This window comes from Streptomyces sp. NPDC018031 (genome assembly GCF_044327625.1).
Taxonomy (GTDB): Bacteria; Actinomycetota; Actinomycetes; order Streptomycetales; family Streptomycetaceae; genus Streptomyces.
In genome coordinates this window covers 1-81122 of sequence record NZ_JBIRFT010000013.1, presented here as the reverse complement: position 1 = coordinate 81122, position 81122 = coordinate 1, and the positions used below count along the sequence as shown (strand labels likewise).

Sequence of the window (81122 nt, the reverse complement as noted above, 5' to 3'; positions counted from 1 at the left end):
GCGGCGTGGCCGCCGCCTCTCGAGCCACCGGCGCGACCACCCGCCCGGGCGCACCCGTCCCCGGTCGTCGCCCGTCCGCCGCGCGCGGGGTGCCGCCCGGTCACGCGGCCGGACCCGCCCGCGGGCGGGGCGGCCGGCCCCGGCATAGCCTGGACAGCCCAGGGGGGACCTGGGAGGTACGCATGCGCCCCGTCTGGTCCGGAGCGGTCTCCTTCGGCCTGGTGACCATCCCGATCAAGGTGTTCCCGGCGACCGAGGACCACTCCATCAGCTTCAAGCAGTTCCACCTCCCCGACCAGGGACGGATCCGGTACCGGAAGGTGTGCGAGCTGGAGGACCGGGAACTGGAGCCGGCCGAGATCGGCCGCGCCTACCAGGCCGGCCCCGACGTCCTGGTGCCGGTCACGGACCAGGACCTGGACTCGCTCCCGCTGCCGACCGCGAAGGCCATCGAGGTCGAGGCGTTCGTGGACGCCGACGCCGTCGACCCGCTGCAGTTCGGGCGGCCGTACTACCTCCAGGCCAGCGGCGACATCGCCGCCAAGCCCTACGTGCTGCTGCGGGAGGCCCTCAAGCGCACGGACCGGCTGGCCGTCGCCAAGTTCGCCTGGCACAACCGCGAGCGGCTGGGCGCGCTGCGGGTGGTCGACGACACCATCGTCCTGCAGGCGATGCACTGGCCCGACGAGGTGCGCTCCGCCGAAGGGCTCGCCCCGAAGACACCGGTGGAGGTCTCCGACGGCGAGGTCGACGAGGCGCTGGCGCTGATGGAAGCCATCGGCGGCACCGATCTCAGCGCCTACCGGGACCGCTACCGGGAGGCGCTGGAGGCGGTCATCCAGGCCAAGGCGGAGGGCCGGGAACCGCCGAGGGCGGAGGAGGAGGCACCGCCGGCCGGGACGGTGGTGGACCTGATGTCGGCGTTGCGGGACAGCGTGCGGTCCGCCCGGGAGCGCCGGGGCGAGGGCGAGGAGGCCGAGGTGCACGACATCCGCCGCCCGGCGGGGAAGAAGGCCGCGCCGAAGAAGAAGACGGCGGCGAAGAAGACCGCGACCGGGGGGAAGAAGGCGGCGGCGAAGAAGACGGCCGCCAAGAAGACGCCCCGCAAGCGCGCCGCGTCCTGATCCCGGGCCGGGCCGGCCGGTGCGCCGGCTTCCGGTGCCCGTCCGGCCGCGACCCGGAGAGGCGCGGTGCGGGTCCACCGGGACCCCGGCGGACCGGGACCCGGGGCGCCCGCACCGGCGGCGCACCGTCAGGAGTTGGGGCGGAGGGTCCAGACGATGGACATCTCGCCGGTCACCGCACCGTCCTCGCGGGTGATGGCTATGTGGACCGGGAACTCCGGGCGCTCGCCCGCGTCGAGTTCGGCGATCACCTCGGTGGCCGGCCGGCCGAGCTGCGCGGTCGCGGTGACGGGGCCCTTGGCGAGCTTCTTGTACGCGATCTCGGCGCGCACGGCCAGCGGCACGGCGCGGTGGAGCTCGTCCGCGAAGGCGGCCAGCACGATCGCCCCGCTCGCCGACTCGGCGAGCGTGAACATCGCGCCGGCGTGCGGCCCGGCCACATGGTTGTGGAAGTCCGGCTGGTCCGGGAGGCGCAGCTCGGCCCGCTCGGCCGAGATCTCCACGAACTCCAGGTTGAGGGTGCGCACCATGGGCACCGTGGCGGCAAGCAACTCGCCGATCGACGGCTGGGTCTGTGACATGCCGGAAAGTTACCAGCCAGTAGCGACGGAGGGGAAGGCCGGGCATGGTCGGGCGCCGGGGCCACCTCTATGGTTACGGCCATGTGGCCAGGACAGCAGCCGCCCGGGGGCGAGCGGAATCCACAGGACCGGAATCCGTATCCGCAGCAGCCGGGCCCGAACCCCTACCAGCAGCCGGGACACCAGGCACCCGGGTACCAGCAGGCACCCGGGTACCAGCAGCCGGGCCCCTACCAGCAGCCGAGCCCGTATCCGCAGCAGCCGGGGTACCAGCAGCCCGGCCCCGCGCAGCCGGGCTACCAGCCCTACGGGCAGCAGGGCCATCCGCAGCCCCACCCGTACCAGCAGCCCACCCCGACACCACCGCCCGGCGACCCGGCGGTGGCCTGGAACGGGCAGCCGGGTCCGCCCGGCCCACCCGAGCCGCCGCGCGGCGGGAAGAAGCGCACCAGGACCGTCGCGATCGTCGTGGCCACCGCCGTCGTGGCCGCCGCCGCGGTGGCCGGTGCCGTCGTCCTGGGCAAGGACGACGGCGGCAAGGCCGACACCGCGGACGGTCCGGCCCCCTCCCCCACCGCCTCGAAGCCGGCCGAGCCCGGGCCCGGTACGGACCCGACCGCCTCCCAGCCCCCGGCGGACCCGGACAACCCGCGCACCGGCGGGGTCGAGACCGACGTCAAGCCGGTGATCCCCGGCTGGCAGGTGGTGGTGAACCCCAAGCGGCACAACGCCTTCGACGTACCGCCGGGCTGGACGGTCAAGGGCGCGGACTGGTCGGTCGGCTTCGGGGACGACAAGGACAAGTCCGGTCTGAAGATGCTCGTCGCCATGTCCGCCCCGGCCTACTTCGAGGAGGACCACTGCACGGTCGAGCGGGACGGCTACAAGGACACCAAGTCGCTGGCCGGCGCCGGGACCAAGGGCGCCCAGGGCGCCAAGTCGGAGGCCGAGGCGGCCAAGAACGAGGCGCTGAACTGGGCCTTCGCCGGGTACGACCAGTCCGAGACGGGCGATTTGAAGCTGGTGAAGTCGGAGACCAGGGCGTTCACCAGCGACCGCGGGCTCAAGGGGCACATGGCCAAGGCCGTGGTCACCGGGGTGAAGAAGACGGACAAGTGCACCACCGACGGCAAGGCCTTCGCGTTCACCTACACCGACCACGACGGTGACTTCGCCACCTGGGTGCTGCACGGCTCCACGGGCGTCGAGGACGAGGTGCCGGACGCCACCATCAAGAAGATCATGAGCACCCTGCGCCTGCTCGAACCCGCCTCCTGACGCCGCCGCCCCACCCTCCCCGGCCCGTTGAGCCCTGCGCGAAAACGGCTGGTCGGGTGGGTCGGGCACCGGGATGATCCCCATGGTGACCACTTCTCGAGCACCGGACCGCCCATCCCGCCGCCCCGCCTGGGCAGGTCGCAACTACACCCTGCTGACCGCCGCCGCCGTGGTGACCGGCCTGGGGAGTTCCGGTGCCCTGGTCGCGGCGGCGTTCGCGGTCCTGGAGGCGGGCGGTGACGGCGGCGACGTGGGGCTGGTGGCCGCGGCGCGCACCGCGCCGCTGGTGGTCTTCCTGCTGATCGGCGGCGCGGTGGCGGACCGCCTCCCGCGCCACCGGGTGATGGTCGCGGCGAACACCCTCAACTGCCTGTCCCAGGGACTCTTCGCGCTGCTGGTGCTCACCGGGGAGGCCCGGCTGTGGCACATGGCGCTGCTGGCCGCGCTCGGCGGCACCGGCCAGGCGTTCTTCGCCCCCGCGGCCGAGGGCATGCTGCTCTCCACCGTCACCGGCGAACAGGCGGGGAAGGCGTTCGCCTACTTCCGCATGGGGATGCAGGGCGCGAACATCGGCGGCGCCGCGCTGGGGGGTGCGCTCATCGCCGCGGTCGGCCCCGGCTGGGTGCTCGCCCTCGACGCGCTCGCCTTCGCCGTCGCCGGCCTGCTGCGGGCCTTCCTCGACGTCGGTCACATCCCGGCCCGCGCGGCGGGCGGCGGAATGCTGCACGATCTGCGCGAGGGCTGGCGGGAGTTCGCCTCGCGCCGCTGGCTGTGGGCCATCGTGGTGCAGTTCTCCGTGGTGAACGCGGTCATCGGGGCGGCCGACGCGGTGTACGGGCCGCTGGTCGCCGAGGACCACCTGGGCGGCGCCCGGGCCTGGGGTACGGCTCTCGCCGCGTTCGGGGCGGGCACGGTGCTCGGCGGGCTGCTGATGACCCGCTGGAGACCGCGCCGCCTGCTGCTGGTGGGCACGGTGTGCGTGTTCCCGTTCGCGCTGCCCGCCGCGGCGCTCGCGGTGCCCCTGCCGCTGCCCGCGCTCGCCGCGGTGATGCTGCTCGGCGGCGCGTCGATCGAGGTGTTCGGCGTCTCCTGGATGACGGCCCTGCACCAGGAGATCCCGGAGGAGAAGCTGTCCCGGGTCTCCGCGTACGACTGGTTCGGGTCGGTGTCCATGCTGCCGCTGGCCACCGCGCTCGCCGGGCCCGCCGAGCAGGCGTTCGGACGGACGGCCGCGCTGTGGGGCTGCTCGGCGCTCACCGTGCTGCTCACCGCGGCGGTACTGGCGGTCCCGGAGGTGCGCCGGCTGACCCGGCGGCCTCCCGCGGCGACCGCCCGGGGCGGCCCGGCCGGCGCGGACGCCCCCGGGGAGACCGCGGACCCCCGGGAAACCCCGGCCTGACGGCCGCCGCCCGCCCGGGGGCGCGGACCGCCGCCGGCCGCCTCAGCCGGTGCTGAACGCGCCCGCCGGGGGCGCCGGCGACGGCTCGGCCGCCAGGTCCGACACGGCGGCGGCCCCGTCGGTGAAGCGGTCCAGCCGGGGCCCGTGCTCCACCCGGGCCGGGAAGGCGTCGGCCGCCGCCCGGCGGGCCAGGTCGTCGAGCGGCAGCTCGGTCTGCGAGGCCACCAGCACCGCGTTGCCGAACCGGCGGCCGCGCAGCACACCGGGCTCGGCGATCAGGCAGAGCCGGGCGAAGACGGTGCCGAAGGTGGCCAGCTGCGAGCGGAGGAAGGTGAACGGCGCACCGTCGGCGAGGTTCGCCGCGTAAGCGCCACCGGGGCGCAGCACCCGGGCCACCGCCCGCGCGTACTCCACCGTGGTCAGGTGCGCGGGCACCCGGGAGCCGCCGAAGACGTCCCCGACGACCAGGTCGGCGGAGGCGGGCGGCGCGGTCTCCAGGGCGGCCCGGGCGTCTGCGGCGCACACCTCGACGCCGGCCTCCGGCGGCACCGGCAGATGGGCGGCGACCAGGTCGATCAGGGCGCGGTCGGCCTCGATCACCCGCTGGCGCGAGCCGGGCCGGGTGGCCGCCAGGTAGCGGGGCAGAGTGAGGGCGCCGCCGCCGAGGTGGAGGGCGTCCAGTGGGGCGCCGGGAGCCGCCGCGGTGTCGAGCACGTGCGCCATCCTCCGCACGTACTCGAACTCCAGGTGGGTGGGGTCGTCCAGGTCGACGTAGGACTGGGCGGCGCCGTCCACCGTGAGCAGCCAGGCCCGCCGGCGGTCCACGTCGGGCATCAGCTTGGCGGTGCCGCAGTCCACGGCCCGGATCACGGGTATCGGCTCGTCCACGTCTTCATTGTGCCGTCAGTCCGCCACCGTGATCACGCTCCCCGCGCCCACGGTCCGGCCGCCCTCCCGGAGCGCGAAGCCCAGCCCGGGCTCCAGCGGCAGGCCGCGGTCGAGCCCGAGGGTCATGGTGACGGTCTCCCCGGGGCGGGCGGTGCCACCGGGCCCGAGGTCGACGGTCCCGGTCACGTCCGCGGTGCGCAGATGGCACTGGGGGCGGTAGCCGGTGGCCAGCGGGGTGTGCCGGCCGCCGGCCGCGGCGGAGAGCACCGTCACCCGGGCGGTGAAGCGGCGGCGCGGCACCACGCTGCCGGGTGCGGCGAGGACGTGCCCGCGGCGTACGGCGTCCCGGTCCACACCGCGCAGCAGCAGCGCCACGCTGTCCCCGGCCCCGGCGTACGGAAGCGGCCTGCCGAAGGTCCGCACCTCGCCGACCACCGGGTCCGGGGCCCGCCCGGCCCGGGTGCCGAGCAGTTCCACGCGGTCCCCGGCCCGTACCGTGCCGCGCTCCACGGTCCCGGTGACCACGGTGCCCCGGCCGGTGACGCTCCGGACGCTCCGCACCGGCAGCAGGAACGGGGAGTGGAAGCAGCGCTGGGGCGTGGGTACGTAGATGTCGACGGCGTCGAGCAGCGCCTGGACGGCGTCGGTCCAGCGGGGGTCGCCGGCCAGGGCGCGCATGCCGGAGACGCGCAGCACCGGGGTCGTGTCGCCCGGGTAGCCGTGCGCGGAGAGCAGGGCGCGGACGTCCCGCTCGACCCGGTCGGCGAGTTCCTGGGGGCCGGACTCCGCCTTGCTCAGGGCCACCACGATGTGGTCGACGCCGCCCTGGCGGGCGAGGAGTACGTGCTCGGCGGTCTGCGGCCGCACGCCCTCGACCGCGGAGACCACCAGGATCGCCCCGTCCAGCTGCGCCGCACCGGTGATCATGTTCTTGACGAAGCGGGCGTGGCCCGGCAGGTCGGCGTGGGCGTAGTGCCGGGTCTCGGTCTCGTACTCCACCAGTGCGGGGTGGATGGTGATGCCGCGCGCGACCTCTTCCGGGGCCCGGTCGATGCGCTCGGCCGGGACGAACGGCGTGCCGGCACCGTGCTCGCTGAGCACCTTGGTGATGGCGGCGGTCAGGGTGGTCTTCCCGTGGTCGACGTGGCCCATGGTGCCGATGTTGAGATGCGGCTTGGCGCACGGGTGGGTCAGCTGGGACATGCCTGGCGTTCCTTCCTCGGAACGTTCCGCGGACGGGAGCCTCCGGGGAACAAGGGGGTGGGCGTCGCGGACCCCGGGACTCACCGACCCCCCGTGCGGGTCCGGCGGTGTGCTCGCGGAGGGTCAGCTTCGGGGGCCTCGGTCGCGGGCCACCGGGGAGGAGAGGAGGAGGTGGCAGACGGCAGCCTTCGGCACGTCCGCCGCGGCGGACGTCGGCCTCGTGCAGGCGTACCGGAACATGGCGCGAATCATGGCCGCCCGGCCGGGTCGGCGTCGACCGGATTTCCCCGCGCCGCAGAGCATCGGCACCGCGGCCGGGCGGCCCGGAAGAACGGACGATGATCAGCCGAATGTCCGGTTTCTGTAGCAAGGACCCGGCGCCGGGGTCCGCCCCGGGCCGGGTCGGTTACGCTCCTTCGGTGCTCGATGCTGCCGCCACCGCCCCGACTTCGGCCCCGCGCTGGGCCCGCGCGCTGCTGTCGCCGTGGTCCCGGCTCGCCCTGCTGGTGCTGCTGCTGGCCGGTGCGGCGAGCGCCGTGCTGGTGTGGGAGCCGCAGCGGCTGATCGCCGACGGCTGGCCGGAGCGGCTGTCCGGTGCCACCGCGGTCGGGCTCTTCGCGCTCGTCTACGGGGTCTGCACGGCGGCGCTGGTGCCCAGGCCACTGCTGAACCTGGCCGCCGGGGCGCTGTTCGGCGCACAGGCCGGGCTGCCCGGCGCGGTGGGGGGCACGGTACTCGGCGCCGGGATCGCGTTCGGGCTGGGCCGGCTGCTGGGCCAGGACGCGCTGCGGCCGCTGGTCCGCGGACGCTGGCTGACCGCCGCCGACCGGCAGCTCTCCCGGCACGGGTTCCGGTCCATGCTGGCGCTGCGGCTCTTTCCCGGCGTGCCGTTCGCGGCGGCCAACTACTGCGCGGCGATCTCCCGGATGGGCTGGGTGCCGTTCCTGCTGGCGACCGGCCTGGGCAGCGTCCCGAACACCGCCGCCTACGTGGTCGCCGGGAGCCGGGCCGCCACCCCCACCTCACCGGTCTTCGTCGCCGCGATGGCGTTCATCGCGCTGACCGGGCTGGCCGCCACCGTGGTGGCCTGGCGCCGCAGGGGACGGCTGCGGGCCGTCGGCCGGTAGCGGTCCCTGGCCGCGGCACACCGCCGCGGGACGGCCGGGACCGGCCCTTCCGGACCCGGCGGCCGGTCGCCCCGGCACCCGGCGCGGTGCGCCGGCGGCCGTGACGCCGCCGAGCGGTGGCCGTGATCCCGCCGGGCGGGGCCCGTCACTCCGCCGGGCGGCCGGGGCCCGGACCGGCGCGGCCCGCCCTCCGTCGTCCCGATGCCGGTGCGGCCCGGCGTGGTCACTCCGCCCCGGCCGCCGCCGGCCGCGCCCCGGGACCGGATGCCCGGGACTCCAGCAGCGGCCCCAGGACCCGGGTGCCGTGCCCGGTGCGCCCGCCGGGCCCGGGCAGCTGGACGGTGTTCGCCACGGTCAGCGCCGTTCCGCAGTGGGCGCAGGCAGTGACCGCGGTGGTGTCCCGTCCGCAGTCCAGGTGGTGGATGACCGCGGGCGGACCCGTCCGCCCGCCGTACCAGCGGTCCCCCCAGTTCATCAGGGCGAGCAGGACCGGGTACAGCTCCCGCCCCTTCTCGGTCGCCCGGTAGTCCTCGCGCGGCGGCCGCTCCTGGTAGCGCCGGCGCTCCAGGACGCCCTCCTCCACCAGCCTGGCCAGCCGGGCCGCCAGCACCTTCCGGGAGATGCCGAGGTCGTGGGCGAGGTCGTCGAAGCGGTTCACCCCCACCAGGACGTCACGCATGATCAGCGCCGTCCAGGCGTCCCCGAACAGGTCGCTGGCGCGGGCGATGGAGCAGGCCACATCGGCGAGCGGGGTACGGGTCATGGCCCGACCGTACCTCGGGTTCCCCGAGGGAACGCAAGGTGTAAGGTTCCCTCAGGGAACCCGAGGTGATCGAGTCCGCGCCCGGACGCGTGACGAGTTGAGGGAGAAACCGATGGCCACCACTCCGCGCATCGAGCTCGACTCACCTTCGCCCGAGGCGGTCGACGGACGACAGATCCGGGCCGTGAGCTTCCAGGACGCGCGCCTGGAGTACGTGACCCGCACGCTCCGCAAGCTGGGACTGGACGCCGCGGGCAGCGCGATGCTGGTCGTCGGCGGCGGCCGGGGCGTCCTCCCCCGGGGCCTGGCCCGGCTCGGCTTCGACGTGCTGTCCCTGGACCCGTCGGAGACCGCGACCGGACTGGCGCGGGCGGCGAGCGGCCACGACGGCCTGCCGGTGAGTTACCGGACCTCGTCCGCCGAGGAGCTGGACGCCGACGACGCGGCCTTCGACATCGCCTACTACGCCGACACCTTCGAGGTCACCTCCCGGCTGGACCAGGTGGTGGCCCACGCCGCCCGGGTGCTCAGGCCCGGCGGGGTGCTCCTCTACGACACGGTCAACCGCACGCCGCTGTCCCGGCTCATCTACCTCGGCGCCTTCCAGGGGTTCCCGATGACCCGGATCATGCCGCCCCGGCGGTACGCCGCGGACCGGCTGCGGACCCCGGCCGAGATGGCCGCGGCGCTGGCCCGCCACGGCCTGCGCAACGAGGACGTCTGCGACTTCAAGCCGAAGAACCCGCCGGCCCTGGTCAAGGCGGTGCTCGCCCGGCGCCGGGGGCGGATCACCGACGAGGAGATCCCGCCGATCGTCGACTTCGTGCTCGCCCCGGACGCCCGGCCGCTGGTGACCTACCTGGGCTACGCCCGCAAGACCACCGGCTGACCGGCCGCGCGTCCGGGCGCGGTCCGGCCTGGGCTCATCCCCGGCGGCGCGGGCCGCCGGAGCACGCGGCCGCCGGACGACCGGTGCCGCCCGCCCGGTTAGCGCCGCCGCGGCCCGGCAGGCCGGCGGCCGGGGATCGCGCCCGGAGAGGGGGCTGTGGCCCGCGGCCGCACACCGGGACGCTACGCTGCCTCCCGACTGGCGTGCGATCTTCACCGCCATCGCGCCACCGGCCATCCAGAGAAGCTGGCGTCCCGTCAGCCGAGTCCGCAAAGGGTCAGCATGAGTAAGGCCACAGCCCCATCCACATGATCGAACGCGTATACCGCTACCCCCTGGCAGCCCGTAAGCAGCCCCTGACCCATGAGGTCATCGGTGGGGCCTCGATCATCATCCGGATGGCCTAGTTTTCATGTCTTGGTTCGAATCACTCATCCTCGGACTCGTCCAGGGGCTGACCGAGTTCCTGCCGATCTCCTCCAGCGCGCATCTGCGGCTCACGGCCGCTTTCGCCGGCTGGGAGGATCCGGGCGCGGCCTTCACCGCCATCACCCAGATCGGCACCGAGACCGCCGTGCTGATCTACTTCCGCAAGGACATCGCCCGGATCGTCTCCGCCTGGTTCCGCTCGCTCACCGACAAGCGCATGCGCGGCGACCACGACGCCCAGATGGGCTGGCTGGTGATCGTGGGCTCGATCCCGATCGGCGTGCTCGGGGTGACCTTCAAGGACCAGATCGAGGGGCCGTTCCGCGATCTGCGGCTGACCGCCACCACCCTGGTGGTGATGGGCATCGTGCTGGGCCTGGCGGACCGGCTGGCGGCGCGGGACGAGACCGGCGGGCGGCACCGGGCCGTCAAGCAGCGCAAGTCGCTGGAGCAGCTGAACGTCAAGGACGGCCTGATCTTCGGCATCTGCCAGGCGATGGCCCTGGTCCCCGGCGTATCCCGGTCCGGCGCGACGATCAGCGGCGGTCTGCTGATGGGCTACACCCGGGAGGCCGCGGCCCGCTACTCGTTCCTGCTGGCGATCCCCGCGGTGCTCGCCTCGGGGGCGTTCGAGCTGAAGGACGCGTCCGAGGGCGGGCACGTCTCCTGGGGCCCCACCATCTTCGCGACGATCATCGCCTTCCTGGTGGGATACGCGGTCATCGCGTGGTTCATGAAGTTCATCACCACCAAGAGCTTCATGCCGTTCGTGATCTACCGGATCCTGCTCGGCATCCTGCTGTTTGCCCTGGTGGGAGCGGGCGCCCTGAGTCCTCACGCAGGCGAGTCCGGGGAGTGAACCGCCCACCGGGAGGTCTGGAGACGGTCCGGGTGGTCGGCCTTCCCCGGACCTGGCCGGTAGCCGGTCTGCACTGCTTCCCATGATCATCTCCCATCTCTCTCCCACCCCCGGCGCAGGCATTCGCCGGCAACGCACCGTGGCCGCACGGCTGCGACACGGAGTTCGGGACCAACCACCAGGGGACCACCATGCGCACACGGACCATCGCAGCCCTCGTGCTCGCCGCCTGCCTGCCGCTCACCGGCTGCGGGGGCGACGAGGACAAGCAGGCCGAGAAGCCCAAGGCCGCACCGTCCGACTTCGACTGCACGAAGCAGGACGTGAGTCAGGCCGAGTGGATGAAGCACTGCTCGGACGAAGGCACCCCTCCTGAGGGAGCCACCGAGGAGCCGGCCGAGGGCGCTCCCCCGGCCGCGCTGTCCGTCGGCGAGTCCGGCACTTTCACCGTGGCCGATGTCGACGGCAACCAGGTGGCGACGTTCGAAGTCACCGTCGACGAGGCCGAGTACGTGGGAGCGTCGGAGGAAGAGGCCGGGACGTCACTGCCGGCCGAGGGCCAGTACCTGCGACTGGGCCTCACCCTGAAGAACGTCAAGGGGAAGCCGGCCGACATCATGACCTACGGCCAGGTCCAGTGGGAGGACGCGGACACGGCCGCACAGGACGCCACCACGCTGAACACGGTGGACGGGCCCGACCTCGACACCACGTACAAGCCGGGGCAGGGGGTTACCGGGAAGCTCATCCTGGACGTGCCGGAGCGGGGCGGCACGCTCACCTACCTGGGCGACGGCAGCGGCTTCAGCGTGAAGCTGCCGAAGTAACGCAGCGGCGCCCCACCCTCCCGGAGGAGGGCGGGGCGCCGCCACTCGTCCTTCCCGGCCTGCCCGGACTCCCGCAGCGAGAGGGGCGATAGTCGTGCCTGCTGCTGCCTGTGGAGGCGCTGGGACAGGACGGGCGCGAGGGGAGTCCCCAACACACCGGCTAGCGCGGCGAGTAGCGTGGCATTTGCCACTGTTCCTCCTCATGGTCGATCACGCGGGGAGCCACTCCAGTCGATGCCTGCGGTCAACCACTCATTTCACCAACCGGAAGTGCACGATGGCGATGGTGTCGGTCGGCTCGATCTGGGGGTAGTGAAACCGCAGCCTGTCGTGAAGCTCGGCGAGATCACGGAAACCGTCCGCTCGGGCGTCCGACTCGCTCAGCTGGGCAACCGTCCTGGCAGTGACCTGCGTGACGACACCCGGTAGGGCCACCTCGTCGTCCGACTCGAACACCAGGCTCACCGGGCCCGTCTCCACCGGGTCGCGGAAACGCACCGTGGTCGTCTTCTGTTCGGCGCGTACCGCATCGAGATAGTCAGGATGGAAGTACAGGGTTTGAGTCGCCGTTGAGTGCTGCCGTGAAGTGCTGTCGTCCATTCGGCGCACCCTAACGGAACGAGCAAACCCTCCGTGTCACACAGTCCGGTGGATGCCCCGGGCCGGTGAACCTTTCCGGTCACAGCACGAGGTCATACGCGCTTCTGAGGCGGGCAGAACCTTCCAGGTTCACCGTGCCGCACCGGCCTATGTCCCCGGCAACGTGTCCTGCTCGACCTCGTGCTCGCGGAGCCGCGGTGCGGTGCGGGTGTCGAGCTTGTGTCTGCATCCGGCTCCGAGGCCCCACAGGCGGGCGTCTCGGTCGCGGAGTGGCCGGCCGCATGCGCGGCAGCGCACCAGGGGGCGCCCCTCCGGCGGCATCAGCGGATCTTCGAAGCCAGGGAGGGGCGCGGGGCTGTCGGGGGTCATACGGCTGGTGTACCAGGCGGGGCCGACAAGAGCACCGGCCCCACATGCCGGCGCCCGGGCTCCCATGGGTGGCCGATGAAGCCAGGAAGCCGCCGTCTCGGGAATTGATCGACAAGATCGGGCAGCGGCCCCCGGGGCCCGCCACGGGGCCTTCGCGTGCCCTCAGGCGATAGTCCGCTTCTGCCGATACGAGCGGCCGGTGTCCGGCGACCGAGCACGGCGCCACGCCAGGGCCGAAGGGCCCCGCGCAACCGTCCGGCACGGTACGCGGGACCCTTCGGCGTCTACCGGTCGGCGCCCTGGACCGCGGCGGCCCCGGCCGGCCGGTCCGCGTAGCGGACCCGGGAGAGCTCCAGCACCTCGCCGGTCGTCCCCCACTCGTCCTTGCCCAGCCGGCTCAGCGGGGCGAGCAGGCCGATCTCGGGGTGGCCGTCGACCAGGACCGCCTCGTCGACCGCGGCGTGCACCACCCGCCCGAAGACCACGGTGGAGTCGCCGATCCGCAGCATGCTGTGCGTCTCGCACTCCAGCGCCACCGGGGAGTCGGCCACCCGCGGCGCCTTCACCCGCAGGCTCGGCTCCCGGGCCACGCCCACCGCGTCGAACTCGCCGATCCGCGGCGGGAAGTCGGTGGCGGTCGCGTTGATCTCCGCCAGCAGCGGCCGGGGGGCGAGGTTGACCACGAACTCGCCGGTGTCCTCGATGTTGCGCAGGGTGTCCTTCCGTCCCACCGAGGTGAACTGCACGACCGGCGGGGCCACCGAGGAGATGGTGAAGAAGGAGTGCGGGGCCAGGTTGTCGGTCCCGTCCGCCGAGGTGGTGGATATCCAGGCGATGGGCCGGGGCACCACGGTGGCGGTCAGCAGCCGGTAGAACGCGGTGCGGTCCATGGCCCGGGGGTCGAAGTCGATGCGCATGGCCGCCAGTATCCCTACCGCAAGGAATCAGCCGAACAGCGGATACCGGCCACCTCCCCCACCGCTCCGAACCCCGCCGTCCCGGCCGGGTTGCGCCCTCGTGGGCCGGGGCGGCGGGGCCGGCCGGTGCCGTCACCACGGGCCCGGGCCGGCGTGGCCCGAGCCGCCCTCCGCGGCCACCCCACGCCGGGCCCCGCCGCGCCCGCCGCCCACCGGCCCCGGCGGTGTCGGTCCCGCCGCCTACCGTGGCGGCCATGGGTTACGACGTGCACATCACCCGCGGTACTCCGTGGTGGGACGAAGCGGGCGAGCCGATCACCACGCGGGAGTGGGCGGCGGTGGTCGCCGCCGACCCGTGCCTGGAGCCGGTGCCGGCCGCCCGGGCCGTGGCCCCCGGTCAGGACGCGGTGCTGGAGTTCCGCTCGGAGGGGCTGGTGCGGCTGGCCGGCCACCCCGCAGGGGACACCCACGGCGCCTGGCTGCACTGGCGGGACGGCCGGGTGACGGGGAAGAACCCCGACCCGGCGCTGCTCGGCAAGATGCGCGAGATCGCCGGGGTGCTGGGCGCGCGCGTCCAGGGTGACGACGGCGAGTACTACGACGAGTGAGCCGCCGACCGGGCCGGTGACCGGTCGCCGGGCCGGGCACGGGCTCCGGTGGCCGGACCCTTCCCGCACCCCCGCGGCGGTAGTGACCGAGAGCCGCGGCGGCGGTGCGGGAGGGCCGGGCCGGCTCCGGCGGGCGTGAACCGGCCGGGTCCCGGATACTGGGAACGAATCTCCCGAGGCGGGGCGAGCCACCCGCCGGGCCAGGAGCACGATGGGCGCACACACCGATCCCCCCCTCGACGGGTCCGGGCTCTTCGACGCCGTCGCCACCGCCGTCGTGGACGCCGACGGCACGGTGCTCCGCTGGTCCCGGGCCGCCGCGGAACTGGTCGGCCGGCCCGGCGCGGACGTCGTGGGGCGACCGGTCCGGTCCCTGCTCGCCGCCGCGGAGCCGCCGGCCGGCGCGCCGACTCCCCCGGAGTGCGCGGCCGGTCTGCCGCGCACCGGACGGGTCAGGCTGGGTGGCCGGGCGGGCGCGGTCGACGTCACCTTCCTCGCGATGCCGTTGGACGATTCGGCGGAACTGCTGGTCGCGGCGGTGCCCTCCCGGCTGCTGGAGGAGGTCGGCTACGGCGCGGCGCTGCTGCGCGCGCTGTTCGACCAGGATCTGTTCGGCATCGGACTGCACGACCTCGCCCTGCGGACGGTGCGGACCAACGCCGGGCAGGAGGGCGGCGGGCCCGCCCCGGCCCCGGACGAGCTGCCCGGCCTGGACACCGAGGGGACGCTGCGCCGGGTGCTGGAGACCGGCAGACCGGTGTTCGGCAAGGAGCAGCAGGTCGTCGCCCCCGGGCGGCGGCGCCGGACGGTGTCGCTGTCCGCGTTCCGTCTCGACGACCACCGCGGCCGTCCGCTGGGGGTCGCCTCCGCGTTCGCCGACGTCTCCGCGCAGCGGCGGGCGCGCGACCACCTCGCCCTGCTGATCGAGGCCGCCGCCCGGATCGGGGGGTCCCTGGACGTGACGCGTACCGCGCAGGACGTGGCCGACGTCCTGGTGCCCGGGTTCGCCGATCTGGTGGGGGTGGACATCGCCGAGGCGGTGCTCGCCGGGGAGGAACCGCCGCAGGTCCTGGGGGCCCGCCAGCACCCGCTGCGCCGGGTGGCGATCGCCTCGGCGAGCGGCGAGTGGCCGGCCGGGATGCTGCCCCGGGGCGCGTCCGTCCCGCGGATCCCGGACGTCCCCGGACTGCGCCGGGTGCAGCAGGGCCAGGTGGTGCTGACCGACCGGGACCGGGCGATCGCGGAGTTCGGCCGCACGCCGCTGACCGACCTGCTGGTGCCCCCGGAGGGCCGTCACTGCGCCGTGGCGCCGCTGTTCGCCCGCGGGTTGATGCTGGGCACGGTGATGGCCTGGCGGACCGAGCAGCCCGACCCGTTCGGCCCCGAGGACGGCGAGCTGCTGCGCGAGGTGGCCTCCCGGGCGGCGCTGACCGTGGACAACGCCCGCCGCTACACCCGTGAGCACCGGACGGCGATCGCGCTCCAGCAGAGCCTGCTGCCGCCCGCGGTGACCGACACCCCGGCGGCGGAGACGGCGGGGTTGTACCTGCCGGCCGGCGGCGGGGTCGGCGGCGACTGGTTCGACGTCATCGCGCTGCCGTCGCTGCGCGTCGCGCTGGTCGTCGGGGACGTGATCGGTCGCGGCCTGCACGCAACCGCGACGATGGGCCGGCTGCGTACCGCCGTGCAGACCCTCGCCGACCTGGAGCTGGATCCCAAGGAACTGCTCACCCACGTCGACGACCTGGTGGCGCGGCTGGCGCGGGAGGCCGGGCCGGGCGCCCAGGACGCGGTGGGCACCACCTGCCTCTACGCCGTCTACGATCCGGTCACCCGCCGCTGCGACTTCGCCAGCGCCGGGCACGAGCCGCCGGTGGTGGTCCTTCCCGACGGCACCACCCGGGTCGTCGAGGTCGCCCCCGGCCCGGCGCTGGGCGTGGGCGGCCTGCCCTTCGAGAGCACCGCGGTGGAGCTGGCGCCGGGCAGCGTGCTGGCCATGTACACCAACGGCCTGGTGGACCGGGTGGGCTCGCGGGACGACGGCGAGGGCCTGCGGCTGCTGGCCGCCGGGCTGGCCGCCCACTGCCGGCCCGGCCGGCCGCTGGACGACATCGGTGGGCGGCTGCTGGTGGACCTCGGCGACCACCCGCCGCAGGACGACATCGCGCTGCTGCTGGCCCGCCCGCGGACCGTGCCGCCGGCGGACATCGCCGAATGGGAGTTCCCCGCCGATCCGGCGGCGGTGGCCGGGGCCCGGGAGGCGACGACCCGCCAGCTGGCCGCGTGGAGTCTGGACGAGCTGGCCTTCACCACCGAACTCGTGGTCAGCGAGCTGGTCACCAACGCGATCCGCTACGCCGGCGGCCCGGTCGGGCTCCGGCTGATCCGGGCCGACGTGCTGGTCTGCGAGGTCACCGACCCGAGCAACACCCAGCCCCGGCTGCGCCGGGCGCACAGCACCGACGAGGGTGGCCGCGGGCTGTTCCTGGTCGCGCAGCTCACCGCCCGCTGGGGCAGCCGGTACGGCCGCCAGGGCAAGACCATCTGGGCCGAGCAGCCGCTGGTCCCGGAAGCGGGCTGAGGCGCCGGGCGCCCGGGGGCGGGTGACCGCACCGTGCCGCACGCTGGGCTCGGCGCTCCCCGTCGGCCACACTGGTGGTGACCGCCAACGAACGACGTTCCACCACACCGGTGGCGGGCCGCCCCGGCTGCCCCGGCACCGCCGACGGCCTGCCGGGACTTGGGAGGCGCGGGGTGCGGAAGCCGTTCCGCCACGGGGCCCGCCGGGGCCGGCCGGCCGCCTCCCGCTGGGTGCGCGGGGCCGCCGTCCTGGCGGCGGGCGCGCTGCCCGCCCTGGCGTTCCCCGAGCCGTCCTGGTGGTGGCTGGCCTGGGCCGCGCTGGTGCCCTGGCTGCTGCTGGTGCGGTCCGCGCCGACGGCCCGGCGGGCGGCGCTGGAGGGTTGGCTGGGCGGCGCCGGGTTCATGCTGGCCGTCCACCACTGGCTGCTGCCGAGTCTGCATGTGTTCCTCTTCGTCCTCGCGGCGCTGATGGGGCTGCTCTGGGCGCCGTGGGGGTGGCTGGCACACCGGCTGCTGCACGGCGCGCCGGGCGCCGGCCGGGCCGCGGCGGCGGTGGTGCTGGTCCCGTCCGGCTGGCTGATGGTGGAGCTGGTCCGGTCCTGGGAGTACCTGGGCGGGCCGTGGGGACTGCTGGGGGCGAGTCAGTGGCAGGTGCCGGCCGCGCTGCGGCTGGCGTCGCTGGGCGGCGTGTGGCTGGTCGGCTGGCTGGTGGTGGCGGTGAACACGGCGCTGGTGCTGCTGGTCCCGGTGGTCCGGCCGGTGACCGGGGCGGTGGCGGTGACCGCGGCGGCGGCGTGCGCCGCGGCGGTCGGCGGGGCGTGGCTGTGGGCGCCCCGGCCGGAGTCCGCCGGCGCGGTGCGGGTGGGCGTGGTCCAGCCGGGGGTGGTGTCCGGGTACGAGCGGCGGTTCGACCGCAACGAGGAGCTGACCCGGCAACTGGCCGGGCACCGTCCGGACCTGGTGGTCTGGGGCGAGAGCAGCGTGGGCCAGGACCTGACGCGACGCGCGGACCTGCGGCAGCGGCTGGCCGCGCTGTCCCGCTCGGTCGACGCGGACCTGCTGGTGAACGTGGACGCCCGGCGCCGGGACCAGACCGGGATCTTCAAGAGCGCGGTCCTGGTGGACGCCACCGGCCCGGTCGGGGTGCGGTACGACAAGATGCGGCTGGTGCCCTTCGGGGAGTACATCCCGCTGCGGTCGATGCTGGGCTGGGCCACCTCGGTGGGCCGGGCCGCGGCGGAGGACCGCCGGCGCGGCACCGAGCCGGTGGTGATGACGCTGCCGGAGGCGCGGGGGCTGCGGGTCGGCCCGCTGGTCTGCTTCGAGTCGGCGTTCCCGGACATGAGCCGGGTGCTGGTGCGGGACGGGGCACAGCTGCTGGTCGCCCAGTCCTCCACCTCGACGTTCCAGCGCTCCTGGGCCCCGGAGCAGCACGCCTCGCTGGCGGCGCTGCGGGCCGCGGAGACCTGGCGTCCGATGGTGCACGCGACGCTGACCGGGGTGAGCGCGGTTCACGGGCCGAGCGGTGCCGGGGTGGGTCCGCGGCTGGGCACCGGTGAGTCGGCGGCGGTGCTGTACACCGTGCCGCTGGGCGCGGGCACCAGCCCGTACGTACGGTGGGGGGCCTGGCCGGTGTACGGGTCGGCGGCGGCGCTGGTGCTGTACGGGGCCGCTCAGGGGGTGCGGGCGGTCACCCGGCCTGGGCGAGGGCGTCGGCCACGATCCGTTCGCACAGCGCGTGGGTGAGCAGGGCGTCCTCGGCGGTGAGCGGGGTCCCGGCGCGCACGGCGTCCAGGAAGGCGAGGGCGGCCTGTTCGATGCCGCGCTGGCGGGCGACCGGGATCCAGTCGCCGCGGCGGTGGACGGTGGGCCGGCCCTGGTGGTCGACGACCTCGGCGAGGTCGAGCACCTGGCGCTTGCCGTTCCGTCCGGAGACGTCGAGGATCTCCTCGGTGGCGCCGGACATCCGGTTCATGGTGCCGATCGCGGTGAACCCGTCGCCGGAGAGCTGGAGTACGACGTGGTGCATCAGCCCGTCCCGGATCCGCGCCCGGACGTCGATGTGGTCGACGCGGCCGGGGACCAGGAAGCGCAGGGTGTCGACGACGTGGATGAAGTCGTCGAACACCAGGGTGCGCGGGTCCTCGGGCAGTCCGACGCGGTTCTTCTGCATCAGGATCAGGTCGCGCGGGTGCTCCAGGCACTGGGCGTAGCCGGGGGCGTGCCGGCGGTTGAAGCCGACGGCGAGTCCGACGCCCCGTTCGGCGGCGAGGTTCACCAGCCGGTCGCTGGTGGCGAGGTCGTAGGCGAGCGGCTTGTCGACGTAGGTGGGGACGCCGGCCTCGACGAGCCGGGTGACGATCTCGGGGTGGGCGCTGGTGGGGGCGTGCACGAAGGCCGCGTCCGGGCCCGCCGCGAGCAGCGAGTCCAGGTCCGGGTGGCGGTGGGCGGCCGGGATGCGGTGGGTGTCGCCGACCCGGGCGAGGGTGGCGGGGGTGCGGGTCGCCAGGTGCGGTTCGATCCCCGGCCGGGCGGCGAGTACCGGCAGGTACGCCTTCTGGGCGATGTCGCCCAGTCCGATGATCCCGACCTTCACCATGTCCTCCTGGAACCGGCCGCGGCGGGTTGCCACGGTGTTCAGGCAGCATACGGGTGGGTCGGCGGGCGCCAGTCGGCGATGCCGTCGAGGGCCCGCAGGCCGAGGCCGGGGGCGAGGAGTCCGGCGGCGGTGAGGACGGTGTTCCGCAGGGCCACGCCGGGGCGGCTGCCGAGCGTGCTGAGGCGGGCGGCCCGGGCGGAGCGGCGGGTCACGTCGGTGGTCCGGGGCAGCCGGTCGCGGGTGTAGGCGGCGAGCGCGTCGGGGACGGTGGCGCCGGGGGCCGCCAGCCGGTGGGCGAGGACGACGGCGTCCTCGACCGCCTGGTTTCCGCCCTGGCCGAGGCTGGGCGGCATGGCGTGCGCGGCGTCGCCGAGCAGCGCGGTGCGCCCGCGGTGGTAGGCGGGCAGCGGGACCGCCATGGTGTGGACGTCGTGGCGCAGGACGGTGGCGGGGTCGGCGGCGGCGAGGATGTCGGGGACCGGGTGGTGCCAGTCGCCGAAGCGGCGCAGCAGTTCGGCGCGTTCGTCGGGGGCGCGTCCGCCGGCCGGGACCACGGCGCCGGCGTAGGCGTAGACCCGTCCGTCCTTGAGCGGCTGGCTGCCCCACATCATGCCGCGGCCCCAGGTCTCGTGGGGGGCGAAGGGCCGGTCGGGGCCGGGCACGACCATGCGCCAGGTGGTGAATCCGGCGTAGGCGGGCTGGGGGTGGCCGGGGAACAGGGCCCGGCGCGCCGGGGAGGCGATGCCGTCGGCGGCGACGACGAGGTCGGCGCCGATCTCTCCGGTCGGGGTGGTGACCAGGGCGGGGCGTCCGGTGCCGCCGGCCTCGGCCGGGGTGGCGGGGCTGCCGGTGCGCAAGGTACCGGCGGGCAGCCGGGACAGCAGCAGGTCGATCAGTGTGGCGCGGTGCAGCAGGACCAGGGGGCCGCCGAAGCGCCGGGCGGCGGCCCGGCTGTCGGTGCGGGAGAGCCACCGTCCGCCGGGGGCGCGTACCCCGCCGTCGCCCTGCCAGGCGCTGAGCGCCCGGATGTCGTCGCCCAGGCCGATGGTGTCCAGGGCGCGCAGCGCGTTGGGGGCCAGCGCGATGCCGGCGCCCACCGGTGCGAGGGCGGCGGCGCGCTCCAGGACGGTGACGGTCCAGCCCTGGTGGTGCAGGGCCGCGGCGGCGGTCAGTCCGCCGATACCGGCTCCGATGACGACGGCGTGGTGCTGTTCCATGACCCCTCCCGGGAAACTACATCCGTAGTGACAAGTACGTTACTACAGCTGTAGTGACGCCAGTAGATTGGGGTCCATGAACGCCGCACGAACCGGCCGCGCCGACAGCGCGGCCCGCGCCCGACTCATCGCCGACACCGCGATCGACCTGCTCGCCTCCCGGGGGCTGCGCGGGCTGACCCACCGCGCCGTGGACGAGGCCGCCGGGCTGCCGCAGGGTTCGACCTCCAACCACGCGCGCACCCGCGCGGCCCTGCTGACCGCCGCGGTGCGCCGGCTCGCCGAGCGCGAGGGCCAGGTGCTCGGGCCCGCCCGGCTCCCCGGCCCCGGCGCGGGGCCCCGGGAGCTGGCGGAGGCCGTCGCCACCGCCCTGCACCGCAGCCTCACCACCCAGCGCCCGCTGCTCCTCGCCCGGTACGAGCTGGCGCTGGAGGCGACCCGGCGACCGGAGCTCCGGGAGATCTACGACACCGCCGGCGCCACCTTCCGCGAACCCCTGGTCGGGATGTTGCGCGCGGCCGGGTCCCCCGCCCCGGAACGGCACGCGATGGCGCTGGTCGCCTGGTGCGACGGCGTCCTGTTCTCGTGCTCGGCGGGCCAGTACCACGCCGTGACGCCGACCGTGGCGGAGCTCGGCGCCAGCCTCACCGAACTGCTGGGCGGCATGCTGCCCGCCCGACGGGGCGGGAAATCGGATGGTGGAGCGGGGTAGCCGCTTGCCATGATCGCGCCATGACGACGACACGCGACTACCCGCCGCTGCAGAGCGATGAGCGCACGATGCTGGAGAGCTGGCTGGACTTCCACCGCGCCACCCTCGCGCTGAAGTGCGAGGGACTGGACGACGCCCGGCTGCGGGAGCGGTCGGCGCCCCCGTCCACCCTCTCGCTGCTCGGTCTGGTGCGGCACCTGGCGGAGGTCGAACGTGCCTGGTTCCGCCGGGTGCTTGCCGGCGAGGACGTGCCCCGGATCCACGGCGAGGGGAAACGGGACGGCGACTTCGACCTGACCGAGGAGGCCACCGGGGAGGAGGCCTTCGCCACCTGGCACGCGGAGGTGGCCCTCGCCCGCGAGATCGCCGCCCGCCACTCGCTGGACGACACCGGTGAGCGGGGCGGCCGGCAGGTCAGCCTGCGCTGGATCTATGTGCACATGATCGAGGAGTACGCGCGCCACAACGGCCACGCCGACCTGCTCCGGGAACGGATCGACGGCGTCACCGGGGACTGACGCCCCGTCCGGCGCCTCCGGTCCGGCCCGCGCCGGCCGCCGGGGGCAGGCTCCGGGGGCGGCCGCCGGGGGCGGGCTCCGGCCACCGGCCGGAGCCCGGGGGCTCATGCCTGCGGGCCGGCCTCCTCCCCCGGCGCCGCCCCCCACCGCGCCTCCCCGTCCGCCGGTGTGTCCAGCCGCAGCCCGAGCCGGGCGATGGCGGCGCGGACCCCGTCGCCGTAGGCGTCCTCCGCCAGCGCCCCGCAGGCCGCCCGGGCCAGCTCCAGCTGCCCGCGGGCCGCCTCCGGCCGGCCGAGCTTCAGATAGTCGGCGGCGAGGTTGAGATGGAGCGAGGGGTAGAACCCGCGCACCGCCACCCGTGCGGCGCGCCCCGGGGCGCCGGCCACCGCGTCCGCCGCCGCCAGCGCGATCCGGTCCCACATCAGCTCGTCCGCCGGATCGTCCTGGGTGTCGGCGAGGTAGTGCGCCAGGGTGCAGCGGTGGTACGGGTCGCCGTCCGCGCCGATCTCCTCCCACAGCCCGGCCAGGCGGTTCCGGGCCTCCTCCCGGTCCCCGCCCTGGTGCAGCATGACGGCCTGCCCGATCCTGGTCATCACGGCGTCGTCCGCCGCCTCCTGCCACGCTGGTGACATCACCGGCTCCCGTCGTGTCGGTCTCGCGTGTCCACCGTGCCGCCGACGCTAGCCCCCGCCACCGGTGATCCCGCTCAGGCGCTCATACGCCGCCGGCGGTCGAGGCGTAGCGCTGCGCCAGCTCGGTGACGGCGCGGGCGACCCCCTGCCGCAGTTCGGGCGGTCCGAGCACCTCCGCGTCGGTGCCCAGCCGCAGCATGTCGTCGACCGCCACCGGCAGCGACTCCACCGGCAGGGTCACCAAGCACCGGCCGTCCTCGTCCGGCTCGCCGGCCGCCGCGGCCGCCCGCGCCCCGACCGCGCCGAACTTGGCCGGCAGCAGCCGCATCCCCCGGGGGGAGAGCAGCAGCCGCGCCTCGCCCTTGAAGCGCATCTCCTCCAGCGCCCGGGACGAGGCGTCCCAGTAGCCGGCCAGGTCGAACCCGGGCGGCCGCCGGAAGGTCCCGGTCAGTTCCTCGGCGCCGCGGATGCGCGACACCCGGTAGGTGCGGACCCCGGCGTCCGCTTCCGCGCTCCCCCCGGCCGCCCCGGGGCCGGCCGGGGCGGTGCGGGGTTCCGCGTCCCCGCCGGCGGCCCGCGCCACCACGTACCAGAGGCCGCCCTTGAGCACCAGGCCGAGCGGGTGCAGCTCGCGCTCCACCGTCTCCCCCCTGGCCCGCTCGTACCGCACCCGCAGCGCCCGCTGCCGCCACACCGCGCCGGCCACCGTCAGCAGCCGGGGCACCGGGTCGGCCTCCCGGAACCAGGCGGGCGCGTCCAGGTGGAACCGCTCCTGCACCAGCCTCGCCTGTTCACCGAGCGGTTCCGGCAGCGCCGCCTGAAGCTTCAGCTGCGCGAGGGACAGCTGGGAGCCCATGCCCAGCTCGGCCGCGGCCACCGGTATGCCGGCCAGGAAGAGGGAGACGGCCTCGTCGCCGGTGAGCCCGGTCAGCCGGGTGCGGTACCCCTCCAACAGCCGGTAGCCGCCCGCCGGGCCGCGGTCGGCGATGACCGGGACGCCGGACGCGCTCAGCGCCTCGACGTCCCGGTAGACCGTGCGGACCGAGACCTCCAGCTCCGCGGCGAGCTCCGGCGCGGTCAGCCGGCCCCGGTTCTGGAGCAGCAGGAGCAGGGCGAGCAGACGGTCGGCGCGCACCGGAACCCCCTTTCCCAGTCGGCCGGCAGCTACCTGACAGAGGGTGTCAGGTATGCCGGGCAGTGTTCCTCCCGCGGCCGGGACGGCCCGGCCGCCCGCCGCCCCGCGCGACCGCCCGGAGGCGGTCCGCCGGCCGCCGCGGGCGGCCACCCCACGAGCAGGAGGACCCACGCATGACCACGCACACCGCCGGCACCTTCACCTACACCGACTGGGACGAGACCACCGTCGGCCGGAACCCGGACGGCGCGCGGCTGGCCCGCGCCACGGTGTCGAACGTCTTCTCCGGCGGGATCGCGGCGGAGCGCACCTCCTGCGTCTACTCGATCACCTACCTCACCGAGAAGACCGGCGTCTGCCGCGGCCACGAACTGCTGAACGGCACCCTCGACGGCCGCCGCGGCGGCTTCGTGATCGACCAGTACGCGACGTTCGGGGAGGACGGCACGGTGCACTGCACCTTCGAGGTCGTCGCCGGTTCCGGCACCGGCGAACTGACCGGTCTCACCGGCACCGGACGCTACACCGCGGTACCCGGCGAGACGGCCGTCCCCTACACCCTCGACTACACCGTGGGGTGAACCCCGCGGGGTACCGCTCAGACGCCGAGGTCCGGGATCCGCCAGTCGATCGGCTGGTGGCCCTGGGCCGCGACCGCCTCGTCGATCTGCGTGAACGGCCGGGAGCCGAAGAACTTCTTCGCCGACAGCGGGGAGGGGTGGGCCCCCTTGACGACCACATGGCGGGTCTCGTCGATCAACGGCAGCTTCTTCTGCGCGTAGTTGCCCCACAGCACGAACACCGCCGGGTCCGGCCGGGCGGCCACCGCGTGGATCACCGCGTCGGTGAACTTCTCCCAGCCCTTGTTCTTGTGGGAGTTCGCCTCGCCGCCGCGGACCGTGAGCACCGCGTTGAGCAGCAGCACGCCCTGCCGGGCCCACGGCATCAGATAGCCGTTGTCCGGGACCGGGTGGCCGAGCTCCTGGTGCATCTCCTTGTAGATGTTCCGCAGCGACGGCGGAGTCCGCACCCCCGGCCGCACCGAGAAGCACAGCCCGTGCCCCTGCCCCTCGCCGTGGTACGGGTCCTGACCGAGGATCAGCACCTTGACCTGGTCGTACGGGGTGGCGTCGAGCGCGGCGAACACCTCCTCGCGCGGCGGGTACACCGGGCCCTTCGCCCGCTCCTCCTCGACGAACTCGGTGAGCTCCTTGAAGTAGGGCTTGTCCAGTTCGGCGCCGAGGACGGCCTGCCAGGACTCGGGCAGCATGTCGGTCACTTGGGTGTTCCTCCGGTCGGTACGGGCGTGACAGGAAGAACGTACCGGCGGCCACCGACAGCGCCGCCGGGCGGGGCGGGCGGTGGGGGGCGTCCCGCGGTGCCGGACCGGGGGAATCCGGCACCACGGGGGCTGGGGTGGCGCCTCAGGCGCCCACGCCGGCGTTGAGGAAGAGACCGCCGTCGATCACCAGGGTCTGACCGGTCATCCACGCCGAGGCGTCGGAGGTGAGGAAGGCGGCGGCGCCGCCGATGTCCTCCGGCAGGCCCAGCCGGCCGAGCGGGTAGGCCGCGGCCGCCTCCGCCTCCCGGTTCTCGTACAGCGCCTTCGCGAATTTGGTCTTCACCACGCCGGGGGCGATGGCGTTGACCCGCACCCGGGGCGCGAACTCGTGCGCGAGCTGCTCGGTGAGGCTGATCATCGCGGCCTTGCTCACCCCGTAGGCGCCGACGAACGGCGACGGGGCGAGTCCGGCGATCGAGGCGATGCCGACGATCGTGCCGCCGTGGTCCCGCTGCCAGGCGGCCCAGGTGCGCTGCGCGAAGCCGAGCGCGGAGACGACGTTGATCTCGAAGACCTTGCGCGCCACCGCGAGGTCGAGCTCGGCGAGCGGCCCGAAGACCGGGTTCGTCCCGGCGTTGTTGACCAGGTGGTCGATGCGACCGAACGCCTCCATGGTGCGTTCCACCGCGTGCGCCTGGTGCGCCTCGTCGTGGGCCTTGCCCGGCACCCCGATGGCCCGGTCCGCGCCGAGCCGGTCGACGGCCTCCGCGAGGGCGTCCGCGTTTCGGCCGGTGATGCAGACCCGGTCGCCGCGGGCGACCAGCGCCTCGGCGATGCCGTAGCCGATACCGCGGCTGGCGCCAGTGATCAGTGCGACCTTGCCGGTCCCGGTGTCCTGTGCGTTCATGGCTCGTCGCTCCCGTCAGTCGAGCGGGCCGCCGGCCACGTACAGGACCTGGCCGGAGACGAACCCGGCCGCGTCGCCCGTGAAGAAGGCGATGGCGTTGGCGATGTCGGCCGGCTCGCCGACCCGCTGCACCGGGATCTGGGTGGCGGCCGCGGCCTTGAAGTCCTCGAAGCCCATGCCGACCCGGGCGGCGGTGGCCGCGGTCATGTCGGTGGCGATGAAGCCGGGGGCGACCGCGTTGGCGGTGACGCCGAACTTGCCGAGCTCGATCGCGAGGGTCTTGGTGAAGCCCTGCAGACCGGCCTTGACGGCGGAGTAGTTGGCCTGGCCGCGGTTGCCCAGCGCGGAGCTGCTGGAGAGGTTGACGATCCGGCCGAACCCGGCGTCCACCATGTGCTTCTGACAGGCCCGCGCCATCAGGAAGGCGCCCCGCAGATGGACTGCGACGACCGTGTCCCAGTCGCTGTCGCTCATCTTGAACAGCAGGTTGTCGCGGAGCACGCCGGCGTTGTTGACCAGGATGGTCGGCGCGCCGAGTTCCTCGGCGACCCGGGCGACCGCGGCCGCCACCTGGTCGGAGTCGGAGACGTCGGCCCCGACGGCGACGGCCTTGCCGCCCGCCTTGGTGATCTGCTCCACGGTGTCCGCGCAGGCCGCCTCGTCGAGGTCGAGTACGGCGACGGCACGGCCCTCGGCGGCCAGCCGCACAGCGGTGGCCGCGCCGATCCCGCGGGCCGCGCCCGTCACGATGGCGACGCGCTGCTCGGTGGTGGACATGCGGGTTCTCCTCGCCTCGGTAGCGGCTCACCCCGTCCGGACGGCGAGGATGAGCAACCGCTTAGTCGCTTCAGCAGGGAGACGCTAGAAGCCACACCACCGCATGTCAACGCCGTACCCCGGCAGGCCCGGCCGGGCGGACCACGGCCATCACCCGCCGGGACCGGACCGGAGGGCCACGTGAGGACGCCGGACCGCCCGCCGACGGACGACCGGGGGCACCCCGGGGCACCCCCGGTCCGGCCCCGGGACCCGCACCCCGGCTCAGCGCACCAGCAGGTCGAGCAGCCGTTCGACCTCTGCCTCCGGGTCCGTGGTCAGCCCGGTGTGCACGGGCCCGGGCTGGACGACCGTGCTGCGCGGCGCCACCAGCCAGCGGAACCGGCGCCCGGCGTCGTCGGCGGCCGCCTGGCCGGCGGCCTCGCCGCCGAGGCACACGCCCTCGACCGCGTGCAGCGCGGCCCGCACCCCGGACACGTCCACGGTGGCGTCCAGGGCCAGCAGCCGGGCCTCGTCCAGGTGGGTGCGGGCGGCCACGAAGGACGTCGCCCGGCAGTAGACGACGACGCCGGCGTTGATCTGCTCGCCGCGCTCCACCCGCGGGACGACGCGCAGCAGCGCGTACTCGAAGACGTTGCGTCCGTTGTGCAGTCCGCTCACTTCACTGCCTTCCGCCGCGGCCGTCCGGTGAGCCACTCGGGCGCCCGCGAGGCGGTGTCCCCGGTCCGTTCGCCGACGGTGATCCGGTCACTGATCACCGCGGCCCGCTCCGCCAGCACCTCGGCATAGGTGCGGCGCAGCGCGTCCGGACCGTCGAAGCCCGGCTCGTCCGCCAGCCATTCGTCCGGTACGTCCGCGACGACCTCGGCCAGCAGTTCCTCGGTGACCAGCGGCGCCAGCTCGGCGGCCGCCGCGGCGACATCGGGAGCGAAGGAGGCGAGCACGTGGTCGGAGGCGTCGTACGGCTTGCCGGCGGCGGCCCTGGCGCCGCGCCAGCTGTGGTGCCAGATCATGGTGGCCCCGTGGTCGATGAGCCACAGCTGCCCGTGCCAGACCAACATGTTGGGGTTGCGCCAGGACCGGTCGACGTTGTTGATCAACGCGTCGAACCAGATCACCCGGCCCGCCTCGGCCGCGCCGACCTCGAAGGCCAGCGGGTCGAAACCGAGGGAGCCCGGCAGGTAGTCCATCCCGAGATTGAGGCCGCCGCTGGCCTTGATCAGGTCCTGGACCTCCTCGTCCGGCTCACCCAGGCCGATCACCGGATCGAGCTGCATCAGCGCCAGCTCGGGGACGCGCAGGCCCAGCCTGCGGCCGAGCTGTCCGCAGATGACCTCGGCGACCAGGGTCTTCCGGCCCTGTCCGGCACCGGTGAACTTCATGACGTACGTGCCGAGATCGTCGGCCTCGACGATGCCGGGGAGCGAGCCGCCCTCACGCAAGGGCGTGACATAGCGAGTCGCCGTGACTTCGGTCAACATTTTCCCAGGCTATCCGACTGGATGCCCTTACAATCCATGATTCCCTCCGGGCCCACACAAGCTGGAGGATCCGCCACGGTCAGCCGGCCCCCGGGAGAACCGGCCCCCGGGAGAATCCGGGGAGTTTCGACCAGCATGGCGATTCCCCTCGCTCTCCAGCAGCCCGTCAATGCCGGTGCGCCCCGTGCTTACGGCCTCCGGCGTGAGGCGAGCATGCTAGCCGAGCGTGACAGGCGGGAGGGGTGCCGAGCTACGGCGCCAGAGGGACCACGGACCAACCCGCCTCCAGCATGATCCAGGCGTAGGCGTGCCGCAGCACACGGAAGCCATTCCCCGGGACCTCGGCGACACGACCCGTCTCCACACACCGGCCGCTCGGCAGGCCAACTCTCCCAAGGCAGCTTTTACTGTGACCGCACCCGGTGCCCGGTCAACTGCTCCAGTTGGGGCATCCGGTCCGCCCACCACCGGGCAGCGGACGGAGTGAGGATGAGGCAGGTCCCACCCTGCGGCCTGTGCGGTGCGTACGCCGACGTCGATGTGCTGGGTGGGGCCGGCGGCGCACGCGATGAGGTAAAGCACTCTGGTCGTGCCCGGAGTCCCCAGCGTCGCGCCGGCGGCCCCCGCAACCGTGCGCTGGGCACGGGAGTCGCTCCCACCAGGTCTTTGACCACCAACGACGGTCTGCCGTCCCCGTTGGCCCTGTTCACGAGAACCGGTTCTGGCACAGCTTCCGTGCTCGATGACGCTCCGTGGCCCGTATTCGTCGGCGGATCGAACACCCTGCGGTAGGCGCGGCATGATGCGGTCATGCGGAATCAGCCTGTACTCGTTTTTGATGGAGATTGCGGGTTTTGCTCCACGTCGGTGAGGTTCGCTGAGCGACGCCTGCAGCCTCGTTGCGAGGCCATTGCTTGGCAGTTCGCGGACTTGGAAGCTCTTGGTGTCACCTCAACGCGAGCCGAGTATGAAGTTCTGTGGGTGACTCCCAGAGGTGTGGTGTACGGAGGCGCCCAGGCAGTTGCGAAGGCGCTGTTGAGCGCGGGCGGAGGGTGGGCACTGGTGGGTGCGTTGCTCATGCTGCCTCCCATGCGGTGGGCTGCCCACGGTGTGTACCGACTCGTCGCAAACAATCGTCACCGCATGCCAGGAGGCACCGCGGCATGTGCTCTGCCCAACCGTCGATCGGTCGGCTTGTAGCCGAACCTCCCAGCACCGTCAGGACAGCAGGACACGTTTGCGGAGCAGGGCGAAACCTGCGCGGCCGAACATCTGGCGCTTGAGCATCTTGATCCTGTTGACATGGCCTTCGACGACGCCCGAGTTCCAGGGCAGGGTGAGGCCAGCCATGACAGCGTCACGGTCGAATCGCACTGCTTGAGCCTCGCGACATCGTTGTGACACCTTCGCGGCAGGTGTCACAACACCTCGGGTGCACTCTCCCGGGCGGGATCCTTGGATGTCGGATGATCCGGACCGCCGGCCGGGGCGGCGGCACGCAGGGCCGCTTCGACCCGGCGGTTGCTGGTCATGGATGCCGTGACAGTCGTCATCGCCAGGAGGAGGACGGCGGCGGCGTAGAGCGGGGTACGGACGTCGTAGGTGGTGGCCAGCCAGCCGCCGAGGAAGGCTCCCATGGGGGCGGCGCACATGGCCAGCATGCGGGAGGTGGAGGCGACCCGGCCCATGAGGTGGGCCGGGACGATCGCCTGCCGGAGGGAGGGCCCGAGCACCATCGTGGCGCCCATGCCAGCCCCGCAGACGGCGAGCGCCAGCCCGGCTACGTACGGGTTCGGGGCAGCGGCCAGGCCGAGGATGGCAAGCCCCTCGACAGCGGCCGTGCACGTCAGTGCGGTGCCGGTGCCGAGTCGCCGGCCAAGGTGGGAGGCGATGCCTGCACCCAGCAGGCCGCCGATGGCCTCCGCCGTGAGGAGCAGGCCGAAGCCGTAGGTGCCGATGCCGAGGCGGTCGTGCGCGAAGAGGGCGAGGACGGTCTCCACAGCGAGGAAGGCGACGTTCCCGACCGCGGGACGGAGCGCGAGCCCGAGCAGCAACCGGTCCCGGAAGACGTACGACGCCCCTGCCCGCGCCTGCCGAAGCAGCGACTCGCGGACCTCCGGCACGGGCCGGGGCATGGCGGGCAGCGTGCGTACGAGCAGTGCGGAGAGCAGGAACGACACCGCGTCGGCGAGCAGCGGAACCGCCCGCCCGAGCGCGAGCAGCGCACTGCCCGCAGGCGGCCCCGCGAAGCCGGACATAGCGGTCTGGGCGCCGCGCAAGCGAGAGTTGGCGCGCTCCAGCAGTGCGGGGTCGCGGCCGAGCAGATCCGGCAGATAGGCCGTGGCGGCCGTATCGAAGAAGAGTCCACCGAGGCCGAGCAGGAAGGCGACGGCCGCGAGCAGCGGAACACTCAGCATGCCGAGCGCGGCCGCTGCCGCCGGTATCGCAAGCAGCACCGCACGCGCCGCGTCCACGACCCACATCGTGCGCCTGCGGTCCCAGCGGTCCACCAGCGCACCGCCGAGCACCCCGAAGAGCAGCCACGGCAGCGTTCCGGCGGCCGTGACGACGGCGAGCGCCATCGGATCCCGCGTCAACGTCAAGGCGATCAGCGGCAGCGCGGCATGCGACACCCCGTCACCGAGTGAGGACACCGTCTGAGCCGTCCACAGCCGTCCGAACCCCGCCGGCAACATCCGACCGCCTGTGGTCACTTGGCGCCTCCCTCGGCCTGCTCGCGCGGAGCCGGGTGAAACAGTGCGAAGACGAGTGACGCGTCCGGCAACGACGGATCGGACAGCTCCCGGTACTCGTCGGCCAGTGCCTGCAGCCGCGCACCCAGCTCCGCGAACTGCTCCTCGGTGAGCCGCAGATGCGCCATCCGTACGTGCCGCTCATCCACCGGCGACGCCTCCAGGTCCGCCACCGCATGCCGCATCAGCACATCCGGCCCTCCCTCGCCCGGATCCGGCAGCACGATCGCCCGCGCGGCCATCGCGTAGTACCGCTCGGTGACACCCCGCACCTTCCGCGTCCGTACCACCTTCACCAAGCCGGCCCGCTCCAGCAGCCGCACGTGATAGCTGGAACTCCCCTTCGCAAGGCCCACCCGCTCGGCGATCTGCGTGATCGTCGCCGGCTCGAAACGGAGCACGGCCATGATCCGGTGGCGCGTGAGGTTGGAGACGGCGCGCAGCTGCTCGTCCGTGGTGACGTGAAACGTCTCGGGAAGATCATCGGTAGGCATGCGAGTAATGGTCAACAACTCTTGACCATTGCGCAAGGGGTTTTCGCGCGATCCTCCAGGTCCGCTGTCCGGCGCGCGAGACCTTCTGACAAAGCCCCCCACCCGCTGCCGATCCCCCCAGGCAGCGCCTTGCCTGTGCAGGTGGGCGACGTAACGCCACAGGAGGAAGGGGTAGCGGCGGCGAGCGCTCGTGAGCTCGCCGCCTTTGGACTCGACGTCGGGGATCGGGGCGAGGTCCTGCGGGGAGTGGCGGCCCGCACACACTCACCCTGTCCCGCGTCCGGCGCGGGATCAGGAACCTCCGCACGACGACAGGTTCGCCAGCCGGTGCACCGAAACCCACCAGAGGCCCCGGACGCCCGCCGGGCGCGAAGAACCGGCGACCCGCAGGGTCCCGATGGCTGAGCCAGGTGCCGGGCGTGGACCTCCGATGACGCGTGACGGCTGGTGGCACCCTGTGTCGGCTCCTGGGCCCGGCTCCGCTCCCGGGTCGGTGCTCTGGTCACCGGTGAGATCGCACTGGTCCTTGTCCCCAGCGAGCCATCGCGGTTGCCGTAGTTCCGCGTGGGATCTGAGGGATAGGAGTGGCTCGTGAAGGGAAGCTCTCTCGAGCGCGGGGGTCCACAGGGGTGCCCTGTGCATGCGATTGTCAAGCACCTGACATGGGGCCCATCCGTGTGATGCGCCGAAGAGAGAGGCACTGACCGCCATGACCAGACCCCCCACCCGTGGCTTCCGCCGTACCGGTCTCGCCCTTCTGGGCGCTGCGGTGGCGTCGGCCACGCTGGGCACCTCGGCGAGCGCGGCCGTGCCGCGGGACACCTCCGCTTCGACCGGGGCGTGGACGGCAGCCGCGCGCGGTTGCGCCGTCGTCTATTTCGATCTGGGCGAGACCCTGGTGCACACGGACGAGGACTCCCGTATCGGCTACATGCCCGGTGCGGCCGCCTATCTGCGTACGCTGCGGGAGCGGCATATCAAGGTCGGGCTGATCACCAATGTGCCCTCCTCCTGGGGCGAGACGGACGCCGAGCGTGCCGCCACCCTGAAGAAGGAGATCGACGGCTCCTGGAAGGGCTCCACCCCGTTCGCCTGGGCGGACTTCGGCGACCGTATCCTCACCCCGCGCACCGAGGCGGAGCGCAAGCCGGCGCCCGTCCTCTGGGAGCGCGCCAAGGCGCAGACGAAGGGCTGCCGGCTCGTCTACGAGGGGGAGACGGCCAAGGAGACCGACATGGCGGCCTCGCTCGGTTACGTGTCATACCAGACGGGACTGCCCCGTCACCCCGCCTACCTCCCGGCCGGCGTGATCGAATGGCTGGCGCACAGCTCCCGCTGACACGCCTGCACGACGTGCCGCACGCCCGCTCCCGCACCTGAGGAGGGCGCGGGAGCGGGCCCGTCCTACACGAGGGTCTTGGAGTGCGCTTCCGAGGTCTGCGGCTCCGCCTCCTCCTTGGGACCGCGCCGCGCCGTCTGGGCACGCACCACCAGTTGGAACGCGCCGATCAGCACGGCGGTCGCCAGGGCGCTGTGCCAGAGCAGGGCGTCCAGGCGTCCGGCGGAGAGGTAGGCGCCCACGGCGACGGCCGCCAGGGCGCACACCGCGCGGTCCACGATCGACTCGACCGACAGGAGCGTCGCCCGCGGGGCGTGGGCGGGCACGGCGTCGTTGACCAGCTTGCGCTGGATCGGGTACGCGAATCCGGCGGCGGCGGCGAACAGGCAGAGCAGGACGACGACCGTCCAGGGCCCGCCGAGCGTGACGCCCGCCAGGGTGGCCGCGAGGGCGAGGCTCAGGACGGACACCCAGGCCACCGGGGACAGACGGCGGCCGAGCCACTGGGGGCGCGCCGAGCCCACGGCCTCCGCCACCGTCATGGCGGCGAGCACCCCGCCGTGCGAGGCCTCGCTGATGCCGTGGTCGAGCAGGATCGGCTGGAAGAGGTTGACCTGGCAGATCCTGGACAGGGTGAACACGGCCACGCCCTGCACCATCACCAGGACCAGCCACGGCGAGGAGGCGAGGCAGCGCAGCGCGGTCCTCGCCTCGCCCAGCGAACTGCCGCGCCCGCGCTTGGCGGCCCGGCCCTCTCCTGTGCGGCCCGGCGCGTCCGTGCGCTGCGCCCCGGCGAGGACGGCCGCGCGGGGCAGGGCCACGACGCAGGCCAGGGAGCCTGCCGCGCTCACGGCGCTCAGGATGTACGGGGCGGCATGGGCGAGGGCCATCAGCGGACCGACCAGCGGCCAGCACACGACCTTCGCGGCCAGTCCGAGCGCCCGGGCCGTGCCCTCCGCCTTCAGGTAGTGCTCTCCGCACCCCTCGGCACGCAGCCCGTCGTACAGGTAGGCGCTGGCCGCTCCCGAGGTGAGCGAGCGGCCGGCGGCGATGGCGAGGAAGTGGACGAGGAAACCGGTGTACGAGGCGCTGAAGACCGGGGCGAGGTTCGCCGCCGTCATCACGACGGCGCCGGCCCGCAGGCAGTTGCGGGTGCCGATGCGGTCGGCGATCAGCCCGGTCGGGACCTCGAAGAGGCAGAAGGCCACGTAGTAGATGCTCTGGATGCCGAAGATCTGCCCGTCGGAGAGTCCGGCGTCCTTCTGGTAGGCGTAGAACACCGGCATCCACCACAGCAGGTTGAACAGGAGCTGGAAGCCGTAGTTGAGCCGGATGATGCGACGGGCGGTGCCTGTCAGGGGGGTGCCGGTGGGCCGTGGCGTGGCCGCGGGGCGCGGGAGAGGGGGGCTCACAGCGCGTAGGGGCGGATCTGGACCAAGCGGAAGCCGCCCTGGTCGGTCAGCAGCCACTCGATGTCCAAGGGGCCGTCCACCTCGGGCGTGCTGAAGTGGGACTGCAGCAGCCGCCCGGTCAGGGACAGGTCCGCGAGCCGGGCCCGGGTGGCGGCGGGCAGTCCCTCGCCCGAGGTGCCGAGGGCGACGGTGCGCCCACCGCCCTCGACCGTGTTGTAGAGGTACTGCTGCGGAAGGATCTCGCCATCGACGACCTGTTCGGGCGACCCCGGCGAGCAGTTGAGGTAGACGTTGCGGAAGTCCTCGCGCCGCGTCGGGTTGCAGGTCACCAGGACGCCGCCGAGCGCGGCCGGGACGTACACCTGGATGATCACGCCCATGTACGTCTCGTCCAGGGAGATGCCCACCTGGTGACGCAGCCGTACGCTGCGCGGGGAGAGCAGCGAGGCCCACACCTGCCGCACGGCGTCGAGGAGTTCGCCGGTGCCGCGCACGGAGGTGATGGAGTCGTAGACGCCGGCCGCGGAGAAGCCCGGGAGGTCTTCGGCGTTGGAGGACGACCGCACCACGAGCCGGCCGCCCGCGGTGAGCGGGGGGTGGCAGGACCGCGTGATCTCCTGGGCGACCAGGTCGGGCATCGGGGTGTGCCGGATCAGGTGCTGGAGTTGCAGGCAGAGCGAGTCGAGCACGTCGGTGGCGTCGAGTTCGAGCGCCATCTTCAGCTTGCCGATGCCCTGTTGGAGCGCGGGAGAGGAGGTGAGGAAGCGGTGCATGAGGGAGAACGGCAGGGCGACACCCTCGGGGGCCTCGACGGTGTCGGCCACGAAGGAGGCCGCGGCCGCGCGGAGTTCCACGGCGGAGGGCTCGTGCAGGCCGAGCCGGGCCGCGAGGTGCCCGTACAGGTTCTCCCGCGGCGGGCGGGGGCGGCCGTAGAACGCGGTGAGATCGGCCGTGCGGCTGTCGAGCACGTGGTGCAGTTCCCCGAGGTTGGCCGCCTTGGTGCCGTAGCGGTCCCGGTCGGCGCTGCGCAGCCGGTGCAGGGAGAGGACGGGCGCGTCCTCCAGGAACGGCGGTTCCAGCCGGATGCGCTGCTGGTGCCAGGCCGGGGCCCGCAGGTCCGGGACCTCTTCCATCCGCTCCAGGACGATCTCGTCCTCGCACACCCGGTAGTGGACCCAGGCGCCGTCCAGACCGTCCTTCTCGACGAGCTGTTCCAGGTCGCGGACGATCGCGTTGGGGATGCCCCACCCGGAGGCGAGGACGTTGGTGTGGGAGAGCGGCGTGATGGGCGTGGTGTTGATGAATCCGGCCACTCTCTGCACGTGGTCCGGCAGGCAGGGCATGGCGACGATGTCCGACCAGCCGAGCCCGCCTGCCGCCGCCTCGTACTCCTCCACGGTCCGGAAGTGGTGCAGCCGGCCCGTCGCCTCCCCGGGGTTGAGCGGCGTGCGGGTCCTGGTGCCGAAGAGCTGGTGGCTGAGAATGCGCGGCACCCGCTGCTCGCCGACGGTGGCGAGTGCCTCTTCCTGGCCGTGGTTGGCCGGCTTGAGCAGGAGCGGCAGCCTGCCGTCGACGCGCTCGCGGACGAAGGAGTAGAAGAACTCCAGCAGCTCCCCGCCCATGGTGTCGGCCTCGGTCGTCTCCAGCACGAGGAAGGTGCGCTCGCGGCCCTCCGCGTCCTCGTCGGTGTGCAGGGAGAGCACTCCGAGCAGGAAGCGGCGCTCGGGGTCCATGTAGACGGACGCGTTGAACTCGTCCAGCCTGGCGTCGAGTTCGGCCAGGTCCATGCCGAGGACATGGGTGGCTATGTAGTTGACGTGGAAGGGGTGCGCGGCCGTGTCCAGCAGGTGCCAGGTGGTCTCGGCCCGGTCGACGACGACCTTGAGGTACGAGTGGCCGGCCAGCACCCCGGACAGCGTGCGGAACAGCGGCAGCGACAGGTTCTCGCCGACGACCGTCCGGTCGGTCGCGGGTTCCGCGACCCCGGTGGGGAGAAGGGCGGTGCTCATGCGGGGGCTCCCTCGGGCTGCGGCGCGGCGGAGACGGCGTGCGCTGCGGCGTACCCGGCAGGCGGTAACACCGCGGGCAGCGCGTCGATCAGCGTGGTGAAGTCGCGCAGCACGGTGCGCGCGTCGGGGGCCGAGAGCAGGCACAGGGCCGCCATGGTGTTGGCCCCGCCGACGGGGTCGTAGACCGGCACGGCGCTGCCGTCCGGCAGCGAACTCTCCGGTACCACCGACAGCGTGCTGCCCGCGCTCAGCGCGACGGTCTCCCGCACCGTGGGAAAGTCCCACACCCGGCTGTCCCGCCAGCCCTCACCGTGGCCGTCCACCGCGAGGACCACGAGGGAACCCGCGGCGCCTCGTGCCTGCTCGGGGCCGAGGGCGCGCTCGGGCCAGTCCACCGGGCGACCCAGGAAGTGGTCCACGAGCATGCCGACGAGGTCGAGCCCGAAGACCTCCTCGATCTGCGGAACGGTCATCGCGCCGCCGAGCCGGGCGGCCGTCTCGATCAGCCACATGCGCCCGTCGGCGCCGAGCTTGATCTCGGTGTGCGTGCCGCAGTCGCGCAGGCCGAGGGCGTCGACGGCGTCCCGGGCCAGGGCCACGACGCGGTCCTGGAGGTCCGCGGGAAGCAACGCGGGGGTGATGCTGGCCCGCTCGGTGAACGGCTCGATCGTCGGCATCCGGCCGCTGACACAGACCGGGCGGAAGACGCCGTCCGCCACGACGCCCTCGACGCTGACGTAGTCACCCCAGCCGGGCTCGTCGAACCACCCCGCGGCCTCGCCGGTCACGATCTCCTCGACCACGTAGTGCGCGTCGGCCTCGGCCACGTGCAGTTCGGCGAAGCCCAGCTGGGCGGACTCGGCCATCATCGCGCGCGAGCGCCGCCAGGCGGCGTCGGCTTCCTGCGGGGAGCCGATGATCTGGTGGGCGGTGGAGCCCGCGCTCCAGGCCGCCTTGAGCAGCATGGGGACGGGCAGGGTGGCGGCGGCCTTGTGGAGGTCCGTCTGCGTGACGACGGGGTGGAAGGCGGGTTGCGGCAGGCCGTGCCGATGCCAGGTCTGCCGCATCCGCCGCTTGTCGCGGGCGAGTGCGACGGAGCCTCCCGCCCCGGGCAGGCCGAGCGCCTCACACGCCTCGGCGACGGCCACGACCGCGTACTCGGAGAAGGTGAGAACGGCGTCCGCGCCCACGGCCTTCGCCCGCGAGACGATCAGCGCGACCAGGTCGGACTGCTCCGCTTCGGTCGGCCTGATGACCGAAGCGCACAGACCGCTCACGGACGCGGCGCCCGTGGGCGGAAGCGCGCTGAGCGCCAGCAGGTGCACTTCCGCTCTCGCCGCCGCCCGGGCCAGGACGTGGCCGAGCGGCGGACCGCCCTTGGCGTGCACCAACAGCACTGTGCTCACTGAAGTTCGTCTCCTCATAGCTTGTCCTGTCCGGGGCGCCGAGCAGTGGCTCGGCCCCGCTGCACGGCCAGTCGGCCGGCTCAACCGGATAACCGGGAGCAACCCGCGTAGAACCGGCGGGCACTGGCTGCGTACTCAAGAGAACCAGACGGTGGACCCCGGATCCGGCACGAGAGATGCCCGTGAGGTCAGGCAAATGCCTGAGTAGCAGACCCCGTTGATCGACGAGGTGGGTTCCGGGGCCGCATACGGTGAGTTGCGCGGGGGCGCTCACGCGCCGCAGTCGGCCGATAACCGAGCATGGGTGCGGCCGGCCCGGGATAGTCATCGCAAGGTCGCCTTCCGCCACCCGGCGGTAACGTGATGGAAAGGCAGTTGTGGACGATTCCGGTGTCAGAGCACTCCTGGAGTACCTCCCCGCGTTCTGGTGGGAGACCGACGAGCAGTCGCGCGTGGCGGAGTGGGGCGGCGGTGCCTTCGCCGACCTTCCCACCGCGCAGCGCTTCCTCGACCGCGCGCGCCAGGAGATGTCCACTCCGGGACACCCCCTCGAAGAGGGCCACCGCCTGACCCACTTCGACGGCCGGACCTTCCAGGTGCGTTGGCCCCCGGGCAAGAGCCCGGAGCACGGCCGCAACCGCGGGCTCGCGGTGGAGACCGGCGCGCTGCCCGCGGGCGGCCGCCGGTCCGCCGCCTTCGCGGAGTTCGCCGACTTCGCCCCGGCCGCGGCTTTCCTCCGCGACCGCGACGGCCGATACTTATGGGCCAACCATTCCTACGCCCACCTCTACGGCACCACACCGGATCGGATCGTCGGCAGCCGGATAGAGGACCTCGACACCCCCTCTGACGCCGCCCAGTTCCGCGCCCTGGACCAGGAGACACTCAGCCGGGGCAAGCCGGTGCGCCACCAGCTGAGATATCACCGCGCGGACGGCAGCACGGGGCAGGCGGCCGGCCACCGCTTCCCCATCCAGGAGGGCGGCCAGACCTACGTGGCCGGAATCTATGTGGACATCACCGAGCACGCTCGGGCGATGGACCAGCGCCGAGAGGCCGAGGAGAACCTCAAGGCACTGCGCGATCACAGCGGCCTGCCCTGCGCACTGCTCTCGGTCGGCGGCCGGATCGAACAGGCGGGCACGGCCACCGCCGAACTGTTCCGGACGCGCCTGTCCGACCTCATCGGCCGCCGCGCCCACACCCTGCTCGCCGCCACGCCCGACCTCCGCCCGCTGCGCCTCACCTGGGAGGGGCTGATCACCCGCCGCATCAGGCGGGCGGAGACCTCCGCCGTGCTCCTCGACGCCCAGGGGCGCCAGCGCCGCACGAGGCTCCACCTGACCACGGTGAGCGGGCCGGCCGGCCGCGTCGCGCACGTGTGGGTCGTCGTCACCCACCAGGGCATCGCCCACGAGGCCCACCCACCGCTCACCGCCGCGCAGAACCGCATACTGTCCCTCCTCGCGGGAGGCAGCACCAACGGGGAGATCGCCGCCTCGCTGGGGCTCTCCCGGCAGACGGTCGACTACCACCTCAGCCGGCTCCGGGACCTGCTGGGCGCCGCGACCAGGCCCGCCCTCGTCGCACGCGCCTACGTCCTGGGGATCCTCGGCCCGCGCGCCTGGCCCCCGCGCCCGGCCACGGTTTCGTGATCGACCGCGGGTGCGGAGGGGAACCCCGCGGCCCTCGAACGCCCGCGGGGTTCAGCCCGTGCCGCCCCTGACGCCGACCGCCTGGAGATCGACCATGCCGTAGGTCCGGCTGACGTACACATTGGTGAGGCGGGGGTTGCGGTAGTTGAGGGTCTTCAGGGCGGCGACCGGAAGGTAGTAGGCGCCGTCGGTGAGTTTGTGGTTGAGGGTGCGGTAGACCTCGGTCACCTTCTCGGGGTCGGTCTCCGCCGTCGCCTGGTCGAACAGGGCGTTGATCTCCGGATCGTCGACCTGGGCGCGGTTGGTGTTGCCGCTCGGGTGGATCAGGCGGCCGTCGGCCAGCGGTTGCAGGAACCCGGATCCCTGGGGGAAGTCGGACACCCAGCCGGCCATGATGAGGCCGTAGCCCTTGTCCTTGACCTCGCTGGGGCTGCCGACGATGTCGATGTACGTGGCGAAGTCCGCCTGTTCGATCTCGACCTTGATGCCCGCGGCCTTCAGGGACTGCCGCAGCGCCTCGGCGGAGGCCACGTCCTTGGGCCTGCCGTTGCTCACGACGAGCTTGGTGTCGAAGCCGTTCGGGCGTCCGCACCGAGCGAGTTCCTCCTTGGCCCGCGCGATCCGGGACTTGCCCGCGGTGAGGTCGAAGGGGTCGTAGTCATCGCTGCCCGGAATGGTCGGGGGCAGTAGGTTGCCCTGGCGGGAGCCCGCGGTCGCACCGCCCTGCGCGGTCTGGAGGTCGGCGGTGTCGGCCGCGTACAGGACGGCCTTGCGGCAGTGCTCGTTGTCGAAGGGGGCCACTTTGGACACCATCGCGACGTTTCGAACATTTCCCGAGAACGGGGCATCCGCGTTGGCCTTCAGCTTCGGGTCGGCCAGGAGCTTGGCGGAGGCTTGCGGGGGCAGGCCGGACTGCGAGGCGTCCAGGTCGACGGTGCCTGCCAGGAGCTGTGCGGCCACCTCGTCGGGGGCGGAGACGGTCAGCTCGACGCGGTCGGGCAGCGCCCTGCGCACCGGGTCGGTCGCCGGGTTCCAGTGGGGGTTGCGCACCAGGACGAGCTTCTCGCCCGGGCTGTACGAGTCGAACCGGTACGGCCCCGACGCGACGGGCTTCGAGCCGTAACGTTCCCGGGTGTCCTTGGACTTGGGCACGGGGGCGGTCGCACCCAGGGCCAGCAGGTGCGGGAACCGCGAGTCGGGCGCCTTGAGACGGAACACGAGCGTCCGGTCGTCCGGCACCTCGACCGAGGACAGGCCCTTGCCGCCGCTGTCCTGGTACGGGCCCCGGTACTTCTGCCCTTGATCCAGCAGTTCCTTGAAATAGGTGGGACCGCCGGTGAGGACCTCCACCGCGAAGGTCCGTTCGATCGCGTACTTGATGTCGCTGGAGGTGATGGGCGTGCCGTCCTCGAACTTCAGCCCGGACCTGATCCTGACGGTGTACGTCTTTCCGTCGGGCGACACCTCGGGCCGCGCCTCGGCCAGGTCCGGGACAAGCTCAAGGCCCTTCGCGCCGGGCTTGGCGTCGTAGGTGAGCAGTGTGCGGCTGTAGAGGCGCTGCATGTTCCAGACCCAGCCGTAGTAGGCGCGGGCCGGGTCCCAGGAGTCCGCATCGCCCGCGGTCGCGAGCCGGAGCGTGCCGCCCTTCTTCGAGGAGGGGTTGACCACCTTGTCGACGGCGGCGTCGAAGCCGGTGGCGGAGGTGGTGTCGTCGTCGGGCGGGCTCGGTTCTCTGCCCCGTTGGCCGGTGCTGTTGTTCTTGTCCTCCTTTCCCAGGTTGACGACGAGGGCGGTGATGCCGCCGCCGACCAAGGCCACCGCGGCGGCGATCGCGACGATGCGGCGGGACCAGGCCCGGCCACCGGGGCGAGCGGCGGGGCGGCCGGGGGCGGTCGTGGAAGAGGCGGGCGCCCACGGGGAGACGACGGCCGGCTCCTCACCTGGATGGTACGGAGACGTCGTGGCGACCACCGGGCCGAAGGTCATGGCCGGACTCGGCTCCGGCGCCTGCTCCGGCGTCCGATCCGGTGCCCGCGCCGGTACGGGCGGCGAGGTCGGCGGCAGCGGCGGGGGCAGCAGTGGGACGGCCGGCGATGGGGCGGGCGAGGCCGGGGTGGCGGGCGTGTCGGAGGCCGGCATGGCGGGCGCGGCGAGGGCCGGGGTGGCGGAGGCGGGTGTGACGGGCGTGCCGGGTGGTGCGACGCGTGGGGCGGGCGTCTCGGAAGACGGCGTGACAGGCGGGGCGGGCGACGTGGCAGGGCTCGGCGCGGCGGTCGAGGCAGAGGCCGCCGACCTGATGGGCGGTGCGGGCGTGTCGAAGGCCGGTGTGTCGGGCGGGGCGGGCGTGGTGGAGGCCGGCGTGGGCTCTCCGGCCAGGGAGTCCCGGGGGTCGGGTGGCGTGGGAGCCGACCCGGCGCCGTTCTGCGTGCCGGCGCCCTCGGCGCCGTCCGTACCGCCCGGAGTGTCCGCCTGCGTGGGATCGGAACCGGTCGGGCCGGTGACCGCCGAGGCCACCGCCTCCGGCAGCCAGGCGGTCTCCTTGGGCAGTCCGCCCCCATAGGTCTGGCCGCCCGACTCGCCGAGCAACCGGGCAAATTTCGCCAGGAGTTCGGGCACTGTGGGCCGGTCGCCGGGGTCCTTCTCCAGGCACCGGCCGACGAAGTCGGTGTCGGCGGGCAGCCTGTGGAGGTCGGGGGCCTCGTACACGGCGCGGAAGTTCACCGAGTGCGCCGATCCGGTGCCGAACGGCGGCGCACCCGTACCGGCGAAGGCGAGGACCGCGCCGAGGGAGAACACATCACTGGCGGGGCCGACCCGGTGTCCCGTCAGCTGCTCGGGCGACATGAAGCCGGGTGTGCCGATCACCGTGCCCGTCCGGGTGAGGACGCTCGCCTCCGCGGCGATGGAGATGCCGAAGTCGATGACGCGCGGACCGTCGGCGGCGATCAGCACGTTCGACGGCTTCAGGTCCCGGTGGATCAACCCCGTGGCATGAATCGCCTCCAGCGCCTCGACCAGGCCGGCGCCCAGCACCAGCAACGACCGCCTGGGCCAGGCCCCGTGGGCTCGGACCGCCGCGTCGAGCGGTAGGCCGGGGACGTAGGCGGTGGCGAGCCAGGCGGGGGATCCCTCGGGGTCGGCATCGACGACCGCCGCGGTGAAGAACCCGTTCACCCGCCGGGCCGCCTCGACTTCCCGGGCGAACCGGCGCCGGAAGTCCGGGTCCTCGGCGAGTTCGGCGCGCACCACCTTCACGGCGACCTTGCGGCCGCTGGTGGAGCGGCCCAGGTACACCCGGCCCATGCCGCCCGCGCCGAGGCGCGCGAGGATCCGGTAGCGCCCCACCTGCCGCGGGTCTGCGGCGCCCAGCTCTTCCAACGTCCCCCCAGCCGTGAACCCGCCTCCGGCGATCCCAGCTCCGGCGATCGCCCGGGGACGATTACATCAGACCCTGGTGGACCGTCAACTTTCGGCTGGCGGAACGCGGTTGCGTCCGACGAGTGCCGGGAACGGCAGAGGCGGCGCCGGCGGAGCCCGCCGCGATGCCGTTCACGTCGACCCTCGCGACCCCACCGTCGACATGATCACCTCACCGGAGGTCACCTCACAGGCCGCGCCCATCGCCCTGCACCTGGACAGTGACCGGCCACCGCCCCTCGGCCACGAAGAACGCCAAGCCGGCCGTGGAGATGCCCCGCACACTGAAGCCGACATCGATCAAAGTCGACGGCAGGCAGGCCACGCCCAGCACAGACCAGCGGGGCCGATACATGGTCAGCATCGACGGCATCGATCCCCTCTCCGTGAGGACCGTCACCATGGACTGCCGGATCACCGCCGGCTCCACCGGCCGTGTCCGCGCCACCGCGATCCCGAACGCGTCCGGCCATACCGAAACCGTTGGTCGCGCCGATGCCCTGATCGACAGTGACTCCGCACTCTCGCTGGCCCAGCCCTCGCCCATCAGGACCATCGACGCGGGCACCGGACATACCCGGACCTGGGCCGTGGCTAAGACCGGCGGTCAGGTCTGCTGCAACCCGCGGTGCCTCGATCTCGGGTATTTTCGCTGTTCAATGCAAAGGGCCATAGGCCATGTACCACCAGTAGACGAAAAACCTGCTGGTGCCCCCTCCCCCGGAGCCCGTCTGGAGAGGTCACTCAGCGTGCCTGCAACCGTTCGCCCGGATGGACTGGCGACACCCCGCCCCGCTTGCCCGGCGACACGGGCTGCCCTTGGGGAGAATCTGCGGAGTATGGGGGCGCTGGGGAGCGCATGGGGAGAATCGACTACGTAACCCGGTACCAGCCTGAAGGCCATGAAAGACGAGTCCACGCAGGCCAGAGACGCCCATGGCCATATCGCCGCAGGTCACAGCCACCCCATAGACAACTTTATGACGTACGTGCCGAGATCGTCGTCCTCGACGATGCCGGGGAGCGAGCCGCCCTCACGCAGGGGTGTGACATAGCGGGTCGCCGTGACTTCGGTCAGCACTTCTCCAAGCTATCCGATTGAATGCCCTGCCCTCCTCCAGCGAGATCGACGCGTGAGTGCCGCAGCACGTGGAAGCCATCCTCGGGTGCCGCCTCCCACCGCCACGGCTCCGCCCCCTTGAGGAGAGGGTGGCGGAGGCGGGGTGCTCGTCGCTGATCGCCTCGCGGGCTGCCGCGACGAGCTCGCGGGCGCGGGCGACCGGTCCGCCATCCGCGGAGGGCGTCGGTCCGGGCACCCTGCCGGTGACGGCCGCCGGCAGGGCCGGCAGTCCCTCGGTGGTGGCGTGGTCGACGTCCCCGAACAAGGGGTCGGTGTAGGGCCCGAGGTCGACGGCCACCTCGGCGACCCGGCGGCGGAAGCGGCCGCGACGCACCAGGACCACGCGGTGACCGTCGCGGACCTCGGCCTCGGCTGCGGCGTACGAGGAAGCGACGGGACCGGCCGCGGTTTCCCCTTGCGTCCCGGCGCCCCGAGTTCACGACGTGGCGTCGATCCAGAGCAGGGTGGCTGTGTAGAGGACCCCGGCGAACAGCAGGAGGGCAGCCGTCCTGCAGAGCAGGCGGCGGCGCAGCAGCTCGTACCGGGCGGTGTACTCGGCCTTGAGTTCTTCGCAGCGGGCCGCCACCGACCGGAGGGCGGTGCGGGTGACTTCGACGTGTGCTTCAGCGAAGCGGCGCGCCACTTCCTGGTGCTGGGCAGTGGTCAGCCACGGCATGCGGTCCGCGAACGCCTGGCCCTCGTCGCGAGCCCTGCGCAGGGCCGCTTGGCACAGCAGGTAGCCCTCGATCCGTGCGATTCCCGCGGCGACGTCGTCGGGGGTGGAGCTCTCGGGCGCGGTGATGTCGTTTGGTTCCGGCATGGCGTACCCGGGCCCTCTCATGGCTGTGCGTGGCCGCCCGGGCGGTCCCGGGACATCCCTTCTTCGGTGTCGATCACGTCCCGCCGGTCGGCGTTCTCCGCCTGGTCGAGCGCGGCGATGTGCGGGTGGTGGAGGTCGAAGGCCGGGGAGTCGGAGCGGATGCGCGGCAGCGTGTAGAAGTTGTGCCGGGGCGGCGGGCAGGACGTGGCCCATTCCAGGGACCGCCCGTATCCCCATGGGTCGTCGACCTCGAGCTGCTCGGCGTATTTGGCGGTCTTCCACACGTTGTACAGGAATGGCAGCGTCGACAGGCCAAGGAGGAAGGAGCCGATGGTGGAGACCGTGTTCAGTGCGGTGAATCCGTCGGCGGCCAGGTAGTCCGCGTAGCGGCGCGGCATGCCTTCGGCTCCAAGCCAGTGCTGCACCAGAAATGTCGTGTGGAATCCCACGAACAGGGTCCAGAAGTGGATTTTCCCGAGCCGTTCGTCGAGCATCCGACCGGTCAGTTTGGGCCACCAGAAGTGAAAGCCGGCGAACATGGCGAAGACGACGGTACCGAAGACGACGTAGTGGAAGTGGGCGATGACGAAGTAGCTGTCCGAGACGTGCCAGTCCATCGGCGGAGAGGCCAGCAGAACGCCGGTGAGGCCGCCGAAGACGAAGGTGACGAGAAATCCGATGACCCACAGCATGGGTGTTTCGAAGGAGAGCGATCCGGACCACATGGTGCCGATCCAGTTGAAGAACTTCACCCCGGTAGGGATGGCGATGAGGAAGGACATGAAGGAGAAGAACGGGAGGAGCACGGCCCCGGTGGGGAACATGTGGTGAGCCCACACGGTCACCGAGAGTCCCGCGATGGCGATCGTGGCGCCGACCAGTCCGACGTAGCCGAAAACGGGTTTGCGGCTGAATACGGGGATGATCTCGGTGACGATTCCGAAGAACGGCAGGGCGATGATGTAGACCTCGGGATGGCCGAAGAACCAGAAGAGGTGCTGCCACAGGATCGCGCCCCCGTTGGCCGGGTCGAAGATGTGCGCCCCGAACTGCCGGTCCACCTCCAGCGCGAAGAGGGTTGCGGCCAGCACGGGGAAGGCCATCAGTACCAGGGCGCTGGTGAGCAGGATGTTCCAGGTGAAGATCGGCATCCGGAACATCGTCATGCCCGGGGCTCGCATGCAGATGATCGTGGTCATGAAGTTGACCGCGCCCAGGATCGTGCCGAACCCCGACATGGCCAGTCCCATGATCCACAGATCTCCGCCGACGCCGGGGCTGTGGACCTCGTCCGACAGAGGCGTGTAGGCGAACCAGCCGAAGTCGGCGGCGCCCTGGGGGGTCACGAACGAGCTGACCGCGATCAGGGAGCCGAAGAGGAACAGCCAGTACGACAGCATGTTCAACCGGGGGAACGCCACATCGGGAGATCCGATCTGCAACGGCATGATGGCGTTCGCGAACCCTGCGAACAACGGCGTGGCGAACATCAGCAGCATGATGGTGCCGTGCATCGTGAAGGCCTGATTGTACTGCTCATTGGAGAGGATCTGGAGGCCTGGCCGGGCGAGCTCCGCCCGGATCGCGAGCGCCAGGATGCCGCCGAAGATGAAGAAGCCGAACGCCGTGCCGATGTAGAGCGCACCGATTTTCTTGTGATCAGTGGTGGTGATCCACGTCACCGCGACGGCCCCCGGGGATTTCCACCGCGCTGCCGCCAGGTCTTCCGACTCAACCGCCGTCACCACTGTCTCGGCTCCTCCCAGCCTGGCACCACCGACGGATACATCGATGGCGGTCTGTTCACAGGCGTGCCGAGTCCATCGGCCGCCGCTCGTCACGCGTCGCCCGTTGATATCGCCCCCGGCACAGAATCGCCCGGCATTCCTGCCTTCGTGGGCGCGGGAAGGAGACGGTCGTCCCATCCGGCGATTCCGCCGAGCAGCAGGCAAGCGGCCACCAGACCGGCCCGGAATTGGTGCGCCCGGATCGGGGTACTCGTGGCGACATGATGAAGCCCGCGCTGTGGCAGGGGCTCCTCGCCGGCGCCGCCGGGGCGGTGGCGATGTCGGTGAGCGAGAAGGCCGAGCAGCTACTGACCGGCCGGCCCGATTCGCATGTCCCGGCGCGGACGATGGAGCGTATGAGCGGGATGCCGGAGCGCCCGGGCCGTCAGCCGGTACCGGTGAACTGGGCCATGCACCTCGGCCAGGCGGCTTTGCTGGGGGTACTGCGGTCGGTGATGGCGCACGCCGGACTCCGTGGGCCGTGGTCGTCGGCGAAATTCGCCGTGGTAAGGCTCACCAACGACCAGATCCTGGAGAACGCCACCGGCGTCGGCGCTCCTCCGCCGACCTGGCCCCGCACGGAGCTGGTGGTGGATCTGCTGCACAAGGCCGTCTACGCGTTCACCACCGGAGCCGTGGCGGACGCCCTCGCGGCCACCTCGGGCCCCGGCCCCGGGCAGCGGCACGCCGCGATGCGGGCCGGCCGCCACCCCGACGTGGGGCCGCCGCCCCGTGGGGAGGCGTGAGGGCGATGAACCCGCCGGTTCGGTGAACGGCCTGCCGGTCGGTGGTGTACGGGCCGGCGGCGCGGCGCCGGGGTGGCGCGCCGCCACGGACGGCTACGCTCCGCCCGCGACGGCGGGGCAGTCCTCACGGTCCGGCCTGCCGACCGTCACGCCGGAATGCGGCCGACTGCTCAGGCGGCATCCGGCAGGGTGGTAGCGAGCAGAGCGGCGAGCCGCGCGCGATGGAGTGCGGCCACGGGCGACACGAACTCGGGGTCACGGAGCAGCCGGGCGGCCTGGAGGTCGTGCGGATCGGGGTCGGTGAGCCGGGGGAACGCCACCGGCGAGGTGGCGGTGTGCTCGCTCCCGTCCAGGGCATGCACCGCCGCGTCGGCCAGCGCGGGCTCGATCAGCAGGCAAGCCGCCCAGCTGGCCACCGTCTCGTCCACCCAGGTGCGCACTCGGCTCCCCCGGCGCCATTCCGGACAGGAGTTCCGATGTATGGCAATCTGCTGCAGGCCCTGTCCACCGGCTGTCCGGCCCGGTCAGGCCGCCTGTGCCGAGCGGCGTTCCGAGAGCCGCCCGGCCGCCGGAGAGGCCATCCGGTGGACGTTCCGGTGCCTCGGGTTCCCGGTGACCCGGCCAGGGAACCGAGATGAGGGCTTCACTGCCTCGCCCGGAAAGACGGGAGACCTGAATGGCCTTCAATCCACTACAGGAACGCGGCATCCCGCTCGACCGGCAGCTGCGCACCTGGCGGGAGCTGGATGTGGCGCCGATCGACCCTGATCACAGTGACCCGTACACGCGGTGCCGGATCATCACGATGAACGGCATCGAGGTGGAAGCGATCATGTTCAGCCATCACATGGCGCGCCACTGCCCCGATCCGGAGGTCAAGCGGCAGCTGGCCCGGGTGCGGTATGTGGAGGCACAGCAGCAGAAGGCCGTGAACTGGTTGCTGCCGGGGTGGCGTCGGTCCTGGAGACCAGGATCGCCTATGAGCAGGTCGCGGTCGACCTCACCGCGTGGGTGGCCCGGATGGAGCCCGATCCGTACCTGCGACAGGCCTACGAGTTCGGGGTGCTCGAGGACTTCGACCATCTGTACCGGTACGCGAACCTGTACGAGATGATCGAGCACTGCAAGGCGGAGCGGATCGTCCAGGGGCTCACCGAGGTGATGCCCGGCCGGCCTACGAAGTACCACCACCGCAACCCGGTCGACAACATGCGCGACCCCTACGACGGCGCGCGGGTCGACCCGCTGTCGAAGCTGCACGCACTGACGATCATGTCGGCCGAGCAGCAGACCATGAACTTCTACATGAACGTCGGCCCGCAGTACGTGGAGCCGATCGCCCGCCAGCTCTACCAGGAGATCGGGCTCATCGAGGAAGAGCACGTCACCCATCACCCACTACGAGTCCCTGGTGGACCCCGGAGAGACCTGGTGGGAGCAGTTGGTCAACCACGAGTACAACGAGTGCTACCTCTACCACTCCTTCATGGAGCAGGAGAGCGACCGCAAGGTGAAGGCCATCTGGAAACTGCACCTGAACATGGAGTTGGAGCACCTGCGGCTTGCCTGCGACCTCATGCGACGCAACGACGGCCGGGAACCGGAGGAGATCCTCGCCCCCGAACTGCCCAAGCCCCTCACCTTCGAACCCAACAAGGCCTACCTCCGCGAGCTGCTCGACACCCAGATCGACCTCACCACCCTGGGCGCGGGATACGTACGCGAGGCACACGAGCGGTTCGAGGAGATGCAGCAGCAGCTCAACAACGGGGACCGGCCACCCAGCGAGCGCGTCATGGAGCAGCACGCCCGGATGATCGGCGGCGAGTACCGAGTGGAAACCGAGGGAGAACACCCCGTCCCGGCACTGCGCGGACGGCACTGACCACCCACCGTGCCGGAGCAACGCCAGGGCCCTGAATCTTCCGGAAGGTGATCACAGGCATGACCCACAGCGCACAAGATCGCCGACGCCGGGCAGGACGACGTGGTGACGCTGCTGATGCGCCAGCACGGCGACATCCGTAACCTCTTCGACGAAGTCGAACACACCGCCGGCGACGAGCGACGGGACGCCTTCCGCCGACTGGTCCGGCTGCTCGCCGTCCACGAGACCGCGGAGGAGGAAGTCGTCCACCCCTCCGCCCGCGGCGCCTTCGACGGCAGCGAACAGACCGTGGCCGACCGCCTGGAAGAAGAACGCCAGGCCAAGGAGAAACTCAGCCGGCTCGACGAGATGGACACCGACGACCCCACCTTCGTGCCGACCCTGCTGTCGCTGCGCACCGAGGTGATGGAGCACGCCCGCGCCGAGGAACGCTACGAGTTCACCCAGCTGCGCCGTCATCTGGAGCCCGAGCGGCTGGCCCGGATGGCCAAGGCCGTCAAGGCCGCGGAGGCCACTGCGCCCACCCGCCCCCACCCCGGCGTGGAGAGCGCCGGCAAGAACGTGGCGCTGGGCCCGATGGCGGCAACGGTGGACCGCACCCGCGACGCCGTACGCAAAGCCATGGGCAAGGACGGCTGAGCCCCGCGCGCTCGGGCGAAGGGCGGTGGGCAGGGGCTTCGGGGCGGCGTCGGTCCGAGGACTGGGAGCGGGGGTGGTCGCGCAGCCGTTGGCTCGTGTCGATCGGCTTCCCGCGGTCGTACGGGGCGCCCCGGTGGGTCTCACCGGCGGGCCGCTCGTCGGCCGTGCCGGAAAGCGGCGGTACGAAGCAGCCAGTCGGGGCGCAGCCGCCGTTGGGCCGGGTCGTCCCGGCGCGGGTCAGTCCGCCTCGACGAGAACCCGCTCGCCGGGGCGGGGAGTGGACCAAGTCGGCGGGGAACCCGGAACGGCAGGCCTCTGTCAGGAATTCCGCCAGTGGTGACCGCATGACCGTGTAGTCCTCGTAGTACACGGCGTCACCCGCCGCCGGCGCACCGTCCGCACCAGCCGGGCGCCCTGGGCGGCGTCCATGGTGACGAGCAGGCCGCCGCTTGGGAGGCGGGTGCCGCCGAGGTGGACGACGGCCAGGTGGATCTCGGGGCAGCGGTGGGCGATCTCCTCGATGCCGGGGAACAGGAGGGTGTCGCCGGCGACGTACAGACGCAGCCGGACGGGTCCGCCCGGCTCCCCGGACTCCAGCAGGTTGCCCATCAACGGCCAGAGCAGCGGGCGGGAGAGGGCCCCTCCGGCGCGCACCGCCCCGGCCGCCCCGGGGCCGCGGGCCGGCGCCTCGTCTGCCAGGTCCGCCGCCTCGGTCGGCACCCGGCTGGGGGTCCGTCCCGCACCCGAGCGTCGGAGCGTACGGTGAGCGAGAGTGCCCGCCTTGGGCGGGTCAGGCCGGGCGCGCGGTGACGCCGCCCTCAGGTCTCCGACGGAGTACGAGCCAGTAAGCCCCGCATCGACTCCGCGGCGCGCACCGCCGCGTCGGCGCAGCAGTTGTTGAACAGGACGTGCACCTCGTCGGCGCGCTCCGCCAGCCGCCGGACCCGCGGCAGCCACTCCGCCAGCTCGGCCTCCGTGTAGGTGTGGCGGAACCGCTCCTCCTTGCTGCCGGTGCCCCAGGCGGCGTTGCGGCCGTGGAAGCGCACCACCGCCAACCGTCCGGTGGTGACGGGGGCGACGGGTGGCACCGAGGTCGGCAGCGTCTGGATCATGTCCACCGCCACGGCGGTGGTGCCCAGTTCGGTGAGCAGCGCCTCGGTGGCCTCCCGCCGCTCCGCGCTCCACCAACCGGGATGCCGGAACTCCACGGCGACCGGCCACCCGGCGGTACGCGCCACGCACCGGCCGAGCGCCTCCTCCGCCCGGGCACCGGGCGCGAACCACGGAGGGAACTGGAACAGCAGTGTGCCCAACCGTCCGGTGTCGCGCAGCGGTTCGAGTGCGCCGCTGAACCGCTGCCACACCTCGTCCAGCAGTTCTTCGTCGGCGCCCACCGGACCGGCCGGGCGGCCGGCCGGCCCGATCGCCCGCGCCGCCCGCCTGCCCAGCGCGGGCCGCAACTCCGCGGGCAGCGCCTCCGGGCGGGTGGGGTGGCCGGTGAGCAGGGACAGGGCCTTGACGTCGAAACGGAAGCCCGCAGGGGTGCGCTCCGCCCACAGGTCACTGTTGCGACGGCTGGGCAGCGCGTAGTAGGTGGCGTCGACCTCGACGACGGGGAACCGCTCCGCGTAGTACCGCAGCCTCCCCTCCGCGTCTCGCCGGTCCGGCGGGTACCAACCGCCGGCCAGCAGAGCGCGGTCCGTCCATGAACACGTACCGACCAGAATCTCGCCCATGGCCCCGCGGCTACCCGGCCGCGGGCGGTTGATCGCATCGGTGCTCCGAAGCGGTCCGGTCCCGGCCGGTGGAGCCGGCGCGTCACGGCCGGGCGGGTGGCCAGGCCGCAGCGACGTCCACCGCTCCCGGGTCAGCGCGCCCGCTCGTCGATGAGTACGGCGAGCCCATCCAGGATGCGCTGCAGGCCGAACTCCCACGCCTGGTCCTGCCCACCGGACCGGGCCACCGACGCGAGGGCCCCGGTGAGCGCGGGGAACCGCTCGCCGTGCGCCTCCATCAGTTCGCCCAGGACGGCGCCCAGCCGGGCCTCGGTGCCGCCCCCGGGCCCTGCCGCACGGGCCTGCTGGGTGATGGCGCGCACATGGCCCACCAGCAGCACGGCCGCGTCCATCCGCTCGGCACCGTTCAGCCCGGTACCGTCCAGGGCCGCGACGGCGCGCTCCAGCCAGGACAGCTCCCCGGGGCCCGGGACACGCGGCCCGACGGTGACCTCCAGCGCCCAGGGGTGCCGGCCGAAGACGGTGATCAGCCCGCGGGCCCAGTCCTCCAGCCGCTCCCGCCAGCCCTCCCGCCGGTCTCGGGGCTCCGGGCAGGGGCCGATCGCGACGTCCACCATGAGGGCGATCAGCTCCGCCTTGCCCGGCACATACCGGTACAGCGCCATCTTGGTCATGCCCAGCCGACCGGCGACCCGCTGCATGGACACCTCGGCCAGGCCCTCGGCGTCGGCGATCTCGATCCCGGCCCGGGCGATGGCGTCCAGGTCGAGCCTGGGCCTGGGGCCCCGCGCGGGCTTGGGATGCGGCCCCCACAGCAGCCGCACCGTCTCGTCGCGTTCGCCGTCCACCGCGCCGTCCTCCTGCCCCTGGCCTTGGCATACCGACTGTGTCTACGGTACACAGTAATAACAGTGTCCCACGGACACAGTTATTGCCCACGGAGGATCCCATGAACAAGACCGTCCTCATCTCCGGCGCGAGCATCGCCGGCCCGGCGCTGGCCTACTGGCTAGCGCGCCACGGCTTCCGGCCCACCGTCGTGGAACTCGCCCCGGCCCTGCGCCGGGGCGGCCAGGCCGTCGACTTCCGTGGCGAGACCCACCGGACGGTGCTGGAGCGCATGGGGCTGCTGCCCGAACTGCGCCGCATCCAGACCGGTGGGACCCCGATGCGCTTCGTCGACGAACGCGGCCGCACCCTGCTGCACCTGCCGGCCGAGTTCGCCGGCGGGGAGCTGGAGGTGCTCCGCGGAGACCTGGCCCGGGTGCTGTACGAGCACAGCCTTCCGCACACCGACTACGTCTTCGGCGACACGATCACCGGCCTGACCGAGACCCCCACCGGTGTGCGGGTCGACTTCCGGCACGGCGCGACGCGCGTCTTCGACCTGGTCATCGGGGCGGACGGGCTGCACTCCAACGTCCGCCGGCTCGCCTTCGGCCCGGAGGAGGACCATGTGACCCACCTCGGCTACTACGCCGCCACCTGGCAGCTGCCGGGCGACCTCGGCCCGGCGAAGGGGTCGGTCGGCCACAACGTCCCGGGGCGGCTCGCCTCCGTCGGCGCCGACCACCGGGACCCGGGCCGGGCGGGGGCGTTCTTCGTCTTCGCCGCGCCCGAACTGCCCTACGACCGCCACGATCCCGAACAGCAGAAGCGGCTCATCGAGGACGCCTTCACCGGCGTCGGCTGGGAGGTGCCCCGCCTGCTCGGCACCCTGCGCCACGCCCCCGAGCTGTACTTCGACTCGATCAGCCGGGCGGACGTGGCCACCTGGTCCGCGGGGCGGGTGTGCCTCGTCGGGGACGCCGCCTGCGGGGCCACCATCGGCGGCATGGGCACCGGAACCGCGATCGTCGCCGCCTATGTGCTGGCCGGCGAACTCGCCCGGGCCGGGGGCGACCACCGGACGGCCTTCCGCCGGTACGAGAGCCGGCTCCGGAAGTACGCCACCGGGTGCCAGTCCGGCGGCGACCGCACCGGGCGGTTCCTCGCCCCCGGCACCGCCGCCGGGCTGCGCTTCCGCAACTCCCTGCTGTCCCGGCCGCTGTTCCTGAACGGCATGCTCCGACTCGGGGAGAAGGTCAGCACCGTGGCCCTGCCCGACTACCCGGTCACGGCCGGCCATGCGGGCCGGTGACGCCCCCGGCCACCGGACGGGCCCGCCGCACGGCGCACCGGGACCGCGCCGCCGGTGGCCCGCGGACGCCGAGGCTGCGGGGCACCCGCCGCCCTCGCGCGCGGCCGGGCAGGCGGGTTGGGCGACCGGCTTGGGCTGCCGCAGGCGGCAGCCCTCGCGCATGGCCGGGACGGACTCCGCCGCCCGCCCCGCGGCCGGCCGGATGACCGGTCAGGCGGTGAGCATCGAACCCGCCGCGCGGAGCACCTCCACCGCCGCCCGGATGGAGGGCCGCCGGTCGGCGTCGGCGCGCCAGATCGCATAAATGTGCCGCCGCATGGTGTGCCGCACCGGCACGATGCGCACCCCCTCGGGGATCGGACCGCGGCCCAGCCGGGGGGCGACGGCGACCCCGAGTCCGGCGGCGATCAGCGCCAGCTGGGTGGAGTGCTCCTCCGCGGTGTGGGAGATCCTGGGCTCGATGCCCTTGCCCCGCAGGGTGAACATCAGCCAGTCGTAGCAGAATCCGTTGGGCCAGGAGATCCACTCATCGGCGGCGAACTCCTCCAGGTCCACCTCGCCCCGGCCGGCCAGCGGGTGGTCGGCGGGGATCGCCACGTCCGCGGGATCGTCCATCAGCGCCGCCTTGACCAGGCCGCCGGGCATCGGCAGCGGCTTGTTGTACCAGTCGAGGACGACGGCGAGGTCGATGTCGCCGCGCACCACGCTGGGCACCGAGACGTCCGGCTCCATCTCCAGCAGCCGGGTGCGCAGCTGGGGGTGCTCGGTGCGCAGCGTGGTGAGGGCTTGCGGCAGCAGGCCGCGGGCGGCGGTGGGGAAGGCGCCGAGCAGCAGCTCGCCGACGGCCTGCCCGCGCTGTGCCTCCAGGTCGGACTGGGCCAGTTCGACCTGCGACAGGATGCGCGCCGCGTGATCGGCGAGCAGCCGGCCGGCGTCGGTCAGGCGCACTCCGCGGCCGTTCTTGGCCAGCAGTTGCTGACCGGTCTCCCGCTCCAGCTTCGACAACTGCTGGGAGACGGCGGAGGTCGTGACGTGCAGTCCGTCCGCGGCGCCGCTGACGGAGCCATGGCGAGCCACGGCGTGCAGGGTCCGCAGGCGATCCAGGTTCAACATATAAGGAATGCTACGCGAAACGGCGTACGAAGTCTCGCTTGTTCTACGAGGTCAGAGCCGCCATTGTGGTGGCCATGACCCCTGCCGCCGCCCGCGCCACCGCCCCGCCCGCCCCCGCCGGCCCGAGTACCGGGGCGGCCACCGCCGCACCGGCCGCCCCGGCCGGCGTCCGGCCCGCCGGGGGCGCCCCGGGCACCGGCGGCTCCCCCGCCGCCCGTCCGCTGCTCGACTGGCGGATCCGGTTCGGCGTGCTCGCCCTCATATGGGGCTTCAGCTTCCTCTTCATCAAGGTCGGCACCGAGTCGTTCGCCCCGCTGTACGTCACCCTGGGCCGGATGGTCTTCGGTACCGCGGTGCTGGCCGCCGTGCTGGTGGTGAAGCGCGAGCGGCTGCCGCGCGGCGCCCGGGTGTGGGGGCACCTCGCGGTGGCGGCGTTCTTCCTCAACGCGCTGCCGTTCTCGCTCTTCGCCTACGCCGAGCTCACCATCTCCTCGACGCTGGCGGGCATCTGCAACGCGACCTCCCCGCTGTGGGGCATGGTCCTGGCGGTCGTCGCGGTCTCCGACGACCGGCCGAACCGGCAGCGGGTGGCGGGCCTGGGGCTCGGCTTCATCGGTGTGCTGATCGTCCTGGGGGCCTGGCAGGGCTTCTCCGGGCAGGACCCGGCCGGCACCTCGATGGCCCTGGTCGCCTCGCTGAGCTACGCCGTCGGCTGGCTGTACGTACGCCGAACACTGAGCGGCACCGGCAACTCGCACCTGGCGATGTCGGGGGCGCAGTTGCTGCTGGGCACCGTGCAGCTGGCGGTGGTCACCCCGCTGTTCGCCCCGGCGCCGGACTCCTTCCCGGCGCTCCCGCTGCTGTCGGTGATCGCACTGGGCGCCCTCGGCACCGGCCTGGCCTTCCTGGTGCAGTACGGGCTGGTGGCCGAGGTCGGGCCGACCACGGCGATGATGGTCACCTACTTCGTCCCGGTGATCGCCACCGCGGCGGGGGTCGCGATCCTCGGCGAACACCTCAGCTGGAACACGCCGGTCGGCGCCCTGGTGGTGCTGGCGGGGGCGGCCCTCACCCAGAGCAGGCCGCACCGGAAGGCCCGGACTGGGGCCGAGTAGCACCCGGCACCGCAGGCGGGAGGGGTGCGGCCCGCCGCGGCACTCACGGCGGACGGTCGAACAGCCGCGGCACTCACGGCGGGCGGCCGGCCGGCGGCGCATCAGCCGAACCGCAGCGCCGGGGCCGGCCCGGCCGCCGCGGCGAGGGCGTCGGCGAGCGGCCCGGTGTCCGCCGCGGCCAGCCGTGACACGGTGACCCGGACCCCCGGCGGGGAGGCCAGCCGGAACCGCGCGCCGGGAGCGGCCGCCCAGCCCGCGTTGAGCAGCCGGGCCACCGCGCCGGTCTCGTCCGCCACCGGCACCCAGACGTTCATGCCGCTGCGACCGCGCGCCGCGACACCCCGCTCGCCGAGCGCCCGCACCAGGGCGTCGCGGCGCCGGCCGTAGGCGGCGGCGACCGCCCGGGTGTCCAGCGTTCGGTTGCGCCACAGATGGGCGACGGTGCCCTGGAGGAGGTGGCTGACCCAACCGGGCCCGAGCCGCTGCCGGCCGCGGACCCGGTCCACCGTCACGGTGTCCCCGGTCAGCACCGCCAGCCGCAGGTCCGGGCCGTACGCCTTGGCCGCGGAGCGGACCAGCACCCAGTGCTCGGTCCCGCCCACCAGCGGGTGCAGCGGCAGGTCCACGATGCCGTGGCCGTGGTCGTCCTCGATCAGCAGGGTGCCCGGGTGCCGGGCGAGCACCTCCCGCAGCTCCCCGGCCCGCGCCGCGCCGATCGCGGCCCCGGTGGGGTTCTGCGCGCGGGCGGTGACGACCAGCGCCCGCGCCCCCTCGGCCAGGGCGCCGTCGACCGGTCCGGGCAGCGGCCCGTCGTCGTCGACGGCGACCGGCACCGCGCGCAGCCCGAGCGCCGGCACCAGGTCCAGCAGGCTGCCCCAGCCGGGGTCCTCGACCGCGACCACGTCGCCGGGGCGCAGATGCGCGGTGAGGACCCGCTCGATGGCGTCCAGCGAACCGGAGGTCACGGCGACCGGGCCGGCCGGCACACCGTCGGCGTCGAACCCCTCGCGGGCGAGCCGGCCGAGTTCCGGGGCGATGTCCGGCGCGCCGTAGAGGGTGGGGTGGGCCGCGCTGTCGGCCCCGGCCGCGGCGAGTGCCTCGGCCAGCGGGGGCAGCAGGTCCGGGTCGGGGTTGCCGGACGCGATGTCCCGGACGCCCTCCGGGATCTCCACCCGGATCATTTCGCGCCAGGTGGTGGAGGGGCGGGGGCGCACCCTGCTGCCCCGTCGTCCGGCGGTCTCGATCACTCCGCGCTCCCGCAGGGTGCGGTAGGCGGCCGCCACGGTGTTCGGGTTCACTCCGAGCTCGGTCGCCAACTCGCGTTGCGGTGGCAGGAGTTGGCCCGGGAGCAGTTCACCGGACCCCACCGCCCGCTCCACGCTGGCGGCGATCTCCGCTGCGCGCCGCCCTTCGATCCGATATTCTCCTAGCACAAAACTAAGTATGCACTAGTGCAATGGAGGCCGCAAATGTCAGCCACGGCAGCCGCCGGGTACGAACCGACCGGGCGCACCGTCCCCACCCGCTCCGCGGACCGCGCCTCCTACGACCGGGAGACGATCCACGCGATACTCGACGCCGACTACGTCTGCCACCTGGGTTTCGTCCGCGACGGTGCCCCGGTCGTGCTGCCCACCCTCTACGGGCGGGTGGGCGAGACCCTGTACCTGCACGGTTCCACCGGCTCCCGCCCGCTGCGGGCGGCCGGGCAGGAGGACCCCGGGCTGCCGGTGTGCGTGACGGTCACCCACGTCGACGGGCTGGTGCTGGCCCGCTCGGCGTTCCACCACTCCATCAACTACCGCTCGGTCGTGGTGCACGGCATCGCCCGCCGGGTGACCGACGAGGCCGAGCGCCGCGCCGCGCTGGACGCCCTGGTGGACCACGTGGTGCCCGGGCGGGCGGCGGACTCCCGCCCGGCCGACGCCAAGGAGCTGGCGGCCACCGCCGTCCTGCGGGTGGACCTGGCCGAGGTGTCCGCCAAGATCCGCACCGGTGGGCCCAACGACGAGCCCGAGGACCTCGCGCTCCCCCACTGGAGCGGCGTGCTGCCGGTCGCCAGGAGCTACGGGGCGCCGGTGCCGGCGGACGACCTCGCCCCCGGCATCCCGGTGCCCGGCTACCTCACCGCACGCTGAACCGGCGGCGGACGGAACGCGGAAAGCAGCGAGAGGGATCCACCATGCTCATCCACCCCTGGGACGCCGCCCGGGACGAGGCCGAATGGCAGGACTGGCTGTCCCGGCACGACTTCGGGCAGCTGGCCGTCAACGGACCGCCCGGCGAGGCGCCCCTCGTCCAGCCGGCCCACTTCGCGTACGACCCGGGGCGCGGGGAGGCGGTCACCCACCTCGCCCGCCCGAACCCGCTGTGGCGGGCGCTGGAAGCGGATACCCGGGTGCTGCTGAGCGTGGTCGACGACTACGCCTTCGTCCCCGGGCCCTGGCAGGCGCCGGACGGCGTGCCGCCCGAGCACGGCGTGCCGACCAGCTTCTACACCGCGGTCCAGCTGTCCTGCGTCGCCCATGTGGTGGACGCCCCCGAGGAGCTGGCCGCGCTCCTCCACCGCCAGCTCGCCCATTTCCAGCCGGCCGGTGACCACGCCCGGGTGGCTCCCGGCGAGGCACCGTACGGCCGGATGCTCGGCGGCATCCGGGGACTCCGGCTGGAGGTCACCGAAGTGCGCGCCAAGTTCAAGTACGCCGGGCACAAACCGGAACCGGTACGCCGGCGGACCAGCGCCGGGCTCGCCGGGCGGGGCGCGCCCGGCGACGCCGAGGCCCTGGCCCACCGGCAGCGGCGGGGGGCCTGGACCGGCTCCTGACGCGTCAGCCGGCCGGCGCGGCGGCCGCCCGCGCCTCGGTCACGGCCAGCGCTCCGACCGCCGCCAGCAGCACCGCGGTGCCGAGCACGGTGGCGGCCGAGAGCCGCTCGTCCAGCAGCGACACCGCGATGACCGCGGCGGTCACCGGTTCGATGAGCGTGATCACCGTGGCGGTGGTGCCGCGCACCGCCGCGAGCCCCGCGAAGTACAGGCCGTACGCCAGCGCGGTGGGCACCGCGGCGATGTAGACCATGAGCCCCAGGGTGCGGGCCAGGTCGTGGCCCTGCGGCCACAGCCCCTCCCAGGCGGCGAACGGCAGCAGGCACACCGCGCCCACCGCGAAGGACGTCATGGTCGTCGTGTACGGGTCCCGGCCCGCCCCGGAGCTGCCCAGGTGACGGGTGTGGACGGTGACGGTCGAGTACCCGGCGGCGGCCAGCAGGGCGAGCGCGACGCCCGCCGGGCGTACCGTGCCGGTGCCGTCGCTGCCGGACACCAGGACCACCAGGCCGGTGAGCGCGCCGGCCACCGCGATCGCGCCGCCCGCGCCGAGCCGTTCGCCCAGCAGCAGCCGGCCGCACAGCGCGACCATGACCGGCGCGGCCCCGAGGGTCACCACCGTCGCCACCGCCAGCCCGGTTTCCTGGACCGCGCCGAAGTAGGCGGTCTGGAAGACGGTCAGCCCCAGGCCGGTGACGAGTATCCGCACGGCCCGGCGGCGCGGCGGCTCGCCGGGTCGCGGGCGGTCGCGGATCGGACGGCGGCGCAGCGGCCACGCGGCGAGCAGCAGGAGCAGCCCGCCGAGGGTGCGCCAGAAGGTCAGCGCGACGGGGCCGAGTCCGCTGTCGCCGTACAGCAGCGCGGCGGCGGCCCCGGCGGTGCCCCAGGCGACGGCGGCGACGGTGACGTAGAGCAGCCCCCGGCCCACGGGCAGGGCGGGGGTGAGTGAGTCGAGCACGAGGAGTTCTCCCGCGGAAGACAGGTGAGGGTTCGCGTCATCCGTGTGCGGGCAGGAGGGCGAAGCGATCGCCGCGGAAGCGGTCCGCGGAACGTCGTCCGCGCCGCGCGTCCCGCCGCCGGGCGTGGCACGCCGGGGCGAGGACGGGAGCTGCCCGCGTCAGACGGCGGGAGGCGGAAGAACGGTCATCGGCATGTCGATCACCCTACTGCACCGGCGGCGCCGGCAAGTCCGGCAGGCCTTGCCGGCGCCGCCGGGCGGGAGGCCGTCCCGCCCCGGGCCGGCGGCGCGGCGGCGCCGGAAGCCCGTCAGGGGCGGGCCGACTCCGGTGCCGCCGCGGACCGGTCCGCGGTGCCGCTCGTCGCGGCCGGCCCGGTGCCGTACGGACCGTGGCCGACCGGGTCGACCGGGCCGATCACCGGTGCGGCGTCCTCCGCCTTGGGCGTCGAGGTCTGCGCGATGAACGCCCCGGCCAGCACCAGCGCGCCTCCGGCGACCTGCACCGCGCCCAGGTGCTCGCCCAGCAGGACCCAGGCCAGCACGGTGGCGACGACGGCTTCCAGGCAGGCGACCACACCCGCCACCGGCGGCGAGAGCCGTCGCACCGCCAGCACCCCGGTGAGATAGGCGACCACGGTCGCGACCAGGACCAGCCAGGCGAGCAGCAGCACGGACGGAATCCGCACCCCGTCCATGTCGGCGCGGCCCGCCAGCACCGACCAGTCCAGGTTCCAAGGACGTGCCACGGCGGTCAGCGCGACCGCCCCGACGAGCAGCCCGTAGGCGATCACACCCAGCGGATCGGCCGCGTCGTCGCCGTCGCCGCCGTGGTCGGACAGGACGAAGTAGCCCACCTGGCAGCAGGCCGCGCCCAGGGCGAGCAGCAGGCCGAGCGCGTCGAAGCCGAGCCCGGACCAGATCTCCACCACACAGGCGAGACCGCCGGCCGCCAGCACCACGCCGACCGCCGCCGCCCGGCTGACCCGGCGGCGCTGTACGAAGCGCACCCAGGCCAGCACCAGAGCGGGGGCGAGGTACTCGACGAGCAGCGCGACCCCGACCGGGACCCTGGAGATGGCCGCGAAGTAGCACGCCTGCACACCGGCCACGGCCAGCAGGCCGAACCCGGCCAGCAGCGCCGGCCGGCGGCGGACCAGGGCGCGGTGCCGCCAGGCGACCGGCAGCATGACGACCGCCGCGAAGGCGGCCCGCAGCCAGGTCACATGGAGCGGCTCCAGCCCAGCCTCGATCAACGGCTTGGCCGCGACACCCGATCCACCGAACGCGAGCGCCGACGCCAGGGCGAGCCCCAGGCCGACACTCCTCCCCTGAGACGCTTGCATCGGCACATCATGCCAGCTCCGGTCAGGACCGTCATCCCGTTGACTGCTGGCACTCGGGTCGGTGCGCGGTCGCGACCAGCCGCGCCGGGTCCACCCCCGCCCGGCGGATCACCTCGACCGCCCGGCAGTCCGCGTCCCCGGCGATCGCGATCAGCAGGTCGAGCCCCTCGGCGCACGCCGCGCCGCGGGACCGGGCGCCGGCCAGCGCCCGGCCCAGGGCCGCCGCCGCGGCCGGCGACCAGCCGGCCGCCACGCCCCCGTACCCCGGACCGCCGGGCCCGCCCGCACGGCCCCCGGCCCGCACCCGCGGCAGCGCGCCGGAGTCCTCCACCCGCCCGCTCCACCGCAGGCCGTACCCGATGGCGCGCTGCACCAGGTACCCCAGCAGCCGCGCCGCCCCGGCCGGTCCGCCGTCGAACACCTCCCGCACCGCGGGGTCGGACTCCAGCAGGCCGTGCAGCAGATGCGCCGTGTCGATCTGCCGGTCCCCGCCCCGCCGGGCCCGCCTGCGGGCGTCGGCGATCACCGACACCAGCTCCTCGCTGAGCCGGCCGTCCCCTCCGGAACCGTCCGGACCGGCGGGAGGAGGTGAAGTTTGCACCCTCCCACCCCATCAGTCCGATGGTGCCTGAGGCATCCCCTCCGGGACGCATATGCACCGCGCGCCATGGTGCTCACAGAGGATCCCGGTCTCATCCTCACGGAGGAGACCGGACCCCACCCCGGTGGGCGGCCGGACCGGGCCGCGCGAACCGGCCGCCGACCCGGGCAGCGGGCGTGACCGGCTCCCCGGGCGCACCTCCGGCGTCCGGCCCGGCGGCTCGTCGCGGCGCAGCCGGCGCGTCCGCCTCCCCGGCGTCACCGGGGACGGCGGCCCGGCCGGTGGAGCGGGAACCGGCCCCCTCCGAAGCGCCGCCCGGAGGCCGCGGGCCCGGCCCGCCGGAGCGGGAACCCGCGCCCGGCCCGGGCCACTGAACGCGGATTGGCCTTGTCCGCCGCGCCGCGCGGCCCGCTAGCGTCCCCGCATGCGGATCCGAATCGTCGACGCCTTCACCGACCGCCCCTTCGCCGGCAATCCGGCCGGCGTCGTCCTGCTGGACGCGGACCGCTTCCCCGGCGACCGGTGGCTCCAGCGGGTCGCCGCCGAGGTGAACCTCTCCGAGACGGCCTTCGCCCACCCGCTGCCCGGTGGCGGCCCGGCCGACTGGGCGCTGCGCTGGCTCACCCCGACCACCGAGGTCGCCATGTGCGGCCACGCCACCCTCGCCACCGCACACGTGCTGCGCGGGACCGGAGCCGCCCGGGACACCGTCCAGTTCGCCACCCGCAGCGGGGTGCTCGCCGCGGCCCCGGGTCCGGACGGCTCCATCACGCTGGACTTCCCCACCGCCCCGCTGACCCCCGTCCGGGCGGACGAGCGGGTCGCCGCCGCCCTCGGCGCCCGGGTCCTGGGGGCCCACGACACCGGACCGAACGTCGGTGACCTGCTGGTGGAACTCGCCGACGAGGCCGCCGTGCGCTCCCTGCGGCCGGACTTCGCCCGACTGGCCGCCCTCGACCACCCGGGCGTCATCGTCACCGCGGCGGCGCAGGGCCCGGGCCGCGGCTACGACTTCGTCTCCCGCGTCTTCTGCCCCGCGGTGGGCATCGACGAGGACCCGGTCACCGGCAGCGCGCACACCGCGCTCGCCCCGTTCTGGTCGCCCCGGCTGGGCGGCGAGGAGCTGACCGGGCTGCAGGCCTCGGCGCGCACCGGGCTGGTGCGCGTCGCGCTGCGCGGTGACCGCACCCGGCTCACCGGCTCGGCGGTCACGGTGATCGACGGCGAGCTGCTGGTCTGAGGCGGCCCGCCCGGGGCGGACGCACGCACCATCGGGGCGGCCCGGGAGCCGGCGCACCGTCCGGCCGGCCCGGGGGCCCGGGCGCACGCACCACCGGGGCGGCCGGCGCCGGGCGGGCCGTCCGGCCCGGGGCGGCTCAGGCCGTGGGGAGCCAGTCCACCCGGCCCTCCAGCAGCGCGTACCCGACGAACGCCACGATGTCGATGAGCGCGTGCGCGGCGACCAGCGGCCCGACCCTGCCCCATCGGCGGTACAGCAGGACGAAGATCACGCCCATCGCCAGGTTGCCGAAGAACCCGCCGATGCCCTGGTAGAGGTGGTACGAGCCGCGGAGCACCGCACTGGCCGCCAGGGCCGCGGCCGGGGTCCAGCCCAACTGGCCCAGCCTGCGCAGCAGGTACCCGACGACGATCACCTCCTCCAGTACCGAGTTCTGCACCGCGGAGACGATGAGCACCGGGATCTTCCACCAGACGTCCGGGAGGTTCTCGGGCACCACGGTCAGATTGCCGCCGGCCGCGCGGGCGCCGAGGTAGAGCAGCAGTCCGGTGCCGCCGATGGCCGCCGCGATCACGGTGCCCCAGGCCAGGTCGAAGCGGGGGCGGCGCAGGTCGAAGCCGATGGACCGGAGTCCGGCGCCCTCCCGCATCAGCAGATGCGCCACCAGCGCCACCGGCACCAGGGCCGTGGTGATGCCGAACAGCTGCCAGGCCAGGTCCAGCCAGGGGCGCCCGGGCGCCTCGGAGGAGTTGAGGGTGGCCGCCTGGTCCTCCAGGCCCCCGGGCTCGGTCACCGAGCCGAGGAAGCTGATCAGCGCGCCCACCGCGCTCGCCCCGACCGAGAGCGCCAGGACCAGCACCAGTTCGCTGCGGAGGATCCGGCGGTGCCGGTCCTCGCCCCCCGGGGCGGGGACCACCGCGTCGCGCGCCTGTGCCTGCACTCCTGCCTCCACCACGTTCGCCGTTCCGTCCCCGGACCCGCCGGGGGTGCCCCAGGGGGGGTCCTAGCTTGCCCCACGGCCCGGCGCGGCACGAAGGAAGGGGGGCCCGGGTCCGGCCCCGGCGACCGGGCGCGGTGCCGCGCCGGCGGCCGGGCACCGCACCGGGACCCGGCGGCGGCCGGACCCGCCCGGCGCGGATCACTGGGCGGACCACCGGCGGCGGATCACCGGGCGCGGACCACACCGGCGGGCCACCGGCGGCGAATCGCTGGGCGCGGACCGCACCAGCGGATCACCGGGCGCGGATCACTCGGGGCGGGTGACGGGCCAGGCGTGTACCGGCTCGCCGGTCCGCATCAGCGCGCAGTAGCGGCGGGTGGTGGCGGCGAGGGCGGCCTCCCGGTCCAGTCCGGCCGCCATCGCCCGGCGGTACGTCGCCACCTGCCAGGAGGCGCCGTTGACCCGCTTGCGGCAGCGCTCCTCGATCACCCCGAGGTAGCGGTCGCGGTCGGCCGGCTCCACGCCCCAGGCGTCCAGCCCCGCGGCGGCGAGCGGCAGCAGTTCGTCCCGCACCAGCCGTACCGCCGGGATCCGGGTGAGGGAGGGCGAGCGGCCCGGCCGCGGCCACTGGAGCACGGCGTCGATGCCGTGGCGGCAGGCGGCTTCGAAGTTGGCCGCGGCGGCGCTGAACGGCAGCCGGGTCCAGATCGGTCGGGGATCGTCGGCGAGGGCCCGGACCAGCCCGTAGTAGAAGGCGGTGTTGGCGACCACGTCGGTGACGGTGGGCCCGGCCGGTAGCACCCGGTTCTCCACCCGCAGGTGCGGTACGCCGTCGCTGACCGCGTAGACCGGCCGGTTCCAGCGGTAGATGGTGCCGTTGTGGAGGACGAGTTCGTGCAGGGCGGGCACCCCGCCCTCGTCCAGCACCCGCAGCGGCTCCTCCTCCTGGTCGGAGGCGAGCAGCGGCGGGAAGTAGCGCAGGTTCTCCTCGAACAGCTCCCGCGGATCGCTGATCCAGCGTTCGCCGAACCAGGTGCGGGGGCGGACCCCCTGGGCCACCAGCTCGGGCTGGCGCACGTCGGTGGACTGCAGGAACAGCGGCGGACGGGACTCGCGCCACACCTCGTGGCCGAAGAGGAACGGGGAGTTGGCGCCCACCGCGATCTGCGCGGCGGTCACCGCCTGGGCGGCGTTCCAGACCGCGGCGAACCGGCCCGGGGTCACCTGGAGGTGGAGCTGTACCGAGGTACAGGCGGACTCCGGCGCGATGGAGGCGGCGGAGAAGGCGAAGTGCTCCACGCCCGTGACGTCGATCGCGAAGTCCTCGCCACGGGCGGCCAGCATCCGCTCGTTGAGCAGGGCGTAGCGGTCGTCGCCGGAAAGGTGGGCGGAGCCGAGTACTTCGGCGTCCAGGGTCGGCAGAATGCCGATCATCACGATCTGCGAGGACTCCTCGCGGGCTTTGCGGTCCGCATATGCCAAACCGGTGCGCAGTTCTTCCGCGAGTTGGTCGAGAACCCTTCCGGTCAGCCGGTGCGGCACAATGTTGACTTCGAGGTTGAACTGTCCGAGTTCGGTCTGGAAATCATGGCTGGCGATTCGCTCGAGAACTTGCGCGTTCATCATTCTCGGCATCCCGTCTGGCCCCGCCAGATTCAGCTCGATCTCCAGCCCCATGAGGTTCTTCGGGCGGTCGAACCGCTTCTCGTCCAGGAGTCTCGACAGCCCCTCCAGGCACTCGCGGAGTTTCCTGCGCTGCCGCTGCCGGTCGGACAGGTCGAACCCGTTGGCCACGACCTTCTCGCCCATCGACGCGTCCTCCTCGAAGTCGGCCGACCCACGGCCCCCGGCCGCGGGATCCCGGTCGATGATGCCCAGGCGATGTGATCGATAACGCCACACGCGCCGCGATCGCCCGGTAGGCTCTGCGCAGCGGCACCGGCGGGGTACGGCACTCGCACGGCATATCGCCCCGAAAGGCCGTATATGTTCTGGTGGAAATCACCGATCGAAACCGGCCTACCGCGCCGGTGACAAACGGCGAGGCGACCCGCGGGCACAAGGCGCAGATTTGTCCAAAACCCCTCGCCCGCCCCGTCCGGAAAAACCCTTGCGGGTAACCTGCGAAACGGTTAGCGGAAACACCGCTGGAACATTTGTCGTATAAACTCGCCGATGAGGCAGAGAGTCGACTCCCGGCAGTCTTCCGCCCGGCCCACCTCTGACCTCGCACCGTCGGTGCCGTCCGCACCCGACCAGCCCCGCACCACCGTGTCTCCAAGTGAGAGGCGACCCATCATGCCGCTGCTTGTTCCCCCGGCCCCCGCGCCCGCACTGCGCAGCGTCCTCACCGCCCTGGGCTCCCCGACCGCCGTGCGTGAGGACCGCACCCCCGCGCTCCGCGTGCTGCCGGGGCCGTTCACCGCCGAAGCGCCGCTCCCCGTCCACATCCTGGGCGGGATCGGCCAGCCGGCCGCCGCGCCGCTGAGCCGGCTGGCCGGCTGGCGGTTCCTGATCCGCTGCGGCGGCCGCTCGGTCGCGGTGGCCGAGGCCCGGGTCACCGCGGACGGCTGGGCGTTCTCCCGGTTCAGCGAGGGCCCGTACGTGAAGTCCACCGAACAGGCCCTGACCCAGGCCGAATCGCTGCCCACGGCCTACCAGCCGCGGCTGCTGTCGGTGCCCGAGCTCTACATGCTCACCCTGTGGCTGCACGGGGACACCACCGCCGACCCCGCCACCGGCGGCCCGGCCGCGGGTGACCTGCTGGTACCGCTCGCGCCCGCGCCGCCGGGCATCGCGGCGTACCGTCCGTACCGGGCCGCCGACCTCCTCCCGGTCCTCCGGGTGCGGCTGACGCCCCGTCAACTCTCCGGCCCGCTGCTGGGCTCGCCCGCCTGACGCACCCGCCGCCGCGCGCCCCGGCCCCGCCGTGCCTCCGGCACCGGCCACCGGACGCGGCGCGGCCCGCCGGCGCCCCGTGGTCCCACCGGACCGCGGGGCGCGGCCGCGCCCGCGCGCGCCCCTCCGAACGAGCTAGTCCGACCGGACCATGCAGAACCACCCGAAGTGACCGTGCGGGTCCACTGAACCGCCCGCACGGGTGATGCGTCCTCTCCTCACGAGGAGCACTGCCGGGAAATCCCTGCGGATTTCCGGCCGCAGGGCAACACTGGGACCAACACGCCGACCGACAACGGATAACGGGGGGCGGCCATGAACGCCGCATCGAGCCGCAGCACAGTCACCGCACCGCAGCGAAAGAACCCTTCCATGTGCCAGCACCAGCCGCCGTGCCCGTCCGCCGAATCCGCGGGCCGGGAAGCCGCGCACGTCGTGGCGTACTACCCCGAGCAGGGCTGGAGCCTGCTGTGCAACGGCGTCCTGCTCTTCGAGGACACCGGCGAACTGCTGCCGGACGGACAGGTCATCGCCCCGCACCGGCCGCTGGGGGCCCGGCAGGTGGCGACCGCCGCGTAGCCGCGCGACGGACTCCGGGCCGGCACGCGGAACCGCGGACACCGCGGCGGGGCGCGCCCGGGCCGGGAGGACACCCGAACGACACCGGGCCGGCCCGGCGCACCCGCCGGACCGGCCCTCGCTCATGACCGCGGAACGCGGCCGGTGCCCGGTGCCCGCCCAGGAACGGGCACCGGGCATCCGTCAGCCGTCGTACTCCTCCAGCGGCGGGCAGGAGCAGACCAGGTTCCGGTCACCGAACGCGCCGTCGATCCGGCGCACCGGCGGCCAGTACTTGTCGGCGGTCGAGACCCCGGCCGGGAAGACCGCCTCCTCGCGGGTGTACCCGTGGTCCCAGTCGCCGGCCAGCGTGGCCGCGGTGTGCGGCGCGTTCCGCAGCGGGTTGTCGTCCTTGTCCCACTCCCCCGAGCCGACCTTCTCGATCTCCTCCCGGATGGCGATCATCGTCGCGCAGAACCGGTCCAGCTCGGCGAGGTCCTCGCTCTCGGTGGGCTCGATCATCAGCGTTCCGGCGACCGGGAAGGACATGGTCGGCGCGTGGAAGCCGTAGTCGATGAGGCGCTTGGCCACATCGTCGACCGTGACGCCGGTGGCCTTGGTCAGCGGCCGCAGATCGATGATGCACTCGTGCGCCACCAGGCCGCCGGGGCCGGTGTAGAGCACCGGGTAGTGCGGCTCCAGACGCTTGGCGATGTAGTTCGCGCTGAGCACCGCGACCTGCGTGGCCTGCTTGAGCCCCTCCCCGCCCATCAGCCGGACGTACGCCCAGGAGATCGGCAGGATGCCGGCCGAACCCCACGGGGCGGCGGAGATCGGGCCGACGCCCGTCTCCGGGCCCGCGGCGGCCTGCAGCGGGTGGTTGGGCAGGTACGGGGCGAGGTGCGCGCGGACCGCCACCGGGCCGACGCCCGGGCCACCGCCGCCGTGCGGGATGCAGAACGTCTTGTGCAGGTTCAGGTGGGAGACGTCGCCGCCGAACTTGCCCGGTCCGGCCAGCCCGACCAGTGCGTTGAGGTTGGCTCCGTCCACGTACACCTGACCGCCGGCGTCGTGCACGGCCGCGCAGATCTCGGTGATGTGCTCCTCGAACACGCCGTGCGTCGACGGGTAGGTGACCATCAGCACGGCGAGTTCGTCCCGGTGCTTGTCGATCTTGGCGTGCAGGTCGGCGGTGTCCACCTCGCCGTCCTCGCCGGTCCGGACCACCACGACCTTCATCCCGGCCATCACCGCGCTCGCCGCGTTGGTGCCGTGCGCCGAGGACGGGATGAGGCAGACGGTGCGCTGCTCGTCACCGTTGGCCCGGTGGTAGGCGCGGACCGCCAGCAGTCCCGCGAGCTCGCCCTGCGAACCGGCGTTGGGCTGCAGCGAGACCTTGTCGTAGCCGGTCACCTCGGCCAGCCGCTCCGCCAGCTCCTCGATCAGCGTGAGGTAGCCCGCGGCCTGGTCGGCCGGCGCGAACGGGTGCAGCCCGCCGAACTCCGGCCAGGTGACCGGCTCCATCTCAGTGGTCGCGTTGAGCTTCATGGTGCACGAGCCCAGCGGGATCATGCCCCGGTCCAGTGCGTAGTCCCGGTCGGCGAGCCGGCGCAGGTAGCGCAGCATCGCGGTCTCCGAACGGTGCTCGTGGAAGACCGGGTGGGTGAGGTAGGCGTCGCCGCGCAGCAGCCCGGCCGGCAGCGTGTCGTCGGTGGCCGCGTCCAGCTCGTCGACGCCCGGCAGCCCCTCGGCCACGCCGAACGCCGCCCAGACCGCGCCGAGCTCGGTGCGGCCGGTGGTCTCGTCACAGGCGATGCCGACGTGGTCGGCGTCGGTGAGCCGAAGGTTGACCCCGGCCTCCCGGGCGGCGGCCACCACCTCGGCGGCCCGGCCCGGCACCCGGGCGGTGACCGTGTCGAAGAACGCGTCCGTCACCACCTCGACACCGCCGGCGCGCAGCCCGGCGGCGAGTACGGCGGCGTAGCGGTGGGTGCGGCGGGCGATGCCCGCCAGGCCCTCGGCGCCGTGGTACACGGCGTACATCCCGGCCATCACCGCGAGCAGCACCTGGGCGGTGCAGATGTTGCTGGTGGCCTTCTCCCGGCGGATGTGCTGCTCACGGGTCTGCAGCGCCAGCCGGTACGCCTTGTCGCCGTCGGCGTCCAGCGAGACGCCGACGAGCCGGCCGGGCAGGTTGCGGGCGTACGCCTCGCGCACCGCCATGAAACCGGCGTGCGGGCCGCCGAAGCCCATCGGCACGCCGAAGCGCTGGGAGGAGCCGACCGCGATGTCGGCGCCCAGTTCGCCGGGCGAGGTCAGCAGGGTGAGGGCGAGCAGATCGGCGGCGACCGTGACGACCGCACCCAGCTCGTGCGCGCGCTCGATGACGGCCCGCGGGTCGCGGACGGAGCCGGAGGCGCCCGGGTACTGGAGCAGCACGCCGAACACACCGCGCTCGGCGACCTCCGCCGGGATGCCCTCGGACAGGTCGGCGACGACGACCTCGACGCCGGTCGGCTCGGCACGGGTCCGGATGACCGCGACGGTCTGCGGCAGGCAGTCGGCGTCGATGAGGAAGACCCCGTCCCTGACCTTGCCGACCCGCCGGGACAGCGCCATGGCCTCGGCGGCCGCGGTGCCCTCGTCCAGCAGCGAGGCGCCCGAGGTCGGCAGGCCGGTGAGGTCGGCGACGACGGTCTGGAAGTTGAGCAGCGCCTCCAGCCGGCCCTGGGAGATCTCCGGCTGGTACGGCGTGTAGGCGGTGTACCAGGCCGGATTCTCCATGACGTTGCGGAGGATGACCGGCGGGGTGTGGGTCCCGTAGTACCCGAGGCCGATCATGGAGGAGAGCACCTGGTTGCGGCCGGCCAGGCCGCGCAGCTCGGCGAGCACCTCGGCCTCGGTACGGGCCTCGGGCAGCCGGAGCGCCTCGGTGCCCTTGATGACGTCGGGGACGGCGACCTGGGTGAGCTCGTCGAGGGAGCCGAAGCCCACCTGGGCGAGCATCTTGGCCTGCGCCTCGCTGTCGGGGCCGATGTGGCGGCGGGCGAACGGGGTGCCGCGCTCCAGCGCTGCGAGGGAGATGCGGTTGGCGGTCATCTGCGAAAGGCCTCCTGGTCTGTGCGACCTTCGAGGGGCACCACGGCGCTGGTACCCGGACGGCCTCCCCCTCTGTCATCTCAACCTGAGAGCTTCGCCGGCCGCACGGGCCGACTTTCACCGTCGGTGAGGAGGGGTTCCGGAGCGTGTGCTCGCCCGTGGCCCACCCTGCTTTCCAGAGTGACCTCGCCCGCACGGTACGTGTGCCTGAGAGATTCCGGGGAGGATTTGCTCCTTCGGCGTCTCCGGCGGCCTGCCGGGCCCCACCCGCTCGTGCCGAGCGCGGTGGTTACCGGCGGTGCCGCCGCAGACTCTCCCGCACGGGGTCTGCAGCCATTGGCCAGCCTACCAGCGCCGATGCCGTCAGGACCCGGCCGGGAACCCGTCACTACCGCTCTCAAGTGGCCCTTTGCCGCGTTGTGGCTTTTCGTAGGTGTCACGGCAGACTGTTCTGCGAGTCCGGTGGGAGTCTTTCGCGAGTGGAGGGTCCGTGCAGGCCGACATCGATCCGCGCCGACTGATCGGGCGCAAGGCCTTCGACCGTGCGGGCGCCCGGCTGGGCACGGTGGACGAGGTCTACCTCGACGACGCGACGGGCGAACCGGAGTGGGCGGCGGTGCGCACCGGGCTGTTCAGCCGGGACGTGTTCGTACCGCTGGGCCCCAGCGAGGTGGTGGACGACACCCTTCGGGTGCCCTACGAGCGCGGGCTGATCAAGGACGCGCCGGACTTCGGGGTCGGCCGCCATCTCTCGCCCGAGCAGGAGCTGCAGCTCTACCACCACTACGGGCTGGACGTGAACCGCTGAGGCGCCCACGGCGGCCGCCCGCGCCGGGCGCGGGCGGAGCGCCCGCACGCCGGTAGCGCCCGGGCGCCGCCGGGTCACCCCGGGGGCCGGTCCCGGGTGAGGATCGACGGCGGGTCGACGGGGCACAGCGCCGGGTCGTCCACGGCGAAGGTCCGTACCCGGCCGGGCGCCGACCACGGGTCCTCGAACCGGACGGTGACCCGCCCCACCCCGCTGCCCTGCACCCACCCGGCCCCGTACTCGCCGTGGCACACGTCGGCTCCGGGCAGCCAGCGTCTGGGCCGCGCGGTCTCCTCGTCCGGCCCGGGGGCCGCCACGGCCCCTGGCGCGCCCGCCACGACCGCCGCGGGTATCAGCGCCCCGCCGCCCGCCGCCGAGCTCGCCGGCGGCCCCTCAGAGCCGCCTACGGCGGGGCTGCCGGGAGCGGCGTCCGGGGCGCCCGGACCATGCGCCCCGGACGCGGCCGGCACCGCCGCCCGGGCCACGGCGTCCGCGGCCGACCGCCGCGCCAGGGCCGCTTCGGCGGCGTGCGCCGCCTGCGCGAAGAGGTCCTCCTGGGTGTAGTCGGCGAGACCGGTGACCCCGACGCCCAGCAGCCGCACCCCCTCGGTGGTGTCCACCTGCTCCAGGAGCCGGGCGGCGGCCTCCCGCACCACGGCCGGGTCGTCGGTGGGGCCGCGCAGCGTCTCGGACCGGGTGAGGGTGGAGAAGTCGTACCGCCGCACCTTGATCACCACGGTGCGGCCGGCGCGGCCGGCACCGCGCAGCCGCTCCACGCACCGCTCGGCGAGCCGGGCGATCTCCAGCTGCACCCGGGTCCGGTCGGTGAGGTCCTCGTCGAAGGTGTCCTCCACCGAGACCGACTTCGACTCGCGTTCCGCCACCACCGGCCGGTCGTCCCACCCGTTCGCCATCGCGTACAGCGACGTCCCGTGCGCCCGGCCCAGCAGCCGCACCAGTTCGGCCTCCCCGGCCTCCCGGGTCTCCGCGACGGTGTGGATGCCCGCCCGGCGCAGCGTCTCGGCGGTCGCCGGGCCGACTCCGGGGAGGGTACGCACCGTCATCGGGCCGAGCAGCTCCCGTTCGGTGCCCGGCTCGATGACGACCATGCCGTCCGGCTTGGCCTGCTCGGAGGCGATCTTGGCGAGCATCTTCGAACCGGCCAGCCCGACCGAACCGGTCAGCCCGGTCGCCCGGGCGATGTCGGCACGCAGCCGCTCCCCCACCGCGCGGGCCTCCGCGGTCCCGGTGGCCAGGCCGCCGGCTTCCAGGTCCACGAACGCCTCGTCCAGGCTGAGCGGCTCCACCAGCGGCGACAGCGCCCCCAGCAGCTCCATGACCGTCTCGCTCACCTGGCGGTACAGCGAGAAGCGGGGGGTCAGATACGCGGCGTTGGGGCACAGCCTGCGGGCCTGCGCCGTGGCCATCGCCGACCGCACCCCGAAGACCCGCGCCTCGTAGGAGGCCGTGGCGACCACACCGCGCGGCCCCAGCCCGCCGACGACCACGGCTTTCCCGCGCAGGCTGGGCTTGGCCGCCTGCTCCGCCGAGGCGAAGAAGGCGTCCATGTCCAGATGGAGGATCGTCGGCGCACCTCTCACAGCTCCGATGCTGCCGCATGCCACCGACAATCGGGCCGACGGTGGCCGGTGGCGCCGCTCAGCCCGCCCGGTTCCGCCGCCGGGCCAGCTCGTCGGTGGGGTTGTGCCCGATCAGGGTCTCGCCGGTGTCGACGCGCTCGCCGTGCAGCTGGGACAGCGCGGCCTCCACGTCCCGCCACACCACGCCGACCGCGATGCCGAAGACGCCCTGGCCGCCCTGGAGCAGCTCGACGACCTCGTCGGGGGAAGTGCATTCGTAAACGGACGCGCCGTCGCTCATGAGCGTCATCCTGGCCAGGTCGTCCATGCCGCGGGTGCGCAGATGGCGGACCGCGGTGCGGATGTTCTGCAGCGACACCCCGGTGTCCAGCAGCCGCTTGACGATCTTGAGGACGACCACGTCCCGGAAGCTGTACAGCCGCTGGGTGCCGGAGCCGTAGGCCGGCCGCACGCTGGGCTCCACCAGCCCGGTGCGCGCCCAGTAGTCCAGCTGGCGGTAGGTGATGCCCGCGGCCGCGCACGCGGTGGGGCCGCGGTAGCCGATGACCTCGGGAGTGCTCTCGTGTCGGGGCCCGGCCTGGGCCGAGACCCGATGCCGGGGAGCCGGTTCGGCCGGTGATCCCCCCTGGAGCGGATACGGACCGCCGGCCGCCGTGCCGTCGCCGGTGCTTCTCACGCCGACCTCCGTCCTTGACCTGCCCTCCCGACGGTAGGCAGTCACTCGGGGTGCGTCAACGATCGCCACACTCGGCACGCCGAGTGATAATCACCCTGAGGGTGGTTTCCCGTGACTCCGCCGCGGGAAAGGCTACTCGAATGCACTCCGGCGGGCGGCGCCGAGGCGGCTCACTGGCTGCTGGACCCGAAGTCCTCGGGCGAGATCTGGTCGAGGAACTCGCGGAACTTCTCCACCTCGTCCTCCTGCTCGTCCGGGATCGCGATGCCCGCGTCGTCGAGCACCCCGTCACTGCCGTAGATCGGCGTGCCGGTGCGCAGCGCCAGCGCTATGGCGTCGGACGGCCGGGCGCTGACCTCCACACCGCTGGCGAACACCAGCTCGGCGTAGAACACACCTTCCCGCAGGTCCGTGATCCGGACCTCGGTGAGCTGCTGGCCCACGGCTTCCAGCACGTCCTTGAAAAGATCGTGCGTCAAGGGGCGTGCGGGGGTCATGCCCTGCTGGGCGAAGGCGATCGCGGTCGCCTCACCCGGTCCGATCCAGATCGGGAGGTACCGGTCGCCTCCCACTTCACGCAGGAGCACGATCGGCTGGTTGGACGGCATTTCCACCCGGACACCCACCACGTCGAGCTCGTTCACACAGCAACCCTAGGACGTGCGCGGCCGGTTTGGATAGTCGGGCCCGCGTTCGGTCAGTCCGGCCGGGTGCTCAGCGCCGCCTCCAGCAGCGCCGCGTGCAGCCGGACGGTGAGCATGGCGATCTCCCGTGCGGTGGCCTCCGCATGTGCTCTGGTCTGCGGATTCCGATGCCGGCGCAGAGGTGCGACCACCTGTTCGACCAGTCCCGCCTCGCGCTCCGCGGAGGCCTTCACGGCCCGCAGATGACGTGACTGAAGTCCGAAGCGACCGAGATCGCAGACGATTCTCGCGAGGGTCACCGTCTCGGCGTCGTACCGTCCGTCGCCCGCCGGGCCGAGCAGGCCGTACGATTCCCACTCCGCGAGCTCCTCCTCGCCGACCTCGGCCGCCGCCAGGAACTCGGCACGGCCCAGCCGGGCCGTCCTGGGCCGCTCCAGGTCGATCTCGGCGCCGTCGGACAGTTCCCGGACGGCCGGGGTCACCGCGCCGGAGGGGGGCAGCTGCACCCGCTCACCGCGCTCCAGCGCGTCCAGGTGCTCCCGGATGACCTTGAGCGGCAGATAGTGGTCGCGCTGCATCCGCAGGATGTGGCCGAGGCGCTCCACGTCCTGCTCACTGAATTTGCGGTACCCCGAGGGCGTCCGCTCCGGCTCCACCAGGCCCTCCGCCTCCAGGAAGCGGATCTTGGAGATGGTGACCTCGGGAAACTCGTCCCGCAGCAGATTGAGCACCGTACCGATGCTCATCGGACGGCGGCCCGAGGGGGCGGCGCCGGAACCGGCGCCGCCCGACGGTGTGTGCAGCATGGAGCCTTCCCCTCAAGGGGTCAGATACCGACGCCTCGCTGGCTGGCGTAGAAGACCATCCGGTACTTCCCGATCTGGACCTCGTCGCCGTTGTTCAGCTGAACGGCGTCGATCGGCTCCCGGTTGACGTAGGTCCCGTTCAGGCTGCCGACGTCCGCGACGGTGAACCGGCCGTCCGGGCCGCGCCGGAACTCCACGTGGCGCCGCGAGACGGTCACGTCGTCCAGGAAGATGTCGCTCTGCGGGTGGCGGCCGGCCGTGGTCAGCTCGCTGTCGAGCAGGAAGCGGCTTCCGGAGTTGGGACCGCGGCGCACCACCAGCAGGGCCGAGCCCAGCGGCAGCGCATCCACCGCGGCCTGCGCCTCCGGGGAGAGCGACGGCAGCTGGGTCTGACCGGTCACCTCGGAGTCGTACGCCTCGAGGCCGGAGATGGAGATCGTGGAGGTCGTCTCCGAGGCACGCTCGGGAGTGACCCCGCCGCGCAGCGGCGTGCCACAGTTGGAGCAGAACCGGCTGGACTCGGCGTTCTGGTGCCCGCAGCGGGGGCAGACCGGCAGCCCGAAGCCACCGCCGGCGGCCGCCGGGTCCTGGGGACCTATGCGGCCGGCCCCGGCGGGGCCGGCCGGTGCTGCACCCGGCCCGCCGGGGACGTCACCGCCGTGGACCTGGTCCCGGAACAGCGGACGCTGTCCCTCATCGGCGCCGCCACCCTCCATCGGGGCACGGTAGCGGCCGGTACCGCTGCCACCGTCGCGTCGTGCGCTCTTGCCGAACAACTTCCCGAACAACTTCACGGGCGATTCCCCTTGACCGAAACAGACCCGCCCGTGGGGCAGGACAAACCCTCGTAACCCTGAATGCACACACCGGTCGACCCGGACACCCTCACAACGTCCGTGACCGTCAGACAGTTTCCACCACGCACCACCGATCTGGTGCTTCGACCCCCCACAACCTCATGTCCCGACCGAGATCGCGTCATGCCTCCCCGCCTCACTGCGACGACGACCGAGCGTAGTCAGGCCGCTTCACCGGCCGCAAGGCGTCCACGACGATCTTCTCCGAGCGCTGGATGTCCACTGTGGCCTGCTCTTTCTTCAGAGTCTGCACCACGCCGCCCGGGATGTTCAGCGCCGGCTCCAGGTCTTCCGGTTTGCCGATCACCTTGAACACGAAGGGTTGCGTGACTTTCTGTCCGTCGATCCGCACGCCGTCCCCGGCGTCCGTGAAGTACGTGTCCGCGACGACCCGTACGTCGTTCACCTGGATCGCCTCGGCACCCGCCGCACGCAGCTCCTGGATGGCGTCCAGCAGCATGTCGGCCTCCACCGCGTCCCGGGGGTCGCGGATCGTGACCTGGATCCCCGGCCCCTGCGCCGCGACGGTCCCCGCGAGCACGCCGAGCTGCTGCTCGCGCTGGAGCGTCTGCTTCCGGGCCTCCTCGGCCTGGTCCGAGCTGGTCTCCAGCTCGGTGCGCTGACCCTCCAGCCGCCGCTTCTCGTCCTCCAGCCGCTGGGTGCGGTTGTCCAGTTCGTCGAGAATGCGCACCAGGTCCTCCTGCCGGGCGCCACGCAGCACATCGTTCTCGTTGGTGGACCGTACCTGAATCGCCAGGCCCAGGCCGAGCACGAACAGCAGCACGGCCACGATGAGTTGGGCGCGCGTCAGGCGCGGCGGCCACAGGGCGTCGACGAGCCGCCTGCGCCCGCTGGCCGGCTCCGCGGTCCGGTCCTCGCCGGCCGGGCCGGGACCGTCCGGGCGGCCGCCCGGCAGTCCGTTCGGCGGCTCCTGCGGAGCCGGTGGCTCCGGGGCGCTCCCGGCCGGCCGCGGCGGGCCGGGCTCCCGCGGCTCCCCGGGGCGCTGCGGCGGGCCGGCGGGCCCAGGCCGCTCCCCGGGCCGCTGGGGCTCCCGCGGCCGCTGGGGCTCGCGGGGGCCCTCGGTGCCGGGTTCCTCGTCCCGCTCGGGGGTGTCGTCGCTGTTCATCGGCCTCACGCCCGGAACACGTGCCGGCGGATGGCGGCGGCGTTGGAGAAGATCCGGATACCGAGCACCACCACGACACCGGTGGACAGCTGGGCGCCGACGCCGAGCTTGTCACCGAGGAAGACGATCAGGCCGGCGACCACCACGTTGGACAGGAACGACACCACGAAGACCTTGTCGTCGAAGATCCCGTCCAGCATCGCCCGCAGCCCGCCGAACACCGCGTCCAGCGCGGCGACGACGGCGATCGGCAGGTAGGGCTCGATCTCCGTCGGCACCACGGGGCGGACGACGAGGCCCACCACCACTCCCACGATGAGGCCCAATACGGCGATCACGATGTGCCTGTGCCCTTCCCTGTGTCCGAGCCGCTCTTCCCGGCGGCACCGTCGATCGGCTCTGCGGTTCGTACGATGAGACTCGGCGCGACCGGCAGCCGGACCTCGTCCTTGACGGAAATGCGCGCCTGAATGCCGTAGTTCTCCTGCAGCACACGCAGGTACTGGCCGTCGGCGCTCTCCCAGAAGGCGCTGCGCAGCCGGTCTCCGTCCCCCACCGCCACCACCGTATAGGGCGGCACCAGCGGTTTGTTGTCGACCAGTATGGCGTCACCCGCCGCCCGGATCGCCGACAAGGCGGTCAGTCGCTGCCCGTTGACCGCGATCGCCTCCGCGCCCGACTCCCACAGGCCGTTGACGATCCGCTGCATGTCCCGGTCGCGTACCCGGCCGGTGTCGGAGAAACCGTTGCTCTCGCGCGGGCCGCCACCGTCGGTGCCGGCCTCTTCCGCGTCGTCCACGACCAGCTCCACGCCGGGCCCGGTGACCTCCGTCGCCCCGGCCAGCAGGGCCACCAGCTCGGCCTGCTCACCGCCGTACTTCTCCAGCGCCTCGCGCTGCATCTCGCCGACCCGGTCCCGCAGCACGTCCACGCTCTCCTCGAGCGCGTCGGCCTCGGCGGTGTCCGATTCCACCCGGTCGATGAGCTCTTCCCGCTCCTTGGCGACCGTGGGCGCCGATATCCGGGCCTCCACCGCTCCGATGGTGACCACCACCGCCGCCAGCACCAGGCCGAAGGCGAGCCCCAGCTTGGCCCGCAGGGTGCGCGGCATGCCCTGCCGGCCGGCGGTGCCGCGCCGCGCGGCCGCCTCGGCGTACCCGTCGTCGAGGCTGTGGTCCATCACGTTGGTCAGCAGCGACATCGACGCGTCGGGACGCGGGCGCGGAGACGGCGATGCGGTGCTCCGAACGGGGGGCTGCTGCGGCATGCCGCACATCGTCGCATGTCGGGGGCGCCGTCACCCAATGGCCCCACCGGCGTGCCGGGTAAGGGCCACCGGGCCCGGCGCCCCACAGGGGCGTCGGCACCCGGCGGCACCGCCTCCCGGCCGTACCGGACGGCCGGAACCGGCGGGTCAGTGGCCCGCGCTCTCCACGATCGCCGACCACTCGTCGAGCAGGGCCTGGGCCGACGCGTCGTCCGGGCCCTCGGCCCACAGGTGGGTGACGGCCTCGGCCGGGTCGGGCAGCACCATCACCCAGCGGCCGTCGCTCTCCACCACCCGCACGCCGTCGGTGGTGTCCACGGACCGGTCTCCCGCGGCCTCCACGACCCTGCGCATCACCAGCCCCTTCACCGCCCAGGGGGTGGCCAGGTCCCGGCGCAGCACATGGGCGCGCGGGATCCGGGCGTCGATCTGGCTCAGGGTCAGCTGGGTGCGCGCCACCAGACCGATCAGCCGCACGAAGGCCGCGGCACCGTCGAAGACGCTGCTGAACTCGGGGATGATGAAGCCGCCCCGGCCGTCGCCGCCGAAGATGGTCGTGTCGCCGCGGCCCACCCGGGTCAGGTCGTCCGGTGAGGTCGTGGTCCACTCCACCTGGGTGCCGTGGTACGCCGCGACCTGCTCGGCGATACGGGTGGTGGTCACCGGCAACCCCACCTTGCCGCTGCGCCGCTCGGCGGCGACCAGGTCGAGCATCACCAGCAGCGCGCGGTCGTCCTCGATGATGCGGCCCTTCTCGTCCACCAGGGACAGCCGCTCGCCCACCGGGTCGAACCGCACGCCGAACGCCGCGCGCGCGGAGGCGACGATCTCCCCGAGCCGCACCAGCCCGGATCGCCGGGCCTCCGCGGTCTCGGTCGGGCGGGTCTCGTCCAGGCCGGGGTTGATGGTCAGCGCGTCCACCCCGAGCCGGCCGAGCAGGCTGGGCAGCACCAGTCCGGCACTGCCGTTGGAGGCGTCCACCACGACCTTCAGCTCGGACTCGGCGACCCCGGTGGTGTCCACGGCCCGCAGCAGGGATCCGGTGTACGAGTCGAAGACGCTGGCCGGGAAGGTGAGGTCGCCGATCTCGCCGGGGAAGGCCCGGCGGTACTCCTGGCGGGCGTACACCCGGTCCAGCTTCCGCTGTCTCGCCCCGGACAGGTCCGCGCCCCGCTCGTCGAAGAACATGATGTCGACCGAGTCGGGTACCCCCGGCGAGGTACGGATCATGATGCCGCCGGCGCTGCCCCGCGCGGTCTGCTGGCGGGCGACCGGCAGCGGCACGTTCTCCAGGTCGCGCACGTCGATGGCGCTCGCCTGGAGGGCGGAGATCACCGCCCGCTTGAGCGCCCGGGCGCCCCGGGAGTGGTCGCGGGCCGTGGTGACGGTCGAGCCCTTCTTGAGGGTGGTGGCGTACGCTCCGGCGATCCGCACCGCGAGTTCCGGGGTGATCTCGACGTTGAGGATGCCGGAGACGCCGCGGGCCCCGAACAGCTGCGCCTGGCTCCGCGACTCCCAGATCACCGAGGTGTTGACGAACGCGCCGGCCTCGATCGTCTTGAACGGGTAGACGCGCACATTGCCCTGGACGATCGATTCCTCGCCAACCAGGCACTCGTCACCGATGACCGCGCCGTCCTCGATCCGGGCGGCGCGCATGATGTCGGTGTTCTTGCCGATGACGCAGCCGCGGAGGTTGCTCTGCTGCCCGATGTAGACGTTGTCGTGGACCACCGCCTTGTGCAGGAAGGCACCGCTCTTGACGACCACGTTGGAGCCGACGACGGTGTGTTCCCGGATCTCGGCGTCGGCTTCCACCTTGGCGTAGTCGCCGATGTAGAGCGGGCCGCGGAGCACGGCGTCGGGGTGCACCTCGGCACCTTCCGCCACCCATACGCCCGGGGAGATCTCGAAGCCGTCGAGTTCGACGTCCACCTTCCCCTCCAGTACGTCGGCCTGGGCCTTCACATAGCTCTCGTGGGTGCCGACGTCCTCCCAGTAGCCCTCGGCCACATAGCCGTAGATGGGCTTGCCTTCCTTCATCAGCTGGGGGAAGACGTCACCCGACCAGTCGACGGGGACATCCGCTTCGACGTAGTTGAAGACCTCGGGCTCCATCACGTAGATGCCCGTGTTGACCGTGTCGGAAAAGACCTGGCCCCAGGTGGGCTTCTCCAGGAAGCGCTCGACCTTGCCCTCTTCGTCGACAATGGTGATACCGAATTCAAGGGGATTGGGCACACGGGTCAGGCAGACGGTGACCAGTGCGCCTTTCTCCTTGTGGAAAGCGATCAGATCGGTGAGGTCGAAGTCGGTGAGAGCGTCACCGGAGATGACCAGGAAGGCATCGTCCTTGAGTGCCTCTTCCGCGTTCTTGACGCTCCCCGCGGTGCCGAGCGGCTTCTCCTCGTTGGCGTAGGACAGCTCCATGCCGAGTTCCTCGCCGTCACCGAAGTAGTTCTTCACCAGCGAGGCGAGGAACTGGACGGTCACCACGGTCTCGCTCAGCCCATGCCGTTTGAGAAGCCGGAGAACGTGCTCCATGATCGGTCGGTTGGCGACCGGGAGAAGCGGCTTGGGCATGCTTGAGGTCATGGGGCGAAGCCGGGTTCCTTCGCCACCAGCCATTACGACGGCCTTCATGTCGGAAGCGTCCTCCTCGAAAAGACGACGGTCATGCCGACTGCCCCCGTCCGGGTGCCCCTCGCAGCGCGAGGGGTTCCGTCCTCCGCTCGGGCCGCTGTTTCGGCGCGCTCAGTCGGCCGTGGCGTCCGCCTTGACGAGTCGACGGACCTGGACCACGTACAGGATTCCTGCCCACCAGTACAGGGTTGTACCCCATCCCGCGAACGCCCATCCGAAAATAGCAGCGAGCGAGGGCAGCCAGCCGCTTCCATCACTCAGCAGGAGCAACGGGAAGGCGTACATGAGGTTGAACGTGGCGGCCTTGCCGAGGAAGTTGACCTGCGGCGGCGGATAACCGTGCCGGCGCAGGATGCCCACCATCACGAGCAGCACCAGTTCACGGGCGAGGAGGATCGCGGTGATCCAGAGCGGCAGGATCTCGCGCCAGGTCAGTCCGACCAGCGTGGACAGAATGTAGAGCCGGTCAGCGGCCGGGTCGAGGATACGCCCGAGGCTGCTGATCTGGTTCCAGCGGCGGGCGAGCTTCCCGTCCAGATAGTCACTGACTCCGCTGAGCGCCAGCACCAGCAGGGCCCAGCCGTCACTCTTCGGCCCGCCGAACTCGGGCCGCAGAATCAGCCACAGGAAAAGCGGTACGCCGAGCAGGCGGGCCATGCTGAGGATGTTCGGGATGGTGAGGACGCGGTCGGTCTGGACGCGCGTCTCCTGGACCTCCACCCGGGGGCCTCCTGTGGAACGTGCCGATGATGCTCCCTGACTTTACCGGTAGCGCGGAGTACTGCGCACAGGGCCCCCGGGCATACAAAAAGGCCCCGGCCGGGACTTCCGTCCCGGCCGGGGCCTGTAAAAATTGTTCGGCGGCGTCCTACTCTCCCACAGGGTCCCCCCTGCAGTACCATCGGCGCTGAAAGGCTTAGCTTCCGGGTTCGGAATGTAACCG

75 protein-coding genes, 1 rRNA gene, 2 pseudogenes and 1 riboswitch are annotated in these 81122 nt (G+C 73.1%); of the genes and pseudogenes, 27 read left to right on the top strand and 51 right to left on the bottom strand.

The annotated features are described in order from the left end of the window. The first annotated feature begins 182 nt into the window (after positions 1 to 182). A complete protein-coding gene (locus tag ACH4B3_RS25150) occupies positions 183 to 1124 on the top strand; it encodes a Ku protein (RefSeq protein WP_398466286.1) in 942 nt (313 codons plus the stop codon). A gap of 128 nt (positions 1125 to 1252) precedes the next feature. Here the strand turns inward: ACH4B3_RS25150 and ACH4B3_RS25145 are convergent, their stop codons facing one another. Then, a complete protein-coding gene (locus ACH4B3_RS25145; RefSeq protein ID WP_398466284.1) occupies positions 1253 to 1705 on the bottom strand; it encodes a DUF4442 domain-containing protein in 453 nt (150 codons plus the stop codon). Positions 1706 to 1786: 81 nt separating this feature from the next. On the opposite strand from ACH4B3_RS25145, the gene ACH4B3_RS25140 reads away from it, so the two are divergent. Next, entirely contained in the window at positions 1787 to 2983 is a 1197-nt protein-coding gene (locus tag ACH4B3_RS25140; protein ID WP_398466282.1) for a hypothetical protein, read from the top strand. 82 nt (positions 2984 to 3065) lie between these two features. Then, a complete protein-coding gene (locus tag ACH4B3_RS25135) occupies positions 3066 to 4382 on the top strand; it encodes an MFS transporter (protein WP_398466280.1) in 1317 nt (438 codons plus the stop codon). Between the two features lie 42 nt (positions 4383 to 4424). On the opposite strand, the gene ACH4B3_RS25130 is transcribed toward ACH4B3_RS25135, so the two are convergent. Beyond that, positions 4425 to 5270 (bottom strand): spermidine synthase, encoded by an 846-nt coding sequence (locus ACH4B3_RS25130; RefSeq protein WP_398466278.1) that lies wholly within the window; start codon positions 5268 to 5270, stop codon positions 4425 to 4427. A 15-nt stretch (positions 5271 to 5285) separates the two neighbouring features. Then, positions 5286 to 6473, bottom strand: a complete 1188-nt coding sequence (locus tag ACH4B3_RS25125) for an elongation factor Tu (RefSeq protein WP_398466276.1) — start codon at positions 6471 to 6473, stop codon at positions 5286 to 5288. 419 nt (positions 6474 to 6892) lie between these two features. Between ACH4B3_RS25125 and ACH4B3_RS25120 the strand changes: the two genes are divergently transcribed. Continuing rightward, positions 6893 to 7600 (top strand): TVP38/TMEM64 family protein, encoded by a 708-nt coding sequence (locus ACH4B3_RS25120; RefSeq protein ID WP_398466274.1) that lies wholly within the window; start codon positions 6893 to 6895, stop codon positions 7598 to 7600. A gap of 223 nt (positions 7601 to 7823) precedes the next feature. Here ACH4B3_RS25120 and ACH4B3_RS25115 read toward each other — a convergent pair whose 3' ends face one another. Continuing rightward, entirely contained in the window at positions 7824 to 8363 is a 540-nt protein-coding gene (locus ACH4B3_RS25115) for a winged helix-turn-helix transcriptional regulator (RefSeq protein ID WP_398466272.1), read from the bottom strand. A 112-nt stretch (positions 8364 to 8475) separates the two neighbouring features. Here ACH4B3_RS25115 and ACH4B3_RS25110 point away from each other — a divergent pair, with 112 nt between their 5' ends. From ACH4B3_RS25110 to ACH4B3_RS25100, 3 genes are all read left to right on the top strand, one after another. After that, positions 8476 to 9252 (top strand): methyltransferase domain-containing protein, encoded by a 777-nt coding sequence (locus tag ACH4B3_RS25110; RefSeq protein ID WP_398466270.1) that lies wholly within the window; start codon positions 8476 to 8478, stop codon positions 9250 to 9252. 412 nt (positions 9253 to 9664) lie between these two features. Further along, positions 9665 to 10540, top strand: a complete 876-nt coding sequence (locus ACH4B3_RS25105; RefSeq protein WP_398466268.1) for an undecaprenyl-diphosphate phosphatase — start codon at positions 9665 to 9667, stop codon at positions 10538 to 10540. A 191-nt stretch (positions 10541 to 10731) separates the two neighbouring features. Continuing rightward, positions 10732 to 11367 carry a DUF4352 domain-containing protein gene (locus tag ACH4B3_RS25100; protein ID WP_398466266.1) on the top strand — a complete coding sequence of 212 codons (636 nt, stop codon included), beginning with the start codon at positions 10732 to 10734 and terminating at the stop codon, positions 11365 to 11367. Between the two features lie 252 nt (positions 11368 to 11619). On the opposite strand, the gene ACH4B3_RS25095 is transcribed toward ACH4B3_RS25100, so the two are convergent. The 3 genes from ACH4B3_RS25095 to ACH4B3_RS25085 form a co-directional block, all read right to left on the bottom strand. Beyond that, complete coding sequence (locus ACH4B3_RS25095) at positions 11620 to 11967, bottom strand: ASCH domain-containing protein (protein WP_398466264.1); 348 nt, start codon at positions 11965 to 11967, stop codon at positions 11620 to 11622. A 147-nt stretch (positions 11968 to 12114) separates the two neighbouring features. Then, positions 12115 to 12288 carry a DUF6011 domain-containing protein gene (locus tag ACH4B3_RS25090; RefSeq protein WP_398466475.1) on the bottom strand — a complete coding sequence of 58 codons (174 nt, stop codon included), beginning with the start codon at positions 12286 to 12288 and terminating at the stop codon, positions 12115 to 12117. Between the two features lie 332 nt (positions 12289 to 12620). Further along, positions 12621 to 13253, bottom strand: coding sequence for a flavin reductase family protein (locus ACH4B3_RS25085; RefSeq protein WP_398466263.1), 633 nt, complete (start codon positions 13251 to 13253; stop codon positions 12621 to 12623). Positions 13254 to 13507: 254 nt separating this feature from the next. On the opposite strand from ACH4B3_RS25085, the gene ACH4B3_RS25080 reads away from it, so the two are divergent. From ACH4B3_RS25080 to lnt, 3 genes are all read left to right on the top strand, one after another. Then, positions 13508 to 13861, top strand: coding sequence for a hypothetical protein (locus ACH4B3_RS25080; RefSeq protein WP_398466261.1), 354 nt, complete (start codon positions 13508 to 13510; stop codon positions 13859 to 13861). 211 nt (positions 13862 to 14072) lie between these two features. Next, positions 14073 to 16442, top strand: coding sequence for a SpoIIE family protein phosphatase (locus ACH4B3_RS25075; RefSeq protein ID WP_398466259.1), 2370 nt, complete (start codon positions 14073 to 14075; stop codon positions 16440 to 16442). A gap of 173 nt (positions 16443 to 16615) precedes the next feature. Continuing rightward, positions 16616 to 18187, top strand: coding sequence for an apolipoprotein N-acyltransferase (gene lnt / locus ACH4B3_RS25070; protein WP_398466257.1), 1572 nt, complete (start codon positions 16616 to 16618; stop codon positions 18185 to 18187). Here lnt and ACH4B3_RS25065 read toward each other — a convergent pair. Together ACH4B3_RS25065 and ACH4B3_RS25060 are read right to left on the bottom strand one after the other, a co-directional pair. Continuing rightward, positions 18132 to 19037 carry a Gfo/Idh/MocA family protein gene (locus tag ACH4B3_RS25065; protein ID WP_398466473.1) on the bottom strand — a complete coding sequence of 302 codons (906 nt, stop codon included), beginning with the start codon at positions 19035 to 19037 and terminating at the stop codon, positions 18132 to 18134. The genes lnt and ACH4B3_RS25065 overlap by 56 nt on opposite strands. Positions 19038 to 19078: 41 nt before the next feature. Then, on the bottom strand, positions 19079 to 20257 hold the full coding sequence (locus tag ACH4B3_RS25060; protein WP_398466255.1) for an FAD-dependent monooxygenase: 1179 nt from the start codon (positions 20255 to 20257) through the stop codon (positions 19079 to 19081). Between the two features lie 76 nt (positions 20258 to 20333). On the opposite strand from ACH4B3_RS25060, the gene ACH4B3_RS25055 reads away from it, so the two are divergent. Both ACH4B3_RS25055 and ACH4B3_RS25050 read left to right on the top strand, forming a co-directional pair. Next, complete coding sequence (locus tag ACH4B3_RS25055) at positions 20334 to 20969, top strand: TetR/AcrR family transcriptional regulator (protein WP_398466253.1); 636 nt, start codon at positions 20334 to 20336, stop codon at positions 20967 to 20969. 20 nt (positions 20970 to 20989) lie between these two features. Further along, positions 20990 to 21487 carry a DinB family protein gene (locus ACH4B3_RS25050; RefSeq protein ID WP_398466251.1) on the top strand — a complete coding sequence of 166 codons (498 nt, stop codon included), beginning with the start codon at positions 20990 to 20992 and terminating at the stop codon, positions 21485 to 21487. A 104-nt stretch (positions 21488 to 21591) separates the two neighbouring features. Here ACH4B3_RS25050 and ACH4B3_RS25045 read toward each other — a convergent pair whose 3' ends face one another. Then, the gene (locus ACH4B3_RS25045; RefSeq protein WP_398466249.1) at positions 21592 to 22119 is read right to left on the bottom strand and encodes a hypothetical protein; all 528 of its coding nucleotides are present in this window, start codon (positions 22117 to 22119) and stop codon (positions 21592 to 21594) included. An 82-nt stretch (positions 22120 to 22201) separates the two neighbouring features. Next, entirely contained in the window at positions 22202 to 23254 is a 1053-nt protein-coding gene (locus ACH4B3_RS25040) for a helix-turn-helix transcriptional regulator (protein WP_398466247.1), read from the bottom strand. A gap of 173 nt (positions 23255 to 23427) precedes the next feature. On the opposite strand from ACH4B3_RS25040, the gene ACH4B3_RS25035 reads away from it, so the two are divergent. Then, on the top strand, positions 23428 to 23835 hold the full coding sequence (locus ACH4B3_RS25035) for a DUF3224 domain-containing protein (RefSeq protein WP_398466245.1): 408 nt from the start codon (positions 23428 to 23430) through the stop codon (positions 23833 to 23835). Between the two features lie 17 nt (positions 23836 to 23852). Here ACH4B3_RS25035 and ung read toward each other — a convergent pair whose 3' ends face one another. The 6 genes and pseudogenes from ung to ACH4B3_RS25005 all read right to left on the bottom strand — a co-directional run. After that, on the bottom strand, positions 23853 to 24533 hold the full coding sequence (gene ung / locus ACH4B3_RS25030) for a uracil-DNA glycosylase (RefSeq protein WP_398466243.1): 681 nt from the start codon (positions 24531 to 24533) through the stop codon (positions 23853 to 23855). Between the two features lie 145 nt (positions 24534 to 24678). Next, entirely contained in the window at positions 24679 to 25443 is a 765-nt protein-coding gene (locus ACH4B3_RS25025) for an SDR family oxidoreductase (RefSeq protein ID WP_398466241.1), read from the bottom strand. 15 nt (positions 25444 to 25458) lie between these two features. Further along, positions 25459 to 26220, bottom strand: a complete 762-nt coding sequence (fabG, locus tag ACH4B3_RS25020) for a 3-oxoacyl-ACP reductase FabG (RefSeq protein ID WP_398466239.1) — start codon at positions 26218 to 26220, stop codon at positions 25459 to 25461. Between the two features lie 264 nt (positions 26221 to 26484). After that, complete coding sequence (locus ACH4B3_RS25015; RefSeq protein ID WP_398466237.1) at positions 26485 to 26880, bottom strand: DUF3037 domain-containing protein; 396 nt, start codon at positions 26878 to 26880, stop codon at positions 26485 to 26487. Beyond that, positions 26877 to 27701 carry a HipA family kinase gene (locus tag ACH4B3_RS25010; RefSeq protein WP_398466235.1) on the bottom strand — a complete coding sequence of 275 codons (825 nt, stop codon included), beginning with the start codon at positions 27699 to 27701 and terminating at the stop codon, positions 26877 to 26879. The genes ACH4B3_RS25015 and ACH4B3_RS25010 overlap by 4 nt, the downstream gene beginning before the upstream one ends. A 413-nt stretch (positions 27702 to 28114) precedes the next feature. Next, a pseudogene (locus tag ACH4B3_RS25005) lies at positions 28115 to 28283 on the bottom strand (flavoprotein); the annotation flags it as partial. A 228-nt stretch (positions 28284 to 28511) separates the two neighbouring features. Between ACH4B3_RS25005 and ACH4B3_RS25000 the strand changes: the two are divergent. Then, positions 28512 to 28901, top strand: a complete 390-nt coding sequence (locus tag ACH4B3_RS25000) for a thiol-disulfide oxidoreductase DCC family protein (protein ID WP_398466233.1) — start codon at positions 28512 to 28514, stop codon at positions 28899 to 28901. Between the two features lie 18 nt (positions 28902 to 28919). Here the strand turns inward: ACH4B3_RS25000 and ACH4B3_RS24995 are convergent, their stop codons facing one another. The 3 genes from ACH4B3_RS24995 to ACH4B3_RS24985 are packed head-to-tail and all read right to left on the bottom strand — an operon-like array spanning position 28920 to position 30948. Continuing rightward, positions 28920 to 29075, bottom strand: coding sequence for a hypothetical protein (locus ACH4B3_RS24995; RefSeq protein WP_398466484.1), 156 nt, complete (start codon positions 29073 to 29075; stop codon positions 28920 to 28922). 44 nt (positions 29076 to 29119) lie between these two features. Further along, positions 29120 to 30394: an MFS transporter gene (locus ACH4B3_RS24990; protein ID WP_398466471.1), complete on the bottom strand. Its 1275-nt coding sequence runs from the start codon at positions 30392 to 30394 to the stop codon at positions 29120 to 29122. 17 nt (positions 30395 to 30411) lie between these two features. Beyond that, entirely contained in the window at positions 30412 to 30948 is a 537-nt protein-coding gene (locus ACH4B3_RS24985; RefSeq protein ID WP_398466232.1) for an ArsR/SmtB family transcription factor, read from the bottom strand. A gap of 709 nt (positions 30949 to 31657) precedes the next feature. Here ACH4B3_RS24985 and ACH4B3_RS24980 point away from each other — a divergent pair. Continuing rightward, positions 31658 to 32287 (top strand): hypothetical protein, encoded by a 630-nt coding sequence (locus ACH4B3_RS24980; protein WP_398466230.1) that lies wholly within the window; start codon positions 31658 to 31660, stop codon positions 32285 to 32287. A gap of 65 nt (positions 32288 to 32352) precedes the next feature. On the opposite strand, the gene ACH4B3_RS24975 is transcribed toward ACH4B3_RS24980, so the two are convergent. From ACH4B3_RS24975 to ACH4B3_RS24965, 3 genes are read right to left on the bottom strand one after another with little or no spacing between them, the layout of a single operon-like run. Then, positions 32353 to 33699, bottom strand: coding sequence for an MFS transporter (locus ACH4B3_RS24975; RefSeq protein WP_398466228.1), 1347 nt, complete (start codon positions 33697 to 33699; stop codon positions 32353 to 32355). Beyond that, positions 33696 to 35708, bottom strand: coding sequence for a PEP/pyruvate-binding domain-containing protein (locus ACH4B3_RS24970; RefSeq protein ID WP_398466226.1), 2013 nt, complete (start codon positions 35706 to 35708; stop codon positions 33696 to 33698). The genes ACH4B3_RS24975 and ACH4B3_RS24970 overlap by 4 nt, the downstream gene beginning before the upstream one ends. Then, on the bottom strand, positions 35705 to 37114 hold the full coding sequence (locus tag ACH4B3_RS24965; protein WP_398466224.1) for an acetyl-CoA carboxylase biotin carboxylase subunit family protein: 1410 nt from the start codon (positions 37112 to 37114) through the stop codon (positions 35705 to 35707). Before ACH4B3_RS24965 ends, ACH4B3_RS24970 begins: the two co-directional genes overlap by 4 nt. A gap of 377 nt (positions 37115 to 37491) precedes the next feature. Between ACH4B3_RS24965 and ACH4B3_RS24960 the strand changes: the two genes are divergently transcribed. Then, complete coding sequence (locus tag ACH4B3_RS24960; protein ID WP_398466222.1) at positions 37492 to 38769, top strand: PAS domain S-box protein; 1278 nt, start codon at positions 37492 to 37494, stop codon at positions 38767 to 38769. Between the two features lie 51 nt (positions 38770 to 38820). On the opposite strand, the gene ACH4B3_RS24955 is transcribed toward ACH4B3_RS24960, so the two are convergent. The 5 genes from ACH4B3_RS24955 to ctaD form a co-directional block, all read right to left on the bottom strand. Further along, positions 38821 to 42147: an ABC transporter substrate-binding protein gene (locus tag ACH4B3_RS24955; RefSeq protein ID WP_398466220.1), complete on the bottom strand. Its 3327-nt coding sequence runs from the start codon at positions 42145 to 42147 to the stop codon at positions 38821 to 38823. A 226-nt stretch (positions 42148 to 42373) separates the two neighbouring features. Beyond that, positions 42374 to 42754: a hypothetical protein gene (locus ACH4B3_RS24950; protein ID WP_398466218.1), complete on the bottom strand. Its 381-nt coding sequence runs from the start codon at positions 42752 to 42754 to the stop codon at positions 42374 to 42376. A gap of 387 nt (positions 42755 to 43141) precedes the next feature. Continuing rightward, the gene (locus ACH4B3_RS24945; RefSeq protein WP_398466482.1) at positions 43142 to 43267 is read right to left on the bottom strand and encodes a hypothetical protein; all 126 of its coding nucleotides are present in this window, start codon (positions 43265 to 43267) and stop codon (positions 43142 to 43144) included. 475 nt (positions 43268 to 43742) lie between these two features. Then, complete coding sequence (locus ACH4B3_RS24940; RefSeq protein WP_398466217.1) at positions 43743 to 44126, bottom strand: hypothetical protein; 384 nt, start codon at positions 44124 to 44126, stop codon at positions 43743 to 43745. 17 nt (positions 44127 to 44143) lie between these two features. Beyond that, positions 44144 to 45874, bottom strand: coding sequence for a cytochrome c oxidase subunit I (gene ctaD, locus ACH4B3_RS24935; protein WP_398466215.1), 1731 nt, complete (start codon positions 45872 to 45874; stop codon positions 44144 to 44146). Between the two features lie 260 nt (positions 45875 to 46134). Here ctaD and ACH4B3_RS24930 point away from each other — a divergent pair, with 260 nt between their 5' ends. Then, complete coding sequence (locus ACH4B3_RS24930; RefSeq protein WP_398466213.1) at positions 46135 to 46659, top strand: hypothetical protein; 525 nt, start codon at positions 46135 to 46137, stop codon at positions 46657 to 46659. 170 nt (positions 46660 to 46829) lie between these two features. Here ACH4B3_RS24930 and ACH4B3_RS24925 read toward each other — a convergent pair whose 3' ends face one another. Continuing rightward, positions 46830 to 47099, bottom strand: coding sequence for a hypothetical protein (locus ACH4B3_RS24925; protein ID WP_398466211.1), 270 nt, complete (start codon positions 47097 to 47099; stop codon positions 46830 to 46832). 236 nt (positions 47100 to 47335) lie between these two features. On the opposite strand from ACH4B3_RS24925, the pseudogene ACH4B3_RS24920 reads away from it, so the two are divergent. Both ACH4B3_RS24920 and ACH4B3_RS24915 read left to right on the top strand, forming a co-directional pair. Further along, positions 47336 to 48544, top strand: a pseudogene (locus tag ACH4B3_RS24920) (hypothetical protein). A gap of 117 nt (positions 48545 to 48661) precedes the next feature. Next, positions 48662 to 49186, top strand: coding sequence for a hemerythrin domain-containing protein (locus tag ACH4B3_RS24915; RefSeq protein WP_398466469.1), 525 nt, complete (start codon positions 48662 to 48664; stop codon positions 49184 to 49186). 318 nt (positions 49187 to 49504) lie between these two features. Here ACH4B3_RS24915 and ACH4B3_RS24910 read toward each other — a convergent pair whose 3' ends face one another. The 3 genes from ACH4B3_RS24910 to ACH4B3_RS24900 all read right to left on the bottom strand — a co-directional run bounded on the left by ACH4B3_RS24910 (position 49505) and on the right by ACH4B3_RS24900 (position 51770). After that, on the bottom strand, positions 49505 to 49906 hold the full coding sequence (locus tag ACH4B3_RS24910) for a hypothetical protein (protein ID WP_398466209.1): 402 nt from the start codon (positions 49904 to 49906) through the stop codon (positions 49505 to 49507). A gap of 98 nt (positions 49907 to 50004) precedes the next feature. After that, positions 50005 to 50922 carry a DUF72 domain-containing protein gene (locus ACH4B3_RS24905; RefSeq protein WP_398466207.1) on the bottom strand — a complete coding sequence of 306 codons (918 nt, stop codon included), beginning with the start codon at positions 50920 to 50922 and terminating at the stop codon, positions 50005 to 50007. A gap of 131 nt (positions 50923 to 51053) precedes the next feature. After that, positions 51054 to 51770, bottom strand: coding sequence for a TetR/AcrR family transcriptional regulator (locus ACH4B3_RS24900; RefSeq protein WP_398466205.1), 717 nt, complete (start codon positions 51768 to 51770; stop codon positions 51054 to 51056). 101 nt (positions 51771 to 51871) lie between these two features. Between ACH4B3_RS24900 and ACH4B3_RS24895 the strand changes: the two genes are divergently transcribed. After that, positions 51872 to 53062, top strand: coding sequence for an FAD-dependent monooxygenase (locus ACH4B3_RS24895; protein ID WP_398466203.1), 1191 nt, complete (start codon positions 51872 to 51874; stop codon positions 53060 to 53062). Positions 53063 to 53272: 210 nt separating this feature from the next. Here ACH4B3_RS24895 and ACH4B3_RS24890 read toward each other — a convergent pair whose 3' ends face one another. After that, positions 53273 to 54175, bottom strand: a complete 903-nt coding sequence (locus tag ACH4B3_RS24890; RefSeq protein WP_398466201.1) for a LysR family transcriptional regulator — start codon at positions 54173 to 54175, stop codon at positions 53273 to 53275. Between the two features lie 74 nt (positions 54176 to 54249). Here ACH4B3_RS24890 and ACH4B3_RS24885 point away from each other — a divergent pair, with 74 nt between their 5' ends. Next, complete coding sequence (locus ACH4B3_RS24885) at positions 54250 to 55290, top strand: DMT family transporter (protein ID WP_398466199.1); 1041 nt, start codon at positions 54250 to 54252, stop codon at positions 55288 to 55290. 101 nt (positions 55291 to 55391) lie between these two features. Here the strand turns inward: ACH4B3_RS24885 and ACH4B3_RS24880 are convergent, their stop codons facing one another. Beyond that, the gene (locus tag ACH4B3_RS24880; RefSeq protein ID WP_398466197.1) at positions 55392 to 56723 is read right to left on the bottom strand and encodes an aminotransferase class I/II-fold pyridoxal phosphate-dependent enzyme; all 1332 of its coding nucleotides are present in this window, start codon (positions 56721 to 56723) and stop codon (positions 55392 to 55394) included. A gap of 36 nt (positions 56724 to 56759) precedes the next feature. Here ACH4B3_RS24880 and ACH4B3_RS24875 point away from each other — a divergent pair, with 36 nt between their 5' ends. Both ACH4B3_RS24875 and ACH4B3_RS24870 read left to right on the top strand, forming a co-directional pair. Next, a complete protein-coding gene (locus ACH4B3_RS24875; protein ID WP_398466195.1) occupies positions 56760 to 57428 on the top strand; it encodes a pyridoxamine 5'-phosphate oxidase family protein in 669 nt (222 codons plus the stop codon). A 44-nt stretch (positions 57429 to 57472) separates the two neighbouring features. Continuing rightward, complete coding sequence (locus ACH4B3_RS24870; protein WP_398466193.1) at positions 57473 to 58114, top strand: FMN-binding negative transcriptional regulator; 642 nt, start codon at positions 57473 to 57475, stop codon at positions 58112 to 58114. 4 nt (positions 58115 to 58118) lie between these two features. Here ACH4B3_RS24870 and ACH4B3_RS24865 read toward each other — a convergent pair whose 3' ends face one another. The 3 genes from ACH4B3_RS24865 to ACH4B3_RS24855 form a co-directional block, all read right to left on the bottom strand. Further along, complete coding sequence (locus tag ACH4B3_RS24865; protein WP_398466191.1) at positions 58119 to 59072, bottom strand: DMT family transporter; 954 nt, start codon at positions 59070 to 59072, stop codon at positions 58119 to 58121. 308 nt (positions 59073 to 59380) lie between these two features. Continuing rightward, a complete protein-coding gene (locus ACH4B3_RS24860) occupies positions 59381 to 60415 on the bottom strand; it encodes an EamA family transporter (RefSeq protein WP_398466189.1) in 1035 nt (344 codons plus the stop codon). A 31-nt stretch (positions 60416 to 60446) separates the two neighbouring features. Continuing rightward, complete coding sequence (locus ACH4B3_RS24855; RefSeq protein ID WP_398466187.1) at positions 60447 to 61016, bottom strand: Clp protease N-terminal domain-containing protein; 570 nt, start codon at positions 61014 to 61016, stop codon at positions 60447 to 60449. A gap of 424 nt (positions 61017 to 61440) precedes the next feature. Between ACH4B3_RS24855 and ACH4B3_RS24850 the strand changes: the two genes are divergently transcribed. Continuing rightward, positions 61441 to 62256 carry a PhzF family phenazine biosynthesis protein gene (locus tag ACH4B3_RS24850; protein WP_398466185.1) on the top strand — a complete coding sequence of 272 codons (816 nt, stop codon included), beginning with the start codon at positions 61441 to 61443 and terminating at the stop codon, positions 62254 to 62256. 136 nt (positions 62257 to 62392) lie between these two features. Here the strand turns inward: ACH4B3_RS24850 and ACH4B3_RS24845 are convergent, their stop codons facing one another. Both ACH4B3_RS24845 and ACH4B3_RS24840 read right to left on the bottom strand, forming a co-directional pair. Further along, positions 62393 to 63196: a CPBP family intramembrane glutamic endopeptidase gene (locus ACH4B3_RS24845; protein ID WP_398466467.1), complete on the bottom strand. Its 804-nt coding sequence runs from the start codon at positions 63194 to 63196 to the stop codon at positions 62393 to 62395. 306 nt (positions 63197 to 63502) lie between these two features. After that, entirely contained in the window at positions 63503 to 65005 is a 1503-nt protein-coding gene (locus ACH4B3_RS24840; RefSeq protein WP_398466183.1) for a glutamate--cysteine ligase, read from the bottom strand. A gap of 489 nt (positions 65006 to 65494) precedes the next feature. Here ACH4B3_RS24840 and ACH4B3_RS24835 point away from each other — a divergent pair, with 489 nt between their 5' ends. Both ACH4B3_RS24835 and ACH4B3_RS24830 read left to right on the top strand, forming a co-directional pair. Further along, positions 65495 to 66094 (top strand): hypothetical protein, encoded by a 600-nt coding sequence (locus ACH4B3_RS24835; RefSeq protein ID WP_398466181.1) that lies wholly within the window; start codon positions 65495 to 65497, stop codon positions 66092 to 66094. Between the two features lie 372 nt (positions 66095 to 66466). Further along, a complete protein-coding gene (locus ACH4B3_RS24830; RefSeq protein WP_398466180.1) occupies positions 66467 to 66673 on the top strand; it encodes a DUF5999 family protein in 207 nt (68 codons plus the stop codon). 183 nt (positions 66674 to 66856) lie between these two features. Here ACH4B3_RS24830 and gcvP read toward each other — a convergent pair whose 3' ends face one another. Beyond that, positions 66857 to 69751 carry an aminomethyl-transferring glycine dehydrogenase gene (gene gcvP / locus ACH4B3_RS24825; protein WP_398466178.1) on the bottom strand — a complete coding sequence of 965 codons (2895 nt, stop codon included), beginning with the start codon at positions 69749 to 69751 and terminating at the stop codon, positions 66857 to 66859. Positions 69752 to 69813: 62 nt separating this feature from the next. After that, positions 69814 to 69940, bottom strand: a riboswitch (glycine riboswitch). Between the two features lie 301 nt (positions 69941 to 70241). On the opposite strand from gcvP, the gene ACH4B3_RS24820 reads away from it, so the two are divergent. After that, a complete protein-coding gene (locus ACH4B3_RS24820; RefSeq protein ID WP_398466176.1) occupies positions 70242 to 70559 on the top strand; it encodes a PRC-barrel domain-containing protein in 318 nt (105 codons plus the stop codon). A 74-nt stretch (positions 70560 to 70633) separates the two neighbouring features. On the opposite strand, the gene ACH4B3_RS24815 is transcribed toward ACH4B3_RS24820, so the two are convergent. From ACH4B3_RS24815 to rrf, 11 genes are all read right to left on the bottom strand, one after another. Then, entirely contained in the window at positions 70634 to 72160 is a 1527-nt protein-coding gene (locus ACH4B3_RS24815) for a DNA polymerase IV (protein WP_398466174.1), read from the bottom strand. 58 nt (positions 72161 to 72218) lie between these two features. After that, on the bottom strand, positions 72219 to 72836 hold the full coding sequence (locus tag ACH4B3_RS24810; RefSeq protein WP_398466172.1) for a MerR family transcriptional regulator: 618 nt from the start codon (positions 72834 to 72836) through the stop codon (positions 72219 to 72221). A 170-nt stretch (positions 72837 to 73006) separates the two neighbouring features. After that, a complete protein-coding gene (locus ACH4B3_RS24805) occupies positions 73007 to 73480 on the bottom strand; it encodes a bifunctional nuclease family protein (RefSeq protein ID WP_398466170.1) in 474 nt (157 codons plus the stop codon). A 53-nt stretch (positions 73481 to 73533) separates the two neighbouring features. Continuing rightward, positions 73534 to 74286: a MerR family transcriptional regulator gene (locus tag ACH4B3_RS24800; RefSeq protein ID WP_398466168.1), complete on the bottom strand. Its 753-nt coding sequence runs from the start codon at positions 74284 to 74286 to the stop codon at positions 73534 to 73536. A gap of 20 nt (positions 74287 to 74306) precedes the next feature. Then, positions 74307 to 75218 carry an FHA domain-containing protein gene (locus tag ACH4B3_RS24795; protein WP_398466465.1) on the bottom strand — a complete coding sequence of 304 codons (912 nt, stop codon included), beginning with the start codon at positions 75216 to 75218 and terminating at the stop codon, positions 74307 to 74309. A gap of 61 nt (positions 75219 to 75279) precedes the next feature. Further along, positions 75280 to 76269 carry a DUF881 domain-containing protein gene (locus ACH4B3_RS24790; RefSeq protein ID WP_398466166.1) on the bottom strand — a complete coding sequence of 330 codons (990 nt, stop codon included), beginning with the start codon at positions 76267 to 76269 and terminating at the stop codon, positions 75280 to 75282. A gap of 5 nt (positions 76270 to 76274) precedes the next feature. Further along, a complete protein-coding gene (locus ACH4B3_RS24785; RefSeq protein ID WP_398466164.1) occupies positions 76275 to 76607 on the bottom strand; it encodes a small basic family protein in 333 nt (110 codons plus the stop codon). Beyond that, positions 76604 to 77536: a DUF881 domain-containing protein gene (locus ACH4B3_RS24780; RefSeq protein ID WP_398466162.1), complete on the bottom strand. Its 933-nt coding sequence runs from the start codon at positions 77534 to 77536 to the stop codon at positions 76604 to 76606. Before ACH4B3_RS24780 ends, ACH4B3_RS24785 begins: the two co-directional genes overlap by 4 nt. 147 nt (positions 77537 to 77683) lie before the next feature. Further along, entirely contained in the window at positions 77684 to 80179 is a 2496-nt protein-coding gene (locus ACH4B3_RS24775) for a sugar phosphate nucleotidyltransferase (RefSeq protein WP_398466160.1), read from the bottom strand. 111 nt (positions 80180 to 80290) lie between these two features. After that, the gene (locus ACH4B3_RS24770) at positions 80291 to 80899 is read right to left on the bottom strand and encodes a CDP-alcohol phosphatidyltransferase family protein (RefSeq protein WP_398466158.1); all 609 of its coding nucleotides are present in this window, start codon (positions 80897 to 80899) and stop codon (positions 80291 to 80293) included. Positions 80900 to 81034: 135 nt separating this feature from the next. Further along, positions 81035 to 81122, bottom strand: a 5S ribosomal RNA gene (rrf, locus tag ACH4B3_RS24765); the annotation flags it as partial.

What these genes read in the sequence shown, in the direction of transcription:
- gcvP (WP_398466178.1), bottom strand. Translation starts at nt 69,751, where the DNA reads ATGACCGCCAACCGCATCTCCCTCGCAGCGCTGGAGCGCGGCACCCCG.
- ACH4B3_RS25035 (WP_398466245.1), top strand. Translation starts at nt 23,428, where the DNA reads ATGACCACGCACACCGCCGGCACCTTCACCTACACCGACTGGGACGAG.
- ACH4B3_RS25105 (WP_398466268.1), top strand. Translation starts at nt 9,665, where the DNA reads ATGTCTTGGTTCGAATCACTCATCCTCGGACTCGTCCAGGGGCTGACC.
- ACH4B3_RS24775 (WP_398466160.1), bottom strand. Translation starts at nt 80,179, where the DNA reads ATGAAGGCCGTCGTAATGGCTGGTGGCGAAGGAACCCGGCTTCGCCCC.
- ACH4B3_RS25095 (WP_398466264.1), bottom strand. Translation starts at nt 11,967, where the DNA reads ATGGACGACAGCACTTCACGGCAGCACTCAACGGCGACTCAAACCCTG.
- ACH4B3_RS25115 (WP_398466272.1), bottom strand. Translation starts at nt 8,363, where the DNA reads ATGACCCGTACCCCGCTCGCCGATGTGGCCTGCTCCATCGCCCGCGCC.
- ACH4B3_RS25050 (WP_398466251.1), top strand. Translation starts at nt 20,990, where the DNA reads ATGACGACGACACGCGACTACCCGCCGCTGCAGAGCGATGAGCGCACG.
- ACH4B3_RS24915 (WP_398466469.1), top strand. Translation starts at nt 48,662, where the DNA reads ATGCGCCAGCACGGCGACATCCGTAACCTCTTCGACGAAGTCGAACAC.
- ACH4B3_RS25110 (WP_398466270.1), top strand. Translation starts at nt 8,476, where the DNA reads ATGGCCACCACTCCGCGCATCGAGCTCGACTCACCTTCGCCCGAGGCG.
- ACH4B3_RS25125 (WP_398466276.1), bottom strand. Translation starts at nt 6,473, where the DNA reads ATGTCCCAGCTGACCCACCCGTGCGCCAAGCCGCATCTCAACATCGGC.
- ACH4B3_RS24970 (WP_398466226.1), bottom strand. Translation starts at nt 35,708, where the DNA reads ATGAGCACCGCCCTTCTCCCCACCGGGGTCGCGGAACCCGCGACCGAC.
- ACH4B3_RS25010 (WP_398466235.1), bottom strand. Translation starts at nt 27,701, where the DNA reads ATGTTGACCGAAGTCACGGCGACTCGCTATGTCACGCCCTTGCGTGAG.
- ACH4B3_RS25140 (WP_398466282.1), top strand. Translation starts at nt 1,787, where the DNA reads ATGTGGCCAGGACAGCAGCCGCCCGGGGGCGAGCGGAATCCACAGGAC.
- ACH4B3_RS24940 (WP_398466217.1), bottom strand. Translation starts at nt 44,126, where the DNA reads ATGCCGGAACCAAACGACATCACCGCGCCCGAGAGCTCCACCCCCGAC.
- ACH4B3_RS24830 (WP_398466180.1), top strand. Translation starts at nt 66,467, where the DNA reads ATGTGCCAGCACCAGCCGCCGTGCCCGTCCGCCGAATCCGCGGGCCGG.
- ACH4B3_RS25045 (WP_398466249.1), bottom strand. Translation starts at nt 22,119, where the DNA reads ATGTCACCAGCGTGGCAGGAGGCGGCGGACGACGCCGTGATGACCAGG.
- ACH4B3_RS25055 (WP_398466253.1), top strand. Translation starts at nt 20,334, where the DNA reads ATGAACGCCGCACGAACCGGCCGCGCCGACAGCGCGGCCCGCGCCCGA.
- ACH4B3_RS24905 (WP_398466207.1), bottom strand. Translation starts at nt 50,922, where the DNA reads ATGGGCGAGATTCTGGTCGGTACGTGTTCATGGACGGACCGCGCTCTG.
- ACH4B3_RS25150 (WP_398466286.1), top strand. Translation starts at nt 183, where the DNA reads ATGCGCCCCGTCTGGTCCGGAGCGGTCTCCTTCGGCCTGGTGACCATC.
- ACH4B3_RS24780 (WP_398466162.1), bottom strand. Translation starts at nt 77,536, where the DNA reads ATGCCGCAGCAGCCCCCCGTTCGGAGCACCGCATCGCCGTCTCCGCGC.
- ACH4B3_RS24790 (WP_398466166.1), bottom strand. Translation starts at nt 76,269, where the DNA reads ATGAACAGCGACGACACCCCCGAGCGGGACGAGGAACCCGGCACCGAG.
- ACH4B3_RS24840 (WP_398466183.1), bottom strand. Translation starts at nt 65,005, where the DNA reads ATGGGCGAGAAGGTCGTGGCCAACGGGTTCGACCTGTCCGACCGGCAG.
- ACH4B3_RS24980 (WP_398466230.1), top strand. Translation starts at nt 31,658, where the DNA reads ATGACCAGACCCCCCACCCGTGGCTTCCGCCGTACCGGTCTCGCCCTT.
- ACH4B3_RS24875 (WP_398466195.1), top strand. Translation starts at nt 56,760, where the DNA reads ATGTCAGCCACGGCAGCCGCCGGGTACGAACCGACCGGGCGCACCGTC.
- ACH4B3_RS25085 (WP_398466263.1), bottom strand. Translation starts at nt 13,253, where the DNA reads ATGCGCATCGACTTCGACCCCCGGGCCATGGACCGCACCGCGTTCTAC.
- ACH4B3_RS24890 (WP_398466201.1), bottom strand. Translation starts at nt 54,175, where the DNA reads ATGTTGAACCTGGATCGCCTGCGGACCCTGCACGCCGTGGCTCGCCAT.
- fabG (WP_398466239.1), bottom strand. Translation starts at nt 26,220, where the DNA reads ATGTCCACCACCGAGCAGCGCGTCGCCATCGTGACGGGCGCGGCCCGC.
- ACH4B3_RS24870 (WP_398466193.1), top strand. Translation starts at nt 57,473, where the DNA reads ATGCTCATCCACCCCTGGGACGCCGCCCGGGACGAGGCCGAATGGCAG.
- ACH4B3_RS24895 (WP_398466203.1), top strand. Translation starts at nt 51,872, where the DNA reads ATGAACAAGACCGTCCTCATCTCCGGCGCGAGCATCGCCGGCCCGGCG.
- ACH4B3_RS25135 (WP_398466280.1), top strand. Translation starts at nt 3,066, where the DNA reads ATGGTGACCACTTCTCGAGCACCGGACCGCCCATCCCGCCGCCCCGCC.
- ACH4B3_RS24835 (WP_398466181.1), top strand. Translation starts at nt 65,495, where the DNA reads ATGCCGCTGCTTGTTCCCCCGGCCCCCGCGCCCGCACTGCGCAGCGTC.
- ACH4B3_RS25060 (WP_398466255.1), bottom strand. Translation starts at nt 20,257, where the DNA reads ATGGAACAGCACCACGCCGTCGTCATCGGAGCCGGTATCGGCGGACTG.
- ACH4B3_RS24860 (WP_398466189.1), bottom strand. Translation starts at nt 60,415, where the DNA reads ATGCAAGCGTCTCAGGGGAGGAGTGTCGGCCTGGGGCTCGCCCTGGCG.
- ACH4B3_RS25025 (WP_398466241.1), bottom strand. Translation starts at nt 25,443, where the DNA reads ATGAACGCACAGGACACCGGGACCGGCAAGGTCGCACTGATCACTGGC.
- ACH4B3_RS24930 (WP_398466213.1), top strand. Translation starts at nt 46,135, where the DNA reads ATGATGAAGCCCGCGCTGTGGCAGGGGCTCCTCGCCGGCGCCGCCGGG.
- ACH4B3_RS24850 (WP_398466185.1), top strand. Translation starts at nt 61,441, where the DNA reads ATGCGGATCCGAATCGTCGACGCCTTCACCGACCGCCCCTTCGCCGGC.
- ACH4B3_RS25000 (WP_398466233.1), top strand. Translation starts at nt 28,512, where the DNA reads ATGCGGAATCAGCCTGTACTCGTTTTTGATGGAGATTGCGGGTTTTGC.
- ACH4B3_RS25090 (WP_398466475.1), bottom strand. Translation starts at nt 12,288, where the DNA reads ATGCCGCCGGAGGGGCGCCCCCTGGTGCGCTGCCGCGCATGCGGCCGG.
- ACH4B3_RS25080 (WP_398466261.1), top strand. Translation starts at nt 13,508, where the DNA reads ATGGGTTACGACGTGCACATCACCCGCGGTACTCCGTGGTGGGACGAA.
- ACH4B3_RS24985 (WP_398466232.1), bottom strand. Translation starts at nt 30,948, where the DNA reads ATGCCTACCGATGATCTTCCCGAGACGTTTCACGTCACCACGGACGAG.
- ACH4B3_RS25075 (WP_398466259.1), top strand. Translation starts at nt 14,073, where the DNA reads ATGGGCGCACACACCGATCCCCCCCTCGACGGGTCCGGGCTCTTCGAC.
- ACH4B3_RS24885 (WP_398466199.1), top strand. Translation starts at nt 54,250, where the DNA reads ATGACCCCTGCCGCCGCCCGCGCCACCGCCCCGCCCGCCCCCGCCGGC.
- ACH4B3_RS25100 (WP_398466266.1), top strand. Translation starts at nt 10,732, where the DNA reads ATGCGCACACGGACCATCGCAGCCCTCGTGCTCGCCGCCTGCCTGCCG.
- ACH4B3_RS25145 (WP_398466284.1), bottom strand. Translation starts at nt 1,705, where the DNA reads ATGTCACAGACCCAGCCGTCGATCGGCGAGTTGCTTGCCGCCACGGTG.
- ACH4B3_RS24800 (WP_398466168.1), bottom strand. Translation starts at nt 74,286, where the DNA reads ATGCTGCACACACCGTCGGGCGGCGCCGGTTCCGGCGCCGCCCCCTCG.